The 115,343-nt window shown below is 71.1% G+C and carries 100 protein-coding genes and 3 tRNA genes (1 of these 103 running past the window's edge); 43 read left to right on the top strand and 60 right to left on the bottom strand.

Annotated elements, in window-relative coordinates:
* Positions 1-21: 21 nt before the first annotated feature.
* The 9 genes from B7K26_RS11590 to B7K26_RS11630 form a co-directional block, all read right to left on the bottom strand.
* A complete protein-coding gene (locus tag B7K26_RS11590; protein WP_084079368.1) occupies positions 22-681 on the bottom strand; it encodes a metal-dependent transcriptional regulator in 660 nt (219 codons plus the stop codon).
* 13 nt (positions 682-694) lie between these two features.
* On the bottom strand, positions 695-1,555 hold the full coding sequence (locus B7K26_RS11595) for a metal ABC transporter permease (protein ID WP_084079369.1): 861 nt from the start codon (positions 1,553-1,555) through the stop codon (positions 695-697).
* Positions 1,552-2,289: a metal ABC transporter ATP-binding protein gene (locus tag B7K26_RS11600; RefSeq protein ID WP_200811104.1), complete on the bottom strand. Its 738-nt coding sequence runs from the start codon at positions 2,287-2,289 to the stop codon at positions 1,552-1,554. The genes B7K26_RS11595 and B7K26_RS11600 overlap by 4 nt, the downstream gene beginning before the upstream one ends.
* Positions 2,286-3,209 (bottom strand): metal ABC transporter substrate-binding protein, encoded by a 924-nt coding sequence (locus B7K26_RS11605; protein WP_084079370.1) that lies wholly within the window; start codon positions 3,207-3,209, stop codon positions 2,286-2,288. Before B7K26_RS11605 ends, B7K26_RS11600 begins: the two co-directional genes overlap by 4 nt.
* 53 nt (positions 3,210-3,262) lie before the next feature.
* Positions 3,263-3,505 (bottom strand): toxin-antitoxin system YwqK family antitoxin, encoded by a 243-nt coding sequence (locus B7K26_RS11610; protein WP_234998800.1) that lies wholly within the window; start codon positions 3,503-3,505, stop codon positions 3,263-3,265.
* Complete coding sequence (locus B7K26_RS11615; RefSeq protein WP_084079371.1) at positions 3,502-4,179, bottom strand: TrmH family RNA methyltransferase; 678 nt, start codon at positions 4,177-4,179, stop codon at positions 3,502-3,504. The genes B7K26_RS11610 and B7K26_RS11615 overlap by 4 nt, the downstream gene beginning before the upstream one ends.
* Positions 4,176-5,360, bottom strand: a complete 1,185-nt coding sequence (gene purT, locus B7K26_RS11620; RefSeq protein ID WP_084079372.1) for a formate-dependent phosphoribosylglycinamide formyltransferase — start codon at positions 5,358-5,360, stop codon at positions 4,176-4,178. The genes B7K26_RS11615 and purT overlap by 4 nt, the downstream gene beginning before the upstream one ends.
* A 26-nt stretch (positions 5,361-5,386) precedes the next feature.
* The gene (gene pyrE / locus B7K26_RS11625; protein ID WP_084079373.1) at positions 5,387-5,983 is read right to left on the bottom strand and encodes an orotate phosphoribosyltransferase; all 597 of its coding nucleotides are present in this window, start codon (positions 5,981-5,983) and stop codon (positions 5,387-5,389) included.
* Between the two features lie 108 nt (positions 5,984-6,091).
* Complete coding sequence (locus B7K26_RS11630) at positions 6,092-6,856, bottom strand: SDR family oxidoreductase (RefSeq protein ID WP_084079374.1); 765 nt, start codon at positions 6,854-6,856, stop codon at positions 6,092-6,094.
* Positions 6,857-6,986: 130 nt separating this feature from the next.
* Here B7K26_RS11630 and B7K26_RS11635 point away from each other — a divergent pair, with 130 nt between their 5' ends.
* Both B7K26_RS11635 and B7K26_RS11640 read left to right on the top strand, forming a co-directional pair.
* The gene (locus B7K26_RS11635) at positions 6,987-7,778 is read left to right on the top strand and encodes an exodeoxyribonuclease III (RefSeq protein WP_084079375.1); all 792 of its coding nucleotides are present in this window, start codon (positions 6,987-6,989) and stop codon (positions 7,776-7,778) included.
* Positions 7,775-8,422 carry a septum formation family protein gene (locus tag B7K26_RS11640; protein WP_159449689.1) on the top strand — a complete coding sequence of 216 codons (648 nt, stop codon included), beginning with the start codon at positions 7,775-7,777 and terminating at the stop codon, positions 8,420-8,422. Before B7K26_RS11635 ends, B7K26_RS11640 begins: the two co-directional genes overlap by 4 nt.
* Positions 8,423-8,453: 31 nt before the next feature.
* On the opposite strand, the gene B7K26_RS11645 is transcribed toward B7K26_RS11640, so the two are convergent.
* On the bottom strand, positions 8,454-8,993 hold the full coding sequence (locus B7K26_RS11645) for a hypothetical protein (protein ID WP_084079376.1): 540 nt from the start codon (positions 8,991-8,993) through the stop codon (positions 8,454-8,456).
* A gap of 278 nt (positions 8,994-9,271) precedes the next feature.
* Here B7K26_RS11645 and B7K26_RS11650 point away from each other — a divergent pair, with 278 nt between their 5' ends.
* The 3 genes from B7K26_RS11650 to B7K26_RS11660 are packed head-to-tail and all read left to right on the top strand — an operon-like array spanning position 9,272 to position 12,119.
* The gene (locus B7K26_RS11650) at positions 9,272-9,901 is read left to right on the top strand and encodes a LuxR C-terminal-related transcriptional regulator (RefSeq protein ID WP_084079377.1); all 630 of its coding nucleotides are present in this window, start codon (positions 9,272-9,274) and stop codon (positions 9,899-9,901) included.
* Positions 9,898-11,073, top strand: a complete 1,176-nt coding sequence (locus B7K26_RS11655) for a sensor histidine kinase (RefSeq protein ID WP_084079378.1) — start codon at positions 9,898-9,900, stop codon at positions 11,071-11,073. The genes B7K26_RS11650 and B7K26_RS11655 overlap by 4 nt, the downstream gene beginning before the upstream one ends.
* Before the next feature lie 2 nt (positions 11,074-11,075).
* Positions 11,076-12,119, top strand: a complete 1,044-nt coding sequence (locus B7K26_RS11660) for a hypothetical protein (protein ID WP_084079379.1) — start codon at positions 11,076-11,078, stop codon at positions 12,117-12,119.
* Positions 12,120-12,233: 114 nt separating this feature from the next.
* Here the strand turns inward: B7K26_RS11660 and B7K26_RS11665 are convergent, their stop codons facing one another.
* The 3 genes from B7K26_RS11665 to B7K26_RS11675 all read right to left on the bottom strand — a co-directional run bounded on the left by B7K26_RS11665 (position 12,234) and on the right by B7K26_RS11675 (position 13,038).
* Entirely contained in the window at positions 12,234-12,626 is a 393-nt protein-coding gene (locus B7K26_RS11665; RefSeq protein ID WP_234998801.1) for an SHOCT domain-containing protein, read from the bottom strand.
* Positions 12,627-12,791: 165 nt separating this feature from the next.
* Positions 12,792-12,864 (bottom strand) — tRNA-Arg (locus B7K26_RS11670).
* An 83-nt stretch (positions 12,865-12,947) separates the two neighbouring features.
* Positions 12,948-13,038, bottom strand: a tRNA-Ser gene (locus B7K26_RS11675).
* 226 nt (positions 13,039-13,264) lie between these two features.
* On the opposite strand from B7K26_RS11675, the gene B7K26_RS11680 reads away from it, so the two are divergent.
* Positions 13,265-13,642 carry a helix-turn-helix transcriptional regulator gene (locus B7K26_RS11680; protein WP_084079380.1) on the top strand — a complete coding sequence of 126 codons (378 nt, stop codon included), beginning with the start codon at positions 13,265-13,267 and terminating at the stop codon, positions 13,640-13,642.
* 27 nt (positions 13,643-13,669) lie between these two features.
* Here the strand turns inward: B7K26_RS11680 and B7K26_RS11685 are convergent.
* The 6 genes from B7K26_RS11685 to B7K26_RS11710 form a co-directional block, all read right to left on the bottom strand.
* Positions 13,670-13,758 (bottom strand) — tRNA-Ser (locus tag B7K26_RS11685).
* Positions 13,759-13,767: 9 nt separating this feature from the next.
* Positions 13,768-14,199: a PIN domain-containing protein gene (locus tag B7K26_RS11690; protein WP_084079381.1), complete on the bottom strand. Its 432-nt coding sequence runs from the start codon at positions 14,197-14,199 to the stop codon at positions 13,768-13,770.
* 70 nt (positions 14,200-14,269) lie between these two features.
* Complete coding sequence (locus tag B7K26_RS11695; RefSeq protein WP_084079382.1) at positions 14,270-14,872, bottom strand: ATP/GTP-binding protein; 603 nt, start codon at positions 14,870-14,872, stop codon at positions 14,270-14,272.
* Positions 14,853-15,245 carry a DUF742 domain-containing protein gene (locus B7K26_RS11700; protein WP_084079383.1) on the bottom strand — a complete coding sequence of 131 codons (393 nt, stop codon included), beginning with the start codon at positions 15,243-15,245 and terminating at the stop codon, positions 14,853-14,855. The genes B7K26_RS11695 and B7K26_RS11700 overlap by 20 nt, the downstream gene beginning before the upstream one ends.
* Positions 15,246-15,259: 14 nt before the next feature.
* Entirely contained in the window at positions 15,260-15,700 is a 441-nt protein-coding gene (locus tag B7K26_RS11705) for a roadblock/LC7 domain-containing protein (RefSeq protein ID WP_143340694.1), read from the bottom strand.
* Positions 15,701-15,762: 62 nt separating this feature from the next.
* Positions 15,763-20,787, bottom strand: coding sequence for an ATP-binding protein (locus B7K26_RS11710; RefSeq protein ID WP_084079385.1), 5,025 nt, complete (start codon positions 20,785-20,787; stop codon positions 15,763-15,765).
* Positions 20,788-20,965: 178 nt separating this feature from the next.
* Here B7K26_RS11710 and B7K26_RS11715 point away from each other — a divergent pair, with 178 nt between their 5' ends.
* Entirely contained in the window at positions 20,966-21,925 is a 960-nt protein-coding gene (locus B7K26_RS11715; protein WP_234998822.1) for an NAD(P)H-quinone oxidoreductase, read from the top strand.
* A 12-nt stretch (positions 21,926-21,937) separates the two neighbouring features.
* On the opposite strand, the gene B7K26_RS11720 is transcribed toward B7K26_RS11715, so the two are convergent.
* From B7K26_RS11720 to serS, 4 genes are all read right to left on the bottom strand, one after another.
* Positions 21,938-23,170, bottom strand: a complete 1,233-nt coding sequence (locus tag B7K26_RS11720; RefSeq protein WP_084079387.1) for an AGE family epimerase/isomerase — start codon at positions 23,168-23,170, stop codon at positions 21,938-21,940.
* 40 nt (positions 23,171-23,210) lie between these two features.
* Positions 23,211-24,071 carry an HAD family hydrolase gene (locus B7K26_RS11725; RefSeq protein ID WP_234998802.1) on the bottom strand — a complete coding sequence of 287 codons (861 nt, stop codon included), beginning with the start codon at positions 24,069-24,071 and terminating at the stop codon, positions 23,211-23,213.
* Positions 24,072-24,196: 125 nt separating this feature from the next.
* Entirely contained in the window at positions 24,197-25,063 is an 867-nt protein-coding gene (locus tag B7K26_RS11730) for an HAD family hydrolase (RefSeq protein ID WP_084079388.1), read from the bottom strand.
* Positions 25,064-25,065: 2 nt separating this feature from the next.
* Positions 25,066-26,337, bottom strand: coding sequence for a serine--tRNA ligase (gene serS, locus B7K26_RS11735; protein ID WP_084079389.1), 1,272 nt, complete (start codon positions 26,335-26,337; stop codon positions 25,066-25,068).
* 40 nt (positions 26,338-26,377) lie between these two features.
* Between serS and B7K26_RS11740 the strand changes: the two genes are divergently transcribed.
* On the top strand, positions 26,378-27,535 hold the full coding sequence (locus B7K26_RS11740; protein ID WP_084079390.1) for a diacylglycerol kinase family protein: 1,158 nt from the start codon (positions 26,378-26,380) through the stop codon (positions 27,533-27,535).
* A gap of 142 nt (positions 27,536-27,677) precedes the next feature.
* Positions 27,678-28,604, top strand: coding sequence for an endonuclease domain-containing protein (locus B7K26_RS11745; protein WP_084079391.1), 927 nt, complete (start codon positions 27,678-27,680; stop codon positions 28,602-28,604).
* An 81-nt stretch (positions 28,605-28,685) separates the two neighbouring features.
* Here the strand turns inward: B7K26_RS11745 and pheA are convergent, their stop codons facing one another.
* Positions 28,686-29,624 (bottom strand): prephenate dehydratase, encoded by a 939-nt coding sequence (gene pheA / locus B7K26_RS11750; protein ID WP_084079392.1) that lies wholly within the window; start codon positions 29,622-29,624, stop codon positions 28,686-28,688.
* Positions 29,621-30,565, bottom strand: coding sequence for a glycosyltransferase (locus tag B7K26_RS11755; RefSeq protein ID WP_234998803.1), 945 nt, complete (start codon positions 30,563-30,565; stop codon positions 29,621-29,623). Before B7K26_RS11755 ends, pheA begins: the two co-directional genes overlap by 4 nt.
* A 129-nt stretch (positions 30,566-30,694) precedes the next feature.
* On the opposite strand from B7K26_RS11755, the gene pgm reads away from it, so the two are divergent.
* Positions 30,695-32,371, top strand: a complete 1,677-nt coding sequence (gene pgm / locus B7K26_RS11760) for a phosphoglucomutase (alpha-D-glucose-1,6-bisphosphate-dependent) (protein ID WP_084079394.1) — start codon at positions 30,695-30,697, stop codon at positions 32,369-32,371.
* A 97-nt stretch (positions 32,372-32,468) separates the two neighbouring features.
* Here pgm and B7K26_RS11765 read toward each other — a convergent pair whose 3' ends face one another.
* Positions 32,469-40,472, bottom strand: a complete 8,004-nt coding sequence (locus B7K26_RS11765; RefSeq protein WP_143340695.1) for a DUF5979 domain-containing protein — start codon at positions 40,470-40,472, stop codon at positions 32,469-32,471.
* A gap of 234 nt (positions 40,473-40,706) precedes the next feature.
* Between B7K26_RS11765 and B7K26_RS11770 the strand changes: the two genes are divergently transcribed.
* From B7K26_RS11770 to B7K26_RS11785, 4 genes are read left to right on the top strand one after another with little or no spacing between them, the layout of a single operon-like run.
* Positions 40,707-41,372, top strand: a complete 666-nt coding sequence (locus tag B7K26_RS11770) for a TetR/AcrR family transcriptional regulator (RefSeq protein ID WP_084079396.1) — start codon at positions 40,707-40,709, stop codon at positions 41,370-41,372.
* A 39-nt stretch (positions 41,373-41,411) separates the two neighbouring features.
* Entirely contained in the window at positions 41,412-42,278 is an 867-nt protein-coding gene (locus tag B7K26_RS11775; protein ID WP_084079397.1) for an LppM family (lipo)protein, read from the top strand.
* The gene (locus B7K26_RS11780) at positions 42,275-43,081 is read left to right on the top strand and encodes an LppM family (lipo)protein (RefSeq protein ID WP_084079398.1); all 807 of its coding nucleotides are present in this window, start codon (positions 42,275-42,277) and stop codon (positions 43,079-43,081) included. Before B7K26_RS11775 ends, B7K26_RS11780 begins: the two co-directional genes overlap by 4 nt.
* Positions 43,082-43,092: 11 nt before the next feature.
* The gene (locus B7K26_RS11785; RefSeq protein WP_084079399.1) at positions 43,093-44,370 is read left to right on the top strand and encodes an MFS transporter; all 1,278 of its coding nucleotides are present in this window, start codon (positions 43,093-43,095) and stop codon (positions 44,368-44,370) included.
* A gap of 1 nt (position 44,371) precedes the next feature.
* On the opposite strand, the gene B7K26_RS11790 is transcribed toward B7K26_RS11785, so the two are convergent.
* Both B7K26_RS11790 and B7K26_RS11795 read right to left on the bottom strand, forming a co-directional pair.
* A complete protein-coding gene (locus tag B7K26_RS11790; protein ID WP_143340696.1) occupies positions 44,372-45,637 on the bottom strand; it encodes a hypothetical protein in 1,266 nt (421 codons plus the stop codon).
* A complete protein-coding gene (locus tag B7K26_RS11795; protein ID WP_084079401.1) occupies positions 45,634-46,176 on the bottom strand; it encodes a sigma-70 family RNA polymerase sigma factor in 543 nt (180 codons plus the stop codon). The genes B7K26_RS11790 and B7K26_RS11795 overlap by 4 nt, the downstream gene beginning before the upstream one ends.
* 320 nt (positions 46,177-46,496) lie before the next feature.
* Between B7K26_RS11795 and B7K26_RS11800 the strand changes: the two genes are divergently transcribed.
* Positions 46,497-47,336 (top strand): RimK family alpha-L-glutamate ligase, encoded by an 840-nt coding sequence (locus B7K26_RS11800; RefSeq protein WP_084079402.1) that lies wholly within the window; start codon positions 46,497-46,499, stop codon positions 47,334-47,336.
* Positions 47,337-47,342: 6 nt separating this feature from the next.
* Here B7K26_RS11800 and B7K26_RS11805 read toward each other — a convergent pair whose 3' ends face one another.
* Entirely contained in the window at positions 47,343-48,392 is a 1,050-nt protein-coding gene (locus tag B7K26_RS11805) for a hypothetical protein (protein ID WP_143340697.1), read from the bottom strand.
* A 118-nt stretch (positions 48,393-48,510) separates the two neighbouring features.
* Between B7K26_RS11805 and B7K26_RS11810 the strand changes: the two genes are divergently transcribed.
* Entirely contained in the window at positions 48,511-49,689 is a 1,179-nt protein-coding gene (locus B7K26_RS11810; protein WP_084079404.1) for a MalY/PatB family protein, read from the top strand.
* Positions 49,690-49,699: 10 nt separating this feature from the next.
* On the opposite strand, the gene B7K26_RS11815 is transcribed toward B7K26_RS11810, so the two are convergent.
* Positions 49,700-50,314: a bifunctional 2-polyprenyl-6-hydroxyphenol methylase/3-demethylubiquinol 3-O-methyltransferase UbiG gene (locus tag B7K26_RS11815; RefSeq protein WP_084079405.1), complete on the bottom strand. Its 615-nt coding sequence runs from the start codon at positions 50,312-50,314 to the stop codon at positions 49,700-49,702.
* 62 nt (positions 50,315-50,376) lie between these two features.
* On the opposite strand from B7K26_RS11815, the gene B7K26_RS11820 reads away from it, so the two are divergent.
* The 4 genes from B7K26_RS11820 to B7K26_RS11835 all read left to right on the top strand — a co-directional run bounded on the left by B7K26_RS11820 (position 50,377) and on the right by B7K26_RS11835 (position 53,838).
* Entirely contained in the window at positions 50,377-50,964 is a 588-nt protein-coding gene (locus B7K26_RS11820; protein ID WP_375537583.1) for a hypothetical protein, read from the top strand.
* 103 nt (positions 50,965-51,067) lie between these two features.
* Positions 51,068-51,610, top strand: coding sequence for a copper chaperone PCu(A)C (locus B7K26_RS11825; protein WP_084079407.1), 543 nt, complete (start codon positions 51,068-51,070; stop codon positions 51,608-51,610).
* Positions 51,610-52,833, top strand: a complete 1,224-nt coding sequence (locus tag B7K26_RS11830; RefSeq protein ID WP_084079408.1) for a Dyp-type peroxidase — start codon at positions 51,610-51,612, stop codon at positions 52,831-52,833. Before B7K26_RS11825 ends, B7K26_RS11830 begins: the two co-directional genes overlap by 1 nt.
* A gap of 90 nt (positions 52,834-52,923) precedes the next feature.
* Positions 52,924-53,838, top strand: coding sequence for a phosphotransferase (locus B7K26_RS11835; protein WP_084079409.1), 915 nt, complete (start codon positions 52,924-52,926; stop codon positions 53,836-53,838).
* Positions 53,839-53,841: 3 nt separating this feature from the next.
* Here B7K26_RS11835 and B7K26_RS11840 read toward each other — a convergent pair whose 3' ends face one another.
* On the bottom strand, positions 53,842-54,960 hold the full coding sequence (locus tag B7K26_RS11840) for a DNA topoisomerase IB (RefSeq protein WP_084079410.1): 1,119 nt from the start codon (positions 54,958-54,960) through the stop codon (positions 53,842-53,844).
* A gap of 89 nt (positions 54,961-55,049) precedes the next feature.
* On the opposite strand from B7K26_RS11840, the gene B7K26_RS11845 reads away from it, so the two are divergent.
* From B7K26_RS11845 to B7K26_RS11875, 7 genes are all read left to right on the top strand, one after another.
* Positions 55,050-55,616, top strand: coding sequence for a GNAT family N-acetyltransferase (locus tag B7K26_RS11845; RefSeq protein ID WP_084079411.1), 567 nt, complete (start codon positions 55,050-55,052; stop codon positions 55,614-55,616).
* A 65-nt stretch (positions 55,617-55,681) separates the two neighbouring features.
* Positions 55,682-56,578, top strand: a complete 897-nt coding sequence (locus B7K26_RS11850; RefSeq protein WP_084079412.1) for a phosphotransferase — start codon at positions 55,682-55,684, stop codon at positions 56,576-56,578.
* A 290-nt stretch (positions 56,579-56,868) separates the two neighbouring features.
* Entirely contained in the window at positions 56,869-57,348 is a 480-nt protein-coding gene (locus tag B7K26_RS11855) for a cation:proton antiporter regulatory subunit (RefSeq protein ID WP_084079413.1), read from the top strand.
* A 6-nt stretch (positions 57,349-57,354) separates the two neighbouring features.
* A complete protein-coding gene (locus B7K26_RS11860) occupies positions 57,355-58,602 on the top strand; it encodes a cation:proton antiporter (protein ID WP_084079414.1) in 1,248 nt (415 codons plus the stop codon).
* 159 nt (positions 58,603-58,761) lie between these two features.
* Positions 58,762-58,941 (top strand): hypothetical protein, encoded by a 180-nt coding sequence (locus B7K26_RS11865; protein WP_084079415.1) that lies wholly within the window; start codon positions 58,762-58,764, stop codon positions 58,939-58,941.
* A 34-nt stretch (positions 58,942-58,975) separates the two neighbouring features.
* On the top strand, positions 58,976-59,464 hold the full coding sequence (locus B7K26_RS11870) for a GNAT family N-acetyltransferase (protein ID WP_084079416.1): 489 nt from the start codon (positions 58,976-58,978) through the stop codon (positions 59,462-59,464).
* Between the two features lie 104 nt (positions 59,465-59,568).
* Entirely contained in the window at positions 59,569-60,000 is a 432-nt protein-coding gene (locus B7K26_RS11875) for a prepilin-type N-terminal cleavage/methylation domain-containing protein (protein WP_084079417.1), read from the top strand.
* 15 nt (positions 60,001-60,015) lie between these two features.
* On the opposite strand, the gene metE is transcribed toward B7K26_RS11875, so the two are convergent.
* Positions 60,016-62,343, bottom strand: a complete 2,328-nt coding sequence (gene metE, locus B7K26_RS11880) for a 5-methyltetrahydropteroyltriglutamate--homocysteine S-methyltransferase (RefSeq protein ID WP_084079418.1) — start codon at positions 62,341-62,343, stop codon at positions 60,016-60,018.
* A 196-nt stretch (positions 62,344-62,539) separates the two neighbouring features.
* Between metE and B7K26_RS11885 the strand changes: the two genes are divergently transcribed.
* Positions 62,540-62,965: an OsmC family protein gene (locus B7K26_RS11885; RefSeq protein WP_084079419.1), complete on the top strand. Its 426-nt coding sequence runs from the start codon at positions 62,540-62,542 to the stop codon at positions 62,963-62,965.
* A gap of 83 nt (positions 62,966-63,048) precedes the next feature.
* Here B7K26_RS11885 and B7K26_RS11890 read toward each other — a convergent pair whose 3' ends face one another.
* The 8 genes from B7K26_RS11890 to B7K26_RS11920 all read right to left on the bottom strand — a co-directional run bounded on the left by B7K26_RS11890 (position 63,049) and on the right by B7K26_RS11920 (position 72,011).
* Entirely contained in the window at positions 63,049-63,669 is a 621-nt protein-coding gene (locus tag B7K26_RS11890; RefSeq protein WP_084079420.1) for an HAD family hydrolase, read from the bottom strand.
* Positions 63,666-64,748 (bottom strand): ABC transporter ATP-binding protein, encoded by a 1,083-nt coding sequence (locus B7K26_RS11895; protein ID WP_143340699.1) that lies wholly within the window; start codon positions 64,746-64,748, stop codon positions 63,666-63,668. The genes B7K26_RS11890 and B7K26_RS11895 overlap by 4 nt, the downstream gene beginning before the upstream one ends.
* Positions 64,748-66,073, bottom strand: a complete 1,326-nt coding sequence (locus B7K26_RS12880) for a hypothetical protein (protein ID WP_143340700.1) — start codon at positions 66,071-66,073, stop codon at positions 64,748-64,750. Before B7K26_RS12880 ends, B7K26_RS11895 begins: the two co-directional genes overlap by 1 nt.
* 50 nt (positions 66,074-66,123) lie before the next feature.
* Positions 66,124-66,945 (bottom strand): carbohydrate ABC transporter permease, encoded by an 822-nt coding sequence (locus B7K26_RS11900; RefSeq protein WP_234998804.1) that lies wholly within the window; start codon positions 66,943-66,945, stop codon positions 66,124-66,126.
* Positions 66,942-67,895, bottom strand: coding sequence for a carbohydrate ABC transporter permease (locus B7K26_RS11905; RefSeq protein WP_084079421.1), 954 nt, complete (start codon positions 67,893-67,895; stop codon positions 66,942-66,944). Before B7K26_RS11905 ends, B7K26_RS11900 begins: the two co-directional genes overlap by 4 nt.
* Positions 67,892-70,057 (bottom strand): PQQ-binding-like beta-propeller repeat protein, encoded by a 2,166-nt coding sequence (locus B7K26_RS11910; protein ID WP_084079422.1) that lies wholly within the window; start codon positions 70,055-70,057, stop codon positions 67,892-67,894. Before B7K26_RS11910 ends, B7K26_RS11905 begins: the two co-directional genes overlap by 4 nt.
* Before the next feature lie 84 nt (positions 70,058-70,141).
* A complete protein-coding gene (locus B7K26_RS11915; RefSeq protein WP_234998805.1) occupies positions 70,142-71,008 on the bottom strand; it encodes a MurR/RpiR family transcriptional regulator in 867 nt (288 codons plus the stop codon).
* Between the two features lie 94 nt (positions 71,009-71,102).
* Positions 71,103-72,011 carry a methylenetetrahydrofolate reductase gene (locus B7K26_RS11920; protein ID WP_143340701.1) on the bottom strand — a complete coding sequence of 303 codons (909 nt, stop codon included), beginning with the start codon at positions 72,009-72,011 and terminating at the stop codon, positions 71,103-71,105.
* A 198-nt stretch (positions 72,012-72,209) separates the two neighbouring features.
* Between B7K26_RS11920 and B7K26_RS11925 the strand changes: the two genes are divergently transcribed.
* Both B7K26_RS11925 and B7K26_RS11930 read left to right on the top strand, forming a co-directional pair.
* Positions 72,210-72,779, top strand: coding sequence for a DNA-3-methyladenine glycosylase I (locus tag B7K26_RS11925; protein WP_084079424.1), 570 nt, complete (start codon positions 72,210-72,212; stop codon positions 72,777-72,779).
* A gap of 43 nt (positions 72,780-72,822) precedes the next feature.
* Positions 72,823-74,208, top strand: a complete 1,386-nt coding sequence (locus B7K26_RS11930; RefSeq protein WP_084079425.1) for an HNH endonuclease signature motif containing protein — start codon at positions 72,823-72,825, stop codon at positions 74,206-74,208.
* Between the two features lie 51 nt (positions 74,209-74,259).
* Here the strand turns inward: B7K26_RS11930 and B7K26_RS11935 are convergent, their stop codons facing one another.
* From B7K26_RS11935 to B7K26_RS11970, 8 genes are all read right to left on the bottom strand, one after another.
* Positions 74,260-74,772, bottom strand: coding sequence for a (deoxy)nucleoside triphosphate pyrophosphohydrolase (locus B7K26_RS11935; protein WP_084079426.1), 513 nt, complete (start codon positions 74,770-74,772; stop codon positions 74,260-74,262).
* A 3-nt stretch (positions 74,773-74,775) separates the two neighbouring features.
* Complete coding sequence (gcvH, locus tag B7K26_RS11940; protein WP_084079427.1) at positions 74,776-75,159, bottom strand: glycine cleavage system protein GcvH; 384 nt, start codon at positions 75,157-75,159, stop codon at positions 74,776-74,778.
* A gap of 63 nt (positions 75,160-75,222) precedes the next feature.
* Positions 75,223-76,449: a glycine cleavage system aminomethyltransferase GcvT gene (gcvT, locus tag B7K26_RS11945; RefSeq protein WP_084079428.1), complete on the bottom strand. Its 1,227-nt coding sequence runs from the start codon at positions 76,447-76,449 to the stop codon at positions 75,223-75,225.
* 9 nt (positions 76,450-76,458) lie between these two features.
* Entirely contained in the window at positions 76,459-77,103 is a 645-nt protein-coding gene (locus tag B7K26_RS11950) for a hypothetical protein (protein ID WP_084079429.1), read from the bottom strand.
* Complete coding sequence (locus B7K26_RS11955) at positions 77,100-77,402, bottom strand: hypothetical protein (protein WP_084079430.1); 303 nt, start codon at positions 77,400-77,402, stop codon at positions 77,100-77,102. Before B7K26_RS11955 ends, B7K26_RS11950 begins: the two co-directional genes overlap by 4 nt.
* The gene (locus tag B7K26_RS11960) at positions 77,399-77,830 is read right to left on the bottom strand and encodes a hypothetical protein (protein WP_143340702.1); all 432 of its coding nucleotides are present in this window, start codon (positions 77,828-77,830) and stop codon (positions 77,399-77,401) included. The genes B7K26_RS11955 and B7K26_RS11960 overlap by 4 nt, the downstream gene beginning before the upstream one ends.
* 26 nt (positions 77,831-77,856) lie before the next feature.
* Complete coding sequence (locus tag B7K26_RS11965; RefSeq protein WP_084079432.1) at positions 77,857-79,560, bottom strand: hypothetical protein; 1,704 nt, start codon at positions 79,558-79,560, stop codon at positions 77,857-77,859.
* 60 nt (positions 79,561-79,620) lie between these two features.
* Entirely contained in the window at positions 79,621-79,917 is a 297-nt protein-coding gene (locus tag B7K26_RS11970) for a WXG100 family type VII secretion target (RefSeq protein WP_084079433.1), read from the bottom strand.
* A 209-nt stretch (positions 79,918-80,126) separates the two neighbouring features.
* On the opposite strand from B7K26_RS11970, the gene B7K26_RS11975 reads away from it, so the two are divergent.
* From B7K26_RS11975 to B7K26_RS11995, 5 genes are read left to right on the top strand one after another with little or no spacing between them, the layout of a single operon-like run.
* Entirely contained in the window at positions 80,127-80,423 is a 297-nt protein-coding gene (locus B7K26_RS11975; RefSeq protein ID WP_084079434.1) for a hypothetical protein, read from the top strand.
* Positions 80,420-81,721 (top strand): hypothetical protein, encoded by a 1,302-nt coding sequence (locus tag B7K26_RS11980; RefSeq protein WP_084079435.1) that lies wholly within the window; start codon positions 80,420-80,422, stop codon positions 81,719-81,721. Before B7K26_RS11975 ends, B7K26_RS11980 begins: the two co-directional genes overlap by 4 nt.
* Positions 81,718-82,233, top strand: a complete 516-nt coding sequence (locus tag B7K26_RS11985; RefSeq protein ID WP_084079436.1) for a hypothetical protein — start codon at positions 81,718-81,720, stop codon at positions 82,231-82,233. The genes B7K26_RS11980 and B7K26_RS11985 overlap by 4 nt, the downstream gene beginning before the upstream one ends.
* Complete coding sequence (locus tag B7K26_RS11990) at positions 82,230-82,844, top strand: hypothetical protein (RefSeq protein WP_084079437.1); 615 nt, start codon at positions 82,230-82,232, stop codon at positions 82,842-82,844. Before B7K26_RS11985 ends, B7K26_RS11990 begins: the two co-directional genes overlap by 4 nt.
* A complete protein-coding gene (locus B7K26_RS11995; protein ID WP_084079438.1) occupies positions 82,841-83,413 on the top strand; it encodes a hypothetical protein in 573 nt (190 codons plus the stop codon). The genes B7K26_RS11990 and B7K26_RS11995 overlap by 4 nt, the downstream gene beginning before the upstream one ends.
* A gap of 5 nt (positions 83,414-83,418) precedes the next feature.
* Here the strand turns inward: B7K26_RS11995 and B7K26_RS12000 are convergent, their stop codons facing one another.
* The 10 genes from B7K26_RS12000 to B7K26_RS12045 are packed head-to-tail and all read right to left on the bottom strand — an operon-like array spanning position 83,419 to position 104,513.
* Complete coding sequence (locus tag B7K26_RS12000; protein WP_084079439.1) at positions 83,419-88,044, bottom strand: FtsK/SpoIIIE domain-containing protein; 4,626 nt, start codon at positions 88,042-88,044, stop codon at positions 83,419-83,421.
* Entirely contained in the window at positions 88,041-88,775 is a 735-nt protein-coding gene (locus tag B7K26_RS12005) for a hypothetical protein (protein WP_084079440.1), read from the bottom strand. The genes B7K26_RS12000 and B7K26_RS12005 overlap by 4 nt, the downstream gene beginning before the upstream one ends.
* 2 nt (positions 88,776-88,777) lie before the next feature.
* Positions 88,778-89,410 (bottom strand): hypothetical protein, encoded by a 633-nt coding sequence (locus B7K26_RS12010; protein WP_084079441.1) that lies wholly within the window; start codon positions 89,408-89,410, stop codon positions 88,778-88,780.
* Complete coding sequence (locus B7K26_RS12015) at positions 89,407-90,231, bottom strand: PP2C family serine/threonine-protein phosphatase (RefSeq protein ID WP_084079442.1); 825 nt, start codon at positions 90,229-90,231, stop codon at positions 89,407-89,409. The genes B7K26_RS12010 and B7K26_RS12015 overlap by 4 nt, the downstream gene beginning before the upstream one ends.
* Entirely contained in the window at positions 90,228-92,345 is a 2,118-nt protein-coding gene (locus tag B7K26_RS12020) for an FHA domain-containing protein (protein WP_084079443.1), read from the bottom strand. The genes B7K26_RS12015 and B7K26_RS12020 overlap by 4 nt, the downstream gene beginning before the upstream one ends.
* A complete protein-coding gene (locus tag B7K26_RS12025) occupies positions 92,342-94,924 on the bottom strand; it encodes a transglutaminase domain-containing protein (protein WP_143340703.1) in 2,583 nt (860 codons plus the stop codon). The genes B7K26_RS12020 and B7K26_RS12025 overlap by 4 nt, the downstream gene beginning before the upstream one ends.
* Positions 94,921-96,312, bottom strand: a complete 1,392-nt coding sequence (locus B7K26_RS12030; RefSeq protein ID WP_084079445.1) for a DUF58 domain-containing protein — start codon at positions 96,310-96,312, stop codon at positions 94,921-94,923. The genes B7K26_RS12025 and B7K26_RS12030 overlap by 4 nt, the downstream gene beginning before the upstream one ends.
* A gap of 3 nt (positions 96,313-96,315) precedes the next feature.
* Positions 96,316-97,281, bottom strand: a complete 966-nt coding sequence (locus B7K26_RS12035) for a MoxR family ATPase (RefSeq protein ID WP_084079446.1) — start codon at positions 97,279-97,281, stop codon at positions 96,316-96,318.
* A 58-nt stretch (positions 97,282-97,339) separates the two neighbouring features.
* Positions 97,340-103,429: an Ig-like domain-containing protein gene (locus B7K26_RS12040; RefSeq protein ID WP_084079447.1), complete on the bottom strand. Its 6,090-nt coding sequence runs from the start codon at positions 103,427-103,429 to the stop codon at positions 97,340-97,342.
* A 1-nt stretch (position 103,430) separates the two neighbouring features.
* Entirely contained in the window at positions 103,431-104,513 is a 1,083-nt protein-coding gene (locus tag B7K26_RS12045) for a serine/threonine-protein kinase (protein WP_234998806.1), read from the bottom strand.
* A gap of 257 nt (positions 104,514-104,770) precedes the next feature.
* On the opposite strand from B7K26_RS12045, the gene B7K26_RS12050 reads away from it, so the two are divergent.
* Positions 104,771-105,844, top strand: coding sequence for a magnesium and cobalt transport protein CorA (locus tag B7K26_RS12050; RefSeq protein ID WP_084079585.1), 1,074 nt, complete (start codon positions 104,771-104,773; stop codon positions 105,842-105,844).
* A gap of 52 nt (positions 105,845-105,896) precedes the next feature.
* Positions 105,897-106,448 carry a hypothetical protein gene (locus B7K26_RS12055; protein WP_084079449.1) on the top strand — a complete coding sequence of 184 codons (552 nt, stop codon included), beginning with the start codon at positions 105,897-105,899 and terminating at the stop codon, positions 106,446-106,448.
* Here B7K26_RS12055 and gcvP read toward each other — a convergent pair.
* Positions 106,445-109,303 carry an aminomethyl-transferring glycine dehydrogenase gene (gcvP, locus tag B7K26_RS12060; RefSeq protein ID WP_084079450.1) on the bottom strand — a complete coding sequence of 953 codons (2,859 nt, stop codon included), beginning with the start codon at positions 109,301-109,303 and terminating at the stop codon, positions 106,445-106,447. The two genes, B7K26_RS12055 and gcvP, sit on opposite strands and share 4 nt — an antisense overlap.
* Positions 109,304-109,394: 91 nt before the next feature.
* Between gcvP and B7K26_RS12065 the strand changes: the two genes are divergently transcribed.
* The 4 genes from B7K26_RS12065 to B7K26_RS12080 all read left to right on the top strand — a co-directional run bounded on the left by B7K26_RS12065 (position 109,395) and on the right by B7K26_RS12080 (position 114,018).
* Positions 109,395-109,667, top strand: coding sequence for a hypothetical protein (locus B7K26_RS12065; RefSeq protein WP_143340704.1), 273 nt, complete (start codon positions 109,395-109,397; stop codon positions 109,665-109,667).
* A 31-nt stretch (positions 109,668-109,698) separates the two neighbouring features.
* On the top strand, positions 109,699-110,685 hold the full coding sequence (locus B7K26_RS12070; RefSeq protein ID WP_084079452.1) for a glycosyltransferase family 2 protein: 987 nt from the start codon (positions 109,699-109,701) through the stop codon (positions 110,683-110,685).
* A gap of 144 nt (positions 110,686-110,829) precedes the next feature.
* Positions 110,830-113,286, top strand: coding sequence for a glycogen/starch/alpha-glucan phosphorylase (locus tag B7K26_RS12075; protein WP_084079453.1), 2,457 nt, complete (start codon positions 110,830-110,832; stop codon positions 113,284-113,286).
* 198 nt (positions 113,287-113,484) lie between these two features.
* Positions 113,485-114,018, top strand: coding sequence for a type 1 glutamine amidotransferase domain-containing protein (locus B7K26_RS12080; protein WP_084079454.1), 534 nt, complete (start codon positions 113,485-113,487; stop codon positions 114,016-114,018).
* A gap of 73 nt (positions 114,019-114,091) precedes the next feature.
* Here B7K26_RS12080 and B7K26_RS12085 read toward each other — a convergent pair whose 3' ends face one another.
* Complete coding sequence (locus B7K26_RS12085) at positions 114,092-114,463, bottom strand: RNA-binding S4 domain-containing protein (protein WP_084079455.1); 372 nt, start codon at positions 114,461-114,463, stop codon at positions 114,092-114,094.
* A 55-nt stretch (positions 114,464-114,518) separates the two neighbouring features.
* Between B7K26_RS12085 and B7K26_RS12090 the strand changes: the two genes are divergently transcribed.
* Both B7K26_RS12090 and B7K26_RS12095 read left to right on the top strand, forming a co-directional pair.
* Positions 114,519-115,163: a hypothetical protein gene (locus B7K26_RS12090; protein WP_084079456.1), complete on the top strand. Its 645-nt coding sequence runs from the start codon at positions 114,519-114,521 to the stop codon at positions 115,161-115,163.
* A 65-nt stretch (positions 115,164-115,228) separates the two neighbouring features.
* Positions 115,229-115,343 carry the 5' portion of a low specificity L-threonine aldolase gene (locus B7K26_RS12095; RefSeq protein WP_084079457.1) on the top strand. The gene runs 965 nt beyond the window's last position, so only the first 115 of its 1,080 coding nucleotides appear in the window; the start codon lies at positions 115,229-115,231; its stop codon lies beyond the right edge, outside the window.

Here is a 115,343-nt window from a genome sequence, read left to right on the forward strand (position 1 = left end):
ATGGGGCCGTAGGTCCCCGTATCAGGCAGGAACGGTGAGGATGTGCCCGGCGGCGGCCGTCCCGAGGGTCACGACCCTGCCGTCGAGGTCGAGTTCCACGATGCCCACCGACGCCTTGTGGGCCGTCACCGTGAGGACCGCGCCGATGTCGAGGGACACGTCGCTGAGGTGGCGCAGCAGGTCGGGGTCGTCGTCCCACACGCGCGCCACGCGCACGCGAGCGCCTTCCGCGACGGCGTCCAGCCCCGTGTGCTGCTCGGCGGGCACGGTGCCGTCGGCGGCGGGGATGGGGTCGCCGTGCGGGTCGTGGGTGGGCTGGCCAAGCCGCTCCGCGAGGCGCTCGACGAAGTCGTCGGAGACGGCGTGCTCGAGCACCTCGGCCTCGTCGTGGACCTCGTGCCAGTCGTAGCCCAGGTATTCGACGAGGAACGTCTCGATGAGCCGATGCTTGCGCACCGTGGCGAGCGCGATGGCCCGGCCCTCGGCGGTCAGCTCCACGGAGCCGTAGCGCTCGTGCGTCACGAGGCCGCGCTGGGTGAGCTTGCGGACCAGCTCGGACACCGACGAGGGCGACAGCGACAGGCGCCCGGCGAGGACCGTCACGGTCACCGCGGCATCGGACCACTCGGTGGCGTTGTAGATCGCCTTCAGGTAGTCCTCGGTCACGTTCGCGTCGGCCATGGTTCTCCTCGTGTCAGGCGGGCACCGCTTCTCGACGGCGCGTGAGGCGGCGCAGCAGGCCATGCCGCGGGCTGAAGAGGTACACGAGCCCGAACACGACGCCCTGCACCACCACGACCATCCCTCCCGAGGACGCGTCGAGCCAGTAGCTGAGGTAGATGCCCGCCACCGAGCATAGTGACGACAGCACGGGGGCGATGATGAGCATCCGCGAGAAGCGGTCCGTGAGCAGATGCGCGGTGGCGCCCGGGATGATGAGCAGCGCGACCACCAGCACCACGCCGACCACCTGCAGTCCCACCACGGCGACGACCGCGAGCAGGGCGAGCAGCAGCGATCCCAGCCGCCGCGGCGACAGCCCGATGGCCCGCGCGTGCATCGGGTCGAAGGCGTAAAGCGTGAGGTCGCGTCGCTTGAGCAGGAGCAGCGTGAGCGCGACCGCCGCGAGCACGCCGATCTGGACCATGTCGGAGGTCGACACCCCGAGGATGTTGCCGAACAGGATGTGGGACAGGTCCACCTGGCTGGGGACCACCGAGACGAGGACCAGTCCCAGGGCGAACATCGTCGTGAAGACGATGCCGATCGCGGCGTCCTCCTTGACCCTGCTGGTGCCGCTGACCGCGCCGATGAGGGTGACGGCGAGCACTCCGAAGACGAGCGCACCGATCGCGAAGGGCAGCCCCAGGACGTAGGCGAGGACGATGCCGGGCAGCACAGCGTGCGACACGGCGTCGCCCATGAGCGACCAGCCGATGAGTACCAGCCAGCACGACAGCACCGCGCTCACGACAGCGGCGATGACCGTCACCAGCAGCGCGCGCACCATGAAGTCGTACTGCAGCGGCTCGATCAGGACATCGACGATGCTCATGCGGTCCCCTTCGTCACGTCCATGCCGAAGGCGCGGACCAGGTTCGCGGGGGCCAGCGCCTCGCCCACGGACCCGTGGAACAGCACCCGCCGCAGCAGCAGCGCCGCGTCGTCCGCGAGCGCGGGAAGCGCATGGAGATCGTGCGTCGAGACGAGGACAGCGCGGCCGTCGGCCGCGAGCTCGCGCAGCAGCGCCACGATGGTGGCCTCCGAACGCTTATCGACTCCGGCGAACGGCTCGTCGAGCAGCAGCAGCGACGCCTCCTGCGCGATGGCGCGGGCCACGAAGGCGCGCTTGCGCTGACCTCCAGAGAGTTGCCCGATCTGGCGGTCAGCCAGGTCCACCAGGCCCACACGCTCCAGGGCATCGTCCACCGCGGCGCGGTCGCGCGACTTGGCGCGCCTCGTGACCCCCATGCGCCCGTAGCGACCCATCGTCACCACGTCGCGCACCGAGACGGGAAAGTCGCGGTCGATGTCCTCGCTCTGGGGGACGTACGCGATCCGCGAGGCGGCCCTGGCCACCGCGGGGGCGCCACCCTCGACAGTGACCGTGCCGGCATCGGCCCTCACTGCCCCCATGGCCGCCTTGAACAGCGTCGACTTTCCCGAGCCGTTCATGCCGATGAGGCCCGTGACCCGGCCCGCCGCGACCGTCAGCGAACAGTCGTCGAGGGCCGTGACGTCGCCGTAGCGGACCCGCAGTCCGCTGATCTCGAGCGCGGGTGAGGTCACGATGCGGCGCCCGTGAGGCCGGCGGCGATGGTCTCCGCGTCGTGGCGGAGGAGGTCGAGGTAGGTCGGGACGGGGCCGTCGACCTCCGAGAGCGAGTCGACGTAGAGCGTGCCGCCGAAGTCGGCGCCGGTGGCCTCCACCACCTGCTGCATCGCCTTGTCGGAGACCGTCGACTCGCAGAACACGGCGGGGACCTCGCGCTGCTCGACCTCCTCGATGACGGCCGCGACCTGCTGGGGCGTGGCCTGCTGCTCGGCGTTGACCGGCCAGATGTACACCTCGTCGAGGCCTACGTCCCTCGCGAGGTACGAGAACGCGCCCTCGCACGTCACAAGCACCCGCTGCGCCTCGGGAACCTCAGCGAGGTCGGCCTCCAGCTCCTCAGCCACCGCACGCAGCTCCTCCTGGTAGGCGGCCCCCCGCCGCGCGTAGCCCGCGGCGTTGTCGGGGTCCAGCTCGGCGAAGGCGTCGATCATGGCCCCCACGTACTCCTGCGCCACATAGGGGCTCATCCACGCGTGGGGGTTGGGCTGGCCGGCGTAGGCGTCGGAGGCGATGTCGATGGGCTCGACCCCGTCGGAGACCACCACGTGGGGGGCGTCGACCGACTCGACGAACTGGGCGAACCAGGCCTCGAGGCCCAGGCCGTTGTCGAGGATGAGGTCCGCCTCGGTCGCCTTCGCGATGTCCCCCGGCGTGGGCTCGTAGCCGTGGATCTCCGCCCCCGCCTTGGTGATCGACTCCACGCGCAGGTCGTCGCCCGCGACGTTGCTCGCCATGTCCGCGAGCACGGTGAAGGTCGTGAGCACCAGGGGGCGATCGTCGTCGGCCTCCTGAGTGCCATCGGACGCGCCGGCACAGCCCGCGAGGGCGAGGGCTGACCACGCGACGGCGGCGGCGATCGGGAGAGTTTTCGGCACACCGAAACTCTAGTCCCGCCGCCCAGGAAATCAACCCGGCGACGCCAAGGGCATCAGCCGCGCGACCCCATATCCGTCACCTTGTACGGCGCCCCCGCCTTGTCGTAGGTGGTCCACTCGCCCACCTGGGTGCCGTGGTCGAAGGAGCCGGACCGCATCAGGGTGCCGTCCTTGCGGAAGAACTCCCAGTAGCCGTGCTCCACCGCCTCACGGAACTGTCCGCGCGCCCACACGGAGCCGTCGCGGTGGAGCTTCTCGTAGGGCTCCAGGTCCTCGGCCGGGATGTCGTCGCTCACGCGCCGCCTCCCTGAGCGGCTCCGTCGGCATGCCCCGCGGCGATGTCGCCGTGGCGCGCCACCCAGCCGTGCATCGCGATGGCGGCCGCGGCTCCCGCGTTGATCGAGCGGGTGGAGCCGTACTGCGCGATGGCGAGGGTCGCATCGGCCGCCTGCCTCACCGCCTCGGTGAGCCCCACGGATTCCTGGCCAAAGACGAGCACACACTCGCGCGGCAGCGGGTAGGTCTCGAGCGGCACGGATCCGGGCAGGTTGTCGATGCCGATGACCGCGAGGCCCTCGACGCGGGCCCACTCCACGAAGCCCTCGACCGTGGGGTGGTGGGTGACGTGCTGGTAGCGGTCCGTCACCATCGCGCCGCGGCGATTCCAGCGCCGGTTGCCGACGATGTGGACGCCGCGGGCGGCGAAGGCGTTGGCGGTACGCACCACCGAGCCGATGTTGAGGTCGTGCTGCCAGTTCTCGATCGCCACGTGAAACGGGTGGCGCAGGGCGTCGAGGTCGGCGACGATCGCCTCGTGGCGCCAGTACCGGTAGCGGTCCACCACGTTGCGGCGGTCGCCCTCGCGTAGCAGTTCGGGGTCGAAGTGGTCGCCGGCCGGCCAGGCAGCCTCGCCGCCGGGCCAGGGGCCGACGCCGTGGGCCGGGGCCTCGTCGTCACGTCGCTCGGTCACGCGAGCGTCACGTCGAGTGCGGAGGCGGCGGCGCGGGCACGCTCGCGGGCCTGGGCGACGTTGCCGCCCGTGGCGACTGCCACGCCGATGCGACGGCGCCCCTCGACGCGCGGCTTGCCGAACAGGCGCAGGTCGGCCTCCGGCACCCCGAGCGCCGCGTCGACGCCGCCGATGACGGGCACCCCCGAGCCCTCGGCGAGGACGGCGCACGAGGCGGCCGGGGCGGCGTCCACCTCGGCCGGGACCGGCAGGCCGAGGATCGCGCGGGCGTGCAGCGCGAACTCGGACAGGTGCTGGCTCGCGAGCGTTACCAGCCCCGTGTCGTGCGGGCGGGGCGACACCTCGTTGAAGATGACCTCGTCGCCGCGGATGAACAGCTCGACGCCGAACACGCCGTAGCCACCCAGCGCCTCCGTGACGGCCCCGGCGACCTCGCGGGCGCGCCTGACCGCGGCATCGGGCATCGGATGGGGCTGCCAGGACTCGCGGTAGTCGCCGTCCACCTGGACGTGACCCACCGGGTCGAGGAAGGTGGTGCCGCCCGCGTGGCGCACCGTGAGCTGCGTGATCTCGTAGTCGAAGTCCACGAAGGCCTCGACGATGAGGCGCCCCGCCGCGGCACGGGCCCCGGCCGCCGCATACTCCCAGGCGTGCGAAGCATCGGCCGCGTCCCTCACCACGGACTGCCCCTTGCCGGACGACGACATGACCGGCTTCACCACGCACGGGGTGCCGAGCTCGGCGATCGCCGCCTCCAGTTCCGCGAGGGAGTCGACGAATCGGTACGGAGAGGTGGGAAGCCCGAGTTCCTCGGCCGCGAGTCGCCTGATGCCCTCGCGGTCCATGGTCAGTCGCGTGGCGCGGGCGGTGGGGATCACCGTGGCCGCGCCGGCCTCCTCGACCTCGCGCAGGACGTCGGTGGCGAGCGCCTCGATCTCGGGAACGATCAGGTGTGGGCGCACCTCATCGATGACGGCCCTCAGGGCATCGACGTCCAGCATGTCGAGCACGTGGGAGGCGTGAGCGACCTGCATGGCGGGAGCGTCGGCGTAGCGGTCGGCGGCGATGACCTCGACGCCCAGCCGCATGAGCTCGATCGCCACCTCCTTGCCGAGCTCCCCGGATCCGAGGAGCAGGACGCGGGTCGCGTGCGGGGTGAGGGGCGTGCCGAGCGTGGTCATGACGTCAAGTCTGGCACCGCCGGGAGTCAGGCCAGGTCGAGGTCCTCGAGGCCGTACAGCGACAGGTAGGGAAGGCCCTCCGCCTCGATCTTCTCGCGCGCGCCGGTGTCCCGGTCCACGATCACGGCGACGGCGGCGACGGTCGCGCCGGCCTCGCGGATGGCCTCGACGGCGGTCAGCACGGAGCCGCCGGTGGTGGACGTGTCCTCGACGGCGACCACCGTGCGGCCGGCGATGTCCGGACCCTCGATGCGGCGCTGCAGGCCGTGCGCCTTGTTCTCCTTGCGCACCACGAACGAGTCGAGGTCGAGGCCGCGGCTCGCGGCGGCGTGCATGAGGGAGGTCGCGACGGGGTCGGCACCCAGGGTGAGGCCGCCGACGGCGTCGACGTCGGCGGGGCCGAAGCCGTTGACCTCAAGGTGGTCGAGAAGGACGTGGCCGACGAGCGGCGCCGCGCGGTGGTGAAGGGTGATGCGGCGCAGGTCGACGTAGTAGTCGGCCTCCTTGCCCGAGGCCAGCGTGATGCGGCCGTGGACGACCGCCAGCTCCTTGATGAGGTCGCGCAGTTGCTCGCGCGGGGTGCCAGAGGTCGAGGTGCCGGTGCCGGTCGTCATGGCCGTCATCCTACCGACCCCTCCCCACCGTCAAATGGATCCCTTTGGCTCGTCTAAGACCGCAAAAGAGGGGGAATCCACCGCCGGGGATGGCTGACGGCCGATGCCGTGGTCGCCTCAGCGCGAGCGCATCGACCTCATGCGCCTGGTCACCGCCGATGGCGTCGCCCGCATAAGGGTGCCGGCCACCGCGTATTTCGCGGAAGGCGTGACCACGACGGCGCGGCGACGCACTGCCGCGAGCGCCGACTCGACCACCTGCTCGGGAGCGAGCCACGCGACGCCCGGGTACTCGTCGCGCATGTGCGCGAGCGAGGGGGCGTCGTGGAAGTGGGTCCGCACCAGGCCGGGCAGGACCACCGTGGCGGTGACGCCGGTGCCGTGCAACTGCGACGCGAGGGCCTCGGTGAAGTCCCTCACCCAGCGCTTATGTGCGGCGTAGGTGGTGTTGGCGAGGTGCGAGGCGATCGACGAGATGTTGAGGATCGCGCCGTGCCCGCGCGCAGTCATCGACTTGGCCGCCACCTGCGACAGCCGAAGCGTCGCCGTGACGAGCACGTCCATGGCGGCCTTCTCCGCCTCCCAGGTGGTGTCGAGGAGTTCCTCGCCCAGCCCGTATCCGGCGTTGTTCACGAGGAGGCTGATGGGGCGGTCGCGGTCGCCCACCCGTTCGGCAACGGCCTCGAGCCCCTCGGGCGTCGACAGGTCGGCGGCGAGCACCTCCACCTGGACCCCCGCCGCGCCACGGATCGTGTCGGCCATCTCGCTCAGCGCGTCACGGTCGCGCGCCACGAGGACCACGTCATGCTTGGCCGTCGCGAGCTGCCACGCGAACTCCTCGCCCAGCCCCTTAGATGCCCCGGTGATCAATGCGGTCGCCATGCCTGCCAGCCTAGGTGCGATGGCATCGGCCGCCTGCACCGTCGTCCCGACGGCCCTCGCGGTCGATTTCCCCTCTTTTACGGCCGTAGGCAAGCCAAAGGGATCCATTTGACGGGATAGCGTGGTCGCCATGCGCCTTGCGACCTGGAATGTGAACTCCGTCCGTGCCCGTGTTGACCGCGTGGTCGAGTGGCTCGACAGGTCAGGCACCGACGTGCTCGCCATGCAGGAGATCAAGTGCAAGCCCGAGCAGTTCCCGCGCGAGGCCTTCGAGGCCGCCGGGTATGAGCTCGCCATTCACGGCCTCAACCAGTGGAATGGTGTCGCGATCGCGTCCCGCGTGGGGCTCGAGGACGTCCAGACGGAGTTCGCCGCGCAGCCCGGCTTCGCCAAGACCGGCGACCCGGTGGTCGAGGCCCGCGCCATCGGCGCCGTCGCCGGCGGCGTGCGGGTGTGGAGCCTGTACGTGCCCAACGGGCGCGGCCTGTACGACCCCCACTACGCCTACAAGCTCGCCTTCCTCGAGAACCTCCGCGAGGCGGCACGCGCCTGGGCCGACGAGCCGACCGCGCTCGTGGGCGACTTCAACGTGGCGCCGCTTTCCACCGACATCTGGTCCGAGGAGGACTCGGAGGCCGAGACCCACGTCACGCCGGAGTCCCGCGCCGCGCTCACCTCCCTCGCCGATGCCGGCTACGAGGAACTCAGCCGCCGCTTCGTCCCGGACGAGAACAAGTACACGTTCTGGGACTACAAGGCGCTGCGTTTCCCCAAGAACGAGGGAATGCGCATCGACTTCATCTGGGGCTCGCAGCCGCTTGCCGCACGCGCGACCGCGCTCGAGATCCAGCGAGACGAGCGCAAGGGCAAGGGCGCCTCCGACCACGTACCGGTCGTGCTCGACATCGCGGACCTCGCGTGAGCGACGGCTTCGCCCCGCCGCCGCTGCCGGACGTCCCGGCGCCCGGATCGGCGGCGCCCGTGGCATCGGGCCCCGCGCCCGTCTCACCCCAGCCCGCCTCCACCGGCCCTAGCTCGCCCGGCCCCGTCCCGCCTGCGCGCGGACGGCGCGACCGCCCGGGCGTCTCCCGCGGCGTGCGCTGGACCCTCCTTGCCGGCGCGGTAGCCATCGTGGTGGGCCTCGCGTGGGCGCTCGTGCTCATCGTCGCCGACACGCAGGCGGCGCCCGCCGACGCCGACGCGACCGGCACCCTGCACGCCGTTCAGGTAGTCGAGGGCATGTGCCTGGAGAGCCTTGACGGCGACGGCACCGTGGCCGATGCGACGGTGGTCGACTGCTCGGAGCCGCACGCGGGCGAGGTGGTGGCCACCGTCGAGCTCCCCCTCGAGGTGTACCCCGGCGAGGAGGCCGTCACCGAGCGGGCGCTCGAGACGTGCACCGACAGGGTCGGCGCCGTCGCGCGCAACGCCGAGTGGGTCGCGTGGATCCCCTCGTCGGACTCGTGGACGCGAGGAGACCGCACGGTCACCTGCATCGTGACCTCCACGGACGAGATGCGAGACGCGTCGCGTCCCGGTGAGGCGGTCGACGGCGAAAACGCCTGACCCGTCGCCGCGCGCGGGAGTGCGCGAGCGGCTAGATCGTCGCGCGGGTGCGCGTGGAGATCGCGCTGTGCACCGCCGGGTCGCCCACGGACGCGAGCCATTCGAGAAGGCTCGCCGGCGACGCCGGGTTGGCGGCGATGGTGGCGCGCATGTCGGGATGCGCGTAGGCGATGCGCGCGAGCTCCGCGGGCGTGGCGGTGGGGTCCGCGGCGCGGCTACGCAGCAGGCGGTCCGAGGCCGACCCCGGCGTGGCCTGATGGACGGGGATCAGCGAGGTGCGTCGCACCACTGCCGATGCCGGGGCTGCGGGGGGCGCTACCCACGCGTCGCGCAGCATCACCGCGAGGATCGCGAGAGGCACCAGCGGCGTGAGCCAGACGAGCGACGGATACACCACGGTCTCGATGCTGGCGAGGAAAATGGCACCCAACATGAACGCGGCGGCGCCGACGGAGAAGGTCACTCGTGAGCGGGTCGTCAGCGTGACGCGCGGATGCGCGCTCGCTGCTACCGCCCCCGCGAACAACACGCCGGTGGTCAGAAGCACGTACTCCTCACCCGACCACGACATGCGCCCACCCCCCTGATCTATGAGCGCGTCTCCGCCGGCCCCACCACGGTCCCCCCGTGTTCCCCCGGGTCCCCCACTGTGGTGCGGGGGGCGGCCTGCGATGGCATCAGGCCGCCCCACCACTGGCAGGATGGCAGTGGCTCCCACCCTCGTAAAGCCCACACTTATGTGGGCAACACAACGGTGGGCAGCGCCGCCACCGTCCGCCACGGCCTCTCGCGCGACCGGCGGCGTCACCGCCTCGCGCTATCGTGACCGCAGGCGGAAGGAGGTGGCCCGTGGCACGCACGCGACGGATCGCGCTCGTGGAGGATCATGCCCTCATCTCCCTGGGGTTTCGTGACCTCATCGCGGGGATCGAGGATGTCTCGCTCGTCACCAGCGTCACGACGGTGCGCGACATCGCGCCCGGCGTCGAGCTCGACATGGTGGTGCTCGACCTCCGCCTGGCCGATGGCTCCGTGCCGGCGGACAACGTGGCCGCCCTGCGAGCGCGCGGCTGGCACGTGCTCATCTACACGGGCGCCGAGGACCGCTCCCTCATCCAGTCGGCCGCGAGGGCGGGCGCGCTCGGCCTGGTGCGCAAGTCCGCTCCCCCCGAGGAACTCGTCGACGCGATCCGCACCGCCGCCGCGGGCGGAGAGGTGTTCTCGACCGAGTGGGCGGCCGCCATCGACGCGGCGGCGGACCTGGTCGACGCCGGCCTGAGCGAGCGCGAGGCCGAGGTCCTCCAGATGTACGCCGCCGGCGAGACCGCGCAGTCCGTCGCGCTTCACCTGGGCATCTCGCGCGCCACGGTCTCCGACTACGTGATCCGCATCCGCCGCAAGTATTCGCAGGTGGGCCGGCCCGCCGCCTCCCGCGTCGACCTGTACCGACGCGCGCGCGAGGACGGCATCCTCGAATGACCGTGCTCGAGCACACCGCGCGCGACCGCGTTCAGCGCGTCCTCTACTTCGCCTCCGGCATCGGCGCCGTCGTCTTCGGGCTCTTGCTCCTCACAGGCCCCAGCGGCATCCTCGCCGCGCGTGACCAGGTGCAGCCCTGGTACTGGTGGCTGTCAGTGATCGTGGTGGTGATCCTGCCGATCTCGTTCGTCGGCACTGCCTTCCGCGTCCCCCTTCGCGCCCTCCACGCGATCGCGATCACGTGCGTGGCCGGGTTCCTCCTGGTGCAGCTGCTGTGGGTGCCGGCCATGACCGGCGACTGGCTCGCCGACAACGGCACGCCGTGGATCCAGGGCATCAACGCGCTCCCGTCCACGCTCGTGGGCGTCGCCTGGACGTCGTCGGCCGTCTGGTTCTTTCCCCTGTCCCAGCTGGTCCTGGTGCCCATGATTCAGCTCATGGCCTCCCAGACCAGCACCTGGGCGGCCGTCCTGGACGGGTGCGGGGCCCTCATCTTCTGCTCGATCTTGACCGCGATGACGCTCGCCGTTGTGGGCGCCGCCCGCGGCGAGGACAAGGCGGCGCGCGACGCCCGCTCGCTCGCCGCCGTGGAGGCCGCCAGGCGCACGCGCGAGCGCGAGGTCACGCGCATCAACGCCATCGTCCACGACGACGTCATGTCGGTGCTGCTCACCGCCTCGCGCGAGGGCGCCCCTGGTGCCGTCTCGGCAAGCGCGGACGAGGCCCTGTCGTCGATCGCCTCGCTCACCACTCCCGAACACGAGCGCCCCGGCGGCTACTCGGGCCCAGAGGTGGTCGCGGCCCTGCGCGCGGTGCCCGCCGACCTCGGCGTGGCCGCTCACGTGGACTACTCGTTCGGCTCGTGCCCGTCAGTCCCGGCCGATGCCGTGGCGGCGCTGTCGGAGGCGCTCGGCGAGGCAGTGCGCAACTCCGCGAGGCACGCGGGGGACCATGCTGGCCTCGCAGTGTCCATCACCGCCAACTATCGCGGGGTCGACGTGCTGGTCACCGACCGCGGTCCCGGCTTCGACCCCGCCGGCATCGATCCGCTCCGCCTCGGCATCCGGGTCTCGATCGTCGACCGCATGGCGACCGTCACGGGAGGCCGCGGCACCGTCGACTCGCGCCCCGGTCGCGGCACCACCGTGGCCATCGGATGGGACGCGCCATGACCATGCCGACCCTCAGTGAGGGTTCCGCGACGACGGGAGGCCGGTTGCTGCCGCTGAACAGCTGGGAGGCGAAGGTCATCGTCGGCCTGTTCATCGTCACCAATGCGCTGTTCGCGATCGGCACGTCCGAGGTCGCCGCCCGCCCCTGGATGACCTACCTCGCCGTGGCCGTCGCCGGCTACGGCGCCGTGGTGATCGTGAAGCGGGCACCGTTCCCGTTCCCGCGCCGCGACACGGCCATCGTGCTGGCCACGGTGGTCGTGTCGACCGCGCTGGTCTTCGGCGGCGTCACCGGCGCCGGCGCACTCGGCAGGGCAACGTGGCACCTGGGGTCGAACACGTGGCTGCTGTTCTTCCTCGCCATGCGCGGACGGCCTGGTGCCGCATGGCTCGGCATGGCGCTCATGCTGGGTCAGAGCGCCGTGTGGGGAGCCTTCACCGGGCGCGGGGCGCTTGCAGCCGTCATGATGTCCAACAGCCACGTGGGAATCCTCATCGTCGCCACCCTCTTCGCGCGCCAGTTGAGCGCGACCGCCGACCGCATCGCGGCGCTGCGCGAACGCGCGGTCGCGTCCGCGGCGGAGACAGCGGCGGCCGATGCCGGGCTCGAGATCCGTCGCACCCGCGCCGCCGAACTGGCGAGCCTCGCTGTGCCGCTGCTCGAGCGCATCAGGTCGGGAGGCCCCTTCGACGCCGACGAACGCGCCCAGTTCGCCCGCACCGAGGCGCGGCTGCGCGATGGGGTGAGGGGACGCTCCCTTGCCCTCCCCGACGTCGTCGAGGCAGTGGAGGCCGCCCGCATGCGCGGCATCCAGGTCACGATCCTCGACGACCGCGGCACCGCGGTCGAGGACGGCGAGGCGCTGCGCCGCATGGTCGAGACCACGGTCGGCATCCTCCACGCCGCCTGCTCCGGGTCGATCACCGTGCGCCTGCTGCCCGCCGGCCGCAGCGCCGCGCTCAGCATCGTCCACGCCGACGGCGACGAGGTGACGCGACGCACGCTTGACGCGCAGGGCCACCCGGCCGATGCCGGGGTCACCTAACCCACGGCCTCCCGCCACCGCATCGGCCGCCCGCACGACCGCGGAAAGGCGAAGGGGCGGCACCCGCGACCACCGTCGCGCGCGCCGCCCCTCGAGAGCGTTCGGGCTCGTGCCTTAGTTGGCGAGCGCCTTCGCCTTGATGGCGTCGAACTCGGCCTGCGTGATGGCGCCGGAGTCGAGCAGCTCCTTGGCCGCCTTGATCTCGCCGGCGGGGCCGGCCTCGCCCATCAGGCCCTTGGTGTACTCGACCTGGGCGGCGTGCACCTCGGCGGCCTGCGCGACGTCGCGGCGGGCCATGCCCTTACCGCGGGCGATCAGGTAGATGAGGATGCCGAGGAACGGGAAGATCAGCACCGCGATCAGCCACAGCACCTTGCCGAAGCCGCCGAGCTCGCGGTCACGGAAGATGTCGACGATGACGCGGAACAGCACCATGAAGAACGCCACGAGGACGAAGATCCAGAGGCTGAAGAACAGCAGGTCGAGGAAGGACTTGAAGAACTCCACGGGGGCTCCTTAGAACGGTATTTCGCGGGGACGTCCGCGAACCGCGGAACGGCCACCACACTACTGGACCGCTGGTCGAATTGTCCCGCACCTGAGAATGTTCCTAGCGGACACGTCGAGAAACGCGAAAGGCCCCCGCCAACTGGCGGGGGCCTTTCGATAAAGCGCGCCCGGAGGGATTCGAACCCCCAACCTTCTGATCCGTAGTCAGATGCTCTATCCGTTGAGCTACGGGCGCACGGTCCGCGAGGACCGAGACACAACTATACAGGTTCGGGAGGCGGTCGATGACCACTTTCGCCCGATCCATGCGTCGTCGCGTGGCGGAGACGGTGGGATTCGAACCCACGGATGGGTTTACCCCATCACATCCTTAGCAGGGATGCACTTTCGGCCGCTCAGTCACGTCTCCTGTGCAGCGGGTACAGGGTACCGGTCGCGGGAGCCTTGGAGCAAAGCGGGTTCGCGAGGCCCGCGACCGGCACCCCGCGGTCCTAGCAGCAGCCGGTTCCGCAGCAGCCTCCGCCGCAGCACTGAGTCATGCTCTCCATCACACCCACCTCCCTTCGACATATGTCTCAACACGAAGCATGGGCCGAAGTTATGACATATGTCAAATCTTGTGAGAGCATGGGCTCATGCCCGCCTCACTTCCCCAGGTCGACGCCTCGGAGGCGCTGTGCTGCGCGCCGCTGGGCGACCCCGGCTTCGCGCCCGAGGACGACGCTGTGGCCATCGCGGCACGACTGCGAGCCATGGCGGATGCGAACCGTGTGAGGATCCTCCAGGCGCTCAGCTGCTGCGAGGGCCACGAGATGACGACCACGGACGTCGCGGCGCTCCTCGATGTGACGCCCGCGACGGCCAACCACCATCTGCGCCAGCTCGAAGGCGCCGGGATGGTCACGGCGCGACGCGACGGCGCCAAGGTCCACTACGGGCTACGCCTGCACAGCGTGCGCGCGGTGTCGCGCGTCCTCCACGTCACCTGCGGGGCGTCCTGCGCCTGCTGCTAGCGGGTCGGCGCCACGCCACTTCATGAGCGGAGAGTGTGGGATTCGAACCCACGGAGACGCTTACACGCCTCAACGGTTTTCAAGACCGTCACCTTCGGCCACTCGGTCAACTCTCCTACGCCGGTTTAGGCCCCGGCCGTGCCATTGTGCCAGCCCGCCGGCATACCGGGGGTGACCACCGTCAGCTCGTACAGCTCGGCCGCCTGGGCGAGTTCCGCATCGTACGTCGCGATGGTGTCGATCGAGGGGTGAGCCACTGCCGCCCCCAGGTGCAGCGCCGCAAACGGCTTCAGCACGGCCGCGGCGTGCGTGGACACGCCCACGTTCTTGTCGGAAAACCGGATGGAGGGGATGCGCGCGCGCACCTGCTCCACCACCTCGAAGGCCTGGTTCTTCTCCGCGCGCGGGTACAGCTCCGCCGCCTGGCGCAGTTCGGTATACCCCAGCTGTGTGGTGGTCACCTCCCCCAGTCGGGGCAGGATCCACGCGGTGAACTCGTCGAAGTACTTCACGCCGGGCAGGAAGCGCACCAGCGCGGAGCCGTCGACGTAGATCACGCTCGCAAGGATAGCCCGGCAGAGGTCAGCCGATGCGCGCGCGCCGTTGCGCACGCATCGGCCGTCTGTGTCAGCCCTTCTTGAGCTGTCGCATCGCGAGCTGGACCACGGCGATCAGCGCCTGCTTGGTCGCGGCCTTCTCGCGCGCATCGGTGTACATGACGGGGACCTCGGGCGGGATGCCCAGGGCCTCGCGCACGTCCTCGAGGGTGTGGCGGGCGACGCCGTCGAAGCAGTTGACGCACACCACGAACGGCACGCCGCGTCCCTCGAAGTAGTCGACCGCGGGGAAGCACTGGTCGAGTCGCTCGGTGTCGACGAGGACCACGGCGCCGATGGCTCCGCGCACCAGGTCGTCCCACATGAACAGGAAGCGGTCCTGGCCGGGGGTGCCGAACAGGTACAGCCACAGCGAGCCGGGAAGCGCGATGCGGCCGAAGTCCATGGCCACCGTGGTGGTGGTCTTGCGGTCGGTCACGCCACCGGCGTCGTCGACGCCGATCGACTTCTCCGTCATCGCCGCCTCGGTGTTGAGGGGGTCGATGTCCGAGATCGAGCCGATGAAGGTCGTCTTGCCCACGGCGAAGCCGCCGGCGATGACGATCTTGACGACCGTGGGGGCGACGTGGACGGGAGCGGTCGCGACCGCCGCGTCAGAGGGCTGCGATGCCATCAAGGACACTCTCCAGAAGGCTCAGGGAAATCTCGCCGTCCTCGCTGTGCGTGGACTTGTCATCGGCGGTTCCACCGGTGTGAATGATGAGGTGGTTCTCGGTTGCCAGGTCGGTGACGAGGACTCGCACCACTCCCAGCGGCAGACGGGTGTGGGCGGACAGCTCGGCGACCGACTGGTACTGACCGGTCGACAGCTGCAGGATGGTGCGCTTCTCGGGCGTCAGCCCGCGCACCGCCTCCACGTCGGCGCTGGACTCGACAAGGGCCTCCATGGGGAGGTCTTTGCTCGCAGCGCTGACGCGACCGCCCGTGACGGCGTACGGACGGACCGTGTAGGCCTCGTCGTCGTCATGCACGTCGCTGTGGGTCATGGTGCTCACATCCTTCAGACGCGGGTGTGTCCATCGGTCGGCAGGTTCTGACGCATCTCGGTGATGAGCTGCGGGGTGAGGGCGTTCTCGGTGCGCGAGACGAGGAGGGTCATCTCGTAGCCCACGAGGCCCACGTCGCACGTCGAGTCGGCGGCCACGGCGAGGACGGAGCCGTTTGAGACGCTCATCAGGAAGAGGAACAGCTCGTCCATCTCGATGATCGACTGACGGACCTCGCCTGCCTGGAGCTGACGCGCGGCACCACGCGTGAGGCTCGCCATGCCCGACACCACGGCCGCGAGCGTGTCGCCACCCGTGCGGTCGAGGTTCTTCGACATGGCCATGAGCAGGCCGTCGGCGCTCACGACGAGCGTGTGGCGCGTGCCGGGGACCGTCTGGACAAAGTTGTCCAGCAGCCATCCGAAATTGGTTGCTTCAGCGCTGAGCTCGGGCAACTGTCCTCCTAGGTGTAACGCTCCGGGTGCGGAGACATTCGTGGTTGCGGGTGTCGTCATGGTCAGTCCTGGCCCCCGTGCACATCCTGCTCGATCTGCGTGGCACGATCGAAGTCGGCGGCGTCCTGACGGGCACGCTGGGTGCCGGAGTAGAACGCGCTGAAGCGGTTGCGGACGGCGTCGGCATCGCGCTCGGCGGGCGTCACCGCCACCTCCTCCTCGAGCGGCTTGACCTCGACCGGCGGCGCGTCCGACTGGCGGCGCTTCTGCAGCCCGGCGCGCGTCTTCTCGATCTTGGGGCGCTCCGCGGCAAGCGAGCTGAGCTCCGAGAACACGGCCGATGCCACATCGGTGTCGCCACCGTCGCGCTCCTCGGGCCGGATGATCGGCTGGTAGGTGGTCGCCGACTCGGGCGCGGCGGCCTGCAGCGCGCTCTCGCCCGCGGCCTCCCAGCCGTGCGCCTGCGCCAGCTCCTCGGCGGAGAACTGCTCGACCTCCGGTGCCTGCTGCTCGGGAAGGGCGACGGGCTCAAACGCCGTCGGGGCCGATGCGGGCTGCGGCTCCGAGTGCTCCTGTTCCGTGTGCTGCGGCTCGAAGGCCTGCGGGGCGAACGCGGTGGGCGCCTGGTACCGCTCGGGCTCGAACGCCTGGGGGGCGAAGGCCTGCGGCGCAGGCTCGGGCTCGGGCTCCGGCTGCGGCTCGGGCTCGAAGCTGGCCACGGGCATGGCCGAGAACAGCGAGCCTCGGCTCGGCGTCTGCGGCGCCTCCTCGGCGGTGGCCGATGCCGGCGCGGGCTCCCCCGCGGGTCCGGGCTCGAAGGTGGCCTGGCTCGGCGCGAACGACGCCTCGCCGGGCTCGAAGGCCGTCGGGGCCGACGCCGCGGACAGGCCCGAGGGCGCCGTCTCCGCGGGCGGTGCGGCGACAGGCTCGACGACCGGGGCGAACGCCGTGGGCGCGGACGGGGCCGACGGAGCGGGCGTCTCCGCCTCGTCGTCCTTGCGGCCGCGGCCGAACAGGCGCGAGAAGAAGCCCGGGCGGTGGTCCTCCTCGACGGCGCTCTGGATCAGGTCGTCGAGCTGCGGCGACTCGGACGCCGGGGCCTCGTCGAGGGCCACGGAGTCGACTCCGGCGAACGGAGTCGAGTCCGCAGGCTCCGCCTCCTCGGGGGCGGCCGGGGTCGAGGCCACGCGGGCCCAGGCCGGCGTCACACCCTCGGCGTCGGCCGGGAAGTACGGCTGCGCCGCGGGCTCGGGTGCCGACGTCGCGTCGGGCGCCGCCACTGCCTCGTCAAACGAGAACGGCCCCACTGGCTCGGGCTCTGCCACGGGCTCCGCGACCGGCTCCGCGGACCGTGCCCACGCCGACGCATCGGCCGGCTGCTCGGCCTCGTACGCCGGGGCCGCGTACGCCGGGGCCTCGTCCGCCGCCTGCTCGTAGGCCGGGGCCTCGTCCGCCACGGCCGCGGCGATGTCCTCGAGCTCGGGAGCGGGCGTCGCGTCCCACTGCGGCGCGGCATCCGTGGCGGGGACCTCGTCCTCGTCGGGCTCGAACGCGAACGTCGGGATGTGCTCGGCCGCGGGCGACTCGTCGGCGGCATCGGCCACCGGCTCGTCCTCGACGAGCCACGGGATCGCGGGGGCGTTCATGGCCTCCGGCACCGCGGGGGCCGCGGGCTCGGACGCCTCGGGAGTCTCCCACGAGGACGCGGCGTGCTCGTCGGCAACCTCGTCGCTGATGACGGGGATCTGGCCGGTGGTCGACGGGTCGAACTTGGGAAGGCGGAAGCCGCTCACCCCTGCCGCTTCGTCGGGCTCCAGGGCGAAGGTCGGGATCGGCTCGGGCTCGATCACCGGCTGCTCGGCCGGGGTGACGTCGCCCGATGCTGTCGCGTCCTCGGCCTGCGGCTCGTCCTCGCGGGAACGGCCGCGTGCGCCGAAGAAGGCGGCGGCGCCGAGCGCCCCGGCACCGGCGGCGGTGGCGCCCCAGTGGCGGTCGTGCTCGCTCTCGGCGGTCGGGGCCGAAGGCGCAGACTCGTGCGCCTCGGAGGAGTCGTCGTCGAGCGCGGGGATCGCGAGCGGCTGCTCGGTCGCCGCGTCGAGGTCGGAGGCCGCGGCCGCCTGCTCGGTCTCGCGACGCGAACGGAAGCCACGGAACATGGAGGCGCGCTCATCGGCCGACTGCGGCGCGACCTCGCTCGGGGCGACGGTCGGCGTGAAGCCACCGCTTGCCTCGGCGTCGAGGGCGGACAGCTGCTCCTCGGTGGCGCGGGCGGGGAGGCCCACGACCGGCACCACGCCGGCAAGCGAGCCGTCAGCCGACGGCGTCTGCGGGGTGCGGCGACGACGGGTCGGCAGGCCCGCGGCGTTGGTGCCCTCGGTGAGACCCTCGACGTCGGCCTCCTGCGCGGACGGGGCCGCGGCGGCATCGGCCGCGATGAGGGCGTCGATCGAGTGCGGGTCCGCGGCTGCGGCCGGCACGGCACCTCCGCGGGCGGGAAGGTCGCCACCGCGGCTCGGCAGCTCGCCTCCGCGGGCGGGAAGGTCGCCGTCGCGCCCGGACAGGCTCGCGCCCTCCTGGACGGCGGCTGGCGTGTAGGCGGGTCCGGCGGCGATCTCGCGCTCGGGCGAGGCGGCCAGCACGGGCGCGGGAGCCTCGACTGCCTCGTCGACGGCCATCGACACCTGGCCAGGCGCCGGCGACGCGGCCTCGGTGGGGGTGCCATCGGCCCCCGCGAACAACGCGGTGGGAAGCATCACGGTGGCGACGGTGCCGCGACCCTCCTCGGAGCGCACCTCCACCTGGGCGCCGATGCGGCGCGCAATGCGGCCGACCACGAAGAGGCCCAGGCGCTGCTCACCGAGGATCTCGGACGCGGCGGTGGAGCCTACGCGGGCGTTCGCCTCGGCGACCTCGGACTCGGTCATGCCGATGCCGTGGTCCTCGACCTCGACGGCGAATCCACCGTCGACGGCGGCGGTGCGCACGGAAACGCGCGTGCCGGGGTCCGAGAAGACGGTGGCGTTCTCGAGGAGCTCGGCGAACAGGTGGGCGGCGGTCAGTGCCGTGTGGCCCAGCATCGAGGGGTCGTCGTCGAGGTGCAGGTCGACGCGCTCGTACAGCTCGATCTCGGACGACGCGGTGCGGACCACGTCGGACAGCGGCATCGGGCGGCGCAGGCGACGACCGGTGTCGATACCCGCGAGCACCAGCAGCGACTCGGAGTTACGGCGCATTCGCGTCGCGAGGTGGTCGAGGGCGAACAGCCTGGTGAGCGTCTCCGGGTCGTCCTCGGTGCGCTCCATGTCGTCGATCGAGGACAGCTGGCGGTTCAGCAGCACCTGGTCGCGACGGGCGACGTTGACGAACATCTCGGAGATGGAGCCACGCAGCGCAGCCTGCTCGGCTGCGATGGACAGCGTTGCCGCGTTAACACCGTTGAACGCCTCGGCCAGACGGCCGACCTCGTCCTGCGACTCCACGGGGATCTGCACCTCGGTGACGTCCACGTCCTCACCGGGCAGCGCGACTCGCTCCACCAGTCGCGGCAGCTCCTGGCGGACCGCGGTCGCAGTCGTCGTCAGGCGGCGCAGCGGGCCGATGATGCGGCGCGCGATCACGAGCGCGATGATGATCGACACGATGACGATCGCGATGGCGGCAAGACCGGTCAGGATCGCCTGGGCAAGCGCGGCCTGGGTGTCGTTCGACGCGGTGGACGTCACGGTGGTCCACATCTCATCACGCAGGGGCTCGTAGGCCGCGACCTCGGTGTCGACCTCGTCCGACCAGCCGGAGTCGCGCTCCGCGACGAGCGAGGCGTCGAGGCCGGTCAGCACCTGCGTACGGACAGTCTGGAACGAGCTCGCGGTGCCATCCAGCACACTCGCCGAGGCTCCGAATGCCGGCACCGGCTCCGCGCCCTCGACGGCGGCGGACGAGTCCTGCGCCTCCTCGAGCGAGATATCCGTGCGGGCGGTCATGGTGCGTGCCGTCGCGGCCTCACCGGGGAGGAACGCTCCCTCACGGATGAGGCGGTCGATGACGACTTCCTCGTACCGCATGTTCTCGATGAGGCCATCGAGATCGCCGTAGGCCTGGACGCTCGTCACCAGGTCACGGTCCGACATCGCAACGGAGACGTCGTCGGCCGCGGACACGATGGTGCCGATCAGTGACGTGTAACCGTTGATGACGGCAGACACGTTGACGGTGGCGGCGCGCACCGCGGCGCGCGTGTTCGGCAGGCTCGCCACGGCGTCCTGGCCGGACAGCAGCGCCTCGACGGCGCGCTCGTTCGCCTCGTTGCCTGCCAGTCTCTCGGAGGAACCGAGAAGGCCCTGGACACCGGCGTCGACACGCTCCCACACGGCCTCGAGCGGCTCCTCGTAGGCGAGAGGCTCGGTAAACAGCGCCGCCGCCGACTCGGATTCGTAGTTGAGGCGGAAGCTCAGGGCCGCGAGCGGGATGTCGAGACCGGAACCGTCAGGCAGGCCCGCGGAGATCTCGTCGACAGCAGCAACCGCGTCCGCGTAGGCGGCCTGCATCGACTCGATGTCCTCGGCGGAGGGGAACTGCACCCATCCGCCCTCCTCGGCGGGGGCCGCGATCTGCACCGCGCGAGCGGCTTCCATGTAGCCGCCCGAGGTGCGGTTGATGGCTGCGTCGACGTCTGCCATGAGGGCCTCGCCGTCGACGGCAGGCGTCGTGTCTTCCTCGGACTCGTCCGTGGCCGATGCGTCGTCCGACTCGTCAGTCGACTCGTCCGTCGCGTCGGGCTCCTCGGAGGTGCCCGCAGCGGCCTCGAGGTTCGACAGTGCGGTGTCCGTGAACTCGTAGGCCTCGTCGAGCTTGTCCTCACCGTCCTGGATGGTGTGAGAGAACTGCTCGGACAGGAGGCGCTCCTCCTGGAGGTCCGTCTCGAGCTCGCGCGCCTGCCCGAGGGTCGCAATGAGATCCTCGGAGTTCTGTGCGGAGGTGAAGGTCTGTGCCGCGGACGCGGTGATGAACGCCGCGGCGAGCACGAGCACCAGAATGGGCACCGCGACTACCGCGAGGATCTTCCCGCGAATACCAAGCCTCTGGAGCATCAACCCTCTCCCTCACGAGCCGCCGCCCGGGTCACGCGAATCTCGACATGCCCCGCGTTGCGAGCGGACTTCACCGTTATCGGCGGCGCCGCCTCAAACCTGAAGCCCACGTGGCCCATTGCAGGTTGAGACGCTATATGGTGACCGCTATGACGCGAAACTCCGGGCGGATCGTGTGATCTTTTCCACACCGTTGTCTCCTGGAGGACCGGAAACCCTCGCACTTCGTGAGGGGGCGGACCCGATCGCCGGCGACCACGAGGTGGTCATCCGGGTGGCCGCCGCGGGGGTCAACCGCGCCGACGTCCTCCAGCGTCAGGGACATTATCCTCCTCCGCCGGGAGCACCAGCGCACCCCGGCCTCGAGGTCTCGGGCAGCGTGGCGGCGCTCGGCGCGGGAGTCGCCGGCATCTCCGAGGGCGACGAGGTGGTCGCGCTGCTCGCGGGTGGTGGCTACGCCGACCTGGTGGCGGTCCACGAGTCGCTCGTGCTGCCCGTGCCCACCGGGCTGAGCCTCGTCGAGGCGGGCGGGCTCATGGAGGCCGCCTGCACGGTGTGGTCCAACCTGGCGGCGGCCGATGCCACGGCCGGACAGACGCTCCTGGTCCACGGCGGCTCGGGAGGGGTGGGCTCACTCGCCATCCAGATGGGCGCCGCGATGGGCATGCGCGTGTTTGCGACCGCAGGCGGCCGCGAGCGCGCGGGACGCTGCGAGGAGCTGGGAGCCGAGCGCGGCGTCGACCACCGCGAGGAGGACTTCGTCGAGATCCTCCGTGCCGCGGGCGGCGCCGACGTGATCCTCGATGTCATCGGGGCTGCCTACCTCGACAGGAACCTGCGGGCGCTGCGCACGGGCGGCGCGCTCGTCGTCATCGGCATGCAGGGCGGCGCCACGGCCGAGCTGAACCTTGGCCGCCTCCTCTCGTCGCGCGCGCGGGTCATCGGCACCACGCTGCGGGCGCGTCCGCTGGAGGAGAAGGCGGCGATCGTCGCCGGCGTCCGGCGCGACGTGTGGCCGCTCGTCCCCGACGCCGTGCGGCCCCTCATCCACGCCACCTATCCCCTCGCGGAGGCCGGGCAGGCGCATCGGGCCCTCGACGGCGGCGACGTGTTCGGGAAGCTGCTGCTGATTCCCTAACCGGGCGTCGGCTCAGCCGAGGTTGCCCGCCGCGAGCGAGGCAGCGAGCGCCGGCGACACCGGCAGCCGCGGCAGCAGCGTCGCCTGGAGCGCGTGATAGACGTCCACCTTCCCGGGCCACACGGTGCCCGACACGGTGAGGTCGGGCGCCAGCTCGTGCCACCACGAGCCCTGGCCGAGGTCGAGGTGGTGGGCGCCGGCGAAGTCCCACCAGCGCTCGTAGTCGGCCGCGTACTCGGGCCGGCGCGTGGTGCGCCACAGGGCGGCGGCCACGCCGATCGCCTCCGCGATCACCCAGTGCATACGCTCGCGCACCACCGGCTTGCCGTCCCAGTCGACCGTGTACACGAAGCCGGCGTCGCCGTCGACGTGCCAGCCCTCGCGCACGGCGGCCGCATACAGTTCGGCGGCGTCCTCGCGCATCCACGCGGGCGGCTCGAGGCCGGACTGCTGCAGCGACGCGGCGACCTGCAGCGTGAGGCGCGCCCACTCGAGCCAGTGGCCGATGGTCGCGCCGTAGGGACGGAACGGATGCGCGGGCTCGTCCTCGTGATAGCCCAGCAGCGGGTCCCAGGAGTCGTCGAAGTGCTCGGGAAGACGCCAGTCGTGCTCGCGAGCGAAGACGTGCACGGCGCGCTCGGTGATGCGGGCCGCGCGATGGAGATAGGACTTGTCGCCCGTCACGTCCGCTGCCGCCAGGTACGCCTCGACTGTGTGCATGTTGGCGTTGATGCCGCGGTAGTTCTCGATCTCGCCCCACTTGCGCGTGAACGCCTCGCGGCTCATGCCTTGCGTCTCATCCCAGAACCGTTCCCGGTGGACGGCGAGCGCCTCGTCGAGCAGGTCCTGCGCCTCGGGACGGCCGGCGGCGACGGCGGAGGAGGCAGCGAGGATGACGAAGGCGTGACCGTAGGCCTCCTTCGCCGCGTTGGTGGGGCCATCGGCGCCCACCGCGGCGAACCAGCCGCCGTGCTCCGCGTCACGGAGACGCCCCGTGAGGGCGTCCACGCCGTGGTCCACGAGCGGGCCGGCACCCGGATGCCCCATGAGCGCCGCGAGCGCGAAACAGTGCGTCATCCTGCACGTCACCCACAGCTCGACGTCGGCCGCCTCGTCGAGGGTGCCGTCCGCCCGCAGCATGCCGAAGCCCCCGGCGGGGTGGCGCGAGGCGCGCGCGAAGTCGATCAGGCGCAGCGACTCCGACTCGAGCCAACGGTGGTGAGAGGGGGACGTGAGCCAGGCCATGCGGCCAGAGTAGCGACGCGCGGTGCGCCGCGACCAGGGATTACAGGACCGCCAGGCGGTCCGGGTCGATCATCCGCTCCAGCACCGCGAGGATGCCGTCGTCCTCGACCGAGGCGACCACCTCATCGGCCGCCTCCCTGACCTGCTGCGGCGCGGTGCCCATCGCAGCCGAGCGCCCGGCCCAGCGCAGCATCTCGATGTCGTTGTTGCCGTCGCCGACCGCGACGGTGTGGTCGGGGTAGACGCCCAGCTGGCGGCGCAGCTGCTCGAGCGCAGACGCCTTGGTGACGTTGGGCGGCGTGAGGTCGAGCCAGGCCGAGTAGCCGACGGCGTAGGTGACGTCGTTGAGGCCGATGCGGTGGACGAGGTCGTCGAAGTGGCTCACGTCGGCGCCGGGGGCGCGGATCACCACGCGGGTCGCCTCGCCGGCGGAGAGCTCGTCGAAGTCCTCCACGACGCGCTGACGGCCCACCAGCTCACCCATCGGGAATTCCTGGCTCACGCGGAAGCCGACGCCGAGGTCCTCGACGGCGACGAACGCATCGGGCATCTCGTCGCGCACCAGCTCGAGCGCCGCGCGTGGGTCAAACGTGACCGTCTCGACGATGTCGTATCCGCCGGGCGTGGCCGGATTGAGCCGAATGGTCACGGCGCCGTTGGAGCACACCGCCCAGCCACGGCGGATGCCGAGCATCTCGGCGACGGGGAGGGTGCCGAGGATGTTGCGACCGGTGGCGAGGATGACGTGGTTGCGGCACATCCTGACCTGTTCGACGGCGCGGATGACGGCGGGCGAGATCTCGCCTCCCCAGTGCATCAGGGTGCCGTCGATGTCGAGGCCCAGCAGGCCCCAGGCGTCATTTTCGAGTGGCGGGCGCATGTCCTCGGGGGCCGGCGTCATGCCACGAGCCTACGACAGCGCGCCGCCCGCCCCTCCCCCTCCCCCCCGGCCGCAAATGTCCGCATTTGCGGCTCGAAACGCGCGCTGGTGCCGGAAAACCGGCCACCAGGAGCGGCGCGGGCGTCCTACGCGACCGCGGCGACGGCCCGCGTGACAGCGTCAAGGACCTCCACCACGCCGTCGTCGGCGAGCGTGCCGGTGACGTGGTCGGCCGCGGCGCGCACCTCGGCGCTCGCCTGCCCCATGGCGACGGAGTGCGCCGCCCACGCGAACATCGGCAGGTCGTTGGCGCCGTCCCCGACGGCGACCGTGTTGCCTCGCGGCACGCCATAGCGAAGCCGCAACTCCTCGAGGCCCGAGGCCTTCGTCACCCCCGGCGGCGAGACGTCCACCCAACCCGCACCCAACTCGGTGAAGTGGTGGCAGCTGAGATCGAGGTGCTCGATGACGGCGTGCATCTCGTGGCCGTGAGCCGAGACGCTCGACAGCATGAGAGCGGTGGTGGCCTCGGCATCGGCCTCCGTCATGGTGCTCGCGGCGGGCGCGAACACGGTGCCGGGCGGGTGCGCCACCCCGACGACGTGACCTCCGTCGGCGCCCTCGACGCTGTAGGCGAGGTCCACGTAGCGGGCACGCAGCGCGGCGATCGCCGGGCGCGCGTCGAAGGTGCGGCGGGACGTGACCTCGTGCGCGCGAGCATCGGCCCCCATGCGCACCGTCACCGCGCCCTGCGAGGCGAGCAGGTCGAGGTCTCCCCACCCCTGTTGGCGCGCCATCGACACGGCAGAAAAGGTCTGGCGGCCCGTCGCGAAGACCAGGTGAACTCCCGCGGCCCGCACGCGCTCGATCGCCTCCTGGACGGGAGCGGAGACGACGCCGAGCGTGCGCGTGCCGTCGATGCTCTCCTGGAACGCGCAGGTGTCGTCGATGTCGAGCGCCACCATGACGGGCGCGCCCGGGTCCAGGTCGAACCGCAGGCCTCCCGCCGTCACGCTCAGGCGACCGGCTGCAGGTAGTCGACCCCGCCCAGGTACGGACGCAAAATCTCGGGGACGTACACCGAGCCGTCGGCCTGCTGGTGGTTCTCAAGCAGCGCCACGAGCCAGCGGGTGGTGCCGATGGTGCCGTTGATGGTCGCCACCGCGGTGGTGCCCTTCTCGACACGCTCACGAATGTTGAGGCGACGCGCCTGATACGTGGTGCAGTTCGAGGTCGAGGTGACCTCCATCCACCGCTCCTGGCTGGGCAGCCACGCCTCGCAGTCGAACTTGCGCGCCGCGCTCGAGCCCAGGTCGCCGGCCGCCGTGTCGATGACGCGGTACGGCAGCTCGAGGGCCTTCAGCATCTCCTCCTCGATGGACAGGAAACGCTCGTGCTCGGCGGCGGCGTCCTCCGCGTGGGCGTAGGAGAACATCTCCACCTTGTGGAACTGGTGGACGCGGATGATGCCGCGGGTGTCGCGGCCGGCCGACCCCGCCTCACGGCGGTAGCAGGCGCTCCACCCGGCGTAGCGCTTGGGGCCGTCGGCCAGGTCGATGATCTCGTCGGCGTGGTAGCCCGCGAGCGCCACCTCGGAGGTACCCACCAGGTACATGTCGTCGCGCTCGAGGTAGTAGATCTCCTCCGCGTGCTTGCCGAGGAAGCCGGTGCCGGCCATCGTCTCGGGGCGCACCAGGGTGGGGGTGATCGTCGGCGAGAAGCCGCGCTCGTAGGCGAGGTTCATCGCGGCATTCAGGATCGCGAGCTCGAGGCGCGCGCCGATGCCGGTGAGGAAGTAGAAGCGGGCCCCAGAGACCTTGGCGCCTCGCTCCATGTCGATCGCCTTGAGACCCTCGCCGATCGCGAGGTGGTCCTGAACCTCGATGCCCTCGGCGGCGAAGTCGCGCGGGGTGCCCTCGTGGCGCAGGACAGTGAAGTCGTCCTCGCCGCCCGACGGCACGCCGGGCTCGGGGATGTTGCCCAGCGACCGGGCGAGCTCGACGGCCCGGGCGGCCGCGGCATCGGCCGCCGCCTGTGCCTCCTTGACCGCCGCTGCCAGCTCCTTGGTGCGGGCGAGCAGCACCTGCTTCTCGTCGCCCTGGGCCTGGGCCACCTGCTTGCCCAGCCCCTTCTGCTCCGCACGCTTGGTCTCGAAGTCGGCGAGCGCGGCGCGGTGAGCGGCATCGGCCTCGAGCACCTGGTCGACGATCGCGGGGTCGTCGCCGCGGGATCGCTGGCTGGCCTTCACAACATCGGGATCCGTGCGCAGCAGCTTGAGGTCGATCATGACCGCGAGTCTAACGGGGGGCGGTCGCTAGGCTCTGACCATGGTGTGGGCGATCGTGATCTCCGTGGTGGCGCTGGTCCTCGCGCTGGTAGCGCTGTCGCTGACCGTGACCATCGCGAGGCATCTGGGCCGGCGCGACCCCCTCGCGGTGCCGCGATTCTGGCGACGCACACTGCGCATCGAGCCCGCCGTGCCCGGTCCCGCGGGCGGCGCGCTCACGGGTGAGGCCGAGCGTCGTTCCAAGGTCGCGTTCATCGTCAACCCCACCAAGGACGGCACCGCCGAGCTGCGCGAGCGGGCCATGCGCGCGTGCGCGATCCGCTACCTCCCCGAGCCGATGTGGATCCACACCACCGAGGCAGACCCCGGCACCGGACAGGCGCGCGACGCCATCCATGCGGGGGCCGATGTGGTGGTCGCCGTGGGTGGCGACGGCACCGTGCGCGCGGTCGCCGAGGCCCTCGCGGGCGAGGACGTCGCGATGGGCATCATCCCGCTGGGCACGGGCAACCTGTTCGCGCGCAACCTCGACCTGCCGCTGACCGACACGGGCGCGCTGCTGCGCACGGTGCTTGAGGGCGCGGAGGCGCGGGTGGACGTGGGCTGGCTCGACATCGAGCGCGCCTTCCCCGGCCACGGCGAGGATGGGTCGCACCTGTTCCTCGTCATGGCCGGCGCGGGAATCGACGCGGAGATGGTCGCCGGGGCCGATCCTGTGTTGAAGAAGCGCCTGGGCTGGCTCGCCTACTTCTTCGCCGCGGTGGAGCACCTGGGAGACAAGCGCATCAAGGCCACCGTGGCGGTCGACGAGGGCGAGGCCGTCGCCACCGAGATGCGTACCGTGCTGCTCGCGAACGCGGGCAAGCTCCCCGGTGGGCTGCAGCTCATCCCCGATGCCTCCGTCTCCGACGGTGAGCTCGACATCGCGACGCTCGACGCGCGCGGCGGGCTCGTGGGCTGGACGGAACTGTTCGGTTCCGTGGTGGCCCAGGGCGCCGGCATCAAGCAGAGCGAGCTGCTGCGGACCTGGCGTACGTCGCGCATCGACCACAAGCGCGGGCGGACCGTGACCATCGAGATGGAGGGGCCGCAGCGGGTCCAGGTGGACGGCGAGTCCCTGGGCCGGGCGCAGCGTATCCACGGGCGCATCCAGCCGGGCGCGCTGCTGATCAGGGTCCCGGTGGGCACCACCCCCTAATCCGTCAAATGGATCCATTTGGCTCGTCTAAGGGTCTAGATGAGGGGAAATCCACCGCGGCGCCCGAGCCGTCGCCGCGGTTTTCCACAGACTGACGCCGCACCGGGCGACTGCATCGTGCGTCCGCCTACCGTGGCGAGGCATGACGCGACGCCGCTCCACCCCAGCCATCGGCGCGCTTAGCGCCGCTCTCCACACGTCCGTGCGACCGTGGCATCGGGACGAGCTCGAGTCCCAGTGGAGCCGACGCACCCTCAACGAGGCGATCCGTCTCGGCTTCGCCGCGAGACTCGCGCCCGGCATCTACGCGCACCGCGATCACGCGGTTGACCTCACGTGTCGTCTCCGAGCTGTCGCTCTCTGGATGGCACCGCACGGCCTCGTCAGCGGCAGAGCCGCCCTGCAGTTGAGTGGTTGGCAAGCGGCCGATGCGGCGCGCATCGACGTCGTCCTTCCCCGCGACCTGCGGCTCGCCCGGCCGCACTATGTCGACGTTTTACGCACGGATCAACAGTGGGAGGCCGATGCCGTCGACGGCATTCCGGTGACCTCACCCGAGGATGCGGTCGTCGTCGCATGGCGCCGGTCAGCGCCCGATGACCGCCGTGGGCTCCTCCTCGACGCGCTCCGCGACGGCGTGGTGAACGTCGCGCGCCTGCGTAGGCGCATCGAGGCCCACGGACGTCTTCCGCGGCGTGCGGAGATGCTCGCGCTCGTCGCGCTCTCGGAGCAAGGCGTGACGACGGTGTTGGAACACATTGCCGCCACCGAGGTCTTTGTGGGTCCTGACTGGGCGCGGTGGGAGCGCCAGGCCCCCGTGCGTCTTTCCGACGGCGTCACGCTCCACCCCGACATGCTTCATCGGCGCGCCCGCGTGGCCGTCGAACTCGACGGCGCCCGCTATCACTCTGACGACGCGGCCCGTCGTGCGGACGTGGAACGGGATGCGCTTCTCGCTGCCGAGGGCTACACCGTGATCCGACTGACTTGGGAGGACGTTACGCGTCGACCGGCCTGGTGCCGCGAGAAGCTCCTAGCCGCAGTGCGGGCGCGTGTCGCGCTCCGATGACTGAGGCGACGCGTCACTCTGCGGTCGATTTCCCCTCATTTAGACCCTTAGGCGAACCAAATGGATCCATTTGACGGGGGGTTAGAGGAGGGACTGGACCCAGGCGTGGGCCCTGGTGAAGGACTCGTCGGTGTTGTCGACCGCGACGGGGGTGAGTCCGCGCTCGGCCGCCGGATAGGAGCCGAGGAAGCGCACCACGGGGCAGGTGCGCTTGAGCCCCACGAGTGCCTCCGCGACGCGCGCCTCGGCCACGTGGCCTAGGGCGTCGATCGAGAAAGAGTACTCGCCGGGACGGTCGCCGATGGGCCGCGACTCGATCCGCGACAGGTTCACCCCGCGCACCGCGAACTGCTCGAGCATGCGCAGCAGGGCGCCGGAGTCGTCCGTCGGCAGGTGCACCACGAGGGTGGTCTTGTCCGCGCCCGTAGGCTCGCCCGCCGACTGCGGCCGCCCCACCTTCACGAAGCGCGTTGCCGCGGTCACGTTGTCGGCGACGCGGTCGGCAAGGACCGTGAGGCCGAGCGCCTCACCCGTGCCGGGAGGGGCGAGCGCAGCCTCGAAGCCGAGTGACGTCAGCGAGCGCGACGAGTCGGCAAGCGCGACCGCTGCTGCGGCGTTGGACGTGGCCGACACGAACTCCGCGCGCGGCAGCGTCGCGTTAGCCCACCGGCGCACCTGCGCCCACGCGTGGGAGTGCGCGCTCACGGCGGCAATGTCATCGAGCTCCGTGCCCTCGCGCACCAGCAGTTCGAACGCGATGGGGAGCACCACCTCACCCAGGATCACCAGCGGCTCGCCGTTGGCCAGCGTGTCGAGCGTCGCTGTGACGCCGCCCTCGACGGTGTTCTCGATCGCGGCAACCGCGTAGTCGACCTCGCCGGAGCGCACCGCGCCCAGGGCGGTGAGGACGTCGACGCACGGCACGTACTCGGCCTCGTCGGGCGCGACCATGGTGCGCAGCGCGGCCTCGGTGAAGGTGCCGGCCGGCCCCAGATAGGCGTAGCGGGGCAGATCGGTCACTCGTCCTCCTCGGAGTCGCCGCGTCCCGGCAGTCGGGATCCGATCGCGGCCTGCGTCGACGACAGCGCCCCGCGCATACGGCGCGCGCTGATCGCCATCATCACATCACGGTAACGCGAGACCCTCGCACGCCCGGAGTCGAGAGAGCCGGCCCGCGGCACGTCGCCCAGATCGCACACCACCTCGGTCGCGGTCAGGCCCGCGTGCAACACGTCGAGAGTCATCGCAAGTTCGAGACCTGCGCCTCGCGCGAGCGGCATCGCCGCCTCAAGCGCCTCGCGCGTCAGGCACCGCACGGGACCGAGAGGCTCCTCTGGGGTCCACCCGGAGGCGCGCTCCACGGCGACCCGCGCGACCTTGGCGGTCGGACCCTCCGCGCGCCCGCGGCCGCCGGCCCGTGCGACCACCAGGTCCGCAACGTGCTCGGTGACGGCGGCCACGAGCGGGGCGGCGCCCACGGCGTGATGGCCCACCACGCCGGGGATCAGGAGGATGGCGCGCGGCTCCCGGCCGGGCTCGTCACGCATCGCGATGACGGACGCGCCGGTCTCGACGGAGGCGGTGCGCCCGCGCGGGTGCGAGTGACGCACCACAACGGCGCCGGCCTTGCGTGCGAGCTCCTGCGTGTTGTCGGTGGAGCCGTCGTCGACCACCAGCACCAGGTCGACGCCGGGGATCGACAGTGCGGCGCGCACCGTCGCGGCGATGCGGCGCGCGCAGTCATGAGCGACGATCAGCGCCGCCGCGACATGGAGGTCCTCGACGCGCGACACCCCGCGCCGCGACCGTGACGGGCGGGGACGCGAGTGGTGGACGCTCGGCTCGTGCGACGCGCCCTGGCGACGGCCCGATGACGCGGCCGGCTTGCGTGCGCGCGTGGGCGTGCCGTCGGTGCCGTCATCGGCCGACGGCGACGGGGACGACGCACGTGCTGGAACCACGACCACCAGCCTAGTGCGCCCACCAGGAGCCTTGGTCAACCCTTGAGAAGAATGTGAGGCATTCGTGACGAAATTCTCAGGACCACGAGCCGTTGCCGCACAGGCCACACCGGTGGAAGAGTAAGCACCATGCATGAGCGCGCCGGAACTCCCGCCCAGCCCCAGGACCTCATCGACGTGGACGCCCTCCTTGGCGCCTACTACGACCTTGTCCCCGACCCCGCGAACCCGGACCAGCAAGTGGTGTTCGGCACCTCCGGCCACCGCGGCAGCGCCTTCGACACGGCCTTCAATGAGGCGCACATCGTCGCCACCACGGCGGCGATCGTCGAGTACCGCACGGCCCAGGGCACCAACGGCCCGCTGTTCCTCGGCATCGACACCCACGCGCTGTCCGGCCCCGCCGCCGAGACCGCCATCGAGGTGCTCGCGGCCGCGGAGGTCGACGTCCGTGTGGACGCCCGCGGCAAGTTCACCCCCACCCCGTCTGTCAGCCGGGCGATCCTCGTGGCCAACGGCGCCGCGACCCCGCAGGGCCTGCGGCTGTCCGGCCCCGGCCTCGCCGACGGCATCGTCGTCACGCCCTCCCACAACCCCCCGCGGGACGGCGGCTTCAAGTACAACCCGCCCCACGGCGGCCCCGCCGACACCGACGCCACCAGCTGGATCGCCAAGCGCGCCAACGAGATCATGACCGGCGGCGGCTGGAAGCAGGTCAAGCGCATCCCCTACGAGCGGGCGCGCAAGGCCTCGAACGTCTCGGGCTACGACTTCATGGCCGCCTACGTCGCCGAGCTGCCGAAGGTCATCGACCTCGACGCCATCCGCGACGGCGGCGTGCGCATCGGCGCCGACCCTCTCGGCGGGGCGGCCGTCGACTACTGGGGCGCGATCGGCGAGGAGCACCGCCTCGACCTCACCGTGGTCAACCCGAACGTGGACCCCACGTGGCGCTTCATGACTCTCGACTGGGACGGCAAGATCCGCATGGACTGCAGCTCGCCGTCCGCCATGGCGAGCCTGCGCGAGCTGATGGCGGGCGACGCCCCGTACGACATCGCGACGGGCAACGACGCCGACGCCGACCGCCACGGCATCGTGACGCGCGACGGCGGCCTCATGAACCCCAACCACTACCTTGCCGCCGCGATCTCCTACCTGTACGGCGGCGCACGCCCCGCATGGTCGGACTCGGCGCGCATCGGCAAGACCCTCGTCTCGTCGAGCCTCATCGACCGCGTGGGCCGCAAGATCGGCCGCACCGTCGAGGAGGTCCCCGTGGGCTTCAAGTGGTTCGTGCCCGGACTCATGGACGGCACCACCGGGTTCGGCGGCGAGGAGTCCGCGGGCGCCTCGTTCCTCACTCGTGAGGGCCGCGTGTGGACCACCGACAAGGACGGCATCCTGCTGTGCCTGCTCGCGTCGGAGATCACCGGCGCGACCGGCACCACTCCGTCGCAGATCCACGCCGGGCTCACCTCTGAGCTTGGCGAGAGCTGGTACGCCCGCGTCGACGCCGCCGCCACCAAGGCGGAGAAGGACACGCTCAAGAAGCTGAGCCCCTCGCAGGTGCGCGCCACCGAGCTCGCCGGCCAGGGGATCACCGCGAAGCTCACCGAGGCGCCCGGCAACGGCGCCGCCATCGGCGGCCTCAAGGTGACGACGGCCGATGCCTGGTTCGCCGCCCGCCCGTCCGGCACCGAGGACGTCTACAAGATTTACGCGGAGAGCTTCGTCTCGGAGGCTCACCTTGGCGAGGTCCAGGACGCAGCGAAGAAGCTTGTCTCGGAGGCCCTCGACAGTTAAACGGCCGATGCCGGGGCTTGGCCCCCTACGCGAGAGGCCCCCACCCCGGTCACCCGGGGTGGGGGCCTCTTCGCGTGCGCGGCGGGACCGCCAGGTGTCAGCGGCGGCGGCGCGTCACGACGGCGATGACGATGCCGAGCGCGAGCAGCACGGCAGCCACGATCGCGATCCACCAGCCGTCGAAGCCCGTCGTCGGCAGGAAGCCGCCGCCGTCCGTGGGCGGCTCCTCGCTGTCGAACAGGTTGTACGCGCTCACGGTCACGGTGGTGCCGGAGGCGATCGTCACTGTCGCCTGCCTGTCGTCCTCGCCGGCGGGCGTGAGGCGGGTGTCGTCCGCGCCTCCCGTATCGGTCTCGGTCACCACGCAGTCAGAGCCCGCGGCGATGCCGTCGATCTGGGTCTCGAGGGGCTCATCACCGCCCAGGGTGACGGAGCCGCTCCAGGTCTCGACGGGGTCGCCGACCCCGCGGTCCCAGGTGCAGACGACCGAGAACTCGAACGGGCCGGCGCCGCGCTCCTCGGCGTCGTTGCCGCCCACGATCTTCTCGATCGCGAGCGCCCCGACCGCGAAGGTGTTGGTGACCAGGGCGCTGTTGCTGTCGCCCTCCGTCAGCACCAGCGACGACGAGGTGCCGTCGACGGTGGCCTCGCCGGCATCGGCCGTGGTCACGGTGACCGTGGTCGATGCCGCGGCACCGTCGACGAGCTCGGTGACGACACACTCCGAGGTCGACGGCAGGCCGGTCAGCGTGACGGTCTCGCCGTCGTCGAGCACCACGAGCATCGGCGCCCCGGGGATGAGCGGCTCACGGCCCTCCGCATAGACGTCGTGCTCGTCGCCGGCGGGGTCGGTGTAGGTACACATCACGGACACCACGTAGGGGCCGAAGTCCGGCACCTCGCCGTCGGCGTTCGCGACCGACTCGTCGACCTGCTTGGTGATCGCGAGCGAGGCGAGCGCCTCGAAGCGGTTGGTGACGACCACCTCGACGGCCTCGTCCTCGCCCTCGACGATCGTCACGACGCTGCGGCTGCCGCCGGGGTTGCCCGGCGAGAACTCGGTGTAATCCGCGCCGCCGTCGTCGGGCTCGGTGACGATGCACACGGAGCCCGCGACGATACCGTCGATCTGGGTCTCGAGCGGCTGGTCGCCGCCCAGCACCACGTCGCCATTCCACACCACCGCGCTCTGCGCGAGCGTGGGCCCTGCCCACACACATCGCACGTGCAGCGTGAAGGGCCCGGTCCCTAGCTCGTCGGCGCCGTCGCCAGTGAGTTCCTTGCTCAGCAGCAGGGAACCCACCGGGTACTCGTTGACCACCTCGATGACTGCTGACGTGCCGCCGTCCTCGACCGGGGGCAGCGTGAACGTCGCGTCCGTCCCGGGGGTGGTGGTGGAGCCGTCCGCCGTCGTGACGGTGATGCTCGTGTCCGAGGACCCGGCCACATCGGTCTCGCTCAGCACGCACTCGCTGTTGCTGGGCAGGCCCGTCAGGGTGACGGTCTCGTCGGGATCGAACGTGACGACCATCGGGTTGTCGGCATCGTAACCGTCGGCGAACACCTCGCGTTCGTAAACGGTGCCGGCGCCGTAGGTGCAGGTCACCTCGACGGTGAACGGGCCGAGCGGGGGCGAGACACCGTCCTGGTTCTGCACCGCGTCGTCGATGGTCTTGGTGATGTCGAGTGGCACGCGCTGCTCGAAGATGTCCTGCGCGACGACGGTGACGCCGTCCTCGTCCACCTCGTCAGCGGTGAGCTCGACGAAGGGGTTGCCGTCATCGTCGACCTGCGGCTCCGCGGGCGTCGCGTCGTCGATGCCGAAGAGCCAGCCGTCGGCGCCGCCGTCGTCCGTCTCGGTCACCACGCACTCGGAGCCGATGATGATGCCGTCGATGGTCTGGGTCAGCGAGTCGTCGCCGCCGAGGGTCACGGCGCCCTCGTAGGTGGTGACGTCGGGCAGCGGCAGCGGCCGGTCGTAGACGCACACGACGTCGAACACGAACGGGCCGGAGCCGGCCTCGTCGGCAGCCGGTCCCACCGGCTGCTTGTCGAGGGTGAGCGACGTCTCGCCGTAGAGGTTGGTGATCTCGGCGGTGGTGGTGGTGCCGGGATCTGTCGCGCTCTGGGGGTCGTCTGGGGTCAGGATCACGTCGGCGGCGTTGTCCTCCACCGTCGTGCTGCCGTCGGCCGTCGTGACGATGATCGACACCGTCGCGGGCGACTCGTCGATGAGCAGCTCGGTCACCGTGCACTCGGCCCCCGCGGGAAGCCCCGTGAAGAGGAACTCCTCGTCGTCGGACAGCAGCACCAGCATCGGCCGCACCTGACCGCCGGCGAGCACCGGGCCATAGCCGTCGGCCCACACCTGCTCGTCGAGGAACTCGCACGTGACCCAGACGGGGAAGGGGCCGGCATCGGCGGGATCGGCCCCGCCGTTGCCCGACGACCCCACGACGTCCTTCGACACGAGCAGGGAGGCCTCCTCGTAGACGTTATCGAGGGACGTGAGCTGGAGGACCTGGTCCTCGCGGTCCACCGTCGCTGTCACGGACGTGGAGTCGGTCTGGCCGTTGTCACCCTCCTCCAGCACGCACTCGGCGCCGTAGGGAAGGTCCTCGATCGTGAGTTGCACGCCGGGGGTCAGCGTGAGCGTCTCGCGGTGGGCCTCGACGGGCTCGCCGTCGACATCCACCGTGCACACCAGCTCCACCGTGAGCGTGTCAGGGGCGTACGAGGACGCCTCGCCGCTGACGGTCTTGAGGACGCTCAGCGGGCCGGTCGCGAGTGCGACGCCGATCTTGTTTCCCTCGGTGGGGAGGATGTACTCGTCGGAGCCGTCGACGCGTGCTCCGGCAGCGACCGTGTTCCACGCGATCGTGTCGGGACCGTCGGTGGGCGAGTTCACCGGGGTACGCGTCTGGAACTCGATGGTGAAGGTCTCACCCGGACCCAGCGGCGCGATCGCGCGGAAGTCGAAGATGTACGCGATACCCGTCACGTCCGAGTAGTCGTCTCCGAACTCGTCGAGCGGAGTCCAGGCGCCGTCAGGGCAGTTGCCGAACCCCAACTCGAGGTCGGCGGTGCACGGCTGGGCGTCCGTCGTGAGGTACACCTCGGGATTGGCGAAGGGGTGGTCGTCGCCGGTGAACGGGTCCACCAGGATGGGGGTCCATTCGCTACCGCGATCGAAGTGCTCGAGCGCGGTCTGGTCCCCCACCTCGGGGACGCGGTCGATGATGCCCACCTGATCAAGATCGACGTTTCCGGTGTTGGTGATGTCGAGCTGCCAGGTCTCGGTGCTGCCGGGCGCCGTGATGGGGATGCAGGGGGCACTGTAGAAGCCGTCCTCGTCCGCCACACATTCCGCGCCCTCGACGGCGCTGGTAGTCCCGAGGCTCGGGTCATCCGCCTTGACCTTTTTGACGGCGCGGATCGCACCACCGGCTGCCACCGTCACCGAGGTGGAGCCGTCGCAGGTCTCGACCGCCGGGTCGAGGTCCTCGCCGTTACAGGCGTCAAAGGGACGGTCGCCGTCGACGGTCGCCGTGTTATCCACCACGGTGTTCGCGGGGAGAGCGTCCCTGGTGATCATGTCGATGGTGATCGTGTAGGTCTGCCCCACGCCCAGCGTGTAGCCGTCGGGGAACGAGAAGGTGATGGTCTCGGGCGCCCCACCCTCGGGGGCCTCGACGATCGTGATGTCGGCCTCGTCCGTCGGCAGGGGCAGCCCGTCCTCCGCGTCGGGATCCGTGCCGCTCAACGAGAACGCGTAGGGGCTCTCGCCCGTCTCGGTCGCGCTCGGGTCGATCTCGAGCAGCGGGCCGTCACCGTCGGTCTCGATCGTGTCGGTGAAGACGGGGTTGTAGATGGGGGTGTCACCGGTGTTCGTGAACGTGAGCGTGTACGGGATCACGGCACCGGGGCTCACGGACCCGCTAGGGGACTTCACCACGTCGACGGCGGTGATGGAGTGCGCGTAGATGACCTCAGCGTCGTCGGGCTCGGCCTCGATGACGAGCGGGTCGCCGCCGATGGTGTCGAGATAGGACTCGATCTCGCCGTTCACCGTGTTGATGGTGTGGCCCGCCTCGGTCTCGCCCGGCGCGGGCTCGTTGCCCAGGAGGTCGGTCGGCACCTCGCCGCCCGAGAGCATCTCGTCGCGACGCTGCACCACGATGGGAATGTCCTGGATCGGGTGGACCGGCCCCTCCCACTGCTCGCCGTCGGAGCGGCTCATGGTGAACGTGACGCCCTGCACCATCTCGCCGGTGACGCCGCCGGGAAGGACGGGGGCCGATGCTGTGGCGCCGCCCACGGTCATGCCGCCGGTGACCGTGAGGTCGCCGCCGGGGTCGCCCGTGAAGGTCTGGCCCACAAGCACCGACATCTGGATCTGGTCGACGGGGTCCTCGAGCGCGAAGCTGTCGTCGATGCGCACAAACTCGTACTGGTTCCAGAACGTCGGGTCGACGTCTGACACGACCACCTGCGCCGGACGCGCGCCCTCCGACGGCTGGCTGCGCAGCGTCATCACGAACTCGGACTGGTCGGGCTCGGTCTGGGTGAAGGTGTCGGACTGGTCGTCGGCCGTCGGGCCGAATGTCTTGTCGACCGCGAGGCCGATCTCGAACGGCGTGAGGGTCGCCTCCGCCGTATCGTCGTCGACCGGCGGGTCCGGCTGGACGTCGGTGTCGCGCCCGGCGTCGTCCACCTGGGCAAAGGCGATGTTGGGCACGACGGTGCCCGGGTCGGTGAGGTCATCGATGGGAGTGCCCGACGTGCGCATGTCCTTGCGCAGCTGGGTGCCGAACGCGACGGTGCCGCTCGCACCAGCCTCGATGCGGCCCTCCCACTCGACGGTAAGCCCGGCAACCGCGTCGAACGGCACCTCGTCGGCCTCCCAGCCGATGGCCTCGTCGGTGCTGGTGGTCGAGATCAGCTCGTCGCCGGCGGCGTCGTACAGCGTGATCGTCACACCCGTGGCGCCGGTGGGCATCGTGATCTGGGTAAAGCCGTCGAAGTTGAAATACTCGAACGTCGTTTCCTCGAACGGGTACGGCCCCAGGCACGTGACGCCGTCGCACACCGCCATATCGTCGACCGAGGCCGCCGTCGAGGAGTTCGTGGCCGTCAGCGAGATGGGGGCGTGCGGGTAGTCCTCCTGGTCCGTGGGCAGGTAGGGCGGGATGCCCACCTCGTTGTCGGACCATGTCTTGTCCACAGAGACGCCGAGCGTGTCGTCGAGGATGACGATGTCGTCCTGCTCGGTGTCCGAGATGTCGTCGCGGTCGGTGAAGTCGGCGGTCGCGTTGACCTCGTTCCACACGAGGCCCTCGTCGGTGTCGTCGTTCAACAGCGTGTGGCCGGTGACCGGCTCCGCGGGGGCCGAGCGGCGCCAGTCACGCACCTCGAACACGAGGTCGATGGGTCGGGTGTTGTCGATCGAGCGCGCGACCCCCGATCCCACGGGCGGGGTGCTCGGGTCGGTCGACAGCGACCGGTCGGGGCTCTCCACGAAGATGAGCCTCACCGACGTGGTGGTCTCGCGCTCGGCATCAGTCAGGGTGACGCCGGGGAACGTTCCCGTGCACGCCGCGGTGACGGTGTCCTCCGCGCCGCAGGGGTTGTCGGTCGGCAGCTCCCAGTCTCCGGACACCGAGTTGTAAAGCATGACGGACTCGACAGCGTCGTACGCGATGTATTCGTCAGTATCGGGAGTGATGGGCTCGACGCTCACAAGGTCGAAGGAGTCGTAGACGGAGTCGGCGACGTCGTCGGGCGGGCCGGGGACGTCGGTCACCGTCACCGTCTCGGCGTTGGAGTAGCCGCCGGTGGACCAGGTGATGCGGGCGGTGGCCTGCTCGTGGCTGCGCGCGAACACGGTGGGCGGGTCGCCGCCCAGCCAGTTCTTGTCCACGAGGTCGCCCACGCCCTCGCCGTCGGGGTCCTCGGGGTCGAGGACGTCGATGGTGGCGCAGGACTGCGAGGAGCCCGACTCGGTGCCGGAGGGGCTCTCGGAGTCGCTCCCCACGCAGTTGCTGAGGTCGTTCAGCGGCAGCGTGGCGCCCGAGTCGCCGTCGAAGTTCATGACGACGTTGGGGCGCACCGTGGTGCCAGGCGGGAACCCGTCTTCGTCCCCGGAGGTGAACACGAACTGCAGGCCGCCGATGTCGTCGGGGCCCGGCGGCGCGTTGCCCGCGATGTCGTAGGACCACGGGGAGGCGGTCGACGGCACGTCGACCACGAGCGGCTCCCACGAGTCGCCGTCCCAGTAGTTCACCGTGAGGGTGGCGCCGTCGGGGATCTGCACGCTCGTGATGCGCTCGGGGTTAAACGCGTCCCAGAACACATCCGAACCAGGCGACGCGGGGTCCTGGACCACGATGGTCTCTGCCCCCACTGTCGACGAGCCGGTGGGGTCGGCACCGTCGGCGGGGCGGCCCGCAATGCCTCCCGCCAGCTCGAGGACGGTCCACTCGCCGTCCTCGCCAAGGATCGTGCTAGGCACGATCGACTTGCCGGAGGTGGGCGTGAGCGTCTCGAGATAGGCGTACAGGGTGTCGTCGTCGGTCGCGGTGTTGCTCGCGCCGCCGTCGGTCGTGCCCTCGGTGGTCATCTCGTTGTCGAGCGGCGTGAGCGTCGCGCCGTCCTCGGCGTCGGTGCCGACGGTCGCGACGACGGTGCCGGTCTCCCCCGGCTCCATCTCGCCCGTGAAGTCGATGCGGAACCGGGCGACGTCACAGTCCGCGGGCGGATCGGCGGGAAGCGCTCCCTCGGCAAAGTCCGTAGGGCCCGCCGTGTCGCCGCCGGCGCAGTAATAGGTCACCGACGCGCCCGTGGCGCCGTCGGGCCACACCGGGGCAGAGGCGAAGCCCTCAAACGACATGGCGTCGTCGAACCCGGGAGCGAACAGGTCGCCGGTGGACGACGGCTCGATGATCGACAGCTCGGCAACGGGGAGGTCGCCGGCCACCCCGGCGGTGAGCGTCGCGTCGGACGTCTCGCCGTGGAGGACCGAGACCGGGTCGAAGGACTTGTCGGCGGTGACGTCGGGAAGGTTGGCCTCGATCGTGTAGTCGGCGTCGCCCGTGGCGGTCGCGTCCTCGCCGTCGCGCTCGACCGTGGAGCTCACGGTGTTGTCGACCACGAGGTTCTCGGCGAGGTCGCCCACGTCGCGTTGCGTCGCGTCGATCGAGATGTCGACCGACGAGTCGGGAAAGATGAAACTGTCGTCGGACGTCGAGAAGGTGATCCTCACCCCCAGCACCTCGTCGGGGTCGACGCCGCCGGGAAGTGCGGCGCTGGTGCCGGGGGTGCCCGAGATCCACCCGCCGTCGGTGTACACGTCGACCTGGACGAGGTCGGCATCGGCCGGGAAATCGCCGATGCTCAGGTCCTCGAACGCGAGGTAGTCGAAGGGGTTGGGGGACGCCGTCGGGTCCGCGGGCTCGACGATCACCATCTCGTCGGCGCCCGTCTCCGAGGTGTTCGACGCGGTGATGTCGATGGTGGTGGGCGTGCCCACACCGGCGAGCGCCGAGTCCGGGGTGAAGGTCTTCTCCACGTCCGTGTCGAGGACGAGCGGCACATCCGCGATCACTCCCGCATCGTCCGCCGCGGGCTCCGTGTCGGGGTTCGAGGCCGTGAAGATGGCGGTGTTGTTGACGAGGTTGCCGTCATCGTCGTACGTGAGGCTGTCGGCCACCACCGGGATCTGGATCGTCGCCGTGGTGCCCTGCAGCATGCCGACACCGCCCTCGGGGTCGTCCAGGGGCGTCGTGAAGGCGATCTCGACCGAGGAGTCACCCGCGTCGCCCGTCGTGGTGAACGTGTTGTCCGAGGTGATCACCTGGGGTGGACCCGTGAGGTGGATCTGTGGCGGCAGGTCGTCGAGGACGAGCGCATCGGTACAGCCCGAGTTCGGGATCGCGCTCGAGTACACGCAGCTGATCTGGATGGTGTAGATGAACTCTTCACCAGGGACGATGGTGTCCGTGGAAGCCGTCTTGGTCAACGACAACCCAGCGGGACCCTCGGCGCTCGCCGGGACCGCGAAGGTCACCAGCGCCGCAAGCACCAGGACCATGGTGGAGGCCATGGTGCGAGATCGCCGCGCGATCATGCTTCGCGCGCCACCACGTGACCGCCGCTCACTGTGCTTCGTTGACCGCACCGTTGTGCCCCCATGCCTCGCCTGCCCTTGCGGTCAACGGTAACGCACAAACCCTCCCAATGTGGAGAACGAAATGTCCCCAATATGCCTGGTACCACCGGGCTCGCTCCATCGACGTGGGCCATGTTCCGGGGCCCCGCCCGCCCCTAGGATGGCCGCATGCCACGCCAGCCCCGCCGCGACGCCGTCGCCAACCGCGAGCGACTGATCGACGCGGCCTTCGAGCTCCTCGCCGAGCGGGACGCGGACCTCACGGTGCGGGAGCTCGCGCTCGCCACCGGCCACGGCATCGGCACCGCGTACCGGCACTTCCCGACACACGACGACCTGATCAAGGCCCTCTACGACCGCGCGATCACGCGCCTGGGCGAGAGCATCACGGGAGTGTCCACCACTGGCACCGCCTGGGATCGCGTCGCGGGGCTGCTGGAGTCCATCACCTTCACCTTCGCCGACTTCCCCGCCCTGCGCACCGTCATGCGTCGCATGTACGACGTAGACCCTCACTACCGGCCGGGCGGCACCTTCACGGCGGCCCTTGAGCACCTCATCGACGCGGCGGTAACGGAAGGGTCGATGCGCCCGGGGATCACCGGCGGCGACCTCACCCTCACGGCCTTCGCGCTCGCCGGAGTCGTGGGGCGACCGACCGGCGTGGAGCGCGACATGTTGCGCCGCCAACTCGCCTTTGTGCTTGAGGGCATGCGCGCCGGCCACGACGCCGTCCCGGTGCCGCAGGCCGCGATGGACGAGGTCGAATTCCACGTGTTCGTGCACCGGGCCAACGCCCCCGCGCGCGCTGGGGTGGACGCGCAGTCCGGCTAGCCCTAGACCGTCGCACCACCGTATGGGACGCTTGCGGCCATGAAGACAGCCTCGCGCTCCCTGGTCCTCGCCCTCGTGAGCGCCCTCGCGCTCACCGGATGCATCCGGGTCGAGATGAACGTCACGCTCAACGAGGACGACACCGTCAGCGGCGACATGCTAATGGCGGTCGAGAGCGGCTCGGGCGAGCTGCTCGGCGTGACCGACGACGAACTCATCGACCAGATGTTCGGCGATGTCGACAGCAGCTTCCCCGACGGTGAGGTCACGGACTACGCCGAGGACGACTACATCGGCAAGCAGGTCTCCTTCGACGAGCAGCCGTTCTCGGCGCTCGACTTCGACTCCGACGAACTGTCGATCACCCGCGAGGACGACGAGTACGTGGTGGAGGGCGCCCTGTCTGTCGGCGAGGAGGCCGGTGACCTCAGCGACCTTCCCTCCGAAGCGAGCATGACGCTGTCGCTCACGTTCCCCGGCGAGGTGACCGAGACCAATGGAGAGCTCGACGACTCCGGCCGCACCGTGACGTGGGACCTCATCGACGGCCCCGAGACCATCGAGGCCCGCGGTGGGGCGACCGCAGACGGATCGTTCCCGCTGTGGATCGTGCTCGTGGTGGGGCTCGCGCTAGGAGTCGGCGCGGGCATCGTCCTGGTGGTGGTCACGCGTCGCCGTGCCGGCGCCCAGGAGCAGCCCGCGACCGAGGCTGGGGCGGCCGATGCCGGCGCCGAGTTTGCGCCCGAGCCCACCCTCCCGACGCCGACGGTCGTGCCGGGCGAGGCCCCCACGGAGCCGGTCACCACGAGCCCCGCGGAGCCGACCGACACCCCCGCACCCGGGGACTCCGCGGCAACCGACGACACCGCCGCACCCGAGGACGAGGACCGCCCCGACCAGCGGTGAGCGCCTCCTCCCCTCGCCTCGCCGCCGCGGCCCTCGTCGCCGGGCTCGCCCTCACCGGGTGCGTGCGAGCGACGGTCGACACGACCATCGGCGCCGACGACACGTTCAGCCAGCACACCGTCGTGGCGTACAGCGACGACGCAGCGCACCAGCTCACCGACTACCTGGGGGCCGACGTCGACGCGCTCGTGGGTGGCATCGCCGATAGCGATGACTTCCTCGCCTTCCAGGCCGCGCACCCGGGCCAGGTGACCCTCGCCGACTATGACGACGGCGAACTCACCGGGGTCGAGCTGACCCTGACGGACATCCCCCTCGACGACTTCACGGAGGCGTCGACCCAGGCGCTCGCGAGCGTCGACGCCAGCGCGACGCTGTCCGACGACGACGGCCAGTACGTCCTTACCGTGACGCGGGCCGACGGCGCCGACCTCTCCGCGCTCGCTCCCGGCGGCGCGAACCTGGAGCTGGCCGAGGCCGCGGTGGACGTCGCCGCCACCTTCACCTTCCCCGGCCTGGTCACGGAGGCGACCGCCGGCGACATCGACGGCCACACGGTGACCTTGGGGCTCGCGGACCTCGCGACCACGCCGGAAATCAGGATCGTCGCCGATGCGACACCCGCCGTGAACTGGGGGCCCATCCTGGTGGCGGGCGGTGTGGCGCTGGGCCTCGCCGTCATCATCGGCGGCGCGGCGTGGCTCATCGTCGACGACCGCCGCACGTCGCGGCGCACGTCCCTGCCGCCGCATGCCACGGGCTCCGACCCCAGCGGGCCGGGCGTCCTCGATCGCCCCGAGTGAGACGATGGGGTGTGCTCGCCCCCTACCGCTCCATCCTGACGCGCCCCGGCGCCTCCGCCTTCGCCTTCTCGGGGCTGCTGTCGCGCGTGCCCATGGCGATGTTCAACATCTCGTTCATCCTCATGGTGCAGATCGAGTACAACAGCTACGAGATGGCCGGCCGCGTCGCCGCCATCGGCATCCTGTGCTGGGCGCTGCAGACCGTTCCCACGAGCCGGCTCGCGGACCGCATCGGCCAGCGCGCCGCCATGATTCCCCTTGCGTCGCTGCACGTGGTGGGCGCCGCGCTCGGCGTGTGGGCCGCCGTCAACGGCGAGCCGGAGTGGGTGCTGTGGGTGGCCGTCATCCTCGCGTCGTTCCAGGGCCCGCTCGGGTCGCTGACGCGTGCGCGGTGGTCGCACATGCTGGAGTCGGACGAGGACATCCACACCGCCTTCGCGCTCGAGGGGGCGCTCGACGAGGTCCTCTTCATCGGCGGGCCCGCCCTCGCGACCATCCTCGCGACCACGGTGTGGCCGGGCGCGGGAATCATCGTCTCCACCTGCGCGATGATCGTGGGCCTCACGGTGCTGCTGTCGCAGCGCGCCACCGAGCCGCCGCCCCGCAAGGGCTCCGGCACGGCGAGCCTCGGCCTGAGGGTGCCCCCGTCGATCATCGCTGTCACCTTCGTGGCGCTCGGCATCGGCACGATGTTCGGCGCACTGGACATCTCGTTCGTCGCCTTCGCCGAGGAGGTGGGCCACAAGGGGTGGTCGGGCCTCGCACTCGGCGTCGTCGCGTTCGGGTCCTTCACCGGCGGCCTCCTGTACGGCACGCGCCACTGGCGCACGCCGCTGTGGAAGCGCCTCATCATCGGTTGCGCGGCCCTCACCGTCGGCATGATCGTGCTCGCGTTCTCGGTGAACCTCGTCATGCTCGCCGCCGTCGGCTTCTTCGCCGGCGTGGCCATCGCCCCCACGCTGACCAACTGCGACACGGTGGTGCAGCGCGTGGTGTCGCGCAGCCACATCACCGAGGGAATGGGGTGGATCCGCATCGGCCAGGGCGTCGGCGTCAGCTTCGGCGCGTGGGCGGGCGGCTGGCTCGTGGATCACCTCGACGCCCAGGCCGGCCTCACGCTGGCCGCGGGCGCCGCCATCGCCATGCTCGGCCTCGCCCTGGTGACCGCACCGGTGATCCGGCGCGGCACGGAGCGGGCCAGCGGCGAGGAGGGCGACGACGCGCCGCCCTCCTCCCTGCATGGGGCCGACGACTGGATCGACGCTCCCCCGGTGCCCCCGAACGCGTAGGTCAGCAGCCGCACTCCTGCGCGGTCGTCGCGGCCGGGGTCGCCTCGCCGTAATACACGTCCACCGCAACAGGAAGCGCATCCGTCTCGGGAGGCGTGAGCCCGGCGTCCTCCGCGAAGGACAGCGGCGCCTCCAGGGACGCCACAAGCGAGGCCGGATTCTCGTGCAGGTATCCGTCGAACGCGATGGTCGAGTCATCCACCCACCACGGCGAGTAGACCTCACCGATGGCATCGTCCTGAGTCACGGGGTAGACCACCGTGGTGTCGTCGGAGACGTCGTACACCACCACCTCGTCCGGCAGCAGTCCGTCGGGCTGGTCCGCGCTGGAGGTGGTGAGCAGTACGCGCGAGCCAGTCGCATCCAACGCCGAACTGGTCACTCCGGGCCACTGTGACGGGCCCATAGCCGACGGCGCGTCCTCCCAGGTCGAGGCCTTCGCCCAACCCTCGTCGGCGGACCAGCGGTAGTAGCCGCCGCCGTTGTCGTTGCGAGCCTCCCACAGTTCGTTTCCGTCGGCGTCGGCCGCGATGAAGGTCTCAGCCTCGGCTGGCTCTCCGCCGATGCTGAACTCCACCTCCTCGAGTTCCCCCGTCCGCAGGTCGTACCGTGCCCCGCCGTCTCGGGACCACAACCTCACCCCACCGCCTGCCTCGTCCCACGAGACGACGCGCGTGTCGTCCCACCACCCGGCGGGCAGCTGCGCGACCTCGAAGTACACGCCTTCGGGACTGTGCAGGTAGAGCACCGCGGGGGGAAGCTGGCCCTCGTATTCGTAGGTCGGCGGGTAGTACAACGCCGCCACCACACCGATGCCCCAGCCGGGTCCCACCTCGTCCCAGATCCAGTCCTCCATGACGTAGGCCTCGGGGTAGTCCGGCACGAGCGTGGGATCCAGCGCGTCGTCGACCTCCGGCATGTCCGCGAGCGCGGGCAGGTCGCCGTTCGCGAGGGACGGCGCCACGCTAGGGCCTGACGATGCCGTGGCAGACGCGGCAGCCTCCGACGATGCCGTCGCCTCCGGTGTCGGCGAGTGGCTTGCCGGCCCCGCCGGCTCGGGAGCCGCGGTGCCGGTGAGGCCCCAGGCGGCCACGCCGAGCACGCCCACGGCCGCCACGGCGCCCACCGAAGTCGCGGCGGCGCGCACGGTGCGGCGCCGCCTCACCCGGCTACGCACCCCCGCGGTCACGTCCGCGCTAGCCCCCGGCGCGCGTGCCGCCTCGTCGCCCAGGTGGGCCGACAACTGTCGCTCGATCTCGTCCATCATGCCCTCCGCTGCTCCACGCGGGCGGTCTCCCGCGCATCGGCCACCACGTCGACTCCCAGCTGCGTGGAGAGTTTGGCGATGCCGTCGTGCACATACCTCTTCACCGACCCGACAGCGATGCCCAAGACCCCCGCCGTCTCCTCGATGCTCAGGTGCTCGAGGTACCTCAGCACCACGCAGGCACGTTCCCGCTCGGTCAGCGTGCCGAGCGCCCGCGCGACATCGGCACGGTGCTCGACCACCAGGTCGGGGCCCGCGCCCGTGTCGGACTCCGAGTAGCCCACCCGTGCGAGCGCTCGCCGCTCCGCGCTGCGCCGGCGCCCACGGTCGATCGCTCGGGAGGCGATGACGCGCCGCACGTAGCTCTCGGCGGCGGGCGTGGTGGGGAAGCGGCGGCGGCGCGAGAAGGTCTCGACCAGCGCGTCCTGCACCACATCCTCAGCGTGCGCGGCGTTCCCCGTCACCATGCGCGCAAACGCGACGAGATCGCGGTACCGGCGCGCCATCAACTCGTCGAGTTGCGGCTCCCACTCAGGCATGTCGTCCCCCTGTGCTCATACCCGTCAAGCGAACGTACTGCCCGGAGGGTTGGGGACGAATTTACGGCGCGCTGGCGAGTGCGGGACCAAGTGCCCATGGGGGTGATCGATGCGGGTCATAGTCTCGTATCAGTCGCACGGTGACACCGCGGTTACCGACAAAAACGTGGCTCAGGCGATCATCCGGGGACTAGATCGCCTGAGCCCACTTCTTCCGGCGATCGGCGCCTCCCGCCCCTCCCCCCGAGGCGCCGGTCCCGGATCTCTTCGCCTCCCAAGGCCGGCACTGCCGCCTCCCTCGCAGCCGGTAGCCTCGCGCCATGACCGCACGCATCGCCATCGTCACCACCGTCGACCTCGCCGAGCCAGACGCGGACGAGCTGCTGCTCCTTCCCCACCTTCCCGAGGCCGAGCTTGTCGCGTGGGACAACCCCGACGTCGACTGGTCTACGTATGAGGTGGCCATCCTGCGCTCCACGTGGAACTACACCGAGCGGCTCGACGACTTCCTCGCGTGGGCGAGCAAGGTTTCCGGACTCACCCGGCTGGTGAACCCGCTCGAGACGATCGTGTGGAACACCGACAAGCGCTACCTCGACGACCTCGCCGCCCGCGGAATACCGGTGGTCCCCACCGCCTTCGTCGCTCCCGGGGAGACGGCCGATGCACTCGCCGGCTCCGTGGTCGTCAAGCCGTCCGTGGGGGCCGGCTCGGCCGGCGCCGCGCTGTTCCACGACGACCCCGAGGCAGCGGCGGCGCACCTCGCCTCGCTCCACGCCGACGGCCGCGTCGCGATGATCCAGCCCTACCTCGCGCAGGTCGACGAGGCGGGCGAGACGGCCCTCATCTACCTGGGCGGACGCTTCTCCCATGCGGCGCGCAAGGCGGCGATCCTGTCCGCCGACATGACGAACTCGACGGGCCTGTACGCGGACGAGAAGATCACCAGGTGCGAGCCCACCGAGGCGGAGCGGGCGCTTGCCGACCGCGTGGTCGCCACCCTGCCGGAGGGCCTCGCTTACGCGCGAGTCGACCTGCTGCCGACGGACGACGGCCCCGTGGTCCTGGAGCTCGAGCTCACCGAGCCCAGCCTGTTCCTCGGCATGGACGACGCCGCCCCCGCCCGCGCGGCGCGCGAGTTCCGCGCTCTGCTGGGCTAAGGCCCGCTAGCGCTTCTGCGCCGGCTGGCCGGTGAAGAGGTCCAGCAGGTACTCGGTCCCACCGCAGTCCGCGACGATGCGGTCGCCGTCGTAGGTGCCGTGACGTGCCCCGTCGACCGGTTCGCAGCCGGGCACGGGCGGGTCGAAGGGCACCTCGGCGGCCGAATCGTCGGACAGGTCCTGGACGATCCAGATCTCGTCCTCGACCTTGCCCGAACCGGGGTCCGTGTATGAGCCGTGATAGACGGCGCGCATCCCCTCCGCGTCGATCCAGGCCTCGAGGCCGTCGCCCGGCCCGAAGCCCTGCGATGCTGCGCGCTCGATGCGCTCGTCGACGAGGGAGTCAACGAACGTCCCGTTGTCCCGCCAGAACACGCCGGTGGAGTACCCGCCCTCGTCGTAGGCGCCCCACAGTTCGAGCCCGTCGGGCTGGGTGCCGATGACCTCGACGTTGCCCACCCCGTCGTCCACCTCATTGGCGTCGGGGACGGCCCCCTCGTCCCAATCGATGATCGCCTCACCCGTGGGCATCACCAGTTCCGTGACCTGCGCGAGGCCAGGGCGCCCACCGCGCCGCATCCACGCGGTGTCCGTCTCGGCATCCCAGTCGACAACGGTCATCCGGTAGTCGTTGCGCAACTCGTCGGTGACGAGGAACAGCTCTCCCGTGGGCGCGACCAGCACGAGCGACTGACGGTCGGCAAGCGACGTGTCCGAGTCTCCCTCGCCCTCGCGAATCACGGTGAGTTTCCAGGAGTCATCGTTGATCTCCCAGATCCAGTCCTCCACCTGGTGCAGGGCGGGGCGTTCCGAGTCCTCACGCTCGTCCTTCACGAGCGGCGGCATCTCGTGGCCCGACTCCTCGAGCCAGGACGGCGTCTCCTGGGATGCCGCCTCGGCATCGGCGGGGGCAGAGGCCTCGACGCCGGGAGCCGACTCCGGAAGGAACCCGTATTCTCCGAGCGCCCAGTACGCGCCGTAGCCCGCGCCGGCGAGGATCGCCACCGTCAGGATCGCACCCACAGGAACCCTGCCCGCATCGTCTCCCCACCGCATGCGACGAGCCTATGGCGAACGGGGTCCCCGCCGTCGACGGCGCACCGCCCCCGCCGCGTCCTGTCGGCAACTCCACATCCACTTGCGCGGCGCGCCGCTGTCCGATTGAGTGGCCCCTATGCCCGTCCCCGCCGTCGAGACCTCGCTGCCCGATCCGCTCACCACCCCCACGCTGGCGCAGCTGCGCGAACGTACCAGCGCCAAGTGGCGCCGGTACGACCCTGACGTGCTGCCGCTGTGGGTCGCGGAGATGGACGTCGAGCTGGCGGAGCCGATCCGCGAGGTCCTCGAGCGCGCCATCACTACGGGCGACATGGGTTACGCCTCCGGCACCGCCTACACCGAGGCGCTCGCGGGCTTCGCGGCGCGCCGCTGGGGCTGGGACGTCTCGCCCGGCCAGATGACCACGGTGGCGGACGTCATCACCGGGTACACCGACATCCTGTGCCTGCTCACCGAGCCCGGCGGGCAGATCGTCGTGAACCCGCCCGTCTACCCGCCGTTCTACTCGTACCTCAAGGCGGCGGGACGGCGCATCGCCGAGGCGCCGCTCGGCGAGGATCTGCGCCTCGACCTTGGCGCGCTGGAGGAGGCGTTCCGCTCCGCGACAGAGGGCGGCGAGGCCGCCGCCTACCTCCTGTGCAACCCGCACAACCCCGGCGGCACCGCGCACACCCGCGCCGAGCTGGAGGGTGTCGCCGCGCTCGCCGAGCGCTACGGCGTGCGCGTGGTGGCCGACGAGATCCACGCGCCGCTGTTCTACGAGGGCGAGACGTTCGTCCCCTACCTGTCCGTCGCCGGCGGCGAGCGCGGCTTCTCCGTGATGGCGGCGTCGAAGGCCTGGAACCTTGCCGGCATCCCCGCGGCCATCGTCATCGGCGGCGCCAAGGCGCAGGACGACCTGGCGCATTACGGCAACTCCGCGCACCACGGCCCCACGCACTTCGGCACGCTCGCGCAGACGGCCGCGTACGAGCATGGCGAGCCCTGGCTCGACGCGCTGCTTCCGAGCCTCGACCGCAACCGCCGCCTGCTCGCGACGCTGATCGAGGAGCACCTGCCGGGAGCGCGCTACACGATGCCGGCGGCGACCTACCTCACGTGGATCGATTGCCGCGAGCTTGACCTCGGCGTGGACCCCGCTGCGCACTTCCTCGAGCACGCGCGCGTGGCCCTCAACTCGGGTCCCACGTTCGGGACGGGCGGGGCTGGCCACGTGCGCGTCAACATCGCAACCCACCCCGACGTCCTCACGGAGGCCGTGCGCCGCATGGGCGCGTCGACCCACCGCGGTTGACCCTCTCCCGTCAGGCGCGCGCCGGCGCGTGCCACACGAGGGTGTAGCGCCACAGCAGCTTCTTGGAGAACTCGCTGCCGGGAAGCAGGCGGGCCGCCTCGTCGCGCACCTGCACGTAGGTCTGCGGAGTGGGCCACACGCATGGCGAGCCATGGTCCCAGTAGCCCTTGAAGAGCTTGTGTCCCTTGTCGACGATGGACGCTGCCATCTCCCGCGGGATGTCCACCGCGCCCGCCTTGGCCATGCCCACCACGAGCAGCACGCCGCCGGGAGCGACGAGCGACTTCAGCCGGGTGAGCCCGTCGACGAGGTCCATGTGGTGAAGCGAGGCACTCGCGAGCACCACGTCGTAGGGCCCCGCGGGGAGCGCGTCGGTGAGCGCGTCGCCCTCGAGATAGGTGATCGATTCCTCCCCCTGGGCGCGGGCGCGGCGGATCGACTCGGCGTCCTCGTCGATGGCAGTGACGGCGAGTCCGTGCTCGGCGAGCCGGCGCGCCATGAAGCCCTCGCCGCAGCCGACGTCGACGGCGGTGCGCGCCCCCGCGGGGATGGCCGCAAGCAGCGCCTCTCCGTAGTGGATGTTGTAGTTGAAGCGCTTGGCGTCGGGCTTGTCGTCGTCGCTCATGCGCCTATGGTGTCAGGTCTCGCACGGCCGATGGGGCACTCGCCCCGTGCGAGAATGCCGCGGTGAGCATGAGCACGGGCACGAGGCTGGGACGCGCCGCCGTCGCGGCGACCGTCGCCACCGGCGTGGCGCTCGGCTCCCACGTGCTCGGAGGAGGGGCGATGCCTGGCCTCGCCGGCGTCGCGGTACCCCTCGCGCTGTCCTTCGCCCTCTGCATGCAGCTCGCCGGCCGGGCCGTCTCTGCCTGGCGCACGGGCCTCGCCGTCACCGCGAGCCAGGCGCTCTTCCACTGGCTGTTCGTCGTCGGCGCGGGGTCCGTCACCCTCGGCGGCGGCGCGCACGCCCACCACCTCGAGGCCGGCTCCCTCACCGTCGCCGCCGGCGCCCACGGGTCGCACGGCGGCGGGGTCATGTCGGTCGCCCACCTCGTGGCGGCGGCCGTCACCACCGCGGCGCTCGTCCGCCTCGACTGGGCGCTTGCCCGCGCGGGCCGCGCTCTCGATCACGCCGTCGCGGCGCTCGTGCGGACCCTGGTGCCGCCTCGTCGCCAGGCCCACCACCGCGCCGTCGTCCTCACGGCCCCCGTCTCACTTCCGCGCCCCGCCGTCCTCGCCGGCGGCATCGGCCTGCGCGGCCCTCCCGTCAGGTGACCTGAACCCGGCACTCGCCGGGCGCATCGGCCCGCCACCATGGCCCGCCGATCCCTCACCGTTTTCCCCGGGGCGGTCTGCCCCTGCCTGACTGGAGCCTTTCATGAACGCTGTCCGTACCCCCGCGCGCCTCGTCGCGCTGGCCGCCATCGCGACCCTGTCTCTCGCCGCCTGCTCGTCCGACTCCGACGCGGAGGCGACGGCCGATGCCGCGGCAAGCGGCGAGATCACCATCACCGACCCCTGGGTCAAGACCGTCGAGTCGGGCATGACCGCCGCATTCGGCGAGCTCGTCAACGGCACCGACGAGGCGGTCACCCTCGTGTCCGCCGAGACGCCCGCGTCGTCCGAGACCCAGCTCCACGAGACGCTGTCCGACGAGTCCGGCGGCATGTCGATGAGCGAGAAGGAGGGCGGGTTCGAGATCGCCCCCGGCGAGAGCCTGACCCTCGAGCCCGGCGGCAACCACCTCATGCTGATGGACGTCACCGAGCCCATCGAGGCCGGCGCCCAGGTGGAGTTCACGCTCACCTTCGAGGACGGGTCGACCTTCGAGTTCACCGCCGACGCCAAGGACTACACGGGCGCCCAGGAGTCCTACGCGCCCGAGGAGGACATGGAGATGGACATGGGGTCCGATTCCTGATGTCTCGCGACGCGACTGATACCGGTCGCGGGCTGAGCCGGCGGGGGTTCCTCTTCGGGGGAGCCGCCGCCGGCGTCGGCGCGGCCGTCGCCCTCGGCGTGGAGCGGACCCTTCCCGCCCAACGCCAGGCGGAGCTCGACGCTGCCGGCCTCAATGGCGCGCGCACCGTCGCCTTCCACGGGGAGCACCAGGCGGGCATCGACACCCCGATCGCCTCCCACGCGACGTACCTGGGGCTCGACCTCCACGACGACACCGACCGAGCCGCGCTCGCGCGCATGATGCGCGTGCTCAGCGACGACGCTTCCCGCCTCACCGCGGGCGAGGGCGCGCTGGCGGACACGGAGCCCGAGCTCGCCACCGTGCCCGCCGCCCTCACCGTCACGTTCGGCTTCGGCCCCGAGCTGGTGCGGCGCGGAGGCGGAGCCTCGGCGGTGCCCTCCTGGCTGGGCGCCCTCCCGGCCTTCGACATCGACGCGCTCGAGGACCGCTGGTCGGGCGGTGACCTGCTCATCCTTGTCAGTTCCGACGACGCCGTCACCGTCGCGCACGCCGTCCGGATGCTCCTCAAGGACTCGCGCTCCTTTGCCACCCTGAAGTGGCGCCAGGACGGGTTCAGGCGCGCCTACGGGTCCGAGGTGTCGGGCACCACCATGCGCAACCTCTTTGGCCAGGTGGACGGCACTACCAACCCCGAGCCGGGCACCGCCGACTTCGATCGCGTGGTGTGGGCCGGCGACGGCTGGCTCGCCGGCGGCACCTCGATCGTGCTGCGCCGCATCCGGCTCGACCTCGACGTGTGGGACGAGGTGGACCCGGTCGCGCGCTCCTTCTCCGTGGGCCGAGACATCCACACGGGGGCGCCGCTCACGGGCACCCGCGAGGCCGATGAGCCGGACTTCGAGGCCACCACCGCGGCGGGCAACACTGTCATCTCGCCGGTCTCGCACATCGCGCGTTCGCGTCCGGTGGACTCGCGCGAGGTGATCTTCCGGCGCGGCTACAACTACGACGTCGCCCCCACCGGGGACGGGGTGTCCGAGTCGGGCCTGATCTTCGCGTGCTTCCAGGCCGACGTGGATGCGCAGTTCGTGCCCATCCAGCGGCGCCTCGCCGAGGGCGACCTGTTGAACACCTGGACCACCCCCATCGGCTCAGCGGTGTTCGCGATCCCGCCAGGTTGCGAGCCAGGCGGGTACGTCGGCGAGACCCTGCTGGGCTGAGCGCGAACGGTCACGGCGCGGTCACGGGTGAGTCACGGACTCGCCGCGGCGGTTGCCGTGACCGTGCACAGCGGCGCTACCGTGGAGCGCATGACCATGATGGCGACGCCGGTGGCGGAGGTCGAGGTCGACGAGCCGCTGGTGCGGGCCCTGCTCGCCGATCAGCATCCCGACCTTGCCAAGCTGCCGCTCGGCGAGACGGTGCAGGGCTGGGACAACACCACGTTCCGGCTGGGCGAGGCGCTTGCGGTGCGCCTCCCGCGCCGCGCCATCGGCGCCCAGATCGCCACGACCGAGCTCGAATGGCTGCCGCGCATCGGCGCCCACTGGACCTTCCCCGCGCCCGTGCCCCGGCGCGTCGGCGAGCCCGGCCACGGCTACCCGTGGCGCTGGTCGGTGGTGCCGTGGATCGACGGCGCCGACGCCTACGACGCGCCGCTGGGGGTGGAGGGAGCGCGCGACCTGGGCCGCGCGCTCGCGCAGGTGCACGTGGCCGCGCCGGACGACGCGCCGCGCAATCCGTACCGCTCGCTGAGCCTCGCCGAGAAGGCGCAGGTGTTCGGGGACAGGCTCGCGACGGCCGAGGCCGCCGGGCTCGTCTCGGACCCTCCGCGGTTGCGCGCGATGTTCGGCGCGGCGATGGGCGAGTCGGACGACGGCCCGGTGACGTGGTGCCACCTCGACCTGCACGGCGCCAACATCCTGTCGCGGCGCGGTCGCCTGGCGGGCATCCTCGACTGGGGAGACGCGGCGGCGGGCTCGCCTGCCACCGACCTGGGCCAGGCGGCGATGCTGGTGGGGGCGATCGACGTGGGGCCGATGCTCGACGCCTACCTGGGCGCGTGCGCGCCCGAGGTGGCCGCCTTCGTGGGCTCCGCGCTGGGCAGGCGCCGCATCCGCGCCGAGGCGGCGCACTACGCCCTCACCCTCGCGTGCATGGAGGAGGAGCGGTACCGCACCGCTGGCATCCGCGCGCTCGCATACCTGCGCCAGCACCCGCGCTGAGACTCAGGAGTCGACGGCGCGGGCAATCGCCCTGGCGCGCCTCGCGTCCCTGCGCAACTGAGCCTCGCGGGCATCGGGCGCGGTGGTGAGCAGGTCGACAACGGCCTGCTCGAGCGCGGCCTGGATGGCGGCGTCCCGCGCGCCGGGCGAGAGTTCCTCGCCGTGCTCTCCCAGGGCGTCGAGCACAGGCTCGATGGTCACGCCGTCCTCCCACAGGTCCACGACACGCGGGTCCACGTAGGAGGCGCGGGCGACGGCGGGGGTGTTGCCCAGCTGCGCCGCCACCTCCCGCATCACCCCGGCGACCACCTTCTTGCGTGCCGTCGCCGAGAGGTCCTCGGCGGCATCGGCCGCCCCGAGCGCCTGGGCAGCGATCACCGTCCCGTGCCACGTGCGGAAGTCCTTCGCCGACGCATCGGGCTGCACCACCATCTGGATGTAACCGTTGATGTCGTCGCTCGCGAGGTCCCGCCACCGCACCGGATCCGTGGAGACCCGGTAGGCGAGCAGCTCGTCGCCGTCCCCGGAGCGGCGCTTGAGGGTGGAGATCGCGGCGGCCACCTCCGGGTCGCGCACCACGACGTGACGGTCCTTTCCCGACTTCGCCACGTAGTCGAAGGTCACCTCGTCGCCGCTCACGCGCGCATGCTCGCGCAGCACCGTGGCGAGGCCGTACGAGCCGTTGTCGGCCGCGTAGCCGGCGCCGCCGATCCTGAACAGGCCGCGGTCGAGCAGCCGGAATGCGATGCCCAGCACGTGCTCGCGGGACAGGTCGTCGCGGGCAGCGTCCGCATCGGCCACCGCCCTTGCCGCGGGAAGGCCGGCCGCCACCTCGAGGACCCTGGTGTGCTTGGCGCGGTCACGCCGCTCGCGCCACGCGGGGTGATAGAGGTACTGGCGGCGGCCGGCCTCGTCGGTGCCGAGCGCCTGCAGGTGGCCGTGGGGCTCGGGGCAGATCCACACGTCGGTCCACGCCGGCGGGATGGCGAGGGCGTCGATCCGCTCCCGCTCGGCGCTGTCGCGCAGCGTCCTGCCGTGCGGATCGCGGTACGTCCAGCCGCGACCGGAGCGGCGGCGGGTGATACCCGGCTCGGAGGGGCGGGAGCGGCGAAGGCGCGGCATGAGACGACGGTAGGCCGATGCGCCCGCCGTGTCGCGCGACCGGCCGTGAGTCCCGCGCGAGGGGGCCTGGGGCGGGCTAGCGTGGTGACATGGACGCCGCCTTTATCCCGCTCGAGACCGAACGCCTGACCCTGAGGCCCATGACGCTTGACGACGCGGAGGACATGGCCGAGCGGCGATCGGACACCACGACGGCCCAGTACCAGGCATGGAAGGCGCCGTACTCGGTGGAGCGCGCGCGTGACCTCATCGCCGACCTCATGACCAGGCAGGGCCCCACCCCGGGCGCCTGGTATCAGCTGGCGGTGGTGCGCAAGCGCGACGGCAAGGTGCTCGGCGACGTGGCGCTGTTCCTGTCGGGCAACGCCCGCACCGCCGAGGTGGGTTTCACGCTCCATCCGTGGGCGCGCGGCCACCACTACGCCACCGAGGCCACCGCGCGGCTCGTCGACTACGCGGTCTTCGACCTCGGCGTGCACCGCATCGAGGCGTGTACCCACCCGCACAACATCGCGTCCGTGCGGGTACTCGAGCGCATCGGCTTCCTCGCCGAGGGCATTAGGCGCGAGGCGTACTGGGTCGAGGACGAGGTCTCTGACGACGCCATCTACGGGCTCCTCGCGCGCGAGTGGATTTCCCGCCGAGAGCAGGACTGATACTCGCCACGAGGCTCCCGCGGAAGGCCCTTCCCGGGCGGCCCTCGCCACACTAGCCTGGCGGGATGCCGACGTACTCCGACGCGGAGCCGCTGTACATCCCCGACGAGATGGTGCGGGCGCTCATCGACGAGCAATGCCCCGACCTCGCCGAGTTCGAGCTGGGGCGGAGGTACACGCTCGAGGACCACTTCGCCATCAGGATCGGCGACGAGCACGGCGCGATCTTCTCGCGGCTGCCCGGCTACGACTCGCTATTCGCGCGGGTGACCGACGTCATCGCGCAGCAGAGCGCCGGCTGGTCCTTCCCGTCCTCGCTTCCCGTCCGCACCGGGCGCCCCGGCCACGGCTACCCGTGGCATTGGGTGGTCGTGAACTGGATCTCTGCCTCGACGGCGGGGTTCGTCCCGCTTCACCAGCCCGCGGCGCGCGCCGTCGGGGCTGCGCTGAGGGAGATTCACCGGCCCGCGCCCGCGGGTAGCCCCCTCAATCCGCGCTCCGGGGTAGGCCTCAGGGCGTGGCGCGGCGAGTTCGAGCAGATGCTCGCCCATGCCGTCGCGCACGGCGCTCCCGAGAACCGCGAGCTCGACGCGGACGCCACCCGCGCCATCTTCGAGCGCGGCTGCACTGCTCCGATCGACACCGAGCCCGCGTGGACCCACGGCCGCCTCGAGCCGCGCGCGATCATGTCCGACCAGGGAGCCTTCGCCGGCCTGTTGCTGTGGACCAACTTCGGCGCGGGAGACATCGCGCAGGACATCGGCTTCGTGGGAACGGTGCTGGGCGCCGACATGCGCGAGGACTTCTTCGCCGCGTACGGCGACATTTCCGACGCGACGGTGGCCCGCGCGCTCGCGTACCTGGTCTACGCCGCGCTGCGCTACATCGAGGTCGACGACCCGTTCCTGCTGCGCATGGCGTGGGAGCGCCTGATCGAGCTGGGAGTGGTCCACGAGGCCTAAGACGGTCACACCACCTTCCTGGCGGTATATGCACGGCGGGCGGGCGCGCCGGATCGCGTCTTCGCGGTCGATTTCCGGCGCTGCGGCGCCCGGCCACGCACCACCCGGACGGCCGATGCCTGCCGAGCCCTGGCATCGGGCACTCACCAGAAATCGACCGCCAGGATGGCGATGCGGCCGTCACCCCGCCGTGTCTCTACCGCCACGGGGTGGGGACGTGGCCGGGGGCGGGGACGTGGGCGGGGGCGCAACGCCACGGCCCGGGAGCGCTCCGTGACAGACTGACCCGCATGGACATCTACGAGACCCCGCTGCCAGGCATCGGCGTCCGCTACGAGTTCCAGGCCGACAGCGGCGACCACGTCGGCGTGGTCGTCCGCCGCGACGGCAAGCGGGACTTCGCCCTGTACGACCGCGAGGACCCCGACTCCTGCCGCGGCACCGTCGAGCTGTCGGAGTCGGACTCCGCCGCGCTCGTCGAGCTGCTCGGCGGCACCTCCATCACCTCGCGGCTCGACAAGTTGCGCCACCAGATCGACGGCCTCGCCATCGAGTGGGTCACCATGCCAGCGTCCGGCGGGCTCACGGGCCGCACCATCGCCGACGGCCGCATCCGCACCGAGACCTCCGCCTCCATCGTCGCCGTCATCCGCGGCGAGGACGGCAACCCCGGCCCCGGCCCCGACTTCCTGCTCCAGGCGGGCGACACCGTCCTCGTCATGGGCTCGGACACCGCCGTCCGCCAGGCCACCGCCATCCTCGTCGGCTGACCGCCCATGCCGCCGCTGCCCCTCGAGGTGCTTCCCGAGCCGGAGGTGAGCCACGCGGGATCCGTGCTCATCGAGCTCGGGATCATCCTGCTGGTGCTCGCCGGCCTGGGGCGCCTCGCCGCTCGCATCGGCATCCCCTCCATCCCCCTGTACCTGCTCGCCGGCGTGCTCATGGGAGACGGCGGGCTCATCCCCGTGTCAGCGGGCGAGGAGTTCCTCGAGGTGGGCGCCGAGATCGGCGTGGTGCTGCTCTTGCTGCTCCTGGGGCTCGAGTATTCGCCCCAGGACCTGCGCAACGGCCTCAAATCCAATTGGGTCGCGGGACTCGTCGACGGCCTCGCCAACGGCGTGCCCGGCTTCGCCGTGGGCCTCATGCTGGGCTGGTCGCCCACCGCGTCGCTGCTGCTGGCCGGCGTCACCTACATCTCCAGTTCCGGCATCATCGCGCGCCTGCTCGACGACTTCGACCGCGTCGCCAACCGCGAGACCCCCGTGCTGCTGTCCATCCTGGTGATGGAGGACCTCGTGATGGCGGTCTTCCTCCCCATCACCGGCGTGCTGCTGGTGGGGGCGACGCTTGCCCAGGGAGCCCTCGCCGCTGGCATCGCGCTGGGCCTGGTGTTCCTCGCCTTCGTGGTGTCACTGCGGTTCTCCGAGCGCATCTCGCGCCTGGTGCACTCACACTCGCGCGAGCTCCTGCTCCTCACCGTGCTCGGCCTCACCTTCCTGGTGGCGGGCCTGGCCGATGCCGTGCAGGTGTCCGCCGCCGTGGGCGCCTTCCTCCTTGGCCTCACCCTGTCGGGACAGGTCGCGGACGACGTGCGCGGCCTGTTGCCGCCCCTGCGCGACGTCTTCGGCGGCCTCTTTTTCGTGTTCTTTGGCCTCAGCATCGACCCCCGCGACCTCATCCCCGTGCTGCTTCCCGCGCTCGGCCTCGCGCTCGTGACCGCGGCGACCAAGATCGCGACGGGGGTGTTCGCGGCACGGCGCAACGGCATCGGCCCCAAGGGCCAGTGGCGCACGGGACTGTCCCTCATCCCTCGCGGCGAGTTCTCGATCGTCATCGCCGGCCTCGGTGTAGCGGCGGGAATCGAGCCGATGCTCGGGCCCTTCTCCGCCGCGTATGTCCTCATCCTCGCCGTGGTGGGATCGCTCGCCATGCGCTTCGCGGACAGGATCCCGTCGCCGCTCAAGGCTCCCGCCGCCCGCGTCCCGGCGGGGGGACGCGTCGTGTCGCGTCCTCCGCGCACCTGAGGCGCGTGGCACCATAGTCGCGTCGGCACACGCAGGGCCGATGCGCCGGCTACGTCGCGCAGGTGGTGTAGCAACGCGGTGGTCACCCGCCGCCGGTCCCCACCCGGGCCGAGCATCCGCTCCCCTCGCTCAAGGACATCCCGTTCTTTAGGTGGTCTCGTGCCGTCCCTGTCCTCCCTCGCCGCGCGCCTCCGCGCGACCCTCAGGCGCCCCCGCGCCGCGACCGGCGCCCCCGCGGGGCCGATGCTCGTGGAGCCCGTGGGCCCCCTCACCGACGCCGACGTCGCAGAGGTGCGCGCCCTGCTCGACGAGGCTGCCAAGCGGCTGAAGGACGACTGACCCGTGCCGGGCGCGCACCCGGCACAATAGGGGCGTGATCCGACCCGCCACGCTCGCCGACGCCGAGCGCATCGCCGCCATCTACCACCCCTACGTCACGGACACCGTCATCACGTTCGAGACGGAGACGGTCACGCCCGGCGACATCAAGGCGCGCATGAAGGCGGTGTGGGACAAGGACCTTCCCTACCTTGTCATCGAGCACGAGGGCAAGGTGATGGGCTTCGCGTACGCCGCCCCGTACCGGCCCAAGGCCGCCTATCTGCACAGCGTCGAGACCACCATCTACCTGGACCGCGAGGCCGCGGGCAACGGGCTTGGCGGGCGCCTGTACCGCGCGCTGATCGTCGCGATGCGCGCCTCGCACGCGCACACCGCGATCTCGCTGATCGCCCTGCCGAACGAGGCATCGGTGGCGCTGCACCGTGCGACGGGTTGGCGCGAGGTCGGCGTGCTCACGGAGGCCGGCCAGAAGCTGGGCCGCTGGATCGACGTGGGCTACTTCCAGCTCGACGTCTCGTAGGCGACTCGAGTGCTGCCCTTGCGCGGCGAGTGTGACATACGTCACGATGGACGCGTCGCGGCAGCCGCTGAGGGGTGTCGCCAGGCGGCCGAGGGGGACTTGCCATGGGGGACGTGCGCATCCGCGCCAGGGACGATGCAGGGATGACTCTGCCTGAACTGCTGGTGGTGATGGCGATCGTTGCCGTCCTCGTCGCAGTGGCGCTGCCCCTGTTCTTCAATCAGCAGGCGAAGGCGTACGATTCCGCGGTGCAATCCGACCTCACCAACGTCGCGATCGCGGTGCGTGTCTACGTGGACGAGTCCAGCACGGTGCCGGCGATCACGGCCGATGGAGACGGCTACGTGCTCGACGGCGACGCCCTCCCCACCTCGCCTGGCGTGATCCTCACCGCCATCTCCGGCGGGCTCGACGACTACTGCTTTGCCGCCACCCACCCCAGCGGTAAGACCGCCAAGGAGGTGGGCTACCACTACACGGTGCACGGCGGCATCAAGGAGGGCGGCTGCCCCACGGCGACGGCAGCCAGCAGTTAGTCGCGGGGCTGGACGCTAGGCGGACCGCACCACCTCCGTCGCGGCCATCATGTGCGCGAGCGACGCGCGCGTCTCGTCATAGCCGCGGGTTTTGAGGCCGCAGTCCGGGTTGACCCATAGCTGCCTGCCGGGGATCGACTCCTTGGCGAGCGCGAGGAGCTCGGTGACCTCCGCTGTCGAAGGCACGCGCGGCGAGTGGATGTCCCACACGCCGGGACCGATCTGCCGCTCGTAGCCGTGGCTCCTGATCGCCGGCAGCACCTCCATCCGCGAGCGCGCCGCCTCGATGGACGTGACGTCGGCGTTCAGCCCGTCGATCGCGTCGATGATCTCGCCGAACTCCGAGTAGCACAGGTGGGTGTGCACCTGCGTGTCGTCGTTCGCGCCCGAGGTCGCCAGGCGGAACGCGTTCACCGACCATTCGAGGTAGGCGGCCTGGTCGGCCTTCTTGAGCGGGAGCAGTTCGCGCAGCGCGGGCTCGTCCACCTGGATGATGCCGATGCCTGCCGCCTCGAGATCCGCGATCTCGTCGCGCAGGGCGAGCGCCACCTGGTTCGCGGTGTCGCCGAGCGGCTGGTCGTCTCGCACGAATGACCACGCGAGGATTGTCACCGGGCCGGTCAGCATCCCCTTCATGGGCTTCGCGGTCAGCGACTGGGCGTACTCGGCCCAGCGCACCGTCATCGGAGCGGGACGCGTCACGTCACCCCACAGGATCGAGGGGCGAGTGCAGCGCGAGCCGTACGACTGGACCCAGCCGTTGACGGTGACGTCGAACCCGTCGAGCAGCTCCGCGAAGTACTGCACCATGTCGTTGCGCTCGGCCTCGCCGTGGACCAGGACGTCGAGGCCCAGGTCCTCCTGCAGCCTCACGACGGAGGCGATCTCGTCCCTCATCGCCTGCTCGTAGTCGGCATCGCCAAGCTGGCCCTTGGCCCACGCGGCGCGAGCCTTGCGGATCTCGGGTGTCTGCGGGAACGAGCCGATGGTGGTGGTCGCCAGTTCGGGGAGGCCGAACCTGGCATCCTGGGCGGCGGCGCGGATCGAGTACGCGGGGCGCTCGAGGTCCGCGGGGGAAACCGCCGCCAGGGCCGCGCGCACCTCGGCGCGGCGGGTGCCGGGGTGAGCGGCACGGGCGGCGAGAGCGTCACGCGTGGCGGCGAGGGCATCGGCCACCGACTCCTCACCCCCGGAGCGGGCGGCGGCGAGGGTGACGACCTCCGCGACCTTCTCGTCGGCAAAGGCGAGCCACGAGATCAGCTCTTCGCCCAGGTGCTCCTCCCCCGCCAAGGTGTGCGGGACGTGGAACAGGGAGGTCGACGAGGACACGGCGACCGTGGCCCCGAGCGCGGCCACGGCGTCGGCCTTGCGCAGCGCAGCGTCGAGGTCGGTGCGCCAGATGTTGTGTCCGTCCACGACGCCGGCCACGACCGTCACGCCGGCGAGGCTCACGTCGGTGGGGATGGCGCCGCGGACAAGGTCCATGCCGATGGCCTCGACGCCGGCCTCGACGAGCACGGGGAGCGCGTCGGCCAGGTCGTTGTACGGGGCGGCGACGAAGATCGCGGGGCGGTCGGCGGCGGACACGAGCGTGTCGTACACCTTGGCGGCGCCCGCGAGCACCTCGGCGCGGTCGGCGTCGATGTCGGCCACGAAGACCGGCTCGTCGACCTGCACCCACTCGACTCCCGCGGCCCGGAAGGCGGCGAGCAACTCGACGTAGACGGCAAGCAGGTCGTCGAGGCGGTCGATGGGACGGTAGCCCTCGCCCGCCTCGTCCGAGGCCTTGGCGAGGTACAGGAAGGTCAGCGGGCCGGTGATGACGGGGCGCGTCACGTAGCCGGCCTCGCGCGCCTCGAGGAACTGGTCGACCCAGCGGGTGCTCGACAGCGCGAAGGTGGTCTCGGGCCCGATCTCCGGGACCAGGTAGTGGTAGTTCGAGTCGAACCACTTGGTCATCTCGAGCGGGGCGTCGTCGCCCTTGCCGCGGGCGATCGTCGAATAGCCCGCGAGGTCCACCGAGCCGTCGGCGGCGCGCAGGTCCTCGAAGCGCGTCGGGACGGCGCCGAAGGTCACGGCGGCGTCGAGCACGTGGTCGTAGAACGAGAAATTCGAGGGGATGGACGAGTCGGCTTTCCCCAGGCCCAGCTCGGCGAGGCGCGCGAGGGTGGCAAGGCGCAGGTCCTTGGCGGCGGCCTCGAGCTCGGCCTCGGACGTGGCGCCCTTCCAGAAGGACTCGATCGCCTTCTTCAGCTCGCGCATGCGGCCGATGCGGGGGTAACCCAGGATGGTGCCGCCGGGGAAGACGGTGGCGGCGGAGGTGGCAACAGCGCTATCTGACATGGGGAGATTCCTCATGGACTCGGTGCGCGGCGGGCTCGCCATTGCGCTTGGTCGACGCGTCACGGCGCCGAGCGTGCGTTTTTGACTGTAGCCCGATACGGAGCACCCTGCTCGGGACCAAGGAATCTGGCGCATCCCGGTGGTGTTGTGAGATGGCCCGGCGATCGCGTCCGGGGTCCGATGCGAGGATGGAGCCATGGCAGAAGAGGTCACCCAGAAGCAGGTCACGCTCACCCGCGAGGCGGAGGGCGTCTACGTCGCCCGCAATCCCGCCGGCGCCGAGTACCGGTTTGGCTACAACGTCGACGGCGCGCTCAGCGCCGTCGAGCTCCTCATGGTCGCGATCGCGGGCTGCTCCGCGACCGACCTCGACATGATGACGTCGCGTCGGGCGGAGCCCACCAAGTTCGACGTCACCACCACCGCCGACAAGGTGGGCGGGTCGACACCCGCCATCCTGCGTGACATCGACGTCGCCTTCGACGTGGCGTTCCCCGAGGGTGCCGATGGCGATAAGGCGCGCGCCCGCGTGGCCGCCGCGCTGAAGTCGGCAGAGGAGCGCACCTGCACCGTGTCGCGCACCGTCGTTCACGGCGCCGACGTCACCCTGCGCGAGGTCTAACCTCCGCGCCGCGCCCCGCGGGTCACTGAGTGCGCAGTTTCGCGCGAAAACACGCACTCAGCGGCTCGCGGGGCGGCGAGGGATTAGCCGAGCGCGACGGCACCCTGGCCGAACAGCGCCTCCAACGCATCGAGCGAGTCGATGACGTGCTGGGCGCCGGCGTCGCGCAGCACGTCGACCGCGGAGTAGCCGCCGCTGACGGCGACGGCGACATAACCGGCCTCGACGGCGCAGCGCATGTCATACGCGGTGTCCCCCACGTAGAACGCCTGGCGCTCGGCGCCGCGCCTCGCGCGCAGCGTGGCGAGCTTGTCCGTCACCGACGTGTCGACGCTGTCCCACACGGCGCTCAGGCCGTGGTGGGCGATGTCCGCGCCCACCGCCGCCTCCGACGCCGCCGAGATCACGCCGAGCCGCGCGCCGGCCTCCCCCAGGTCCGCGACGGACTCAAGGCCGGGACGCAGCGGTGCCGGGGCCGCGGCCATCGCGGTATTCCACTCGCCCTCCGCGACAAGCGGGTCGGCCACGCCCAGGCGGACGAACATGTCAGCCATCGGCAGGTGGAACTCGCGGGCGAACCCCGCGCGGTCCAGCTCCGGGAGGCCCCGGGCCACCAGGACGCCATTGAGCGCCAACCGCGCGCGCTCGGCGTCCAGCACCACCGTCCCGTTCCAGTCGAACAGCAGCACCGTGCCGCCGCTCACGCGGCGACCCCGATGCCGAGGTCCACCGTGCGCGCGTTGCCCAGGCGACCGCCGGAGGCGGTGTCGTAGACGTGCACCGCCTCCGGCCTCGCCGCGACCGTCACCCGCTGTCCGGGCGCAGGGGTCTCGGCCGGGCCGCAGCGGAACGCGACGGCGTCGCCGTGAGCAGTGGTCATCTGCACCACGCGGTCGCGGCCGGCGGGCTCGACGAGTCCCACCACTCCGGACAGAGACCAGTCGTCGGCGAGCGGCTCGCCCACGAGGGCGAGGTCCTCCGCACGGACGCCATAGGTGACGCCGGTGCGCGGCGCGAAGGCACCGAACGATGACTCGCCAGCGTCCGTCACCGGGAGCAGGTTCATGGGCGGGGTGCCGATGAACGAGGCCACGAACAGCGTCGCGGGGGTCTCGTACAGCTCGTCGGGGGTGCCCAGCTGCTCGATGCGGCCGTGGTTGATGACGGCGATCCTGTCCGCCATGGCCATCGCGTCAAGCTGGTCGTGGGTCACGTTGATGCCCGTCGCCCCCACCGAGCGCAGCAGCTGCGCGATCTCGAGGCGCAGCACCGCGTGGAGCTGGGCATCGAGGCCGGACAGCGGCTCGTCGAGCAGCACGATGGAGCTGCGCCGCGCGAGCGCCCTCGCCAGCGCGATGCGCTGGCGCTGGCCGCCGGACATCTGGCCGGGCTTGCGGCTCAGCAGGTGCTGCACCTGCATGCGCTCGGCGATGTCGCGCGCCCGCTCCTCGGCCTCCTTCTTTCCCAGGCCGATGCCGTGGCGCAGCCCGAGCGTGATGTTCTCGAGCGAGGACAGGTGGGGGTAGAGCGCGAAGTGCTGGAACACGATCGCGGAGTCGCGCAGGTGCGGGGGCACGCCCTTCTGGGAGACGCCGCCGAAGCGGACCTCGCCGGCGTCCTCCGTCTCGAGCCCAGCGATGATGCGCAGCAGGGTGGACTTGCCCGATCCCGAAGGGCCGAGCACCGCGAGGTTCTCGCCGTCGTGGATCTCGAGGTCGACGTTGTCGACCGCGACCACGTCGCCGAAGGTCTTGCGGATGCCGTGGAGCTCGACGCCCGCCATCACTCGCCCCCGACCAGCGCGTCGATCGACTCGACGGCGGTGGCGACCGACGTCGCGGCGTCCTGGCCCATCTGCAGCTCCTGGCCCATGGTGGTCAGCGCGGTGTTGACCTCGGCGGTCTTGGTGCCGTCGAAGCCTCCCCACGGGGTGAGCTCCTTGTCGTACGACCAGGCGTAGGCCACCTGGGGCGCGACGTCGTCACCGGCGAGCAGGGTCTCCGCGGCGGCGGAGTCCACGGGGATGTAGCTGAAGTCGGTGCCGGAGGCGGCCAGCACGGCGTCCTCGCTCAGCAGCTCGCCCACCAGCTCGTTCGCGTAGGCAGCGCGGCAGCTGTCGTCGCTCAGGACGATCCAGCCGTTACCGCCGGCAGGCATCGAGCCGCCCACGCCATCGGCCGTGGGGAGGTCGACGGCCGTCCACTCGAACGTGTCGCCCACGAGTCCCTGCAGGTTCGCGATGCCCGAGGTCGTGTAGACGAGGAACGCGGTCTGGCCACCCACGAAGGGCGCGATCGCGTCCTGCAGGTTCAGGACGCCGGTCTCGAGGCCGGCCGCCTGGAGGTCGGGCCAGATCGACAGGCCGGCGATGCCCGCCTCGTCGCCGAAGGCAGCGGTGCCGTCCTCGGCCACGAACGTGCCGCCGGCTCCCTGGACGAAAGCCTGGGCGTACCAGTCGGCGAGCCCCACGGAGGGGATCGAGACGGACGGGGCGCCGGTCGCGTCGGTCACCATCTGGGCGGCGGCGATGAGGTCGTCGTACGTGACGATGTCCTCCGCCTCGCCCGCACCGGCGGCGTCGAGGGCACTCTGGTTCACCAGCAATACCGGGGCCGAGATCTGGGCGGGGGCGAGGTAGGTCTCGCCGTCGATGGTTCCCGCAGACAGGAACTGGGTCTGATAGGTGTCCGCGAGCGCGTCGGCGTCGATGGGGGCGGCGCCGTACTGCTCGACCCAGAAGCCCACCTGACCCAGGCCGGACATGATGAGGTCGGGGCGCTTGCCGACAGCGATGTCGCCCACGATCGACTTAGTGATGTCGTCGTAGCCCTGCGAGGCGGAGGCGGTGGCCTCGATGGTGAGCCCGGGGTACTTCTCCTCGAGCGCGGCGACGGCGACCTGCATGGCGCCCTCGGCCTGTGCGCCGTAGGTGGCGGTGATGGTGGTGTCCTCGGGGACGCACGTGTCGACCGCGGCGGCCGAGGCGACCGACTCGGCCTCCGCCGCGGCGGAGGAGGTGTCGGTCTCGGTGGACGCGCCTGAGGAGCAGCCGGCGAGGGTGATGGCGCCGAGCGCGAGGGCGGACAGGGCGTAGGGAAGGCGGTTCATGATCTCTCCTGAGTGAAGGGGTGATGCGTGAAGGGGGGTGAAGCGGGTGATCAGCCGGCGACCTCAGTGCCGCTCATGCCCTGCACAAAGCGCTTCTGCGCGAACAGGAACAGGAGCACCACCGGGGCGGTGACGATGACGGCTCCCGCCGCGAGCGCGGCGTAGTCGAAGCCGGCATCGGCCGACTGGAAGACCGCGAGCGCGAGGGGCGGGGTGCGCAGCTCCGGGCTGCGGGCCACGAGCAGCGGCCACAGGTACTCGTTCCAGGTGGCGAACACCGTGAAAACGCTGAAAGCGGCGATGCCGGGAGCGCACAGCGGCGTGACGATGGTGACCAGCGTGCGGACGTGGCCGAGCCCGTCCGTGCGCGCGGCCTCCATGAGCGCCGTGGGGATGGACATCATCTGCTGGCGCAGCAGGAAGATGCCGAACGCGCTCGTGATGAACGGCAGGATGAGGCCCGCCATTGAGTCGCCCAGGCCCGCGAGGTTGATGCCGATGAACGTGGGCACCAGCGTCACCTGCGCGGGGATGAGGACCGAGGCGAGGATGACGCCCAGCACGATGGCCGTCCACCGCGAGTGCACCTTCGACAGCACGTAGGCGGCCGGCAGGCAGGTGAGCAGCTGGATGCCGAGGATGGCGCCGGTGACGATGGCGCCCACGAGCATCGCGTGGCCCAGCCCGCCGTCGGTCCACGCGCGCCCGTAGGCGTCGAGCGTGAAGCCGTCGGGAAGCAGGGACATGCCTGACAGGTAGACGTCCTCCTGGGGCGAGATGGACGTGCGCAGCATCCAATAGAACGGGAACAGCGCGATGACCATGGCGACGGCGATGGCCGCCCACATGACGGTCTTACCGAGGAACCTCATGAGCGTCCTCCAGCGAGGGTGCGGCGCTGCAGGATTCCCACGCCCATGAGCGCGAGGAGCAGCAGCAGGGACAGTGCGGAGGCCGCGCCGAGGTCGTAGTACGAGAACCCGAGTTTCCAGATCATCGTCAGCACCGTCTCGGAGGACCCCAGCGGGCCGCCCTGGGTCATGACGTTGATGGTGTCGAAGGCCTGCACCGAGGTGAGCACGGACAGCACCGTGGCGAACACGACGGTGGGCTTCATCATCGGCAGCGTGATCCGCCACAGCTTGGTGAGGCCGCGGATACCCTCGGCGCGGTTGGCCTCGTCGATGCTGGTGGGGATGGTCGACAGGCCGGCGAAGAAGATCATCATCGTGAGCGACGAGGACCTCCACACGCCCACCAGGGCGACGGTGAGCAGCGACGTGTCGGGGCTGCCGGTCCAGTTGACGGGGCCGATGCCCGCGAGCGCCAACATCTCGTTGATGAAGCCGCCGTTGGTGGCGAACATCCAGTTGAAGACCACGGCCATCGCGACGAGGTTCGCCGTCATGGGCAGGAAGAGCGCGGTGCGCACGAGCGGCTTGGCGCGGCCCGCCTTGTTGGCCAGGAGCGCGAGTCCTAGGCCGATGGCGAGGCTCGGCACGATGGTGAGCGCCGAGTAGACGAGGGTGTTGCCGATCGCCTGGACGATCGCCGGGTCGGTGACGACGCGCACGAAGTTGTCCAGGCCCACGAAGGTCCACGCGCCGCCTGCCAGCGGCACCTCGAAGAACGCTGCCACGAACGACAGCACGGCAGGCACCAGGACGAACACGATGATGCCGATCGCCGCGGGGGCGATGAGGAGCGCGGGGACGATGCGGTCGAACCTCTCGGCGGCGCTCACCTTGCGAGGCGCGGGGCCCTCGGCGGCCGCGGGGGCCGCCTCACGCTGCGCGGCCCGCGTGGGGGCGACGGCCGTCACGAGGCGGCCACCGCATCGGCCATCGCCGATGCCTCCGCGAGCAGCGCCGCCACGCTCAGGCCCACGATGGCGCCGTCGGTGCCGAGGCCGACGAGGACGTCACCGCAGCGCACGAGCGCCGCCGCGAGCGGGGTGTCGAGCTGGACGCGGCCCAGCTCGCGGCCCTCGAGCGAGATGACGCGCACGGTGCCGTCCAGGCAGGGAAGCACGAGCGTGCCGTCCACGAGCGTGGGGGGCGCCACCACGGGGTGCGGGTCCTTCGAGTACGAGGCCATGGGGAACGGCGCCTCGCCGTCGATGCCGAGCTCCCAGCGCAGCGCGCCGTCGGCCGGGTCGATCATCCTCAGCCCGCGACCGGTCTCGGTGATCACGTAGCCCGCGTCCGTCAGCAGCGGGGTCGCCGGGCTGAAGGTCGAGGCGTGGCGCGACGCCCAGCGGACAGTTCCCGTCGCCCGGTCGACGCAGATGGTGGAGGCGAACGAGGGCATGACGACCGCATCGGCCGACTCGTCGAAGGCCGCGGTGCCGATGATCATCAGCATCTTCGCCATGTCGAAGGTCTGGCCCTCGGCCGCCGGGTTCTCCCACACCGACTCGCCGGTGTGCCGGTTGAGGCCGATGGGGTAGCTGGGGGTGGGCCAGAAGCCCATCACCAGCAGGTCACCCACGATGAGCGGGGCGGCGTGGTTCACGAGGTTGTGGTGGGGCGAGAGGTCGTGGCGGCGCCACAGCACCTCGCCCGTCGAGGCGTCGATGGCGCGCAGGTCCGACTGGTCGCCCACGTAGATGACGCCGTCCGCGACCGCGGGGCCGTTCCAGGCGAAGCGACGCAGGGGGTCGGAGGATCCCACGGTCCAACGGATCTCGCCGCTCGCGCGGTCCAGCCCGTGGACGTCGCCGCTGACCTCGGTCACGACGACCACGTCGCCGGAGACCACGGGAGTGGTCTTGACCGCGGAGCGCACCGGGGTGGACCACAGCGTGGCGCCGCTCGCGCCGTCGAAGGCCTCGACCCAGCCCACCGGCTGGTCCTCGACCTGCGAGCCCGCGTAGACCACGCCATCGGCCACGGCGACCGCCTGACGGTGGCCGGCGCCCTTGGCGGCGGTGCGCCACGCGAGGGCGGCGGCCTCTCCCGTGCCGTGGCTCGTCGCGAACGTGGCGCGGGTGACGTCGTGCAGGGCCTCGGGGGCGTCGACCACACGCAGGGTCTCGGTGCGCATCGAGATGCGCGCCCCGTCCCACGTGACGCGGCGGAAGGCCGGCGGCGTGTAGTCGAGGCTCGCGAAGAAGGTGGTGGGGCTGTTGACGTGGAGCGTTCCCTCGACATCGACCACGCGCGAGGTGTGCCAGTGGCCGGAGAAGGCGGCGACGGGCTGCCACGGGGCGTGGTCGAGGAGCGAGCCATTCGGCTGGTCGTGGAACAGCAGGATCCACGGGCTGCCCGGGGTCAGGCGCGCGAGGTCGGCCTGCAGCCAGGCGTTTTGCACCTCGTGGTCGAGCCCTAGCTCGTGGCTGTGCCAGTCCATCGCCACCACGTGGGCGCCGGGGATGTCGAAGGAATACCAGCGCGGGCCCACCATGCGCTCGTACAGCGCGGGGTCGCCCTCGTTGGTGAAGTAGTTATTGCGGCTCACGAACATGCCGTGCTTGCCGTTCATGTGGTCGTGGTTGCCGGGGATCACGTGCACCGGCACGGGGCTCGGCGCGATCGCCCCCAGGTAGGCCTCGAACTCGGCCTCGAGCCCGTGGTCCACGAGGTCGCCCGTGATGAAGACGGCCTGCGCGTCGGGGGCGTGGGTGGCGATGTTCTCGAGGAAGCCCTGAATCTCCCACGGCATCGAGCCGTCCTTGTACATGCCGAACGTGCCCTCATCGTCGGGGTCGCGCGGCAGCGACATGTGGGTGTCGGTGAGGTGCACGAACTCGTACGGCAGGGTCGGGGCGTGGGCCTCGAGCGTGAAGCGCAGCTCCTCGTCGTCGGAGGCGGGAAGCCACCAGGAGTCGGTGGTCCACGCGTCGGTGCGGGTGAGTGTCACGAAGGGGGTGACGCGGTCGAGGGTGAAGCGGCCGTCGGCGTCGGTGCCGACGACGTCGCGGCCGTTGCTGACACTGATGCCGGCGAGCGGGGTGCCGTCGGCGGTGGTGACCAGTCCGTGCATCGTTGCCTCCTTGGGGGCTGTTTCTGGGCGCACTCGACCGCGCGACGGGGCGCGTCGCGTGCCGGGTGCCGGGGGTGTCGGTGGTTAGAGGCGGTGCTGGATCAGCACGTCCTCCGTGAGGTTCAGGGCGTCTCCCGCGCGCTCGCGGCGCACGGCGAGGGTGACGTGGAGGGCGTCGAGCACTGCCAGGTGCACGATGCGGCTGGCCATTGCCTCCACGCGGTAGGCGGTCTCGACCGAGCCGGCCACGACGGCGATGTCGACGAGGTCGGTCAGGGGCGAGGAACTGAAGCTGGTGACGGCCGCCGTGGCGGCGCCCGAGTCGCGCGCGGCGCCCGCGGCGGCGAGGGTCTCGACGGTCGAGCCGGTGTGGCTGATGGCGAGGAACAGGCTCCCCGGCCCCAGCATCCGGGCGGCGACGTGCTGGGTGTGGACGTCGGCGATGAAGGTCGCCTCGATGCCGAGCGTCATGAGCCTGTAGGCGGCGTCGGCGGCCAGCGGCGCCGAGGTGCCCACGGCACCGAACTGGACCCTGCGGGCGGCGAGGACCGCATCGGCCATCCGCTCCAGTTGGCGCGTGTCGAGGGCCGATGCCGTGGCATCGATCGCGGCCGACGTGGAGGCGAGCACCTTGGCGGCGACGCGGGCGGCGTCGTCGTCGGAGTCGACGGTGTCGAGGACCCGGCGAGCGCCGGCGAGCGACTGGCTGGCGAGCGTGATCTTGAGCTCCTGGTACCCACGCAGGCCCAGGCTCACGCACAGGCGCACCACGGTGGCCGTCGAGGTCTCCGCGAGCGCGGCGAGCTCGGACACCGAGTGGTGGATGACCCCGCGCGGGTCGGCAAGGACTGCCTCGCCCACGCGCCGCTCGGCCGGGGTGAGGCCCGGCAGGGCGGCACGCAGCCGCTCGAGCAGCGGCGTGGCGGCGGGGGCCGCGGCGATGTCTGTCACGCCTATGAAACTAGGGACGGTAGGTGAACGTCACAGGTAACCGGCGGTGAACGGCGTATGAACTTTTCTGACCGTCGTGCCTGGTGAAACTTCGTTACAGGGCGTCGCGCCGGGCGACCCCGCCGCGCAGGGGAAGGCGCTCCACCAGCTCGACGGCCGCATCGTGCCGGTTAAAGGTGATGACGTGGATGCCCGGCGCCCCGGCGTCAAGGAGGTCCCTGGCAAGGCGGGTGGCGTGCTCCACCCCGGTGGCGCGCGCCTCGTCATCCGTGGCGGCCGCATCGAGCGCGGCGACCAGCGCGTCCGGCGTGCGCACGTCGGTGATCTGCGAGGCGCGCCTGGCGCGCTGGGCCGAGACGAGCGGCATGACCTCGGGGATGATCGGCAGCGTCACCCCCTGCGCGCGCCCCTCCTCGACGAGCCCCGTGTAATGGGCGACGTCGTAGAAGACCTGGGTGATCGCGTAGTCCGCCCCCGCGGCCTGCTTGGCGCGCAGCACGTCGATCGCCGGCTGCCTGAAGCGCTCGACGGCGTGCTGGGCGGGAAACGCCGCGACGCCGATGCTGAGGTCGTGGACTCCATGCGCGGCCGCGGTCTCGCGCAGGAACACCACCAGGTCGGAGGCGTACATGAGGCCATCGGGGTGCGGTCGCCAACCCGCCTGACCCTGGGGAGGGTCCCCGCGCAGCGCGAGGAAGTCCGTGACACCGTCCTCGAGGTAGCCCTCGATCACCGCGCGGAGGTCGTCGCGCGACTGTTCCACGCACGTGAGGTGAGCCAGCGGCGGGACGCCGTGCTCCTGCGCCACCCGTTGCACCACCGAGCGCGAGGCGCCCTGGGTGGAGCCGGACGCGCCGTACGTGATCGAGATGAAGTCGGGGCGCGTGTCGACGATCGCGCGCATCGTGCGCCCCAACATCTCCTCGGCAGCCGGGCTGCGAGGAGGGAAGAGCTCGAAGCTAAGCGTCGGCTCTTGGCGACGGAGGCGGTCACGGATGGTCATGACGTTCGCCACGCTAGCCCCGTGCCGGGCGGGCGCGCCATACCAATGGTCCCTGGTGCGATTCCCTGGTGCGGCTCCGCGGCGCGACTCGTGGTGCGCCGACGAGCGTCGTCCCCAGCCCCTTGCTCTTGGTGCCCCGGTCCTCGGGACGGCCGATGCATCGGCCCGCCGTCGTACCCGGGCGGCACACTGGTGTCTATGATCACGGAACCGAACGACCTGGTGCGCTGCTTCGGCAACGGGGACGCCCTCTACGAGGCGTATCACGACGACGAGTGGGGCCTGCCGGTGCACGGCGAGGCGGCGCTGCTCGAGAGGATCACGCTGGAAGGAGCGCAGTCCGGGCTGTCCTGGGTGACGATTCTGCGCAAGCGCGAGGGCTATCGAGAGGCCTTCGCGGGTTTCGAGCCGGAGGCGGTCGCGGCCTTCGGCGAGGCCGACGTGGAACGGCTCATGGCGGACGCAGGGATCGTGCGCAACCGCCGCAAGATCGAGTCGGCCATCACCAACGCACGGGCGGTCGTGGCGCTTCACGACGCCGGCGACACGCTGGACGAGCTCTTCTGGTCGTTCGCGCCCGCCGCGCGCGAGGCGCCGCCCGCGACGTGGGCCGACGTTCCCGCCTCCACCCCCGAATCCGTGGCACTCGCGAAGGAACTGAAGCGACGAGGCTTCGTCTTCGTGGGTCCCACCACCATGTACGCGGCCATGCAGGCATGCGGCCTGGTGGACGACCACATCGCGGGGTGCGTCGCGCGCGCGGCGTGACCGATTCGTCCCGAATGTCAGACCCCTCTGATGTGATGTGAGCATGAGCTTCTCCACGGCGCAGTTCGACCGCGAGGCCGCCCGGCTTCGCGAGTTCGACGGCTGCGAGTTGAGGGAGCTCACGGCGGAACGTTTCGCGGAACTCCGTCACCTCATGGGGCAGGCGAAGCGGCTCTTCGACGTCGAGGTGGCACAGGTGGGGGCCGAGCTCTCGCGGCGGTCGGCGCCCGAGCTGGGCCAGCAGGGGCTCGCACGTCGGGAGGGGTTCACGTCGCCGGGGCGGCTGTTCGCCAACGACCTCGGGACCAGCCCCCAGGAGGCCAACCGCCTGGTCGGCGCGGGCGAGGTGCTCCGCAACGCGGACGAAGAGCGGCGGCGGAGTGAGGATGTCGGGGCAACCGGGGAAGTGCCGGCGGAGCAGTGCGACGATCACGCCGAGCGCGTCTACCCCGTGCTCGCCGCAGCGATCCTCGCGGGCCAGGTCGGGAGCGAGGCCGCCGCGATCGTGCGTCGCACCCTCGACGGACTGCCGTCTAGCGACCTCGTATTCGAGGCCCGCCTCGTCGACAAGGCGACCACGCTGATCCTTGGCGACCTGCGCCGGGCCGCCGACCGGCTCGCCGCCACGCGCGACCCCGGCGATCTTGCCGCCCGCGAGCGGCGCCAGGTCGACGCACGCTCGCTGTACTTCACCCAACAGGCCGACGGCATGACGGTGATGCACGCCAAGCTCGACCCGGCCTCGGCCGCCCCCATCAAGACATGGATCGACGCCCAGGTCCGGGCCGCGTACCGCAGCGCCAGGGACGGCCTTCCCGAGGAGCGGATGCCGGGCCAGATCCGCGTCGACGTGCTCGCGGGACTCGCGTGGCACGGGATGGACTGCGAACGCCCCACGTCTGGCGTCAAGACCCGGGTGGTGCTCCGCGTCGACAAGGGGGACCTCGAGCGCGGCATCGGCATCGCCGACTGCGACGCGCTCCCCCAACCGATCTCCATCGAGACCATGCGGCAGATGGCTGTCGACGCCGGCGTGGTGCCCGTCACCTACGGCGGCGACTCACTCCCCCTCGACGTGGGCCGCGAGCACCGCCTGTTCACGCCCGCCCAGCGGCTCGCGCTCGGCGAGAGGGACGGCGGCTGCGCGTGGTGCCATGCGCCCATCAGCCACTGCGAGGCGCACCACATCGCCTGGTGGAACCGGGATGCTGGTCCGACGGACATCGCGAATGGTGTGTTGCTCTGCACCGGCTGCCACCATCGCGTGCATCGCTACGGGTGGGACATCACGGTGAGGGACGGGCAGGTGTGGATCACGCCGCCCGCGAGCGTCGATGCGACACGGACGCCTCGCCTCGGCGGCAAGGCTCACCTCGAGATCGTCACCGCGGCCGACCCACCACCGCGAGAACTCGTCCCGTCCGCGTGAGCGCGGGCGGGACGGCGAGAGGTGGAGGAGTGTGACGGTTCGGGAATGCGGCTAGCAGTACGCGCGACGGTGCCGCGCAGTGGCGTCCTCGAGCAGCGCGTCAACGATGCGCTTGTCCGCCGGCAGCCACGCCACATCGCGCCAGCCACCCGGCTCAAGGATGCGCAAAAGGTCGTGATCCTCGAGCGGCCTCGGCTCGACCTTCGCACCATCGGCGCCCGGGCGCAGCGTCGCCCACCACACTCGCAGCACCAGCCGCTCCACGTCCGCGTCGCCGGGACGCAGCATCCACACGGGATCCGAGCCGCACATGGCCTCGACGCCCTCGGCCGTGTCGGGGCCAAGGATCTCGTCGCCCAGGTCCACCTCCACGCCAAGCTCCTCGCGCAGTTCGCGCCTCAGCGCCTGCTCTGCCGTCTCGCCGTGCTCCACCTTGCCCCCGGGAAACTCCCACAGGCCCGCGAGGGCGCTGGGCGCGGTGCGCCGGGCTGCCAGCAGGGTGCGGGGTGTCTCGAGGTCGTCGGTGATGGCCGCCGCGACCACGAGACGGGTGCGTACTCCCACCGTCTACTCGGTCTTCTCGCCGTAGGCGTCGGCGTCGAGAAGGTCCTCGTTGGACTCCGTGAGTTCGACCTTGAAGATCCAGCCGTCGCCATACGCGTCGCTGTTGACCAGGTCGGGCGCCGCCTCGAGCTGTCCGTTGACCTCGGTCACCGTGCCGGTCACGGGCGAGTACAACTCGCTCACCGCCTTGGTGGACTCGAGCTCGCCGCACACGTCGCCGGAACGCACCTCGTCGCCCACCGTGGGGGGCTCGACGTAGACCACGTCACCGAGGGCCTCGGCCGCGTACTCCGTGATGCCGACCGTCACGGTCGCGCCGGGCGACACGTCTCCGCGCACCCACTCGTGCTCCTCCGAATAGAGCAGCCCGTCAGGAATCTCCGCCATGATCCACCTCTCCCACGGCTGTCGCCGTCACTGTCGCACCGGTTGGAGCATCGGCCGGGGAAACTATCCCTGCCGCTTGTAGAACGGTAGCGCGACGACCGTCATCGGCTCGCGTCGACCACGGACATCGACGCCGAGATCCGTGCCAGGCTCCGCGAGCGCGGGTGGCACGTAGGCCATCGCCACCGGCCGACCGAGCGTCGGCGACGGCATCCCCGACGTGACGATGCCCACCTGGTTGCCGTCGGCATCGGTCACGGCGTAGCCGGTACGGGGCGAGCGGCGTCCCTCCCCCGCCAGGCCGACTAGCACCTTGGCGGGCTCCGCCTGCGCCGCGGCGGCAAGTGCCTCGCGCCCCACGAATTCTCCGCGCTCGACGGACACTGCCCGCGGGTCCACCTGATCGCTGATCCCGGCTCCGGCCTTGGCGGCTCCCGGGGAGGTCGACGACAGCACCGCGGCGGGGCCCTCAAACGCGACGACGCGCCCGAGTCCCGCCTCGAAGGGCGTGACGTCGGCGCTCAACTCCTGGCCGTACAGCGGCATGCCGGCCTCGAGGCGCAGCGAATCGCGGGCGGCGAGACCGCACGGGATGAGTCCCGCCGCGGCCCCGTGAGCGAGGGCGGAGCGCCAGACGTCGGCGGCGACATCGGCCCCCACGAAGAGTTCGAAGCCGTCCTCGCCCGTATAGCCGGTGCGGGCGACGAACGCGTGGTGGCCACCCTCAAGCAGGATGTTCGCCGCCGAGTAGTACTTCAGCGCAGCCGGCTCCGCCTCGCCGAGCGCGCACATGGACGCCACGATGTCCGCAGAAGCGGGGCCCTGGACAGCGACGAGCGCGAGCGTCTCGGTCTCGTCCGTCACGATCGCGTCGAAGCCGCCATCGGTGAAACGTGACTGCAGTGCGTCGAGGACGGCGACGCGGTTGGCGGCATTGGCGACCACCATGAAGTGATCCCAGTCGCGCCGGTAGACCACCAGGTCGTCGATGATCCCGCCGCGCTCGTCACAGATCATCGTGTACTTCGCGGCCCACAGGCGCATGCGGCTCATGTGACCCACGAGCGCAAAGTCGAGGGCCGCCGCGGCCTCGGGGCCGGTCACCATGAGCTCGCCCATGTGGGACAGGTCGAAGAGGCCGGCGCCGGTGCGCACAGCGGTGTGCTCGGCGACGTCGCCCGAGTACCGCACAGGCATGTCCCAGCCGGCGAACTCGGTCATGGTCGCGCCGAGCGCGGCGTGCTCCTCGTGAAGCGGCGTACGAAGGGCGGGGGCGTCGGGCGTGCTCACGCCCCCAAACTACGCGACCCGTGTTTCGGCCACGATTCTGGCGCGCGCGACGATCGCATCGAACAACCGCACCATGGCGTGGGGGATGTCTCCGAGGGGCGTGAAACACGACACCAGTGACACCCGGTCGCCATCGGGCCACAGCACCCAGTAGTCGGCCCGCACCGACCGCACCCGGCTCGTCGGGGCGCCCTCGACAGCTTCCGCCTCGTCGATCGTCACCACCCGCAGCGCCTCGCCATCACCTGCTGCCACGCGGACACACGCGGACTCCTTGCCCCCTGCGGCCGTCGCGACGAGGTCGCGCCGCATCGCCTCCAGGACACCCTCTCGCGCGGCCGATGCCGTGGCCGGGCCGGCAGGGGGCACCGGCATCGGATGAAACACCGTCACCATCGCGGGCAGTGCGACGCCGGGGCTCACCTCCTCGCAGACAAACACGGCGCTAGCGCGGTGACGTGCGGCCTCGCCGACCACCTCGGTCAGTCGAGTCCGCAGCTCGGCCCGCGCCGTCGCCTGGTCGTCCCGAACTCCCACCGTCGCGCGCACATATGCGTGCACTTGCCGGCGCAGCGCGACCGTATCGGACGACTCGAACCGATGCCAGCGACCCACCAGCGTGAGGGCGAGGTGCTCGGCCGGCGGCGTGGTCACGGGGTCGGTTCCCCCATGGCCGAGGCGGATTCGCGCAGCTGGCGATCCACCTCGGTAAAGGTGCGGTCGATCTCGACCACGGCATCGGACAGGCCCTGGAGCGCCTCGATCAGCTCCGTGCGCTTCGCATCCCAGCCGTCATAGAAGTCTCTGGTACGCGACGACAACCCGCCGTGGCCGACGAGGCCCGGGATGGCTCCCGAGTGCCGCGAGGCGTTCTCAAAGGTGTCCAGCGCGTCGTCGTAGCCCTGCTTGAGGCGCTCGAGGTACGCGTCCTCGATGACAAGGTCGCCGCTCACGAAGACGCCCCCGAGGCCGCTGGCGACTCGTACGCCGCGAGCTCCTCGCTCGTGAAGACAATCTCGTTTCCGGACATCCTCACGGGCTCGCCATCCACGGTGCCCATGAGAGGCACCGCCGCCTGAATGTCAGCGCCGCGCTGTTCGCCCACAAAGTAGAACGACATGCCCCCCGGCACCTGCTCGGGCCACTCGTCCTGCGCGATCGTGATGGTCGCATCGGCGACCTGCGCGAGCTCCTCGGGAGCGAGGTCGTCCTCGACGATGACCTGGGTGAAGAGGTGCCAGTTCCGCGGCGCGCCCGGCTGGGTGACGTCGGTCGACGCCTCAATCACGTGGTCGAGCTCGACGATCGCCTGGTCCCCCGCGGTGACGTCGGGCTCCGAGCCCGCACAGCCGCCGAGCAGCCCCGCCACCACTGAGGCCATCATGACTCCCTTCAGGGCGCGCGGCATCACGCCGTCGCTCCCGCATACTCGCCTTGCGTGGACGGTCCCGGTGCCAAGATCACGCTGCTGTCCTCCGGGGGTCGCCGGTATTCGTAGGTGTGGACATCCTCAACGATGCCCTCGCCGAAGTCGGCGAAGAATCGGTCGTCGCCGCGACGCAGCGTCGGCGAGATATTGCCCGCCATCAGGCCGTAGCCGTCAGACGAGTGGTCGACCGACCACTGGAAATGCTGCTCAAAGTCCGGATTCTGCGCGAGGGCATCGGCCGGCGTGAGGCGAAGCCCCTCGAGGCCGGAAACTCCGTCTACCTGGGTAAACGAGGTCACCTGGATGCCGCGCTCGGCAAACTCGTTGCGGAAGCAGTCCACCGGACTGCCCGCCGTCACGACCGAGATCTCGCGGCCCGCCAAGCGGTCGTCGATGGCTACCTCGCCGGCGGTCATCCCGCCTTGCGACCAGCCCGTCAGCATGATGGGCGCGTTCGAGTCGAAGACCCCTGCCCGCCGCATCGCGTCGAACGCCGCGCGCTCGATCTGGGTGTTGGCGCCGGGCACCAAGGCGTGCAGCACGTCGGCGCCCAGGTCGTTGATCGCACCGCTGTCGGTACCCCAGTCCTGAGTCGACGGAAGCTGTACCCGCCAGCCGATGATCTCGCCGGTGTCCTCGTCGCGCAGCGCGACCACGCGCACGGCGGCGGCGAGTTCCTCACGGTCGTGCCACACCACCGAGCCGTCCTCGCGATACTCGGCCCACTGGCCGGTGAGGCGGTCGACCTCGCCCAGCTCGGTGCCGATGAGGTCGCCGTAGCCGGTGACGGGGGCGCGATCGCCAGTCGCCTCGGGGTCCGCGCTGCGGGTCTGTGTCTGTGAATCGATCAGTTCGGGATCGCCTCGACCGTCGGCCTTCAGCGACGCGGACACCAGGAATCCCGCGATTCCCACAAAGAGCAGTCCCCCGAGGACGAGCGCAAGGCCGACGCCGACGCCGGGCAGGAGAAGCAGCAGCCCGACAATCACGAGGAACGCGAGGGCAAGGCCGGCAAACTGCAGCAGGAATTCGCCGATGCCCTTCAGTAGCTCAACAGTCCAGTTCCACGCCGCCGCGAGGCCCTCGCCGATCGACGAGAAGAAGTCTCCGACCCCGTCCCAGAAGCCGTCGTTGGTAGCGTCCATCGCGTCTCGGATCGCGTTGGCGGCGGCCTCCGCCGCGCGGTCCTGACGATCCTTCGCTGCCTGCCACGTGGCGGACAGGTCGGTCAGCGATTCCTCGGCCCTGGCAACCCTGCGCCGCGCCTCATAGTCCTCCTCGCGCAGGGCCTCGATCCGACCCGCGGGCGCTGCCTCGTTGATGGCGATGGTGAGCGCGTTGCTGGCATACCAGGCGGCATCGGCCGCGTCCCGTTGTTCGGTCACCGCCGCAGCACCGGCGTCGAGCACCGCATCGGCGGCCTCGTGCGCGGCGCGCATCTCGACGACATACGTGCGCAATGCGCTCGCTGTTCCCGCATAGCGGTCGCGCGCCGCATCGAGCGCGATTCCCGCGTCGAGCGATCGCGCGTACAACTCCGACGCGGCGTCACCCGTGAGGCTCGACTCCGTGGAGTAGAGCAACTCGATGGCCTCGTCGATCGCGGTCACGCTCGCCTCGAGATCGCCGACCTCGCCGTCGAGCGCGACGGGGTCGCCCTCGAGGTGTTCAAACGTTGCCATGGCACCCGTCCTGACGTGAAGGGGCGCCGCGGAGACCCGCGGCGCCCTGCTCCGCGTGGCTTAGCGACCGAGCGACTTCGCGAGCTCCTCGTCGGTGGACTGCAGCGCCTGCGACGCCTTCACCAGGAACTGCGCCATGCCGTCGATGCCCTGGATGGTCTGCGTCGCACCCGTGTTGAACTCCGTGTACGAGGCATCGAATGCGCCCGAGGCGGAGGACGTGGTGAAGCCGTCGGCCACGAGCTGGCCCACAAGCGACTTCAGGTTCTGGAGGTTCTGCTCGATCTCCGCCTGGCCGGCGCGAAGCTTGTCCGCCGCCGCCTGCATCTGCTCGTACGTCACATTGAGGTTCGCCACGATGGCACTCCTTGAGTTATGGGCACACGCCCCCCGATAGAACGCTTGTCACCCTAACCCGGCCCTGAGAGAGCAGCAATGGGGAGTTCTCCCCATAGCGCCTCACAGCATGTCTCCCTAGGCTGATCGCCTTCGGAGGCTGTGCGCGGCCATCGAGGGTTCCAGCGCGCGCGTTAGGATCGCATCTGCACGAATATGGGAGGTCATGCATGTCGGGGGGCACGCTCAAGGTCGACACAGCCATGGTGAGAACGATGGCTACGTATTTGACGACGGTCCATGCCGAGTTGGGGCGCGCGGACGCACGAAGCCACGCCGTCGCCGACGCCGTCGGCGACGCGCATCTGGCGGACACCTTGCGAAATTTCTCGGACGCGTGGGACAACCGCCGCGAAGAGATGGTGGGCCAGATCGGCACCTTTCGCGACGCAGCCAAGGCCGTTGCCGACGCGTTTGACCAGGCGGAGTCGGAACTCGCCGCCACCGCCGATCAGGCACGCTCATGACCGACCTTCCTCACGTCGCGGGCGACGTCCCCACCATTGAGCGCGCAGCCGGCAACTATTCCGACGTTGCGGCGGCCGTTCGCGACGCCGCGAGGGCCATGCGCTCCCTCAGTCACGGCACGCATGGATCACAGAGCGATGCCGTGACCGCCCTGGCGAGCCAAGCTGGCACCGTTGCCGATCGTCTGGACCGGCTCGAGGATCGCTATCGCGCCGCAGGGTCCGCACTCACCACCTACGCCCGCGAGCTCGATTCTCTGCAGGTCTCCGCCGACGAGTCCATCTCTCGCGCTGCGACGGCAGCCGAGGACCGCGACCGTGCGACCCGCCTCGCCGACTACTACCGCGCCGAGTATGACGGCGCGACCGACCCCGCCGCCGCGACCGAAGCACTCAGCAATCAACGCTATTGGGAGGGACAGCGGGACGAGGCTGCTGCTGCCGTCTCCCATGCCGCCGCTGCCGTCGATGACGCTCACCGAGCCCAGGCGGCCGCCGCCCGTCGCGCCGCCGATGCCATCGACACCGCAGTCGACGCCGACGGCCTCAACGACTCGTGGTGGGACAACGTCAAGGGTTGGGTCTCCGACAATGCCGGGCTCTTGCGGGCACTCAAGGACGCGCTATCGATGGTCACCACAGTCCTGACCTTCGTGAGCATGGTGATCCCCGTCGTGGCCCCCTTCGCCTTGGCAAGTGCGGCGTTGACCGTCGGCCTCTCGGGGCTCCTCGCCGCGAGTGGTGAAATCTCGTGGCTCGAGTTCGGGCTCGACGCGCTCCTCCTGGTGACGGCAGGCGTGGGAGCCGTGGCCGGCAAAGTCGTGTCGACATCCGTCAGCGGGTTGAAGAGCGCGCGCGTCGCGCGCCTGGCGGCCCAGGGTGGGGCCAAGAGCCCCCTCCGCCAGGTGACAGGGTCGTTCAACAGGCTCTCGATACCCACGCGCACCATGAGCCAGAAGTTCACGGCTGCGATTCCCCTCAAGGGAATCGCGGCGAAGTATCGAGGCATCGGAAACGCCCACGCGTGGCGCATCTTCACCATGTCGAAGGTCGGCGCCAGCGCCGCCGACGATGCCTTCATCAAGCCCGGAATGGCATGGATTCGCGCGGCCCGTGCGACCGCAGTGACGCAGACGGTGTTCCGCGTGAGTGACACTATCGGGGGTCATGCCCGTACCGTGGAGCAGGCGTTGACCCCCACGCCCCTCGACCCCGTCACCGCCGTCGCTCGCGGCATCGCGGACGGGCACGAGTACCTACATCGAGCAACGACGGCGACCCTTGGAGGACAGCGATGAGACTCGGCCCACCGCAGCGATCCCGGCTGCACGAGCCAGAGGAACGCTCTTACCTCCTTCTCTTCGTCGCCCTCTGCTGGCTCGTCGTTCTCGGCCTTGGCCCCATCGCGGCGGTGTGGATTGCCTCCATGTTCACCGGCGTCTACGAAGGCGAGGAAGGCTTCCCCGCCTTCACCACCCTGAGCCCCTCGCTCGCGGTGCCAGCAATCCTTATTGCGATCGTCATCGTTCGCACCTTCCCCGCACCGCTGAAGCACCCTCACGGCATGACCCGCGGAGAGATCACCTTCGTCGCGTTCGTCGGGCTAGGCATAGCGACCACGTCGTTCGCCTTCGACACGAAGTACCTCGGCACTGCTGGGGCCACATTCATGGGTCTCGTCTTGGCCGCCTACGCACTCCTGACCGCAGTGTCACTCCTCCGGTCGGTCGCGGGCTGGCTCCGCCTGGTGCCCGAGTCGTGGCGCGTCGAGCGTGCATCGCAGCGGAAGAGAGCAACCCGCAAGCCGTGAAAGCACCGGTCGAGGGTGACCTCGGATACACCCTGATTCTCCCCGCGGGCTGGGTGATGCTGCCCACGGGCGACGGCGCCGCGGCCGCGATCAAGAGCCTCGCCGCAACACTCAGTGCAGAGGCGCCCCGTGACGAGCGCCGGGCGCGAGCGGACAGGCTCACACGCGCACTGCAACCCCTCATCGACGACGCCAGAGCCGCCCACGCTCGCGACGTCGTCATCCCGATCTCCCAGCCATGGGTCGTCCCTGCGTCCGTCTCGATCACGATCGCCACCACTCCGCTCGCTCCCGGCCTCGACGCGGCGGATCTCGATACGGATGCGACCCGACGCGGCCAGACATCCACCATGCTCACGCCCGCCGGCACGGCACTGCGAGAAGTGGTCTCCCCGTCCTCCGAACCGGACGGTAGCGTGCGGCGCGTGGTGACCTACACGTGGGTCCCGCGCGACGGCCTCGGGGTCATCGCGACGCTCGTCATCGGCGCCACCGCCTTCGAAGGGGTACAGGACATCGTCTCCGCGCTCCAAGACTTGGGCGAGACCGTGATGGGCTCGATCGCATGGACCACGGCAACCGCCAGGCCTGAAGGAAGGGATGCCTCATGAGCGCTCCGGACGCCCCCGACATTCACATCGATGCCGACTTCGACGTGTGGCTTCCCATTCCCACCGAGTGGCCATGGCAGGACTATCCCGACGTCCACACCTGGGCCGACACCGTGGCACGAGCCTTCGGCGATGCGTACGACTGGTCGGAGCAGACGCGGCAGTGGTGCATCGATGCCGTCACGGCCCTGTCCGTTGACGCCCCCGATGACGAGACCCGGCTGGCCATCATCGACCCCGACGCCAACTGGGTCTTCTTCACGGCCGTCCTGTGGTCACCCACCGACGCGACGGCTTCTGTCGAGGAGCTTGCCGGCGCGGGCGATGACTCCTCCCTGCGCGGGGTTGAACTGGTGCCGTTCGTTTCGCCGACGCTCGGCGAGGGCATCCGTGGGACTCGCTACGTCGACGACGAGAGTTCGTCGCACGACGTCGTCGGCATGGTCCAGCACGCCTTCCGCGCCAAGGGCCTCGACATTGTCGTGATGTCCTCGGGCTACGACCTGCTCCTGCTTCAGGAACTGGTCCCCGCGCTCGACGACCTCGCGCGTTCGATTTCCGTCGGATAGGTTCCCTACTCGCGACCCGGCGCGATCGCCCACGAGGGGACGCTCGGTACAGCGGGAAGCGCAGGGGTGGCGGGGGCGGCGGCCGATGCCGTGGCCGGGTTGGCGGCGGGCTCCGCGCCCTCGGCCCGAGGCAAGACCGCTCCCGCGGGCGGCAGCCCAGCCGGGTCGTCGAGCGCGAGCGGCAGCGGAATCTGCACCCGCGCCACGCGTCCCGAGGCCGCCCACAACCCACGTCCCGGGCCGAACTCCGCGCGCGACACCCGCGGGAAGGCCGTCTTCAGGATCGCGTCCCCGTCGCCGGTCTCTGGCTGCAGCACCACGCCCCGGCGTGCGAGCTTCACCTCGGACTTGAGGGCACCGAACCCTGACAGGTCCACCACGTCGGACTCGACGACCACCAGCAGGTCGCCAGTGCGCGCCCGCTTCAGCATGGTCGTGATGACCTTCTCGGTGGGCGTGTCGGCGAAGTCCGTGACGGCCTCGACGAAGAGCGCGAGGGGTCGCCCCGACTCGGAGGCGGCGTCGACGAGCGCGCTCAGGTCTCCGAGCGACTCCGCATCGGTACCCGCGAGGTCCCAGCCATCCCAGCCGGTCACCGCGTCGCGGCGCGCGCCGAGCGCGACCAACACAGCATCGGCCCTCCACTGTCGCACGGCCTGCGCGAGCGAGTACAGCGCCGTGGTCCGTCCCGACGAGGGGCCGCCGGCGACGATGAGCGCACCGGCGGGATCGAACGGGTGCGGCGCGAGCTCGACGTCGCTCAGCCCGAGCACCGGCTGGCCGTCCACCTCGGACGGCATCTCCTCGCGGCGGTACTCGGCGGGGAGGGAACCCACCGGCTCGGCCGCTGGCCGGATGGCGGCCGGCATGCGCGCGGCGTCGCGCGCGAGCGCCTCGGAGAGCTCGCGCGCGTTGGTCAGCGCGTGCGGGACGGCCACCTGGCACTCGAGCCGGTTGACGATGCCGCGCCCGGCCGGGGACTCGGCATCGAGGACGTCGCGCGGGGCGCCCAACGGCGAGTAGCCGTCCTGGTCCGCCAGGCGCATCACGACGCGCTTCTGCACTGTCGCCTGGAGCGAGTTGGAGATCGAGGCCGCGCGGTCCGCCGTGAGGACCACGTGCACGCCGACGGCGCGGCCCTCCTGCATGACCGCCTGGAGTGCCGCATACGCCTCGCCGCGACCGGGCACCCCCTCGTACTCCGCCCGGAACGTGGGGAAGTTATCGAGCAGCATGACGATGCGCGGCTCCTGGGAGCGCGCCTCGAGCTGGCGGTACTCGCTCAGCGTGGACGCGTTCGCTGCTCCGAAGCGCACGGCCCGCTCCTCCACGGTGGCACGCAGCATGCGCATGAGGCGCATCACCCGCTCCGGATCGTCGCCCGAGACCACGGAGCCGACGTGCGGGAGCACCTCGAGCATGCGCAGCGCGGAGCCGCCGGCATCGAGGCCGTAGACGTGTACCGCGCCTTCCGTGACGTGACCCGCGGCCGTCGCGAGGGTGCGCAGCACCGTCGTCTTTCCCGCGCCGGAGGCGCCGAAGACGATCATGTTCTGGTCGGCCTCAGGCTCGAAGGAGAGCGGCTGCTGCTGCTGGCGCTGCGGCACGTCGACGACGCCGAAGGGCAGGCGCGCGTCCGATCCCCCGACGATGTCCTCGAGCGCGATCGCGGTGGGAAGCTCGTCGAGCCACGGTCGCCGCGGCGCCGCGAGCCTCGCTGACCTTGCCCCCGCCACGAAGGTGGAGACGAGGCGCTGCTGATCGGTGGGTCCCACCGCCTGGTCGGTCCCCGCGGCCGCGCGCGGGCGCTCCCAGGGCGTGAGGCCGCCGAAGCCAAACGACGAGATCTCCGGGTGCAGTTCCCGGTCCTGCGTCGCGGTGCGCCCGCCGGCGAAGGCCGACTGGAAGCGGGTGAGGCGGCCCGGGCCGGACTTGAGTGCGGCCCGGCCTGGAATCTCCGGGGAGAACTGGGCGGCCTGGACGTCGCCGATGACGTCGCGGGAGTCGGCCTCGTCGGCCATCCGCAGGGCAACCCTGAGGTTGGTGTTGGCGCGCAGGTTGTCCTTGATGACGCCCGCGGGCCGCTGGGTCGCCATGATGAGGTGGATGCCGAGCGAGCGTCCACGCTGGGCGATGTCCACGACGCCGTCGACGAAGTCGGGCACCTCGGTCGCGAGCGCCGCAAACTCGTCGATGACCAGGATGAGCGCGGGTGGGCACTCGGGGTCGCCCCGCTTCTCCAGCGCGATGATGTCCTTGGCCCGCTTGCGATTGAGCAGTTCCTCGCGGAAGTGCAGCTCCGCGCGCAGCGACACGAGCGCGCGGCGCACCAGGTGCGGCGAGAGGTCGGTCACGAGGCCCACGCAGTGCGGCAGCTGGGTGCAGTCGGCGAAGGCCGATCCGCCCTTGTAGTCCACGAAGAGGAACGTGACGCGCTGCGGGCTGTACTCGGCGGCCATGCCCAGCACCCAGGCCTGCAGGAACTCGGACTTGCCGGAGCCCGTGGTGCCGCCCACGAGCGCGTGGGGGCCCTCGGTGCGCAGGTCGATGTGAAGCGCGCCGGCGGCCGCCTGGCCCACGAGCGCGCGCAGCCTCGGCTGGTACCCGTGGGGCGCGACCTCGGCGCCGCCGGCGGAAACCAGCGACCCGTTCTGGCGCCAGCGATCCAGGACCGCATCCGCCTCGAGCGCCAGGTCCGCGCCCACGAGGTCGAGCATCGGCACGGTGCGCGGGATGTCGGATGCGTCCGCTGCCGCCGCGCCGGCATCGGCCGTCCGCGCCAGGGCGAGGGCGAATCGCGAGAGGTGCGCGGCGCTGAAGCCCTCGACCACCATCGGGGCGACCGTCGCGCCCACCCTCACAAAGTGAGCGGCCGCCATGGCCGCGTCGTCGAACTCGACGAAGGTGCGGCACGCGGCGGGCAGTGCCGCGCGCGTGCGCGACAGCCACACCGGGTGGATGCCGCGGCCAGCGGCGCGCTCCATCAGCTGGATGAGGCGGGCGCGCTCGAGCGGCGCGTCGTCAGCGATGAGCACGAGCACGGCGGGCTGGGGAGCGCGCGAACCCGAGGCGTCGGTGCCGCGCTCGCCGATTCCCGCACCCACGCGCAGCGCGGCGTCCTCCGCGGCGATGGCGCCGAGCGGCACCGGGGCGTCCTTGCCGCCCGAGCGCACCGCCGCGAGCTCCTCGAGCCGCGAGACCACGTCGATCGCACCCTGGGGCGAGGCCCCGAGCGGGACGCCGAGCAGGGACTGCGCCGCCTCGGCGTGCGGGAGCCACTTCAGCGCGGCAAGATCGTCCGCCCAGCCCGCGCCCATGATGCCGGTGATCACCAGCTCGCTCGGGGCATGGAGGCCCGCGAGCTGGGCGACGAGGCCGCGCGCGTAGGCAGCGGTCACGCCCCTGCCGCCCACGATTCCGAGCGCGCCCGCCTGCGCGAGATCCTCGACGATCGGGACGTCGGGGATCTCGCGGTAGCCGTCCACGAGCGCGTCGAAGCGCTCCTCGTACTCGGGAAGGGCGCGGTCGCGGCCCTCGGGCTCCTTCACCGTCACGCGCGACGGCGCGGTGCCGACGCCGAGCCGGGCGAACATGAAGCTCCAGTGCTCGGGACGGCGGGTCCACAGCAGGTCAGTTCCCGCGCTGGCGGAGGTGTTGATGTCCTCGAGCGAGGGCGCCTCGGCGTGACGGGCCACGGCCTCCTCGTCCCTGGCAACCCTCAGGCGCTCACGCAGGCGGTCAAGCTGGCGCTCGAAGGTGGCGATGGCCTCCTTCAGCTGGCGCTTGCGGCGCGAGGCTCCGGTCATGAAGTTGCCCAGCATCATTGCCGGGCTCATGGCGACGAAGATGAGCGACAGCGGCGACCGGGTGACCGAGTACACGACGAGCCCGACGACGGCGGGCATCGCCACCATCAGCCACGGGAAGGGCTGCTTTTCCTGCGGCACGGGAAGCGCCGCACCCTCGAGTTCGCGCGTGGGAAAGCGCGCCTCGACACGCGGCGCGCGGGTGTGCACGCGGGTGAGCAGGCTGGGGCTGACGGGCTCGGCGTCCGGGGCGAGCCTGGCGACAAGAGTGGTGGCGCCTAGCGTCACGCTCGTGCCGTCGGTGATGTCGGCGCGCGGCACGAGCGCGTCGCCAAGCAACACGCCGTTGGCGGAGTTGAGGTCGACGATCTCGACCCTGTCGGCGGTCGCGTGGATACGGGCGTGGAGCTTGGAAACCATGTCGTCGTCGAGGACCACGTCACACGAGTCGGCACGGCCCACGGTGGACGTGCCCCGGTACAGGGTCAGGTGAACTCCCTCGTCCGGGCCAGCGATCACCTGGAGGACGCCGACCGCCACACGCGGTGCATCCCCCTCGGGCACCACGCGCAGCAGCACGCCGTCGGCGAGGCCGAGGTCGTCGAGGGTGTCGCGCCCGTCGAAGGTCTCGACGGCGTGGCTGCCGTCCGTGGCGCGCACCTCGAGCGTGAGGCCCCCGTCGTAGGCGCGGCCGCCGTAGTCCCCGCGCGGGTCGTCGCCCACGATCGAGCGCGCCACGTCGTGGACGGTGGCGCCGGGGTCGGCGGAGATGTGAAGGTCCTCGAGGACGCCCGTGGGGCGCTCGAGGGTGGCACGCAGTCTCATGGGAGCCTCCCTGGCTGGGTGTCGTCGGCGGGATCGTGAAGGCTGGAGGCATCGAGCGCGGCGAGGTCGTCGGCGCTCACCAGTCGGGATACGAGCGCGTACTCGACGAGCCTGGCCCGGCGGTTGCTCGCGAGCTGGCCGGGGCCGCCGCGAAGCCCCTCGACGCCCGCCCTATCGAGTTTCTCGCACACCGCATCGAGCTTGCGATTGAAGGTGGTGAGCGGCCACCCCAACCGAGCCGCGACATCGGCCGATGCGGGGATGGCCGCCAGGCCTCCCCCGGGTCGCAGGAGGGCCGGCTCGGCGAGCGCGGTGACCAGCAGCCGCTGGCTCTCGGTGAGGCGAAGCGGCTGGCGTGTCGCGTCGCCGCCCACGTGAGCGCGGGGTACCGAGGGAGTCATGAGCGCCCCCTCGCATTCGAGGCCGAGGTCGTAGGAGCGCGCGCCCGCCGTGAGGACCAGCCGCAGGTGCGGCACCACCACGGGCATCGCCGCGCCGGGGCCCAGCTGCGCCTGGAAGTGTCCGTCGTCGGTGCCCACGGTGACGGCGATCGCGCTTCCCACGTTGCTCAGCCACCACAGGCCGTGCTCCGTGTGAAGCTGGAGAAGGCGACGGTGAAGATGCGGGTTGTCGTCGAGGACGAGGTCTCCCGTGCGGCCGATGCTGAACACGGTCCCTGCAGCGACGCGCACCGCCGCATCCCCCCACTGCACCGTGACGTCTCCCGGCATGGCTACGCGCCCGACTCCAACGCTGTGACGATCAGCACCACGAGCGCGGTGAGCGCCGCGGCCCCCACCGCCGCCACGACGACGCCCACGATGAGGCGGCGACGACGGCGCTGCGCGTGCCGCGCGGCGACCTCGGCCGGCGACAGGACGCGCGAGGCGGTGTCGCTGGAGGCGGCCGATGCCTCGGCCGGCCTGGGTGCGCGCACGATGGGCGTGGCGCGGGGACCGTAGGTATCCCCCGCCTCGCCGAACGCTCCGGCCGACGTCACCTCGCCGGGCGGAAGCCCGGGGGGAAGGACGGCGCGACGCTTCGCACGGACCGGGGCGGCCGAGTGCCGCGTCGTCGTGTCGTCGCTCGTGTCCGGCACCTCAGGGGCATGGGCCGCCTGCGGCCGGCGGGAGGCGAGGCGGGTCGCCTCATCCTCGTGGGCGGCGGCATCGGCCTCGGGAAGCCTGCGGGAGGCGAGGCGGGTCGCCTCATCCTCGTGGGCGGCTGCATCGGCCTGCGGAGCCCTGCGGGAGGCGAGGCGGGTCGCGTCGTCCTCGGCGGCATCGGGCGTCTGGTCGATGGGGGTGCGCCGTGCGCTGAGTCGCGTCGCGTCGTCCTCCCCCGCTCCCCCCTGGGCGGCGCTCATTCCTGCGGTTCCCTGCGTGCCGCGACGCCGGTCGTGTCATCCTCGCCGTCGAGGAGCGGCCACAGGGGCCAGGGCCCGGGGTCGGCGTCGAGCGGCGTCGTGGTGGCGGGCGCGTGGGCGACCACCACCGTGACGTTGTCCCCGGTGCCGTGTCGCAGGGCGGCCTCCACGAGCCGCTCGGCGGCCTCCTCGTCGGAGTCGGCGAGCCCCGCCACCGAGCCGATGAGCTCGTCAGGGACCGCCCCCGTGAGTCCGTCGCTCGCCACAATAAGCCTGCTACCAGGGGCGACGGGAACAAGCCAGGCGTCGAAGGCCGCGACGCCGTCGCCCAGGGCACGTGTGATGATGTTGCGGTCGGGGTGGTGCATCGCCTGCTCGGGGGTGATGCGCCCGGCGTCGACTAACTGCTGCACGTGCGAGTGGTCCACCGTGATCTGGTGCACGTGCGTGCCCTCGAGCTGGTAGGTCCTGGAGTCGCCCACGTTCACGACCATCCACCAGGGCTCGCCCTCGTGCTCGACGGCGACGGCGCCGGTAAGAGTGGTGCCCGACTCCGCACCCGCGCGGCGCCCCACGTCCAGGACGGCTGCCTGGGCCGCCGCCATGGCATCCGCCACATCGGCCGGCGTGACGACGGTCCGGGAGGACAGCTCGCGGAAGGCCTCGATGGCGGCGGCGCTCGCCGCCGCTCCGCCCACGTGGCCGCCCATGCCGTCCGCGACGAGGTGGACGGCGCCCGCGGACAGGAAGCTGTCCTCGTTGCGTGCGCGGGGCCCGGTGTCGGTGGCGCCGGCACCCACGCTCCAGTGCGCGGCCGTCATGCGTCGTCTCCTCGGACGATGCGGACTTCAAGGTCGCCCAACAGCAGGGTGCCGGTGACCTCGACGGGCGCGGTCGCGGTCGCCTCGATCTCGGCGCCGTCCGCGGACCTCACGAAGGTGCCGTTGGTGGAGCCCATGTCCGCGACAAACCAGCGATCGCCTCGCGGCTCCAGGCGCGCGTGCACCTTCGACATGGTGCGGGTGGCGTCAGTGATGCCGACCCGGTCGGGCGCGCCGACGGCCGTCGCGCGGCCGATCACCACGGCGGTCTCGGGGAGGTCGTACAGGTCGCTTCCAACCGCGAGCCGCCACGCGACCCGACGGCGTGCGGCGATCACCGTGCGGTCGTCGGCGTCGTCGGATTCGGTCGCGTCCGCCGATGCGGTCGCGACGGCCGATGCCGGGGCCGCGGCGGGCGTAGGGGCCGCCACGGCGGGCGCCGGGCTGGGAGCCTCGGGCTCGGGCTCGGGCTCGGGAGCGGGAGCGGAGGCCTGTCCGGGAGCGGCGGCGGGCTCGGGTTCCGGGGCCGACGCGGCGGCCGGAGGCAGCGGCGCGACCGTCGGCTCGGCGGGGCTCGCGGCGGAGCCGGCCGACTGCTGCTGCGCCCGCTCGCGCGCCTCGACAAGCCAGTCGGGCTCCGCTTCCGCGTCCGCCGCAGAAGCCAGGTACGGGGACACCGCTGGCTCTCCCGGAATGACGGTGGCGTCGCCGGGAGGCTCCTGCGCGTCGTCTGTTGCTGGCGCGTCCGCCGCGACGTGCTGTTCACGGCGGGTGAGGTAGGGCGAGAGCGCGATGGTGTCGAGCGGTGCCTCGTCGAGCGGCGCCTTCGGCTCGGGGCGTTCCGGCTCGGGCTCCGACGCGGGCGCGGGCTCCGGCGCGGGCGCGGGTTCGGCCTCCGGTTCCGGCTCCGGCTCCGGCTCCGGAACCACGGGAATCGCCGCAGTCGCGGCACCGAGCGACGGCGCGGAAAGGGTCGGCACGTCGTCGGCCGAGGGGGCCGAGAGCGGCCGCAGGTCGGCGGGGGGCGCGGCGGGTGACGGCGCGGCGAAGGGCGACACCCTCACCGGTGCAAGGTCGTCAGAGGCGCGCGCCGAGGGCTCGCTCGGCGTCACCGCGGCCCACGTGGGGCGAACGGGCACCACGGGAGCCGCATCGTGCGAGCCGGCCGCGTCGCCGTCGTCGGAGGTCGCCGACCAGCCGGGCGGCAGCGACACCACCGGACGCTCGGGCGCCTCGGGCTCGGACTCTGCGACGGCGGCGGATGCCTCGGGCATCGCGGCGGGTGCCGCCTCGGACTCGGACTCGGACTCTGCCGGTGCCGCGGGCGCCTGCGGGATCGTTCCCGTCGCCGGGGCGGGGGTGACGGCCGCCGGCGCCGGCGCCACGGCAGGCTCGTCGGCGACAGCGGCGGCGGGCACCGACTCCACGGGCTCCGGTGCAGCGGTCGGCGCGGAGGGAGGCGTCGGCGCCGGCACTGCCGACGCATCGGCCTGCCGTGTTGCGGGGGTGGCCCAGCCGTGGGAGTCGCCGGCCTGTGCCTCGGCCCCAAGAGCGAACGAGGACGAGGCGACCGCGGTGGAGCGCACGGGGGCGTCGGCATCCGCACGGGCCGCGCGTGCGGCATCGTCCGTCCTGCCGCTCAGGCCGTATGGGCCCCAGCCGAGTATCGACGCCCAGATGTGCGGGGAGATCGCGGCGACCCAGCTGAGGGCGGCGGGGGCGCGCAGGCGCAACTCGACGGTGCCTGACCCATAGATCCACAGCACCCAGCCGACGAGGGTGCCCAGCGCGTTGACGGCGACGCCCGCGACGAGCGCGAGCCGCGCCCACGCTGGGGCGGCGTCGCCCTGGTCCACGATGACGACGAGGCCCGCGAGCGCGGCGAGGGCGCCTGCGAGGGCGATGCCCCTCGCAAGCCCCACGGCCACACGCGACATGCGTGCGGCCTGGGCGGCGGCGATCCACCTGAGCACCGGCACGAAGGCCTGGCCGGAGGGCAGGCCCACCTTGCGCAGGACCGCGCCGAGCGCGAGGCCCATCCACACGAGGTCGATGATCACCCCGACCGCTAAGGGCGCGAAGAGCACCGCTCCCACTCCGTCGATCGCGTTCATCCGCGCGTGCCATCCTTCCTGCCACGGCGCGAGGCCGTGCGTGAGCGTCCGCCTCGCCTGGCGGTCGCCCCAGTGTGGTCGCTACGCCAGTGTGTGCGGGATCCCGCGGGCGGCGTGGCGGGCTCCTGACCCGTCGATGAGGTCCCGTGCCACAACGAGCGTAGCGACAACCTCATCCTGAGCCGCCTCCACCACCCGCGGGTCGCGAGCCAGTGGTGACGGTCCTCCTCGACCAGGGCCCAGAACCTGTCCGCCTCGGCGGCGTCGGTCGGCAGATCGGAGAAGGTGGCGCGGTCGGTCATGGTGGCGAGGGCGGCCCCGTGAGGGCTCGCGTAGGCCGCCGCCACCTCCGCGCGTGTGGCGAGGGGCATCGCGTCGAGGCCCGCGTCCGCGGCGAGGTCGAGGTACTCGTCCCATCCGCCGTGAACGGCCTCGGCCGGAGCGCGGCCGCGGCGGCGACGTCGCCTCACGAGCTTCCACACCACGACGGCGACGAACGGACCCACGAGGATCAGCAGAGCGAGCAGGCTCAGACCGGCGATCCTCGCGGCGGGGATCCACCACGCCTCGGTGGCCGGCTCCTCGATCTCGGGCGGCTCGGAATCGTCCGACGTGCCGCGCTGGGTGGCCGGCGGCACAATCGCCTCCGCGTCCTCGGGGTCGAGCGGCGACGCAAACTCGGGGTCGCGCTGCGCCGTGATGTCGGGGGACACGGGGTTCTCGTGCTGCGGGGTCACGTCCAACGCGACCCAGGTACCGTCGGCCCCCTGGACCTCGGTCCACGCCGTCATGTTGCCGCCGCGGCACTCGCCGGCGTCACACACGGGCGCGACGTCGTCGTCCTCGGACACGAGACGCGCGCCGATGACCACCCGCGAGGGATAGCCCAGCGTGGACGCGATGAGGGCGACCGCGGTGGCGAACTGCTCGTCGTCGCCCACCGCGGCGACGAGTTGCGCGTCGCTGGCCCCCTCGCCCACGTCGGCCGCGCGCTCATTCAGCTCCGTGAAGAGCCGGTCGATCCTGTCGTACGAGTGACCCGCAGCGGCCGAGACGAAGGCGTAGCCATTCAGGTCCTGCTCCCAGCGGGCGCTGCCTTCCGCGTCCTCGAGCGCATGGCTCAGGTAGCCGCGAGCGCGCAACCGCTCGACGAGGGTAACGAGGCCGTCGCCGTCCCGCGACACCTCCTGCTGGGCGACCCAGTCGCGCAGCGAGTCGGGGATCAGCGAGGCGGGCACGGAGCCGGTGCCGGGAGGCGTGCCGAGGTCGGCGGCGGTGAGGTCGTCGCGGACGTACCCGGTGACCTCGTACGCGTCACCCGTGGCGACGCCCGACTCCAGTGCCATCACCCCGGCATCGGCTTGGGGAAGGTAGTAGAAGCTGTCGACCAGCTGGGCTCGGCGTGCGCCGGCGAAGGTGACCTGACCCAGCTCGCCCACGAGCGGTACCGACACTCCGCCGCCCGAGGCGATCGTGACATCGGCCGTCACCTCGCTCGCTCCGTCGGGGGCGGGAAGCGACGAGGGCACCCGCTGGAACCGTGCGGGCTCCTCCCCCTCGGGGGCCGAGGCGCTGTACGTGTCGCCGTCGAAGTACGGCAGGGACGCGAGGCGGACCCTGTCGCTCGACCCCGACGTCACGCTCACCGTGAAGAGCACGTTGTCGTATGCCTCGTCGCCGAAGTATTCGCGGAACGACGCGAGCGGCGTCACCGTCGAGTCGACGGTGACCTGCGGCTCCACGGCCGTGCGCGCGACCTCGCGCGGCGTCGCGGCGGCGATGGGCCCCGCCACCAGGATGGCGACGCAGACGGCGGCGAGCAGCATCGCGCCTCCGGCGGCTCCCTCGGCGAGCAGCCGATGCCCCGGCGCCCTCGCCAGGCGGGCGGCACCCGCGTCGCGGGTCACCGCGATGGCCCTGGCCCGCTGGTAGGCGGACCGCCACAGGAACCACGCGAGCACGACGAGGAAGAGGGCGAGGCCCACCACAAACTCGCGGCTGAGGAAGGTGCCGAGCGGCGCCCAGGCGAGCGCGTCGGCGCGCGTCGCGGGGCCGATCACGATCGCGGCGGTCTCGAGGGCGCCGAGCGTGACCGCGGCAAGGCCCCAGCGCTCGCGCGAGCGCAGGGCCCACCACGCCGCGAGGAGGGTGCCGACGAGCAGCAGCGCGAAGACCGGCACGATGGTCGCGCGGTACTCCCCGAGCGGTAGTGGGAGCGTGACGATGTCCTTCCACCCCAGCACGGGGCCGCGCACCAGCTCGACCGCGGCGTCGAGGGCGGAGTCGACACCGCTCGTCGCGCCCGGCACCACAAGCGAGAGGCCGCCGACGACGTAGACGGCCGCCGCGAGCGCCGCCGCGCGGCCGCCTCCCCAGCCCAGCCTGTCGCACAGCACGGCGATCGCGGCCGCCGCGCCGATGGCGAGAGCCGCCGAGGCGACAAAGCGGCTTGACTCGTATACGGGGTACAGCGTCCACGCGACGACCGTCGCTCCTGCCGCCATGAAGAGCGCGTTGACGAGCGCAAAGGTGAGCGTGGTCGTGGGGCGCACCGACGCGCGCCGAATCCGCGCCCTCACGTCGCACCCCTGGCCAGCAGCTGGCGAAGGTCGTCGAGGATGCCCAGGCTCAGCAGCCTGGTGCGGCCCACGGCGTGCACCCCCGGCTCGGAGCGCGGGTCGCACACCACGGCAGCGACGGCAACATCGGCGGGGAAGGCCAGCGCCGCCGACCCGATCTCCGCCAGCGCGGACTGCGAGCCCGTCACGAGGAAGGCAAGCGAGGTGTCGGAGGTGACCTCGACGAGCATGCGCGTCAGGGTGGGCATCACCACCACGGACGGGGACACCTCCACGCCCGCGAGGTCGTCGAGAAGGCGCCGCGGCGTCGTCACCGCGAGCTGCTCGAGCGAGCGCACGGTGGTGCGGGCGAACTCGGGCACCTCGCCCGAGACGACCACCTGAACGTCGCGGCCGTCACGGATCGCGCGCACTCCCAGTGACCCTGCCGCCGACACCGCCATCTCGAACTCCGCCTCGTCGGCGTAGGAGCGCTCGTCGAGGTCCAACACGATGGACAGCGTGGACCGTCGCGTCTCCTCGAACTGGCGGACCATGAGGGTGCCGGTCTTCGCCGTCGACTTCCAGTGAATCTGGCGCTGCGCGTCACCGCGGGCGTACTCGCGCACCGCGTGGAAGGAGATGTCCTCGTTCGTGAGGTGACGCGTGGAGCGCCCCTCAAGGTCGCGCACGAAGCCCTGCGACGTGCTGGGGACAGCGATGGTCACCGGGTGGATGAACAGCGTCTGGACGTCGGCCCAGTGGAAGGTGCGCTGCAAGAGCCGCATCGGGTCCGAGCGCACCGTGGTGGCGGGGCCCACGTCGACGATGCCGCGACGGGCGGCGGGGATGACGATGGGCTCGGTGTGGTCCTGGCCGCGTCGCAGCAGCGGCACATGAAAGTCGATCAGCCCCTCGCCCACGGGCACGTCCACGCGGCCCGGCAGCGCCACCCTGGCGTGCGGGTTGCGCACCACGATCTCCGCCGCCGCGTCCTGGCCGGCGACCACCGCATCGTGCAGCAGCCGGAAGTCCACCTCGTATGCCTCGCGCCCCACCAGGAAGGGCACGGCGATGACGAGCAGCACCAGGCCCACGGCGGCGCCGATGAGCAGCTCGGCCCATCCCAGCGCGAGCCCCATGACGAGTCCCAGCACCGTCCAGACGATCACCGCCCACCCGGCCGGCGTCGTCACGGACCTCACCACGGACCATGCCGCCGCCGTGCGCCTCGACACGGCGCGCGAGGTGGCCAGGGCCCACAGCCCCAGGGCGACCCAGCGCCCGTGCCGCTCGTCGGCGACCTGGGTGTGGGTGCGCGTGGTGGCGCGCGTGTGACTCGTACGGGTGTGCTCCGTCCGAGTGCGGTGGGAGGTGTCGCCGCGGCGACGCCCGGTGGAGGTGGCCATCGGCTAGCGCAGGTCCTGCTGGCTCGGCGGCGCGGTGTCGAGGAGGATCTGGCCGATGACGGCGGTCTGGGTCACACCGTCGAACTCCGCCTCGGGGTCGAGGATGAGGCGGTGGGCGAGGACGGGCTCCGCGAGCGTCTTCACGTCGTCCGGGGTGACGTAGGTGCGGCCGTGGGCGAGCGCCCAGGCGCGGCAGCCGCGTGCCAGGGCGAGCGCGCCGCGCACGGATACGCCGAGTCGCACCTGGGTGGCCGATCGCGTCGCGTCGACGATACGCGCGATGTAGTCGAGGATGAGCGGGCTCGTGTGCGCCTCGCGGGCGAGCCCGCTCATGGCCGCGACGGTCTGCAGCTCGGCGATCTGCGGCACCGTCACCTTGGCGGGGCGGCCCGCGTCGAGGATCTGCAGCGTGGCCCCGTGGTCGGGGTAGCCCAGCGAGGTGCGCATCATGAAGCGGTCGAGCTGCGCCTCGGGAAGCGGGTAGGTGCCCGCCTGCTCCACGGGGTTCTGGGTCGCCACCACCATGAAGGGCGAGCCGGCCTGGCGGGTGACGCCGTCGACCGTGACGGAGCCCTCCTCCATGACCTCCAGCAGAGAGGACTGCGTCTTGGGGCTGGCGCGGTTGATCTCGTCGGCGAGCACCACGTTCGCGAACACGGGGCCGGCGTGGAACTCGAAGCTTCCCTTGGACTGATCGAACACCGTGATGCCCGTAACGTCGCCCGGCAGGAGGTCGGGAGTGAACTGGATGCGGGTGTTGGTGCCCTTGATGGTCTGGGCCAGCGCGCGCGCCAGCGACGTCTTACCGGTGCCGGGGACGTCCTCGAGGAGCAGGTGACCCTGCGAGACCATCGCCGTGAAGGCCAGCTCGACCACGTGCCGCTTGCCCAGCACGGCGCGCTCGACGTTGTCGGTGAGCGCCGCGAAGGTGGCGGCGAACCATTCGGCCTGCTCGTCGGTCACGGTCATGCTTGCTCCTTCGGTGGGGTGGCTGGTCGGGACGGCCGATGCGGCCGCGGGGTCGCGCTCACGGGTTCGGCTCGGTGGTGACGTCAGGTTCGGGCGTGGGGGTCGGCGTGGGGGTGGTCTCGGGCTCTTCAGGCTCCTCGACCAGGCCGCCGCACTGGACCTTGCCGGAACTCCAGGTCTGCATGGCCTGCAAGTTGCCGCTAAACGTGACGGTGACCCGAGCGCGCTGGATCTGCCAGTCCACGTCAGTGGGGTTTCCCCACCAGTCGAACCACTCGACGTTGGTGGTCGACCAGTCGCCGCCGAGCGCGCGCACCGTGAGGTCGACGCTGCGGTCCGACACGGTGCACCGCTGGACCTGGACCTCGGTCGCATAGGCGGGCGAGCCCGTTTCCGGCTGAACCGTGGCGCCGCTGTCGGAGCACACGCGCCCCACCTGGGGAAGGTCCACACAGTTGTAGGCGGTCAGCGTGAAGGGACGTCCCACCGGAAGGTCTCCGGAGTCGAGGTCACGCTCGGCGACAAGATCACCCCCGTCGATGCGGAAGAACACGGAGAAGCCGCGTGCGTTGTCGACGCTGGGCATGCGCTCGTATTGCGTGTCGCACTGGCTGCCAAGGCTGGAGGCGTCGCAGCTCGCGTCGACCCGATAGCCGCTGCGCACTGTTGGCGCGCCGGGGTCGACAAACGTGTAGACGTCCTCGACTGCCTGAGACGAGGTGCCGTAGGAGGTCCCGCCCCAGCGGCTCTCGGCGCACAGGGTGAAGTCCACCGCGGAGTTGGGATCGATACGCGCCTGGAGGCTCACCCTCCCGCCAGTGGCGGCAGTCGACGGTGAGCAGCGACCGTTGGACGACACCCCGACCCGCGTCTCTGACCCGGCGCCGGCCGAGGCGACATCGGCCGTAAACGTCACGGTCTGACCGTCGCTGCTGCCCGACCAATCGACGTTGCTGACGCGAGGCCCACCCACGCCATTAGCGGTGATCGTGACGCTCTCGCCCTGGGCGCTCGACTGGCCCACGGGCGGCAGCTCGTATCGGGTCGCCGGGGTGATCACCACCCGCGTGGGGTCGTTCGAGCCGAGCGCGAGGCCGGGAACGGACACCGACCCCCGGCCCGAGACGGACACCGTCTTGCTCTCGCCTCCATCGGCCACGACCGTCACCGAGGCGGTGGAGGAGTCGGTGATGGTCATCGACACGTCGGCCTTGCCGCCGGCGTCGCCCGCCTGCGACGGCACCCAGGTCACGTTGGTGGGCTTGGCTGGCGGGGCGTAGGACCACGCGGTGGTCGACACGGACGAGCGGGACGCACCGACCTCGCTCACCGCCACCACCGCGTAGGTGCTCTTGGACCCGTTGGTCACGCCGGTGATCTGCGAGCAGACTCCCTTGGCGGTGCACGTCGCCACGTCCGCACCGTCACGGGTGACCCGGAATCCGGTGATCGCCGGGTAGGACTTGGCAGCGGCGCCGGGGGTGACCGCGAGGGTGACGGTGCCGTCGCCGTAGGCGGACTGCGTGACGGAGGCGGGGGCGCCGGGATATCCCTGCAGGTCGATGCTGACGCGGCCAAGGCGGTCGCCGGAGGACAAGCGTCCCTGGGCGTCGCGCACCACGAAGGTCGCGTCGCACGCGGCGCCCGCCGCGTCGGAGGACCACGAGGCACGCACCGTCGTGTCGGACGCCACCTGGAACGTCACTCCCGTGCACGTGCCGGCGGAGCTGACCGAGACCAGCTCAAGGGGGGTATCAGGAAGGGGGTTGACCTCACCCGAGGCGCCGATGACCGTGACCTCGCACGACGACCCCGCCGCCTGGGAGCACTGCTTCACGGCGGCGCCTCCCTTGGGAAGGGTCGCCGGCGCCGGGCCCACCTTCAGCGACAGGGTCACGGGGGCGGTGTCGGGGTCGGACGTCAGCGCGACCGTCACCGTGTCGACGGCGCCGGGGAGGGACGCGTCCTGCGCGGTGACGGACAGGACGGTGCCCGCACGCTCAACGACGAACTGTTCGCCCTGGTAGGTCGCCTCGATCTGGACGGCGCGGCCGGCGGAGCCCTGCGGCCACGACACCATGCCCGCGAGGTCGAAGCTGGCCGTCTGACCCGGGGTGACCTCGAGGGACGCGCCGGTGAGGATGGGCTGCGGGGCGGCAGGGATGATGACGATGGGCACCGGCAGCAGCGTCGTGTCCTCCTGGCCGGCGACGGTGACGGGCACCTCGCACGTGTCGGAGTACGGCTCGCCCTCGCCAGCCGAGTACCGCAGCACGGTGCCGGAGACGAGCGTGCACGCCCCCTCGGCCCGGGAGCCCGAAGTGGTGACGCCGTCGCCATCGATGGTGAACGCCGTTCCCGTCGGCAACGAGAGCAGCGACGCGAGATCGAACTCCACGCTGTCGCCCTCGTCGACCGTCGGCGGCTCAAAGTTCTCCTTGAGCGCCACCCGAATGTCCTCGTCGCCCGGCACCCGCAGGAAGCCGTACGAGACCACCTCGTCGCCAGCGAAGCTGGTCCCGCTCACCTCGAAGGGGATGAGCCGCGACTGCTCGGGAAGAGGACCCGCAATGGTCCAGCCGTCGACCGTCAGGTCGTCGGCCTCGCCCCACAGGGACAGGGTGAGGGCCCCGGCGTCGCCGCCGCCCCAGGCGACCATGTTGGTGAGTACATCGACGCCGGTAGTGAAGGTGTCGCGCGTGTCGGGCGTCAGGACCGTGTCCGCGACGATGGGAACGCTCGCGATGGGCTCTCGGACCGCTTTGAGGATGATGCGGCCGATGGCCGTCGAGCCCGACTCGTTGGCGACGGTGTAGGTATAGGCGAGCGTGCCGGGCTCGGTGCCGACCTCGAGGGTGACGCGGCCCTCGTCCGACTCGACGATGTGGCCCGCGAGCGCGCGGTACTCGTCCGAGTCGGGGTCGGCGTCCGGCACCACCTGCTGCAGCGTGAGTTCCCCGCCGCCGAGGTCGAGGTCGTTCGCGGTGGGGGTGATGATGACCCGTCGGTCCTCGCCCACCTGAGCCTGCACGTAATCCGTGTAGGTCACCGGGCGGGGGTCAAGCTGCGAGGCGAGCACGCCGATCGTGGCCGTCGCCACCGCCGTCGCTCCCCTCGCGTCCACCACCGAGTACGTGAAGGAGGCCTGACCGGAGTAGCCCGCGGCGGCCGTGTAGACGAGCGAGAGGCCGTCGGAGGAGACGCGTGCCGAGCCGGACTCCGGCTGGGTCTCGATGCGGTTCAGCGCCACGGCATCGCCGTCGGGGTCGATGCCGGTGCCGTCGAACGCCAGGCGTACCTCCTCGCCCGCGGCCACCCTCCCGGTCAGCACGGCCGGGGTGGGGGCGGCGTTCGTATCGGAGTCGAGGACAGTCACCACGACCTTCGCCGTGTCGGCCTGAGTGGGATAGCCCAGGATGTAGGCGCCATAGTCGATCGTGTACTCGCCCGGCTCGTCTGGCGCGAGGTAGCGCACCACATTGCCAGCCGGGAAGGCGAGGCCGCCACCCTCGGACAGCGACACGGAGTCCGCGTCAAGGGCGATGACGTTGCCCGCGGGTCCGACGTCGTTGGTGAGCACAGCGATGTCCGCCTGGGTGCCCACGCGCACGGTCAGCGAGTCGTCGACCGCCAACGGGGTGGTGGGCACGTCGGTACCGAGCAGGATGACAGTGACTTCGCCGCGGACCGTTCCCTGCGGCCTGCCGGTGCCGTCCGACACCGTGTATCCCACCGTGCCCAGGGTCCCCGGCTGCCCGTCGCCAGTGTCGCCCGACAGGCGCAGCGCCGAGTGGCCCACCACATCGGCCGACAGCCTGGCCCCGGAGGACGGCGCGGTCTCGAGGTCGCTGAGCAGCAGCACCGACCCTGCTGGATTCGTGACGGCGGCGAGCACGTCGACCGTGACATCCTCGCTGGCGCGGACGAAGGCGGTCAGCGGCGTGGTCGTGAGGCTCCCCTCGTCGGTGGCGAGCACGTCGATGCGCGCCACTCCCCTGGCATCGGCCAGGCCATCGGAGACGGTGAAGTCCACCAGGTAGCTGCCCGGCTCCTGGGCAACGAATGTGAAGCCGACCTCGCCCTGCGCCGTCTCCACGATCGCGTCGTCGTCGGGACCAAGCGATGCCTCGGTCACGGACAGCGGTCCGCGCGCCCCCGTGACGTGATCGGCCACGTCGACGGTGGTGGTGACGCCCTCGGTCACGGTCACGGCGATGTCCGCTGCCTTCAGGGCGGGCTCGCCCACGACGGAGACCTGCAGGTCGCGCGACGCAGACTCACCCCAGGCATCGGCCACGGTCACCTCGACGGGGATGGCTCCCGTGTCGGTCGAGGAGGCGTCCGTGTGCTGGAACACCAGCTGCCCCGCGGGGGCCGCGGCCACCGCCGCCAGGTTCGAGTTCGTGGTGGCGGACGCAAGGTAGATCGGGTCGCCCTCGGGGTCGACCCAGCCGGTGAGCACGTCCGTCGTGACGGTGCCGCCGGGGCTCACCTGCGGCGTCGGCCAGTCGAGCTGGCAGTTGTCCACGCCGCACCACACTGGCGGCGAATTCTCGTCCTCGTCCTTGACCGTGACGGTGACTGTCGCGGGATCCGACAGCAGGCCGTCGTCCGTGGTGCCGTCCGCGATGACGTACGTGAAGGTGGCGCTGCCCGTCGCGGAGTCGGCGACGTCGATGACGAGCGCCTGCGCGTCGTCAGCCACGGAGACCGTGCCGAAGTCGGGGTCGAGCCCCGTGAGCGAGTCGGCCACGATGGTGAGCACATCGGCGTTGGCGTCGTGGTCGTTCAGCAGCACGGGAAGCGCCACCTGGCGTCCGGCCCGCACGCCAAGGACGTCGTCTTCGGCCACCGGCGAGCGAGGGTCGGTCACCTCGGTGGCCACCTCGCGGTCGTCATCGGCCGCCTGCACGTCGTCATCCGGGTCCCACTGCTGGGACGAGGACACCAGCGCGCCGGAGGGGACGCTCCACACCCAGCCGGATCGCGCCTCGTTCAGGATCATGCGGGAGCCGTTGCTGCGCAGCTCTGGCGAGCGACGGTCTCCCAGGGTGAGGCCGCCGTAGTCGAGGGTGGTCGCTGTCGCGCCGGTCACCCACATGGTTCCGGGACCCTCGCCGGCGGGAAGCCACGCCGCGGCCACGCCCGTGCCCGAGGGCTGCTCGACGGGCCGTGCCGGCTCCCCCAGCGACACGTCGGTCGAGCCCTGCACGCGCGCGGCGGTGCTGCCGTCGAGCGCGACGAGGATCGCGCCGAACTCGTCGGCGATCACGACCTCCGTGGAGGACGTCCCCGACTCCTGCAGCAGCGCACCCTCGACGGCGGGCGTCGCGATGGCCTCGGCAAGGTCCTCCACCCACAGGCGCCCGCTGTCGACCTCGAGCAGCACCCAGCGCTCACCGATCCACGCGAGCTGCAGGTCCTCGCCGGTCGGGCCGTCGGGAAGCGCGGTGGTGGCGAGCACCTCGCCGGTGGCGGCATCGGCCGTCATCACCGAACGCCGGTCGGCCGAGTACGCGGCGACCCTGCCGTCGGCGGCCGCGGCCACGGCATCGGCCCTGAACTGTGGCCGCTCCTCGCCCTCGGCCACCTCCGCCTGCGCGAACGGGTCGAGCTCGCGCGGACTCACCGCGCTGCCGTCCGTCGCCAGGCCGGCGAAAACGGCCCCGGACTCGGTGAGGTAGGCGACGGTGTCCCCCGCATGCACGAGCGCCTCGGTCCCCACGGGCGTCGACTGCGTCGCCTCCGGGGTGGTGGGGTCGATATCGTGAGGCATCGCCGTGTCGATGGTGGTGACGGAACCGAGGTTGTCGGAGTACACCAGCAGGGTCGAGTCCACCTGCACCAGGTCGGACGGCGAGGACACTGTCTTCACCGTGTCCACCTCGGACACCGCCGTGTTGATCCTGCCGAACCGCTGACCGGTCGCTGTCTGGAGCGCCCACACCGACGCGTTGTCCGCCTCGACCTCGCGCTCGTCGAATCCGGGCGCGAGGAACGCGCCGCCGGCAACGATCAGGATGAGCGCGCCGAGCCCGATGCGGCGCACGCGGCGCCACCGGGCCGCGGTGGCGCGGCCCAGCCCGGCCTCAACCCCACCCGGGCTGCCGGCGCGTCCAGCGCCGTGACCCGGCTCGCCGCGCGCCACGCTAGGCGCCACCCAGGAGGAAGAACGCGGTGGCGGCAGCGGCGATGACCGCGGCGCCGCCGATCAGCCCGCCCACGGCGATGCGCCGTCCCAGTTGTCCTGCACGGCGCTCGTGACGCGTCTTGGTTCCCGCCTGCGAGTGCGAGTCGGCGTCGCGGCGCATCCGCTGGGACTGCACGGGGACCGTCGAGCGCACGTCGTGACGCGGCTCGTCGCCCGCGGGCTCGGGGCTCGCGTCGCGCCATTCGTCCGAGGGGACGTCAAGCGGGGTACGCGCCAGGCCAAGCTCGGCCTGCACCTCCTGCAGCGCCTGGGCGAAGGACATCGCGCTCGGGTAGCGGTCCCCCGGAAGGCGGCGCATGCCGCCCTCGAGGGCGCGCTGAAGCGAATCGGGGACGTCCGCGCGGTCGATGCGCGAGTACTTGGCCCGCATGATGCGCTTGGCGAGCTCGGCATCGTCCCTGCGTGCGCCGGGGATATCGAAGGGGCTGTGCTGGGCCAGCAGCGTGTAGACGGTCGCCGCGAGCGCCCACACCTCCGTCGCCACCGTTCCCGACGTGCGGCGGTCGACGATCTCGGGCGCCGACCACGGCGGGGACATCGCGATGACGTCCTCCTCGCCCTTGTCGAGCGCGGAGGCCACGCCGAAGTCCGACAGCACGGGGTGTCCGAACGACGTCACGAGGATGTTGGACGGCTTGATGTCGCGGTGGAGCAGCCCCGCGCGGTGCGAGGTCTCCACGGCGCACGCGATCCTCACGCCGATGCTGAGGACCTCCTCGACCGGCATCCGCTCCTGGCGATAGCGGTTGGTGAGGGACGCCGGGCAGTACTCCGAGACCAGGTAAGGCCGCCCGTCGGGCGCCACCCCTGCGTGATAGACCGTGAGGATGCTGGGGTGGGCGCTGAGCCTTGCCATGACGTCGGCCTCGGAGGCCAGCGCGCGTGCGGCCTGGGCGTCCTCGATGCGGCTGAGCAGCACCTTCACGGCGACGTGGCGTCGCGGCATGTCCTGCTGGAAGAGGAACACGTCGGCGAAGCCGCCCGAGCCGAGGGGACGCACGTACGTGTATCCGGGCAGCACGGGAGGCTGAAGTGTCTGTCGCCGGGCCACGAACCCCCCTCCCCGCTCGCACTCGTGCCATCGAGTCGCGGCCAGGGGCCGCGGGAACGGGGACACTCTAACCGAACCGGACCACGCTCCCGCAGCCGTGTGATCACCTCGACATCACGGACAAGGCGGACGGCCGATGCTGTGGCCGCCGCGGCATCGGGCATACCTGGGGCGCGCCGCGCGTCTCACGTACAGTGCCGCTGACCGCCGACGACTGGGAGAACGCCATGCCCTCGCTCCACCGCCGCTCCTCCGCCCCCTCCGAGGGTGCCGCGGCGCCCGCGCCCACGATTCAGTACGTCACGGACGGCCATGCGGCACCGGCACCCGCCGGGTCGGGGGTGCGCGATGCCCTCGCCTTCGGCCACGACCAGGGACACATGGCGATGCTGCTCTTCGCCAACCCCAGCCGTCAGCAGGTAGCCGATCTGGCCGAGGTCTGGCAGCTGCACCCGCTGCTCGAGGAGGACCTCGTCAACGCGAGCCAGCGACCCAAGATCGAACGCTACGGCGACACGTTGTTCATCGTCGCGCGGTCCGCCCACTACGACGATGCCGCCGAGGAGGTGGACCTCGCCGAGTTCCACCTCCTGGTGCGGCCGGGAGCCATCGCCGTGCTGTGCCAGGACGGGAGGTGGGTGGACGGCACCCCGTCGGCGCGGTTCGCGCAGGAGCTCGAGACCGCGCCGAGCGAGCGCGACCGCGCCCTGCTGGACGACCGCGACCTGCTGCGCCTGGGCCCGGAGGCCGTGATGTACCGGATCCTCGACACCATCGTCGACGGCTACCGGCCGGTGCTCGAGGGCATCGCGACCGACCTCGAGGAGATCGAGAAGCAGGTGTTCACGGGCGACCCCACCGTCGCCGAGCGCATCTATCGCCTGAGCCGCGAGGTGATCGACGTCCAGCACGCGTGCACGCCGCTAACCGCCGTCATCGAGGCGCTCCGCGGCGGCTTCCGCAAGCACGGCATCGCCGACGAGCTGCAGGCCTACCTGCAGGACGTCTCCGACCACCTCGCCAGGGTGGACGCGCGTGCCGGCGAGCTGCGCGAGTCGCTCGCCCAGATCCTGTCCGTGAACGCGACCCTCGTGGGCCAGCGCCAGAACACCGCGATGCAGAAGATCTCCGGCTGGGCGGCCATCGCGCTCGCCCCCACCATCGTCGCCGGGATCTACGGCATGAACTTCGACGACATGCCCGAGCTTCATTGGGCGTTCGGCTACCCGTTCGCGATCTGCCTCATGGTGGGGCTGTCGGTGGCGCTGTACGCGATCTTCAAGAAGTCCAAGTGGATGTAGCGCTACGTTGAGCACGGGACCGTCGGGGGACGGCTCCTCTCGAGGGGGGCCGATGCCGTCATCCGCTGCCGCACGGGCGCTCGGCGCCGCCGTGCTCGCCGTCGCTCTCGCGGGTTGTGCCGCCGACGAGGGACCGCTCACGATGGCAGACGACGACGTCACGGTCTGCGCACCGCACGCCGACGGGGCGACCATGTACTTCGGCATGCCGGTGACGAATGCGGGCGCCGACGCCGCCACGGTCACCGATCTGTCGTGGTCCCAGGAGAACGTTGACTCCGTGGAGTTCCTCATCGACCTAGAGGCGGCCGACCTCGACCAGTTCATCGGGACCATGCGCTGGCCCACCGACGAGCCGCTCGGGTACGAGGAGGACCTCCTCGACCGCGCGGTGCGTGCCCAGGGGGCGGTCATCCCGGCGGGCTCGACCGTCGACCTGATCGTGGCGGTCTCGCCGTCGTCACACATGTGGAACGCGGAAGTCACCGACATCGCCCTCGCCTACGACGCGGACGCCTCGTACGTCGCGGACAGCGGCATGACGATGGTGGTCGCGACCGAGATGGGCTGCGACGCCTCGATGGCTCCCGAGAGTCCGGCCTAGTACTCCTCGAGCGGCGGGCAGGCGCACACCAGGTTGCGGTCGCCGTGCGCGTTGTCGATGCGCGCCACGGGCGCCCAGTACTTGTCGCGGCGCAGGCCGGGCACGGGGAACGCCGCCTGCTCGCGCGAGTAGGCGCGGTCCCACGAGTCCGAGACCACTGCATCGGCCGTATGGGGGGCGTGGCGCAGCGCCGAGTCCTCCGCGGCGATGTCGCCGCGCTCGACGGCGGCGATCTCCTCGCGGATCACCAGCATCGCCTCGATGAACCTGTCGAGCTCCCCGAGGTCCTCGGACTCCGTGGGCTCCACCATCAGCGTGCCCGCCACCGGGAAGGACATAGTGGGGGCGTGGAAGCCGAAGTCGATGAGGCGCTTGGCGATGTCCTCGGCGGTGATGCCGCTCGCCTTGGTCAGCGGGCGGATGTCGAGGATGCACTCGTGCGCCACCAGGCCGCCCGGGCCGCGGTAGAGCACGGGGAAGGCGTCCTCGAGCCTGGTCGCGATGTAGTTGGCGGCGAGGACCGCGACGCGGGTGGCGCGGCCGAGACCCTCGTGCCCCATGAGCGCGATGTAGGCCCAGGTAATTGGCAGGATGCCGGCCGAACCGAACGGCGCGGCAGAGACGGGCGCGCCGTGGCGTCGCAGCTCGGCGGGGCGCTGGATCGTCTGACGCAGCGCCGGGAGGAACGGCACCAGGTGCTCCGCGACCGCCACGGGACCCACGCCGGGGCCGCCACCGCCGTGAGGGATGCAGAACGTCTTGTGAAGGTTGAGGTGCGAGACGTCGCCGCCGAAGTGCCCGGGCTTCGCGAGCCCCACGAGCGCGTTGAGGTTGGCGCCGTCGATGTAAACCTGGCCGCCGGCGTCGTGCACCGCGGCGCAGACCTCCGCCACGTGCTCCTCGTAGACGCCATGCGTCGACGGGTAGGTGATCATCATCGCGGCGATGCGCCCCTCATGGGCCGCGATCTTGGCGTTGAGGTCGTCGAGCGAGATCTCGCCGTTCTCGGCGGTCGCGACCACCACGACCTTGAGCCCGGCCAGCACCGCGGAGGCGGCGTTGGTGCCGTGGGCCGATGCGGGGATGAGGCAGATATCGCGCTCCGCCTCGCCGTGGGCCAGGTGGAAGGAGCGGATCGCGAGCAGGCCCGCGTACTCGCCCTGGGCGCCCGAGTTGGGCTGGACGGACACCGCCGCGTAGCCCGTGATGTCGGCGAGCCACTCCTCCAGCTGGGCGATCATGTCGCGGTAGCCGGCGGTCTGGTCCGACGGCGCGAAGGGGTGGATGCGCGCGAAGCCGGGCCACGAGATGGGAGCCATCTCCACCGCGGCGTTGAGCTTCATCGTGCACGAGCCCAGCGGGATCATGGTGCGGTCCAGCGCGAGGTCACGGTCGGCAAGGCGCCGCATGTAGCGCATGAGCGACGTCTCCGAGCGGTGCTCGTGGAAGATCGGGTGCGTCAGGTACTCGCTCGTGCGGCGCAGCGAGCGCGGGATCGCGACGCGCGGAGCGGTGTAGACGGCGTGGCGCTTCACCGCGGTGACCGCCTCCACGAGCGCGTCGATGATGTCGAGGCTCGTGACCTCGTCACAGGCCATGGCAACGTGGTCGGAGTCGACCCTGCGCAGGTTGATGTCCTTCGCCGCGGCGCGGGCGATCACGGAGTCCGCGCCGCCCGGCACCTTGGCGACCACGGTGTCGAAGAAGTTCTCGTGAAGGATCTCCACGCCAGCGGCGGAAAGCGCGTCGGCGAGCGTGACGGCCGTGGCGTGCACCTGCTTGGCGATCGCGCGCAGGCCATCGGGGCCGTGGTGAATCGCGTAGAAGCTGGCGATCACGGCGAGCAACGCCTGCGCGGTGCAGATGTTGGACGTGGCCTTGTCGCGGCGGATGTGCTGCTCACGTGTCTGCAGCGCCAGACGGTAGGCGGTGCGCCCCTCGGCGTCCACGCTCACGCCCACGAGGCGGCCGGGGAGCTGGCGCTCGAGGCCCTGGCGCACCGAGATGAAGGCGGCGTGAGGGCCGCCGAAGAACAGCGGGACGCCGAAGCGCTGGGCCGAGCCCACCGCGATGTCGGCGCCGATCTCGCCAGGAGGAGTGACCATCGTGAGGCTCAACAGGTCGGCGGCCACGGTCACGAGCCCGCCCGCCTCGTGCGCACGCGCGATGACGTCCTGGACCTCCCGCAGCACCCCCGTGACGCCGGGCTGCTGAAGCACCAGGCCCACCAGGTCGGCGGGAGCCTCCCAGTCCTCGCCGATGTCCTGCACCTCGAGCCGCAGGCCGATCGCCTCCGCGTGGGCCTCGACGACGCCCACGGTCTGCGGCAGACACTCGGAGTCCAGGACGATCACGCCGTCCTCGCGGCCCTTGACCGCGCGGCGCATGAGCAGCACCGCCTCGGCCACGGCGGTCGCCTCGTCCAGTAGGGATGCCCCCGCCACGGGCAGTGCGGTGAGGTCGGACACCATCGTCTGGAAGTTCAGCATCGCCTCGAGGCGCCCCTGCGAGATCTCCGCCTGATACGGCGTATACGCGGTGTACCAGGCGGGGTTCTCGAGGACGTTGCGGCGGATCACCGCGGGCGTGATCGTGTCGAAGTACCCCTGGCCGATCATCTGGGTGTGCACCTGGTTGCGCTGCGCGAAGCCCTGCAGCGCGCGCAGCGTGTCGTTCTCGCTCAGCGGGTCGGGGAGCACCAGCACGTCGTCCTGGCGGATCGACTCGGGCACGGCGGCCTCGACCAGGTCCTCGAGCGTGTTGAGCCCCACCACCTTCAGCATCGTGTCGACGGCGTCGTCTGCGGGTCCGATGTGGCGGTCAGCGAAGGTGGTCACGGGGCCATTGTGGCGCATCGGGCCTGCTGACGACAGGGGTCACCACGGCGTGGGCGGCCGCGCGGCGGTGTGCCAGGATGAGGGCCACGACCAGGTGGGGAGGCGCGCGATGGAGACGTTACTCGGAGTGGTGCTGGGCATGATGACCGGCATCGGCGTCGCGAGCGTGCACCCCTTGCTGGACCCCGGCAAGCTCCTCGCCCTCGCTGTCGGCGCGCTGGGCGGCTGGATCGGCACCGCCTGGTGGGGGCCGATGCTCACTCCCCACCTCGCGGACCATTCCTTCGCCGGTGCCGCCGTCGGCGGAGCGCTGGGCGGGGCCGCACTCGCCTTGGTGGGAGGCATCGCCCTCGCCATCTGGCGTCGCAGCGCCCGCGACTGATGCGCTCCTTACCGTCACTAGGCTGAGCCGCGTGAAGCTCGTCGTCCAGGTGCCCTGCCTCAATGAGGAGGGCTCGCTCGCCACCGTCCTCGCCTCCATTCCGTCGCGCATCGAGGGCATCGACGAGATCGAGGTGATCGTCATCGACGACGGCTCCACCGACGCCACCGCAAGGATCGCGGCAGAGCACGGCGCCCACGTGGTCCGCCATACGCGCACCATGGGCCTCGCGCAGTCGTTCCGCGACGGCGTGGACCACGCCCTCACTCGCGGCGCGGACATCGTCGTCAACACCGACGGCGACAACCAGTATCCGCAGGAGCGCATCGGCGACCTGGTGGCCCCCATCCTCGCCGGGCGGGCCGAGATCGTCATCGGCGACCGTCAGACCCACCAGATCGCGCACTTCTCCCCGTTCAAGAAGCGCATGCAGCGCTTCGGGTCCTGGGTCGTGAATAAGGCGGCCGGCACGCAGTTGCCCGATGCGGCCTCTGGCTTTCGGGCGTACTCCCGGTACGCGCTCTACCGCCTCAACGTGCTGACCCGCTTCAGCTACACGATGGAGACCATCATTCAGGCGGGCGAGAAGCGCCTCGCCATCGTCTCCGTGCCGATCGACACCAACCCCAAGACGCGCGAGTCGCGCCTGTTCGCGAACATGGGCGAGCACATGTGGCGCTCGGCCCAGGCCATCCTGCGATCCTCCGTGATGTACCGGCCGTGGCCCCTGTTCGCCACGCTCGCCGGCATCCTCGGCGTCGTCGGACTGATTCCCTTTGTGCGCTACGCGATCCTCATGGCGCTCGGCGACCATGGCAACCACCTGCAGTCGCTCATCCTGGGCACCACCCTGCTCGTGGCCGCGGCGCTGTCGATCGCGCTGGGGGTCATCTCCGACCTCCTCAAGTCCAACCGCATCCTGACGGAACAAGCCCTCGAGCGCGTCAAGATCCAGCAGTACGGCCCGGCGCCGTCCGCCGCCGACAGGGCCGCCACGCGCGCCGGCTCGACCGACTAACCGCCAGGCGGGGCCTTCGAACGAGGCCGGGCCACGGCATCGGCCGTTGCCACGGGACCTGTGTCCCCGCGCGCGATGTGTCAGCGGCGTTAATTTTGAAGGGAACGGGCCCCGCCGGAGTCCCCCGAGCCGTAGGTTGAAGCCGTGACCGACACCACCCCCACCATCGCCGTCCGCGACCGTGACGCCGCCAGCTTTGCGCGTGAGTTCATGCAGCAGCTCACCTTCACGCAGGGCGTGTCCCTCGAGGGCGCCTCGCTGAACGACAAGTACCAGGCGCTCGCCCGCACCGTGCGCGCGTACCTCACCACCGATTGGCTCTCGACGGTGGAGTCGCACCGCTCGGGAAACGTCAAGCACGTCGCCTACCTCTCGGCGGAGTTCCTGCTGGGGCGCCAGCTGGACAACAACCTGCTCGCCGCGGACCTCGGTGGGGTGGCGCGCGAGGCCATGGAGACGCTGGGCCTCGACATCGACGAGCTGCGCGAGATGGAGGTCGAGCCCGGCCTCGGCAACGGTGGCCTGGGACGCCTCGCCGCATGCTTCATCGACTCGATGGCGACCGAGGACATCCCGTCCATCGGCTACGGCATCCGCTACGACTACGGCATTTTCAAGCAGACCTTCGTCGACGGCCACCAGGTCGAGGAGGCGGACAACTGGCTCCACCTGGGCTCGCCCTGGGAGATGCCGCACCCGGAGAACGCCGTCGAGGTCGGCTTCGGCGGCCACGTGTCCACCTGGACGGACGATGCCGGGCGCGAGCACCGCCGCTGGGAGCCCGAGTGGAACGTGGTGGGCGTTCCCTACACGTACATGGTTCCCGGCTACCGCAACGGCCGCGTCAACACGCTGCGCCTGTGGAGCGCCAAGGCCACCCAGGCGTTCGACCTGAAGATCTTCAACTCCGGCGACTTCGAGGACGCCGTGCGCGCCCAGACCCGCGCCGAGACCATCTCCCAGATCCTCTACCCCGAGGATTCCACGCCGCAGGGCAAGGAGCTGCGCCTGCAGCAGCAGTACTTCTTCGTCGCCTGCTCGCTGCGCGACTACCTGGACCGCGTGCTCCCCGCGGACGCCGACCTCGCGACGCTGCCGGACCGCATCACCTTCCAGCTCAACGACACCCACCCCGTCATCGCCGTGCCCGAACTCATGCGCATCCTCGTGGACGAGCGGGGCTTCGAGTGGGCCGGTGCCTGGGCCGTCACCCAGCAGGTGTTCGCCTACACGTGCCACACCCTGCTTCCCGAGGCGCTCGAGGTGTGGCCGGTCGAACTGCTGGGCCGCCTCCTCCCCCGCCACCTCGAGATCATCTACCGGATCAACGAGGAGTTCCTCGCCCAGGTGCGCGAGACCTTCCCCCACGAGCCGCTGCGCGAGCGCCACATGTCGATCATCGCGGAGGAGCCCGTGCGCGCCGTGCGCATGGCCTTCCTCGCCACGGTTGCCGGGAAGAAGGTCAACGGCGTCGCGGCGCTGCACTCCGAGCTGCTCGCCGACAAGGTCCTGACGGACTTCGCCGACATGTGGCCCGAGAAGTTCACCAACGTCACCAACGGCGTCACGCCGCGGCGCTTTGTGCGCCTGGCGAACCCGTCGCTGTCGTCGCTCATCACCGAGGCGCTGGGCGAGGGTTGGGTCGCGGACCTCGACCGCCTGCGCGGCCTCGAGCCGCTCGCGAACGACCCGTCGTTCCGTGCGCGCTTCCGCGAGATCAAGCGTGACAACCGTGCACGGTTCGCCTCCGTCCTCGCGGAGCGTGATGGGATCGAGATCTCCCCCGACGCGATGGTCGACGCCATGGTCAAGCGTCTTCACGAGTACAAGCGCCAGTCCCTCAAGCTGCTGCACATCGTGTCGCTGTACGAGCGCATCACCACCGGGCGCCTTGCGTTGGCCGATGTCACGCCGCGCACGTTCGTGTTCGGCGCCAAGGCGGCGCCCGGGTACGTGCGCGCCAAGGAGACCATCGCGCTGATCAATCACGTGGGCGCCACCATCAACGGCGATGCCTCCCTCGAGGGACGACTCAAGGTCGCCTTCCCGGCCAACTACAACGTGACCCTCGCGGAGAAGTTGATCCCCGCATCGGACCTGTCCGAGCAGATCTCGCTTGCCGGCAAGGAGGCGTCCGGCACCGGCAACATGAAGTTTGCGCTCAACGGCGCCCTCACCATCGGCACCGACGACGGCGCCAACGTCGAGATCCGCGAGCTGGTGGGCGACGACAACTTCTTCCTGTTCGGCATGGCCGAGCCGGAGGTCGCGGCGCTGTCCGCGGCGGGCTACTCCCCCGAGAAGTACTACGAGGAGGACGAGGACCTTCACCGGGCCCTCAACCTGCTCATGTCCGGCAAGCTCACGGGCGGCGAGCGCGGGTCGTTTGTTGCCTCCGTGTGCGCGTCGCTCATCGAGCGCGATCGCTTCATGGCGCTGGCGGACTTCCGGTCCTACGTGGACGCGCAGGACAGGGTCGAGGCCGCGTACCGCGACGAGGACGCGTGGACCCGCTCCGCGATCCTCAACGTGGCGCGCACGGGCTTCTTCAGCTCGGATCGTTCGATGCGCGACTACCTCGCCCGCATCTGGCGCTCCTGAGCTCACCCCTCACCCTCCCCCTCCCCACCCGCACTGGTTGATTTTGGTCAAATAGCGGCCCTTCATTGACCAAAATCAACCAGTCGGGGGCAGGACGGCCGATGCCGTGGCAAGGAATGCATCGGCCGTCGCCTGCCGTTGACGTGGACCTGCGACGGCGCCGCCGTCGCTTGAGACACCCGACGGAAGGAGATCGCCATGACCGCACTGGTTATTACGACGAACTACGGAGTCGAGCAGGACGAGTTGCTGCGGCCGCTCGCCGCGCTGAAGGAGGCGGGAGTCCCCGTGACCGTCGCGGCGAGCAAGGCTGAGCCAGTCCAGACGCTGGTGGGCGATAAGGACCCGGGCGAGACGCTCCAGCCCAATCTCACCCTCGATGAGGTGGACCCCGAGGGCTACGACGTGCTCGTCATCCCGGGCGGAACCATCAACGCCGACGCGCTGCGACTCGAAAAGTCAGCGGTCTCACTAGTTTCGGGTTTCGCCGCGGCAGGAAAGACGGTCGCCGCCATCTGCCACGGTCCGTGGCTCCTCGCTGAGGCCGATGTGGCCCGCGGCAAGACCGCCACGTCCTACCCCTCGGTCGCCACCGACCTGCGCAACGCGGGAGCGACCTGGGTCGACGAGGAGCTGAAGACGTGCGGGGCCAACGGCTGGACGCTGCTGACGTCGCGCACCCCTGACGACCTGGACGCGTTCTCGACCGCGGTCGTCGAGGCGGCGCGCTGATCTCGACCCGGCTACCGCGGTGGATCTTGACTCATATTGGCCCTTAGGCGAGCCAAATGGATCCATTTGACGGTTAGCGGCCGCGCAGGCGCTCGATCTGACGCCTGTCCTTCTTGGTCGGGCGGCCCGCGCCGCGATCGCGCACGCCGATCGCCGCGGGCTGCTCGGCGCGGGGTAGCGGCGGCGGGCTCTGGTCCTCGAAGGCCTCCGCTGCGATGGCGGCCCCCACGCGCTTCACGAGGATCCGGCGCACGACCGCGATCCGCTCGCGCTCGCCTCCCCTGACCACCACGCGGTCCCCCACGCGCACCGTGGTCGCGGGCTTGGCGCGCTCGCCGTTGACGCGGATGTGGCCGGCCTTGCACGCTGCGGTCGCCTGCGATCGGGTCTTGGTGAGCCGCACGGCCCAGACCCACGCGTCGACCCTCGCACTGTCACGTTCCACGCCACCAGGCTAGTTGCGCGGGCGCCAGGGCCCGCCCGGCCGTAGCCTGACCAGCATGCAGACAGTACTTGAGGCCTTCGGCTGGGCGGGCTCGCTCCTGGTCGTCGCGTCCCTGATGCAGGCGCGCGTGCTGCGGTTCCGCTGGATGAACCTGTCCGGCGCGGTGATCGCGACCATCTACAACGCCGTCATCGGCGTGTGGCCATTCGCCTTCATGAACCTGGCGATCACCGTCATCGACATCTACTGGCTGTGGCGCCTGTACCGCGAGCGCCACGATGCGGCCGTGTATCGCGTGCTCGCCGTTGACGCCGACAACGCGTTCTTGCGCCACGTGCTCGACGTCCACGGCGAGGACATCGCCACGCACGCGCCGGGCTTCGACGTCGAGGCCGATGCGGGCACGGCCGCCGGGGGCACCCGACACACCTTCCTGGTGGTGCGGGGCGACGAGGCCGTGGGCGTCGTCGCCGTCACCGACGAGGGGGCCGGCCGCGGCCGCGTCGACCTCGACTGGGTCAAGGAGCGCTTCCGCGACTTCACGCCGGGGGAGTTCGTCTATCGCGAGTCGGGGGCGCTGGCCGATGCCGGCTTCAGCAGGCTCGAGGTGGTCCCGCGGGCGGGCGAGGACGGCGACTACCTGCGACGGGTGGGCTTCACGATGGCGGGGGAGCGCTGGGCGCGCGCCGTCACCCCGTGACGCGCCGGCGCCGTCAAGCGTCGGCGCGGTCCCGCGGTCCCGTCTCACGGTGCGAGACTTGAGGCGTGACTGAGTCCTTCCACTTCGCCTCCGACAACTACGCGTCCGTCCACCCCGAGGTGTTCTCCGCGATGCACGCGGCCGACGGCGGCCACGACTCGGCCTACGGCGCCGATGCCA

Source organism: Demequina sp. NBRC 110057 (genome assembly GCF_002090175.1).
Taxonomy (GTDB): Bacteria; Actinomycetota; Actinomycetes; order Actinomycetales; family Demequinaceae; genus Demequina.

Bases quoted from the DNA above. Each gene is read 5' to 3' on its own strand.
- B7K26_RS11765 (WP_143340695.1), bottom strand. From the start codon at position 40,472: ATGGCCTCCACCATGGTCCTGGTGCTTGCGGCGCTGGTGACCTTCGCG.
- B7K26_RS11995 (WP_084079438.1), top strand. From the start codon at position 82,841: ATGAGCGCTCCGGACGCCCCCGACATTCACATCGATGCCGACTTCGAC.
- B7K26_RS12020 (WP_084079443.1), bottom strand. From the start codon at position 92,345: ATGAACGCGATCGACGGAGTGGGAGCGGTGCTCTTCGCGCCCTTAGCG.
- B7K26_RS11840 (WP_084079410.1), bottom strand. From the start codon at position 54,960: ATGCCGCGCCTTCGCCGCTCCCGCCCCTCCGAGCCGGGTATCACCCGC.
- B7K26_RS11680 (WP_084079380.1), top strand. From the start codon at position 13,265: ATGCCCGCCTCACTTCCCCAGGTCGACGCCTCGGAGGCGCTGTGCTGC.
- B7K26_RS12010 (WP_084079441.1), bottom strand. From the start codon at position 89,410: ATGAGCGCCGCCCAGGGGGGAGCGGGGGAGGACGACGCGACGCGACTC.
- pyrE (WP_084079373.1), bottom strand. From the start codon at position 5,983: ATGACGGCCATGACGACCGGCACCGGCACCTCGACCTCTGGCACCCCG.
- B7K26_RS11710 (WP_084079385.1), bottom strand. From the start codon at position 20,787: ATGCTCCAGAGGCTTGGTATTCGCGGGAAGATCCTCGCGGTAGTCGCG.
- B7K26_RS11860 (WP_084079414.1), top strand. From the start codon at position 57,355: ATGCCGCCGCTGCCCCTCGAGGTGCTTCCCGAGCCGGAGGTGAGCCAC.
- B7K26_RS11645 (WP_084079376.1), bottom strand. From the start codon at position 8,993: ATGTCGTGGTCGGGTGAGGAGTACGTGCTTCTGACCACCGGCGTGTTG.
- B7K26_RS11850 (WP_084079412.1), top strand. From the start codon at position 55,682: ATGCCGACGTACTCCGACGCGGAGCCGCTGTACATCCCCGACGAGATG.
- gcvH (WP_084079427.1), bottom strand. From the start codon at position 75,159: ATGGCGGAGATTCCTGACGGGCTGCTCTATTCGGAGGAGCACGAGTGG.
- B7K26_RS12080 (WP_084079454.1), top strand. From the start codon at position 113,485: ATGACCGCACTGGTTATTACGACGAACTACGGAGTCGAGCAGGACGAG.
- metE (WP_084079418.1), bottom strand. From the start codon at position 62,343: ATGTCAGATAGCGCTGTTGCCACCTCCGCCGCCACCGTCTTCCCCGGC.
- B7K26_RS11660 (WP_084079379.1), top strand. From the start codon at position 11,076: ATGCCGACCCTCAGTGAGGGTTCCGCGACGACGGGAGGCCGGTTGCTG.
- B7K26_RS11845 (WP_084079411.1), top strand. From the start codon at position 55,050: ATGGACGCCGCCTTTATCCCGCTCGAGACCGAACGCCTGACCCTGAGG.
- B7K26_RS11655 (WP_084079378.1), top strand. From the start codon at position 9,898: ATGACCGTGCTCGAGCACACCGCGCGCGACCGCGTTCAGCGCGTCCTC.
- B7K26_RS11910 (WP_084079422.1), bottom strand. From the start codon at position 70,057: ATGCACGGACTGGTCACCACCGCCGACGGCACCCCGCTCGCCGGCATC.
- serS (WP_084079389.1), bottom strand. From the start codon at position 26,337: ATGATCGACCTCAAGCTGCTGCGCACGGATCCCGATGTTGTGAAGGCC.
- B7K26_RS12000 (WP_084079439.1), bottom strand. From the start codon at position 88,044: ATGAGACTGCGTGCCACCCTCGAGCGCCCCACGGGCGTCCTCGAGGAC.
- B7K26_RS12065 (WP_143340704.1), top strand. From the start codon at position 109,395: ATGGAGACGTTACTCGGAGTGGTGCTGGGCATGATGACCGGCATCGGC.
- B7K26_RS11835 (WP_084079409.1), top strand. From the start codon at position 52,924: ATGACCATGATGGCGACGCCGGTGGCGGAGGTCGAGGTCGACGAGCCG.
- B7K26_RS11975 (WP_084079434.1), top strand. From the start codon at position 80,127: ATGTCGGGGGGCACGCTCAAGGTCGACACAGCCATGGTGAGAACGATG.
- B7K26_RS11925 (WP_084079424.1), top strand. From the start codon at position 72,210: ATGATCACGGAACCGAACGACCTGGTGCGCTGCTTCGGCAACGGGGAC.
- B7K26_RS11805 (WP_143340697.1), bottom strand. From the start codon at position 48,392: ATGCGGTGGGGAGACGATGCGGGCAGGGTTCCTGTGGGTGCGATCCTG.
- B7K26_RS11875 (WP_084079417.1), top strand. From the start codon at position 59,569: ATGGGGGACGTGCGCATCCGCGCCAGGGACGATGCAGGGATGACTCTG.
- B7K26_RS11920 (WP_143340701.1), bottom strand. From the start codon at position 72,011: ATGACCATCCGTGACCGCCTCCGTCGCCAAGAGCCGACGCTTAGCTTC.
- B7K26_RS12090 (WP_084079456.1), top strand. From the start codon at position 114,519: ATGCAGACAGTACTTGAGGCCTTCGGCTGGGCGGGCTCGCTCCTGGTC.
- B7K26_RS11930 (WP_084079425.1), top strand. From the start codon at position 72,823: ATGAGCTTCTCCACGGCGCAGTTCGACCGCGAGGCCGCCCGGCTTCGC.
- B7K26_RS11815 (WP_084079405.1), bottom strand. From the start codon at position 50,314: ATGAGCGACGACGACAAGCCCGACGCCAAGCGCTTCAACTACAACATC.
- B7K26_RS11965 (WP_084079432.1), bottom strand. From the start codon at position 79,560: ATGGCAACGTTTGAACACCTCGAGGGCGACCCCGTCGCGCTCGACGGC.
- B7K26_RS11795 (WP_084079401.1), bottom strand. From the start codon at position 46,176: ATGCCTGAGTGGGAGCCGCAACTCGACGAGTTGATGGCGCGCCGGTAC.
- B7K26_RS11740 (WP_084079390.1), top strand. From the start codon at position 26,378: ATGGTGTGGGCGATCGTGATCTCCGTGGTGGCGCTGGTCCTCGCGCTG.
- B7K26_RS11800 (WP_084079402.1), top strand. From the start codon at position 46,497: ATGACCGCACGCATCGCCATCGTCACCACCGTCGACCTCGCCGAGCCA.
- purT (WP_084079372.1), bottom strand. From the start codon at position 5,360: ATGACCACGCTCGGCACGCCCCTCACCCCGCACGCGACCCGCGTCCTG.
- pgm (WP_084079394.1), top strand. From the start codon at position 30,695: ATGCATGAGCGCGCCGGAACTCCCGCCCAGCCCCAGGACCTCATCGAC.
- gcvP (WP_084079450.1), bottom strand. From the start codon at position 109,303: ATGCGCCACAATGGCCCCGTGACCACCTTCGCTGACCGCCACATCGGA.
- B7K26_RS11960 (WP_143340702.1), bottom strand. From the start codon at position 77,830: ATGGCCTCAGTGGTGGCGGGGCTGCTCGGCGGCTGTGCGGGCTCGGAG.
- B7K26_RS11630 (WP_084079374.1), bottom strand. From the start codon at position 6,856: ATGGCGACCGCATTGATCACCGGGGCATCTAAGGGGCTGGGCGAGGAG.
- B7K26_RS11595 (WP_084079369.1), bottom strand. From the start codon at position 1,555: ATGAGCATCGTCGATGTCCTGATCGAGCCGCTGCAGTACGACTTCATG.
- B7K26_RS12005 (WP_084079440.1), bottom strand. From the start codon at position 88,775: ATGCCGGGAGACGTCACGGTGCAGTGGGGGGATGCGGCGGTGCGCGTC.
- B7K26_RS11855 (WP_084079413.1), top strand. From the start codon at position 56,869: ATGGACATCTACGAGACCCCGCTGCCAGGCATCGGCGTCCGCTACGAG.
- B7K26_RS11720 (WP_084079387.1), bottom strand. From the start codon at position 23,170: ATGGCCTGGCTCACGTCCCCCTCTCACCACCGTTGGCTCGAGTCGGAG.
- B7K26_RS12035 (WP_084079446.1), bottom strand. From the start codon at position 97,281: ATGACCGTGACCGACGAGCAGGCCGAATGGTTCGCCGCCACCTTCGCG.
- B7K26_RS11980 (WP_084079435.1), top strand. From the start codon at position 80,420: ATGACCGACCTTCCTCACGTCGCGGGCGACGTCCCCACCATTGAGCGC.
- B7K26_RS12880 (WP_143340700.1), bottom strand. From the start codon at position 66,073: ATGAACCGCCTTCCCTACGCCCTGTCCGCCCTCGCGCTCGGCGCCATC.
- B7K26_RS11830 (WP_084079408.1), top strand. From the start codon at position 51,610: ATGTCTCGCGACGCGACTGATACCGGTCGCGGGCTGAGCCGGCGGGGG.
- B7K26_RS11790 (WP_143340696.1), bottom strand. From the start codon at position 45,637: ATGATGGACGAGATCGAGCGACAGTTGTCGGCCCACCTGGGCGACGAG.
- B7K26_RS11985 (WP_084079436.1), top strand. From the start codon at position 81,718: ATGAGACTCGGCCCACCGCAGCGATCCCGGCTGCACGAGCCAGAGGAA.
- B7K26_RS11775 (WP_084079397.1), top strand. From the start codon at position 41,412: ATGAAGACAGCCTCGCGCTCCCTGGTCCTCGCCCTCGTGAGCGCCCTC.
- B7K26_RS12030 (WP_084079445.1), bottom strand. From the start codon at position 96,312: ATGGCCACCTCCACCGGGCGTCGCCGCGGCGACACCTCCCACCGCACT.
- B7K26_RS11635 (WP_084079375.1), top strand. From the start codon at position 6,987: ATGCGCCTTGCGACCTGGAATGTGAACTCCGTCCGTGCCCGTGTTGAC.
- B7K26_RS12015 (WP_084079442.1), bottom strand. From the start codon at position 90,231: ATGACGGCCGCGCACTGGAGCGTGGGTGCCGGCGCCACCGACACCGGG.
- B7K26_RS11770 (WP_084079396.1), top strand. From the start codon at position 40,707: ATGCCACGCCAGCCCCGCCGCGACGCCGTCGCCAACCGCGAGCGACTG.
- B7K26_RS11885 (WP_084079419.1), top strand. From the start codon at position 62,540: ATGGCAGAAGAGGTCACCCAGAAGCAGGTCACGCTCACCCGCGAGGCG.
- B7K26_RS12055 (WP_084079449.1), top strand. From the start codon at position 105,897: ATGCCGTCATCCGCTGCCGCACGGGCGCTCGGCGCCGCCGTGCTCGCC.
- B7K26_RS11590 (WP_084079368.1), bottom strand. From the start codon at position 681: ATGGCCGACGCGAACGTGACCGAGGACTACCTGAAGGCGATCTACAAC.
- B7K26_RS11810 (WP_084079404.1), top strand. From the start codon at position 48,511: ATGCCCGTCCCCGCCGTCGAGACCTCGCTGCCCGATCCGCTCACCACC.
- B7K26_RS11700 (WP_084079383.1), bottom strand. From the start codon at position 15,245: ATGACCCACAGCGACGTGCATGACGACGACGAGGCCTACACGGTCCGT.
- B7K26_RS11725 (WP_234998802.1), bottom strand. From the start codon at position 24,071: ATGACGCCGGCCCCCGAGGACATGCGCCCGCCACTCGAAAATGACGCC.
- B7K26_RS11895 (WP_143340699.1), bottom strand. From the start codon at position 64,748: ATGGCGGGCGTCGAGCTCCACGGCATCCGCAAGACCTTCGGCGACGTG.
- B7K26_RS11745 (WP_084079391.1), top strand. From the start codon at position 27,678: ATGACGCGACGCCGCTCCACCCCAGCCATCGGCGCGCTTAGCGCCGCT.
- B7K26_RS11900 (WP_234998804.1), bottom strand. From the start codon at position 66,945: ATGAGGTTCCTCGGTAAGACCGTCATGTGGGCGGCCATCGCCGTCGCC.
- B7K26_RS12050 (WP_084079585.1), top strand. From the start codon at position 104,771: ATGCCCTCGCTCCACCGCCGCTCCTCCGCCCCCTCCGAGGGTGCCGCG.
- B7K26_RS11695 (WP_084079382.1), bottom strand. From the start codon at position 14,872: ATGGCATCGCAGCCCTCTGACGCGGCGGTCGCGACCGCTCCCGTCCAC.
- B7K26_RS11825 (WP_084079407.1), top strand. From the start codon at position 51,068: ATGAACGCTGTCCGTACCCCCGCGCGCCTCGTCGCGCTGGCCGCCATC.